The 89,400-nt window shown below is 66.2% G+C and carries 80 protein-coding genes and 2 pseudogenes; 48 read left to right on the top strand and 34 right to left on the bottom strand.

The features are described from left to right. Nucleotides 1-338 precede the first annotated feature (338 nt). Nucleotides 339-593: a WhiB family transcriptional regulator gene (locus tag ACLMAL_RS13190; protein WP_011211115.1), complete on the bottom strand. Its 255-nt coding sequence runs from the start codon at nt 591-593 to the stop codon at nt 339-341. A 249-nt stretch (nt 594-842) separates the two neighbouring features. Continuing rightward, complete coding sequence (locus ACLMAL_RS13185) at nt 843-1,787, bottom strand: diacylglycerol/lipid kinase family protein (protein ID WP_411999335.1); 945 nt, start codon at nt 1,785-1,787, stop codon at nt 843-845. A 91-nt stretch (nt 1,788-1,878) separates the two neighbouring features. On the opposite strand from ACLMAL_RS13185, the gene ACLMAL_RS13180 reads away from it, so the two are divergent. After that, a complete protein-coding gene (locus ACLMAL_RS13180; protein WP_411999334.1) occupies nt 1,879-2,316 on the top strand; it encodes a hypothetical protein in 438 nt (145 codons plus the stop codon). Between the two features lie 12 nt (nt 2,317-2,328). Here the strand turns inward: ACLMAL_RS13180 and ACLMAL_RS13175 are convergent, their stop codons facing one another. From ACLMAL_RS13175 to ACLMAL_RS13155, 5 genes are all read right to left on the bottom strand, one after another. Continuing rightward, the gene (locus ACLMAL_RS13175) at nt 2,329-3,009 is read right to left on the bottom strand and encodes an endonuclease V (RefSeq protein WP_411999333.1); all 681 of its coding nucleotides are present in this window, start codon (nt 3,007-3,009) and stop codon (nt 2,329-2,331) included. 30 nt (nt 3,010-3,039) lie between these two features. Then, nucleotides 3,040-3,516: an N-acetyltransferase family protein gene (locus ACLMAL_RS13170; protein WP_411999473.1), complete on the bottom strand. Its 477-nt coding sequence runs from the start codon at nt 3,514-3,516 to the stop codon at nt 3,040-3,042. Between the two features lie 17 nt (nt 3,517-3,533). Further along, complete coding sequence (locus ACLMAL_RS13165) at nt 3,534-4,145, bottom strand: acid phosphatase (protein WP_411999332.1); 612 nt, start codon at nt 4,143-4,145, stop codon at nt 3,534-3,536. A 178-nt stretch (nt 4,146-4,323) separates the two neighbouring features. Next, the gene (locus ACLMAL_RS13160; protein WP_411999331.1) at nt 4,324-4,758 is read right to left on the bottom strand and encodes a hypothetical protein; all 435 of its coding nucleotides are present in this window, start codon (nt 4,756-4,758) and stop codon (nt 4,324-4,326) included. 45 nt (nt 4,759-4,803) lie between these two features. Next, nucleotides 4,804-5,859 carry a GNAT family N-acetyltransferase gene (locus ACLMAL_RS13155; RefSeq protein ID WP_411999330.1) on the bottom strand — a complete coding sequence of 352 codons (1,056 nt, stop codon included), beginning with the start codon at nt 5,857-5,859 and terminating at the stop codon, nt 4,804-4,806. Between the two features lie 610 nt (nt 5,860-6,469). Between ACLMAL_RS13155 and ACLMAL_RS13150 the strand changes: the two genes are divergently transcribed. Together ACLMAL_RS13150 and ACLMAL_RS13145 are read left to right on the top strand one after the other, a co-directional pair. After that, nucleotides 6,470-6,829: a YrdB family protein gene (locus tag ACLMAL_RS13150; protein WP_411999329.1), complete on the top strand. Its 360-nt coding sequence runs from the start codon at nt 6,470-6,472 to the stop codon at nt 6,827-6,829. Between the two features lie 61 nt (nt 6,830-6,890). After that, nucleotides 6,891-7,562 carry an aspartate/glutamate racemase family protein gene (locus ACLMAL_RS13145; RefSeq protein ID WP_328408968.1) on the top strand — a complete coding sequence of 224 codons (672 nt, stop codon included), beginning with the start codon at nt 6,891-6,893 and terminating at the stop codon, nt 7,560-7,562. A 190-nt stretch (nt 7,563-7,752) separates the two neighbouring features. On the opposite strand, the gene ACLMAL_RS13140 is transcribed toward ACLMAL_RS13145, so the two are convergent. From ACLMAL_RS13140 to ACLMAL_RS13130, 3 genes are all read right to left on the bottom strand, one after another. Continuing rightward, on the bottom strand, nt 7,753-8,307 hold the full coding sequence (locus ACLMAL_RS13140; protein WP_411999328.1) for a TauD/TfdA family dioxygenase: 555 nt from the start codon (nt 8,305-8,307) through the stop codon (nt 7,753-7,755). Next, nucleotides 8,307-8,591: a hypothetical protein gene (locus ACLMAL_RS13135; RefSeq protein ID WP_411999327.1), complete on the bottom strand. Its 285-nt coding sequence runs from the start codon at nt 8,589-8,591 to the stop codon at nt 8,307-8,309. The genes ACLMAL_RS13140 and ACLMAL_RS13135 overlap by 1 nt, the downstream gene beginning before the upstream one ends. A gap of 609 nt (nt 8,592-9,200) precedes the next feature. Beyond that, complete coding sequence (locus ACLMAL_RS13130) at nt 9,201-9,563, bottom strand: MerR family transcriptional regulator (protein ID WP_328408975.1); 363 nt, start codon at nt 9,561-9,563, stop codon at nt 9,201-9,203. Between the two features lie 65 nt (nt 9,564-9,628). Between ACLMAL_RS13130 and ACLMAL_RS13125 the strand changes: the two genes are divergently transcribed. Next, complete coding sequence (locus ACLMAL_RS13125) at nt 9,629-10,450, top strand: LLM class F420-dependent oxidoreductase (RefSeq protein WP_411999326.1); 822 nt, start codon at nt 9,629-9,631, stop codon at nt 10,448-10,450. A 349-nt stretch (nt 10,451-10,799) separates the two neighbouring features. On the opposite strand, the gene ACLMAL_RS13120 is transcribed toward ACLMAL_RS13125, so the two are convergent. After that, nucleotides 10,800-12,500 carry a VWA domain-containing protein gene (locus ACLMAL_RS13120; protein WP_411999325.1) on the bottom strand — a complete coding sequence of 567 codons (1,701 nt, stop codon included), beginning with the start codon at nt 12,498-12,500 and terminating at the stop codon, nt 10,800-10,802. Between the two features lie 153 nt (nt 12,501-12,653). Here ACLMAL_RS13120 and ACLMAL_RS13115 point away from each other — a divergent pair, with 153 nt between their 5' ends. The 13 genes and pseudogenes from ACLMAL_RS13115 (at nt 12,654) to ACLMAL_RS13055 (ending at nt 22,037) form a co-directional block, all read left to right on the top strand. After that, on the top strand, nt 12,654-12,797 hold the full coding sequence (locus ACLMAL_RS13115) for a hypothetical protein (RefSeq protein ID WP_411999324.1): 144 nt from the start codon (nt 12,654-12,656) through the stop codon (nt 12,795-12,797). Nucleotides 12,798-12,974: 177 nt separating this feature from the next. Beyond that, complete coding sequence (locus tag ACLMAL_RS13110; protein WP_411999323.1) at nt 12,975-13,340, top strand: hypothetical protein; 366 nt, start codon at nt 12,975-12,977, stop codon at nt 13,338-13,340. Between the two features lie 42 nt (nt 13,341-13,382). Next, complete coding sequence (locus ACLMAL_RS13105) at nt 13,383-14,075, top strand: 6-phosphogluconolactonase (RefSeq protein ID WP_411999322.1); 693 nt, start codon at nt 13,383-13,385, stop codon at nt 14,073-14,075. Nucleotides 14,076-14,077: 2 nt separating this feature from the next. Continuing rightward, nucleotides 14,078-15,151: an ROK family protein gene (locus tag ACLMAL_RS13100; RefSeq protein ID WP_411999321.1), complete on the top strand. Its 1,074-nt coding sequence runs from the start codon at nt 14,078-14,080 to the stop codon at nt 15,149-15,151. Continuing rightward, nucleotides 15,063-15,776 (top strand): annotated as a pseudogene (locus tag ACLMAL_RS13095) (iron-containing alcohol dehydrogenase); the annotation flags it as partial. The gene ACLMAL_RS13100 and the pseudogene ACLMAL_RS13095, both read left to right, overlap by 89 nt. A 2-nt stretch (nt 15,777-15,778) precedes the next feature. Beyond that, complete coding sequence (locus tag ACLMAL_RS13090; RefSeq protein WP_411999320.1) at nt 15,779-16,279, top strand: hypothetical protein; 501 nt, start codon at nt 15,779-15,781, stop codon at nt 16,277-16,279. Beyond that, nucleotides 16,276-17,388 (top strand): hypothetical protein, encoded by a 1,113-nt coding sequence (locus tag ACLMAL_RS13085; protein ID WP_411999319.1) that lies wholly within the window; start codon nt 16,276-16,278, stop codon nt 17,386-17,388. Before ACLMAL_RS13090 ends, ACLMAL_RS13085 begins: the two co-directional genes overlap by 4 nt. Further along, nucleotides 17,385-18,461 carry a hypothetical protein gene (locus tag ACLMAL_RS13080; RefSeq protein ID WP_411999318.1) on the top strand — a complete coding sequence of 359 codons (1,077 nt, stop codon included), beginning with the start codon at nt 17,385-17,387 and terminating at the stop codon, nt 18,459-18,461. Before ACLMAL_RS13085 ends, ACLMAL_RS13080 begins: the two co-directional genes overlap by 4 nt. After that, nucleotides 18,461-19,579 carry a DegT/DnrJ/EryC1/StrS family aminotransferase gene (locus tag ACLMAL_RS13075; protein ID WP_411999317.1) on the top strand — a complete coding sequence of 373 codons (1,119 nt, stop codon included), beginning with the start codon at nt 18,461-18,463 and terminating at the stop codon, nt 19,577-19,579. The genes ACLMAL_RS13080 and ACLMAL_RS13075 overlap by 1 nt, the downstream gene beginning before the upstream one ends. Continuing rightward, a pseudogene (locus tag ACLMAL_RS13070) lies at nt 19,576-20,258 on the top strand (ribulose-phosphate 3-epimerase). The gene ACLMAL_RS13075 and the pseudogene ACLMAL_RS13070 overlap by 4 nt, the downstream one beginning before the upstream one ends. Nucleotides 20,259-20,465: 207 nt before the next feature. Further along, complete coding sequence (locus ACLMAL_RS13065) at nt 20,466-20,915, top strand: GNAT family N-acetyltransferase (protein ID WP_411999316.1); 450 nt, start codon at nt 20,466-20,468, stop codon at nt 20,913-20,915. Nucleotides 20,916-20,966: 51 nt separating this feature from the next. Further along, nucleotides 20,967-21,611, top strand: coding sequence for an NUDIX hydrolase N-terminal domain-containing protein (locus tag ACLMAL_RS13060; protein WP_411999315.1), 645 nt, complete (start codon nt 20,967-20,969; stop codon nt 21,609-21,611). Nucleotides 21,612-21,737: 126 nt separating this feature from the next. Beyond that, nucleotides 21,738-22,037, top strand: a complete 300-nt coding sequence (locus tag ACLMAL_RS13055) for a hypothetical protein (RefSeq protein WP_411999314.1) — start codon at nt 21,738-21,740, stop codon at nt 22,035-22,037. A gap of 326 nt (nt 22,038-22,363) precedes the next feature. Here ACLMAL_RS13055 and ACLMAL_RS13050 read toward each other — a convergent pair whose 3' ends face one another. Then, nucleotides 22,364-23,602 carry a hypothetical protein gene (locus ACLMAL_RS13050; protein ID WP_411999313.1) on the bottom strand — a complete coding sequence of 413 codons (1,239 nt, stop codon included), beginning with the start codon at nt 23,600-23,602 and terminating at the stop codon, nt 22,364-22,366. A gap of 27 nt (nt 23,603-23,629) precedes the next feature. Then, nucleotides 23,630-25,378: a DEAD/DEAH box helicase gene (locus ACLMAL_RS13045; RefSeq protein WP_411999312.1), complete on the bottom strand. Its 1,749-nt coding sequence runs from the start codon at nt 25,376-25,378 to the stop codon at nt 23,630-23,632. 413 nt (nt 25,379-25,791) lie between these two features. On the opposite strand from ACLMAL_RS13045, the gene ACLMAL_RS13040 reads away from it, so the two are divergent. Genes ACLMAL_RS13040 through ACLMAL_RS13030 form a run of 3 tightly spaced genes read left to right on the top strand, consistent with a single transcriptional unit; the run spans nt 25,792 to nt 28,464 of the window. Then, nucleotides 25,792-26,649: an SCO6745 family protein gene (locus ACLMAL_RS13040; RefSeq protein WP_411999311.1), complete on the top strand. Its 858-nt coding sequence runs from the start codon at nt 25,792-25,794 to the stop codon at nt 26,647-26,649. A 56-nt stretch (nt 26,650-26,705) separates the two neighbouring features. Continuing rightward, the gene (locus ACLMAL_RS13035) at nt 26,706-27,761 is read left to right on the top strand and encodes an alpha/beta fold hydrolase (RefSeq protein WP_411999310.1); all 1,056 of its coding nucleotides are present in this window, start codon (nt 26,706-26,708) and stop codon (nt 27,759-27,761) included. A gap of 22 nt (nt 27,762-27,783) precedes the next feature. Continuing rightward, nucleotides 27,784-28,464, top strand: coding sequence for a ferritin-like fold-containing protein (locus ACLMAL_RS13030; RefSeq protein ID WP_328405294.1), 681 nt, complete (start codon nt 27,784-27,786; stop codon nt 28,462-28,464). 5 nt (nt 28,465-28,469) lie between these two features. On the opposite strand, the gene ACLMAL_RS13025 is transcribed toward ACLMAL_RS13030, so the two are convergent. Next, entirely contained in the window at nt 28,470-29,306 is an 837-nt protein-coding gene (locus ACLMAL_RS13025; protein WP_411999309.1) for a helix-turn-helix transcriptional regulator, read from the bottom strand. Between the two features lie 100 nt (nt 29,307-29,406). Here ACLMAL_RS13025 and ACLMAL_RS13020 point away from each other — a divergent pair, with 100 nt between their 5' ends. After that, the gene (locus ACLMAL_RS13020; RefSeq protein WP_411999308.1) at nt 29,407-29,958 is read left to right on the top strand and encodes a YceI family protein; all 552 of its coding nucleotides are present in this window, start codon (nt 29,407-29,409) and stop codon (nt 29,956-29,958) included. Between the two features lie 144 nt (nt 29,959-30,102). Further along, the gene (locus tag ACLMAL_RS13015; RefSeq protein WP_328405288.1) at nt 30,103-30,330 is read left to right on the top strand and encodes a DUF3107 domain-containing protein; all 228 of its coding nucleotides are present in this window, start codon (nt 30,103-30,105) and stop codon (nt 30,328-30,330) included. A gap of 165 nt (nt 30,331-30,495) precedes the next feature. On the opposite strand, the gene ACLMAL_RS13010 is transcribed toward ACLMAL_RS13015, so the two are convergent. After that, entirely contained in the window at nt 30,496-31,161 is a 666-nt protein-coding gene (locus ACLMAL_RS13010; RefSeq protein WP_328405286.1) for a TetR/AcrR family transcriptional regulator, read from the bottom strand. A 190-nt stretch (nt 31,162-31,351) separates the two neighbouring features. Here ACLMAL_RS13010 and ACLMAL_RS13005 point away from each other — a divergent pair, with 190 nt between their 5' ends. From ACLMAL_RS13005 to ACLMAL_RS12975, 7 genes are all read left to right on the top strand, one after another. Beyond that, nucleotides 31,352-32,473 (top strand): DUF3152 domain-containing protein, encoded by a 1,122-nt coding sequence (locus tag ACLMAL_RS13005; protein ID WP_411999307.1) that lies wholly within the window; start codon nt 31,352-31,354, stop codon nt 32,471-32,473. A gap of 130 nt (nt 32,474-32,603) precedes the next feature. After that, complete coding sequence (moeZ, locus tag ACLMAL_RS13000) at nt 32,604-33,788, top strand: adenylyltransferase/sulfurtransferase MoeZ (RefSeq protein WP_411999306.1); 1,185 nt, start codon at nt 32,604-32,606, stop codon at nt 33,786-33,788. Between the two features lie 121 nt (nt 33,789-33,909). Then, the gene (locus ACLMAL_RS12995) at nt 33,910-34,761 is read left to right on the top strand and encodes a TIGR02569 family protein (RefSeq protein ID WP_328405282.1); all 852 of its coding nucleotides are present in this window, start codon (nt 33,910-33,912) and stop codon (nt 34,759-34,761) included. Between the two features lie 310 nt (nt 34,762-35,071). Next, nucleotides 35,072-36,928 carry an SCO2524 family protein gene (locus ACLMAL_RS12990; protein WP_411999305.1) on the top strand — a complete coding sequence of 619 codons (1,857 nt, stop codon included), beginning with the start codon at nt 35,072-35,074 and terminating at the stop codon, nt 36,926-36,928. Nucleotides 36,929-36,932: 4 nt separating this feature from the next. Continuing rightward, complete coding sequence (locus tag ACLMAL_RS12985) at nt 36,933-37,850, top strand: SCO2523 family variant P-loop protein (RefSeq protein ID WP_328405278.1); 918 nt, start codon at nt 36,933-36,935, stop codon at nt 37,848-37,850. 33 nt (nt 37,851-37,883) lie between these two features. Continuing rightward, nucleotides 37,884-38,939, top strand: a complete 1,056-nt coding sequence (locus ACLMAL_RS12980) for an SCO2522 family protein (protein WP_411999304.1) — start codon at nt 37,884-37,886, stop codon at nt 38,937-38,939. Nucleotides 38,940-38,952: 13 nt separating this feature from the next. Next, complete coding sequence (locus tag ACLMAL_RS12975) at nt 38,953-39,927, top strand: SCO2521 family protein (protein WP_411999303.1); 975 nt, start codon at nt 38,953-38,955, stop codon at nt 39,925-39,927. Between the two features lie 5 nt (nt 39,928-39,932). On the opposite strand, the gene ACLMAL_RS12970 is transcribed toward ACLMAL_RS12975, so the two are convergent. The 4 genes from ACLMAL_RS12970 to ACLMAL_RS12955 all read right to left on the bottom strand — a co-directional run bounded on the left by ACLMAL_RS12970 (nt 39,933) and on the right by ACLMAL_RS12955 (nt 43,878). After that, nucleotides 39,933-40,793, bottom strand: coding sequence for a hypothetical protein (locus ACLMAL_RS12970; RefSeq protein ID WP_411999302.1), 861 nt, complete (start codon nt 40,791-40,793; stop codon nt 39,933-39,935). A 36-nt stretch (nt 40,794-40,829) separates the two neighbouring features. Continuing rightward, nucleotides 40,830-41,399, bottom strand: coding sequence for a GNAT family N-acetyltransferase (locus ACLMAL_RS12965; RefSeq protein WP_328405270.1), 570 nt, complete (start codon nt 41,397-41,399; stop codon nt 40,830-40,832). Nucleotides 41,400-41,558: 159 nt separating this feature from the next. Next, nucleotides 41,559-43,043, bottom strand: a complete 1,485-nt coding sequence (locus ACLMAL_RS12960; RefSeq protein ID WP_411999301.1) for an MFS transporter — start codon at nt 43,041-43,043, stop codon at nt 41,559-41,561. Between the two features lie 148 nt (nt 43,044-43,191). Continuing rightward, nucleotides 43,192-43,878 (bottom strand): FadR/GntR family transcriptional regulator, encoded by a 687-nt coding sequence (locus tag ACLMAL_RS12955; RefSeq protein ID WP_411999300.1) that lies wholly within the window; start codon nt 43,876-43,878, stop codon nt 43,192-43,194. 65 nt (nt 43,879-43,943) lie between these two features. On the opposite strand from ACLMAL_RS12955, the gene ACLMAL_RS12950 reads away from it, so the two are divergent. The 6 genes from ACLMAL_RS12950 (at nt 43,944) to ACLMAL_RS12925 (ending at nt 52,010) form a co-directional block, all read left to right on the top strand. Then, a complete protein-coding gene (locus ACLMAL_RS12950; protein ID WP_411999299.1) occupies nt 43,944-45,203 on the top strand; it encodes an MFS transporter in 1,260 nt (419 codons plus the stop codon). Nucleotides 45,204-45,472: 269 nt separating this feature from the next. Then, entirely contained in the window at nt 45,473-46,969 is a 1,497-nt protein-coding gene (locus ACLMAL_RS12945) for a nitrate/nitrite transporter (protein ID WP_411999298.1), read from the top strand. A 26-nt stretch (nt 46,970-46,995) separates the two neighbouring features. Next, on the top strand, nt 46,996-49,545 hold the full coding sequence (nirB, locus tag ACLMAL_RS12940) for a nitrite reductase large subunit NirB (RefSeq protein ID WP_411999297.1): 2,550 nt from the start codon (nt 46,996-46,998) through the stop codon (nt 49,543-49,545). A 64-nt stretch (nt 49,546-49,609) separates the two neighbouring features. After that, nucleotides 49,610-50,023 (top strand): nitrite reductase small subunit NirD, encoded by a 414-nt coding sequence (gene nirD, locus ACLMAL_RS12935; RefSeq protein WP_411999296.1) that lies wholly within the window; start codon nt 49,610-49,612, stop codon nt 50,021-50,023. After that, complete coding sequence (locus tag ACLMAL_RS12930) at nt 50,020-51,243, top strand: uroporphyrinogen-III synthase (protein ID WP_411999295.1); 1,224 nt, start codon at nt 50,020-50,022, stop codon at nt 51,241-51,243. Before nirD ends, ACLMAL_RS12930 begins: the two co-directional genes overlap by 4 nt. After that, on the top strand, nt 51,240-52,010 hold the full coding sequence (locus ACLMAL_RS12925) for a sirohydrochlorin chelatase (protein ID WP_411999294.1): 771 nt from the start codon (nt 51,240-51,242) through the stop codon (nt 52,008-52,010). Before ACLMAL_RS12930 ends, ACLMAL_RS12925 begins: the two co-directional genes overlap by 4 nt. A 229-nt stretch (nt 52,011-52,239) precedes the next feature. Here the strand turns inward: ACLMAL_RS12925 and ACLMAL_RS12920 are convergent, their stop codons facing one another. Then, nucleotides 52,240-53,199, bottom strand: a complete 960-nt coding sequence (locus tag ACLMAL_RS12920; protein ID WP_411999293.1) for a GlxA family transcriptional regulator — start codon at nt 53,197-53,199, stop codon at nt 52,240-52,242. A 141-nt stretch (nt 53,200-53,340) separates the two neighbouring features. Here ACLMAL_RS12920 and ACLMAL_RS12915 point away from each other — a divergent pair, with 141 nt between their 5' ends. The 4 genes from ACLMAL_RS12915 (at nt 53,341) to ACLMAL_RS12900 (ending at nt 57,017) form a co-directional block, all read left to right on the top strand. Next, nucleotides 53,341-54,246 (top strand): saccharopine dehydrogenase NADP-binding domain-containing protein, encoded by a 906-nt coding sequence (locus ACLMAL_RS12915; protein WP_411999292.1) that lies wholly within the window; start codon nt 53,341-53,343, stop codon nt 54,244-54,246. A 150-nt stretch (nt 54,247-54,396) separates the two neighbouring features. Continuing rightward, nucleotides 54,397-55,224: an AMP-binding protein gene (locus ACLMAL_RS12910; protein WP_411999291.1), complete on the top strand. Its 828-nt coding sequence runs from the start codon at nt 54,397-54,399 to the stop codon at nt 55,222-55,224. A gap of 405 nt (nt 55,225-55,629) precedes the next feature. After that, nucleotides 55,630-56,607 carry an alpha/beta hydrolase gene (locus ACLMAL_RS12905; RefSeq protein WP_411999290.1) on the top strand — a complete coding sequence of 326 codons (978 nt, stop codon included), beginning with the start codon at nt 55,630-55,632 and terminating at the stop codon, nt 56,605-56,607. Nucleotides 56,608-56,681: 74 nt separating this feature from the next. Beyond that, complete coding sequence (locus ACLMAL_RS12900) at nt 56,682-57,017, top strand: TfoX/Sxy family protein (protein ID WP_411999289.1); 336 nt, start codon at nt 56,682-56,684, stop codon at nt 57,015-57,017. 9 nt (nt 57,018-57,026) lie between these two features. Here ACLMAL_RS12900 and ACLMAL_RS12895 read toward each other — a convergent pair whose 3' ends face one another. Then, nucleotides 57,027-58,730: a metallophosphoesterase family protein gene (locus ACLMAL_RS12895; RefSeq protein ID WP_411999288.1), complete on the bottom strand. Its 1,704-nt coding sequence runs from the start codon at nt 58,728-58,730 to the stop codon at nt 57,027-57,029. A 206-nt stretch (nt 58,731-58,936) separates the two neighbouring features. Between ACLMAL_RS12895 and ACLMAL_RS12890 the strand changes: the two genes are divergently transcribed. Both ACLMAL_RS12890 and ACLMAL_RS12885 read left to right on the top strand, forming a co-directional pair. Continuing rightward, nucleotides 58,937-59,383 carry a cupin domain-containing protein gene (locus ACLMAL_RS12890; protein WP_411999287.1) on the top strand — a complete coding sequence of 149 codons (447 nt, stop codon included), beginning with the start codon at nt 58,937-58,939 and terminating at the stop codon, nt 59,381-59,383. Nucleotides 59,384-59,501: 118 nt separating this feature from the next. Beyond that, nucleotides 59,502-59,951, top strand: a complete 450-nt coding sequence (locus tag ACLMAL_RS12885; protein ID WP_411999286.1) for a VOC family protein — start codon at nt 59,502-59,504, stop codon at nt 59,949-59,951. A 97-nt stretch (nt 59,952-60,048) separates the two neighbouring features. Here ACLMAL_RS12885 and narI read toward each other — a convergent pair whose 3' ends face one another. Genes narI through ACLMAL_RS12865 form a run of 4 tightly spaced genes read right to left on the bottom strand, consistent with a single transcriptional unit; the run spans nt 60,049 to nt 66,920 of the window. Next, entirely contained in the window at nt 60,049-60,789 is a 741-nt protein-coding gene (narI, locus tag ACLMAL_RS12880; protein WP_411999285.1) for a respiratory nitrate reductase subunit gamma, read from the bottom strand. After that, a complete protein-coding gene (gene narJ, locus ACLMAL_RS12875) occupies nt 60,786-61,466 on the bottom strand; it encodes a nitrate reductase molybdenum cofactor assembly chaperone (RefSeq protein ID WP_411999284.1) in 681 nt (226 codons plus the stop codon). The genes narI and narJ overlap by 4 nt, the downstream gene beginning before the upstream one ends. Further along, the gene (narH, locus tag ACLMAL_RS12870; RefSeq protein WP_411999283.1) at nt 61,463-63,163 is read right to left on the bottom strand and encodes a nitrate reductase subunit beta; all 1,701 of its coding nucleotides are present in this window, start codon (nt 63,161-63,163) and stop codon (nt 61,463-61,465) included. The genes narJ and narH overlap by 4 nt, the downstream gene beginning before the upstream one ends. A gap of 1 nt (nt 63,164) precedes the next feature. Then, nucleotides 63,165-66,920 carry a nitrate reductase subunit alpha gene (locus ACLMAL_RS12865; protein WP_411999282.1) on the bottom strand — a complete coding sequence of 1,252 codons (3,756 nt, stop codon included), beginning with the start codon at nt 66,918-66,920 and terminating at the stop codon, nt 63,165-63,167. A gap of 1,025 nt (nt 66,921-67,945) precedes the next feature. On the opposite strand from ACLMAL_RS12865, the gene ACLMAL_RS12860 reads away from it, so the two are divergent. After that, nucleotides 67,946-68,767, top strand: a complete 822-nt coding sequence (locus ACLMAL_RS12860; protein ID WP_411999281.1) for a helix-turn-helix transcriptional regulator — start codon at nt 67,946-67,948, stop codon at nt 68,765-68,767. Between the two features lie 819 nt (nt 68,768-69,586). Continuing rightward, on the top strand, nt 69,587-70,534 hold the full coding sequence (locus ACLMAL_RS12855) for a hypothetical protein (protein ID WP_411999280.1): 948 nt from the start codon (nt 69,587-69,589) through the stop codon (nt 70,532-70,534). 72 nt (nt 70,535-70,606) lie between these two features. Here ACLMAL_RS12855 and mtnC read toward each other — a convergent pair whose 3' ends face one another. From mtnC to ACLMAL_RS12835, 4 genes are all read right to left on the bottom strand, one after another. Continuing rightward, entirely contained in the window at nt 70,607-71,290 is a 684-nt protein-coding gene (gene mtnC, locus ACLMAL_RS12850; protein ID WP_411999279.1) for an acireductone synthase, read from the bottom strand. Then, on the bottom strand, nt 71,287-71,862 hold the full coding sequence (locus tag ACLMAL_RS12845) for a 1,2-dihydroxy-3-keto-5-methylthiopentene dioxygenase (RefSeq protein ID WP_411999278.1): 576 nt from the start codon (nt 71,860-71,862) through the stop codon (nt 71,287-71,289). Before ACLMAL_RS12845 ends, mtnC begins: the two co-directional genes overlap by 4 nt. Then, nucleotides 71,859-73,517 carry an S-methyl-5-thioribose-1-phosphate isomerase gene (gene mtnA / locus ACLMAL_RS12840; RefSeq protein WP_411999277.1) on the bottom strand — a complete coding sequence of 553 codons (1,659 nt, stop codon included), beginning with the start codon at nt 73,515-73,517 and terminating at the stop codon, nt 71,859-71,861. Before mtnA ends, ACLMAL_RS12845 begins: the two co-directional genes overlap by 4 nt. 117 nt (nt 73,518-73,634) lie before the next feature. Continuing rightward, on the bottom strand, nt 73,635-75,947 hold the full coding sequence (locus ACLMAL_RS12835) for an arylsulfatase (RefSeq protein WP_411999276.1): 2,313 nt from the start codon (nt 75,945-75,947) through the stop codon (nt 73,635-73,637). 297 nt (nt 75,948-76,244) lie between these two features. Here ACLMAL_RS12835 and ACLMAL_RS12830 point away from each other — a divergent pair, with 297 nt between their 5' ends. The 4 genes from ACLMAL_RS12830 to ACLMAL_RS12815 are packed head-to-tail and all read left to right on the top strand — an operon-like array spanning nt 76,245 to nt 81,341. Then, nucleotides 76,245-77,834, top strand: coding sequence for an ABC transporter substrate-binding protein (locus ACLMAL_RS12830; protein ID WP_411999275.1), 1,590 nt, complete (start codon nt 76,245-76,247; stop codon nt 77,832-77,834). Continuing rightward, a complete protein-coding gene (locus tag ACLMAL_RS12825; protein ID WP_411999274.1) occupies nt 77,831-78,790 on the top strand; it encodes an ABC transporter permease in 960 nt (319 codons plus the stop codon). The genes ACLMAL_RS12830 and ACLMAL_RS12825 overlap by 4 nt, the downstream gene beginning before the upstream one ends. Before the next feature lie 5 nt (nt 78,791-78,795). Beyond that, complete coding sequence (locus ACLMAL_RS12820) at nt 78,796-79,662, top strand: ABC transporter permease (RefSeq protein WP_411999472.1); 867 nt, start codon at nt 78,796-78,798, stop codon at nt 79,660-79,662. After that, on the top strand, nt 79,659-81,341 hold the full coding sequence (locus ACLMAL_RS12815; protein ID WP_411999273.1) for a dipeptide ABC transporter ATP-binding protein: 1,683 nt from the start codon (nt 79,659-79,661) through the stop codon (nt 81,339-81,341). The genes ACLMAL_RS12820 and ACLMAL_RS12815 overlap by 4 nt, the downstream gene beginning before the upstream one ends. A gap of 88 nt (nt 81,342-81,429) precedes the next feature. On the opposite strand, the gene ACLMAL_RS12810 is transcribed toward ACLMAL_RS12815, so the two are convergent. From ACLMAL_RS12810 to ACLMAL_RS12790, 5 genes are all read right to left on the bottom strand, one after another. After that, nucleotides 81,430-81,624: a hypothetical protein gene (locus tag ACLMAL_RS12810; RefSeq protein ID WP_379060961.1), complete on the bottom strand. Its 195-nt coding sequence runs from the start codon at nt 81,622-81,624 to the stop codon at nt 81,430-81,432. 144 nt (nt 81,625-81,768) lie between these two features. Beyond that, nucleotides 81,769-83,625 (bottom strand): NTP transferase domain-containing protein, encoded by a 1,857-nt coding sequence (locus ACLMAL_RS12805; RefSeq protein ID WP_411999272.1) that lies wholly within the window; start codon nt 83,623-83,625, stop codon nt 81,769-81,771. 83 nt (nt 83,626-83,708) lie between these two features. Then, on the bottom strand, nt 83,709-84,458 hold the full coding sequence (locus ACLMAL_RS12800; RefSeq protein ID WP_411999271.1) for a VOC family protein: 750 nt from the start codon (nt 84,456-84,458) through the stop codon (nt 83,709-83,711). Between the two features lie 51 nt (nt 84,459-84,509). Then, complete coding sequence (locus tag ACLMAL_RS12795) at nt 84,510-84,821, bottom strand: MGMT family protein (RefSeq protein WP_411999270.1); 312 nt, start codon at nt 84,819-84,821, stop codon at nt 84,510-84,512. A 5-nt stretch (nt 84,822-84,826) separates the two neighbouring features. Then, a complete protein-coding gene (locus ACLMAL_RS12790) occupies nt 84,827-85,612 on the bottom strand; it encodes an alpha/beta fold hydrolase (RefSeq protein WP_411999269.1) in 786 nt (261 codons plus the stop codon). A 106-nt stretch (nt 85,613-85,718) separates the two neighbouring features. On the opposite strand from ACLMAL_RS12790, the gene ACLMAL_RS12785 reads away from it, so the two are divergent. Further along, nucleotides 85,719-89,400 (top strand): ATP-dependent helicase (locus tag ACLMAL_RS12785; protein ID WP_411999268.1); only part of this gene is annotated, 3,682 nt, incomplete at its 3' end.

The raw sequence follows: 89,400 nt of genomic DNA, 5'->3' as shown, positions 1-89,400 counted from the left end.
AGCACCAGGGTTTGCGGCGCATCCCACCGCTACCGCCGCCGAAGCGCCCGAACTGAAGTCGCAAGCTCAACTACCTCCGCCCCCGCTCGGCACGATGATGTCTTCCGAGCGAAGCGAGACCGAGCACTAGAGTTCGCGGCCCGTCTCGCTTCCGAGCGGCCGAAGCGCATGCGCCGAAGGCGCGAGTCTCGGCCGCTCGGAAGCGAGACCAAGGGGGCCGCGAACACGCAGCGCCGAAGGCGCTGCAAAACAATACAGCCCGGCACCTCGGGAGGTGCCGGGCTCAATGCGCTACCGGTCCGGGCTGAGTGGTCCGGTAGCGCCGGTCGTCTCGAGAATCAGACGACAGTGCGGGTGCGGGTGCGCGCGTTGCGACGCTTGAGCGCGCGGCGCTCGTCCTCGCTCATTCCACCCCACACGCCGGCATCCTGCCCGGACTTCAGGGCCCAGGACAGGCAGTCGGCGGTAACGGGGCAGCGAGCGCAGACCAGCTTGGCATCGGCAATCTGCGCGAGCGCAGGACCACTGTTACCCACCGGGAAGAACAGCTCGGGGTCCTCATCGCGACAGATGGCCTTGTGGCGCCAGTCCATTCCTCTGCTCCTTTGCTGGGCGCCGCAAAAAGGCGCCTACGGTTTGTGGATCGTTCACTTGTGCGACTCGAATGTTTCCGCACGGTTGCTTGTGAATGCTTTCACGAACACCGTAGATGTCAATAGGTATCCGGTGCACCGTGGGGAAGCTCACGCTCTCAAGGTTCCCCTAGGGGAACCGCCGGGTCCTTTGTACTCGCTCTACCCAGTTTTCGCAGCGCAAACGCGATGTTTTCGCGCGTTTCGTGCTCAGGAAGGCTGGGGAGCGACGACGGCGAGCACGTCGGGCACAGCTGTGAAATCCACCATGTTGCGTTTTCCGATAAAGTCGCCATCGATTTGCAGGCCGATGGGCTCCGCGGCGACGATCCGCACCGACGGAACATCGTCCTCGCGAAACAGGTTGCGGGACTTGGGGTGTCCATTGGTTGCCAGCAACTGGCGTGCGAGCATGAGGGTCGGGACCACCGCCATCGACCGCACGGCGAACACGCCGAGGCCCGTCTCGAAGGTGGTGCCGGGGTTGGTGTGCACCGGCGTGGAGTTCAGGTAGGTCCATGGGCTGGCGTTCGTTACGAATGCGTAATGGACACCGTCCACCGGTGCGTGTCCCGGGATCTCGATCCGGACGCTCGGCTCCTTGCCTTTTGCGCGGAAGAATTGGCGCACGGTGGTTCGGACGTAGTGGCCGGGCGTCGCCGCTCGGCCGTTGGCACGGCTGGCGTCGATCGCCTCACACACATCGGCGTCGAGTCCGACTCCGGCGCTGAAGGTGAACCAGCGGTCGTCGGCGATGCCGAGACCGATCTTGCGGTCACTGTCGAGCGTGAGCAGATCGATCAATTGGTTGGTCGCGGTCACCGGATCCGGCGAAATGCCGAGCGCCCGCGCGAAGACATTCGCCGAGCCTCCGGGGATCACGCCGAGTCGAGGCAGCCAGGCCTGACCATCGTTGAGCTGGGGCAATGGCAGGAAACCGTTGATGGTTTCGTTGACCGTCCCATCGCCGCCGTGCACCACGATCAGATCCATCTCATTGGTCGATGCCCACTGCGCCAATTCCGCCGCGTGCCCGCGATGCTGGGTGTGTGCAACGGTCAGCTGGGTCCGGCTCTCCAGGGCGTGTGCCAGCAGATCCCGTGTCGCCGGTGTAGTCGAGGTGGCATTGGGATTCACGATCAGCAACGTCCGCACGCTTCGAAGCCTAATCGGGCTCTGACGGAGGCGGTCCGGCGACAGCCTTGCGCTCGGGCGCGCGCGGGTGGCGGCCGTTTAGGCTTGGCGCGTGGCTGAGACCGACAAGGGCGAGTTTTCCGGTGTGCCGACCACGGTGCGCGGTGCGGGTGGACTGGTGACACTGGAGGGCGGCGTCGCAGTGATCGCGGCGATCGTGCTGGTGGTGCGCGGTCTGCTCGGGCATGACCAGAGCACGACGAGCGGGTACGGCACCGCGGCGTGGTTCGGCATCCTCGGCGGCGCCGTGCTCGCCGCGGGCATCGGGTTACTGCTCGGCCACCGCTGGGGCCGAGCGATCGCAGTGATCGCTCAGCTGTTGTTGCTGCCGGTCACCTGGTCGTTGCTCACCGACTCGCACCAGCCGGTCTTCGGAGTCCTGCTCGGCGTCGTGGTGATCGCCGCGCTGGTGCTGCTGTTCGCGCCGCCCTCGTCGCGGTGGATGGCCCAGGAGTACGGCATCGATACCGACGGGCCGCGGACCGGATAGCAGTGGTGTTGCTCAGGCTCCGGTGGCGGCGCGCAACGCCTGCCGACAGAGCTGATCGGCCTGCCGAGTCGTCTCGGGTTGCCGGTAGCGCGGGGTGAGCGCCAGCACCTGGGCGCAGGCTGTGTCGAGGTCGATGAGATGGCCGACCGATACGAAGACGGGCTTGACCCCCCTCCTGGTGCGCAGCACGCGGCCGACGATCTGCCCGTCGATGGTGACGTCGGAGGTCGCGCCGCGTTCGGGCCCTGGCGCGGTGTAGTCGCCCCATGCCGACTTGGCCACTCCGATGCTCGGCAGTCCGGTGAGCACACCGACGTGACAGGCCAATCCGAACTGTCGTGGATGGGCCAGTCCCTGGCCGTCGCAGACCAGCAGATCCGGTGTGGTGCCGAGCTTTTCGAGTGCTGCGATAGTGGTCGGCAACTCGCGGAACGCGAGCAGGCCCGGCACATACGGAAAGGTGACGGTGCCGTGTGCCACCGCGGTGTCGACGGGTTCCAGTGTGGCGCTGTCCAATACGACGACAGCGGCGGCGAAGGTTCCGTTGTCGTGATAAGCCGAGTCCAGTCCGGCGGCAGTCCGGAACTTTGCTGTACCAAGGTTTTTCGTGACAACCGACGGGCGAAGCTCGTCCTGCATCGCCACTGCCTCGTCTGCCGTGGTCGGCCACTCGGCCGGGGCGCTCACCCGCATGTCGGTCCTTGCTCTCGCCCCGCCGCGCGACTACTTGCCGCCGCGCCCGAGTGCGTCCAAGGCCTCGCCCTCGAGCCGGTAGCCGACCCACTCGTCCTGCCCGACGGCGCCGAGTGACTTATAGAAATCGATGGACGGTGTGTTCCAGGTCAGTACCGCCCAATCGACCCTGCCGTAGCCGTTGGCGACGGCTTCCTCGGCGAGCGTGGTCAGCAGCGCCTTGCCGTACCCCTTGCCGCGGGTCTCCGGTTTGACGTACAGGTCCTCCAGGTAGATGCCGTGTGCACCCTTCCAGGTGGAGAAGTTCAGGAACCAGATGGCGCAGCCGACCAGTCCGGTGTCCTCCTCGACCACGTGCGCGAACAGTGCCGGCGCCGGGCCGAAGAGCGCGCTGTGCAGCTGCTCGGCGGTCAATGTGCACTCATCCCTTGCCTTTTCGTACTCGGCTAGGTCGTAGACCAGTTCGACGAGACCGGGCACGTCGGCGGGCGTCGCGCGGCGGATCACGCCGTCGCCGGATCGAGTCACAGGATTGCTCCGTTCGGTGCGGGAACGAGGTTGTGCGCCAGGATGGTTCGCACGTCGTGTTCGTAACCGAGGACGGTGATCGCCCCGGTCGACATGGTGAAGCGGCGGCCCTCCCTGAGGTCCAGCTCGGTCCAGCGGGCGATCAGTGCTCGGGAGAAGTGTCCGTGCCCCACCAGCACGATATCGCGGTCGGCCAGCGTGGGTTCGACGGAGGTCAGCACCCGGTCGGCCCTGGCATGCACCTGGTCGGCGGTCTCGCCGCCAGGCACCGGACCGGTCCAGATGGTCCAGCCCGGGACGGTTTCGCGGATTTCCGCAGTGGTGCGGCCCTCGTAGTCGCCGTAATCCCATTCCGCCAGGTCGTCGTCGACAGCGGTGTCGGTGAGCCCCGCCAGTGCGGCCGTGTGCACGGCGCGTTGTCGTGGGCTGGTGAGCACCAGCGGATCGCGCAGCTTCAGCTCGGTCAGCAGCTGACCGGCTCGGCCGGCCTGCTCTTCGCCGCGCTCGGTGAGCGGCAGATCGGTTCGCCCGGTATGGCGGCGCTGGGTCGACCAGGTGGTTTCGCCGTGCCGGAGCAGCACGATCCGGGCATCATCGAGTGCAGACATGGTTGCTTTCCCGCCTCTCCGCGTCTTCAAGCCAGACTAGCTACTGCGACGGTGGCGTCGGCGGCCGGCGGTGAGGTGACAGGTACCCGGTGAGTTACCAGTGTGCTCTCTAAAGGCATCGCCGCTGGTCATGGTGCCGACAGTACCGTGTGATCTGCGGTCATTTGCCATCCACTTGTCAAGAATTCGGCCGACGTGTGTGTGGGGCGGTGTTGAATGACGCGGTGTGCTGGTCTGGCCCTGTCAACTGGCCCACCAGCTCAAGTAATCCGTTGGCCCGCAACGGATCCGCGCCTGTGAAACTGTCGCGTACCGCGACGACGAGGGCGGTCTCGAAGAACGCTCCGGCTACCCCTGCAACGCACGCGAGCACGACGATCACCCCGACCGAACAGGGACGGAATACAAGCGAGCCGAACAATACGAGAAATACCAGCAGTCGGACGACATCGCTCGCGATGAGGATCCGCCACGGGCCGACCCGATCCACCAGAGGGCCGGAGGCAGACCTGCGATCAAATATCCGATCACGCGGGGTGCCGAGGGCCAATGCCGCAACCGCGGGATCATCGGTCAGCCGCAGTACGAGCAGCGGAACCGCCAATACCGTCAACCGTCACCCAGCAGCGATACGGCCTGACCGCACAGGAACAGTCGGCTACTCCGCATTGGGTGCGATGGTCAACAGATGGCCGGTCAGCTGCTCCAGACGGCAGCCGAAGGACATCTTCAGATCCCATTTCATGATGCCGTAGTCGATGCGGGTGACGCCACGGGCCAGGGCGGCACGCACCGACTCGTAGAAGCATGTGACGAAATATGCTCCATACGCGTCCGGGCGCTGACCACACCACAACAGCCGCAACGTATCTTCGTGCCGAAGACCTAGGGAGAAACCGGCGAGCCCGTCTTTGCGACGGGCGACCGCCACAACCACATCTTGGGGCTCGTACAGTGCGAGCATCCGATCGATCACCGACGACTGCACAGCGGCATCAGCCTCGGAGCCGTACTTGCGCAGCAGTCCCAACCGCAAATCGAGCACCTCGTCGCGGACTTGCGCCAACTCGGCCTCGCCCACGGCGATATCGCTCTCGGTCAGCCGGCGGCGCAGACGCGCGATATCTCGTCGGCGGGCCTTCGGCAGCTGGTGGTGAAACTCCTCGACGCTGTCGAAGGTCAACGGCAGTACACAGGTCGGGTACAGCGGTACAGCCTGCGCGCCGTATTCGATCAAGGCGCGTCGAAGCGGTTCCTGCCGCTGCGGCACGTACAAGAAGGACACCGACCGGGCACCGCGTGCAGCCGCCCAAACCTCGACAGCGCTCAGCGTTCCCTGCAGAACTGGCTGATCCGCCGCGCCCGAACCCGCTGCCGCACAGACATATCCGGGTAGCACAACAAGCAGAGATGGGTACAGCGCATCGATCGGGATCGGCTCGGAACATCTGTGCAGTTCCGGTGACGGGATATCACCGCGCAATACGGCGGCGATGTCGTAGCGAGGCTCCCCGGGCGGCGAGCGAAGCCAGCGGGTGTGCAACCCGATCTGTGCGCGCCCGTCGACCGTCGCGATCAGCCAGCGAGGCTCTCCCGGAAGCAACGGCGCCATAGTCTCGAGCCAACGCACCGACACCACATAATCCGGCGTCGCGGCCGCCAACATCGCCCATTCCGGCGGCCGTTCGACCGTGGATCTCAAATCGATCTGCATCGTCAACCTGCACATCATCAGGAGGATGTGGATGCTCCGATGGGACCAACCCGCATCCATCTACCGGTAAATAACGGCACGTTGTTCAACGTGTCGTAGAAAGCATAGAGCCGTGAAACGGTGATGTATCCGGAATCGAGTCGAAAGTCGAACTGCTAGAGTGCGACCCGCTCAACTGGCGCTTCGGTGCCGAATCCGGAATCGGCACGTCGGTGGCTGCGTGGATCGCTACACCGCTGCTGGACAGGTCGCCACGGTCGGCTCTCCGCGGTCAACGCCGGCGGCGGACAGCTTCGATCCTGAGGGCGTGCACCATGCCCGCAATGTCGGCGTACAGGCCCGCTGCCGGTGACTTCCCCGAGTTCACCGACCGTGACGATCGCGGGCATCCGTCCCGGCCGAGCTCGATGGTCGAGACTGCCGTCGACTACGACGTGGTTGGCGGCGCGCGAGACCGCGTCCTCGAGCAGTCCGGAGATGGCTCGATGGCGACTGTCGCCAGGCGTATTCGTGTTGGCACCGTTCGGTTTCCACCAGTCATGGAGTGGCGCAATGGTTCTGGTTGTTCTCAGCCCTGGGCCGCCGGACATGTCTGGGTTAGGCTCGCCGCATGTGGTTGAAGCCGATCATGCTGGGCGTGCGGTTTCTGCTTGAGCCTGCCGCGATGGCCTCGTTCGGCCTGCCCGGGTGGCGAGAGTTCTATGCGCCGTGGCGGTTTGTGCTGGTGCTGGTTTTGCCGGTTGCCGTCGTGGCGGTGTGGAGTGGGTTCGCGGTGCCGGGGGATCCGAGCCGCGATGGGGCGGCCACTGTGGCGGTGCCCGGAGTAGTGCGCCTCGTGATCGAGGTCGTGATATCAGGTGGCGGGGTGGCTGCGCTCTGGATCGCCGGCTCTCGATGGCAGCGGTTCTGTCCGCGATCGTCCTGGGGACCTATCCCGCGCTCGAGTACGACACGGTGGGATGGCTGCTGAACCATTGATGGCCCGTCCTGCTCATGTGTACCTCTGGCCGGTGACCGATCGGAAAGGTTGAATGACCACTCGAATAGGGATACTCGGAGGGGTTGGCCCTTTGGCTGCTGCGCATTTCCACCAGAGGTTGCTGCGCCTCAGTGGAGCCAGTGTGGACCACGAGTATCCGGCATCGATTCTGGTCGGTGAGCAGATACCGAGCCGAATCGCGCATCTCCTGGGCCGTGGGCCCGATCCGTTGCCCGCGCTGCTGAACGCGGTCGCCATGTTGGAGCGTGCAGGTGCCGATTTCATTGTCGTCCCGTCGGCGACGACACACGCCTACTACACGGCTCTCGTTTCTGCAGCGCGTGTTCCGGTCTGCAATCTTCTCGCCGAGACGTCTGCGGAGTGTGAGCGGCGCGCCTATCGTCGAGTGCTCTTGCTGGCAACGGAGGCCACAAGACAGCTGAGGCTGTTCGAACCGTATCTCTCGGGCCGTGTGCGATATCCAGAATTTCAACGGGCAATCGGATGCCTGATAGAGCAGGTCAAATCGGGCGGACCGGTCGAAGAGTTGCGTCGTGAACTCGGCCACTGGATCGACTCCTACGATCGCGACGATGTCGACGGTGTTGTCCTCGGATGCACGGAGCTATCGGTTGTCGCACCGGAGAACACTCGACTACCGACTGTGGATATCACCGAGGTGCTTGCGCATGCCGCGCTGGGACGGGCCGGAACAATACCGTAGTTGGACTCGGCCCTTCCACGCTCCGGTCCTGCCACGGGCGTGACTCCTGCCTGGGGCACCCAGAACGGTTCGTTGATCCAGTACCCGTCGAGGCATTCCACGAAGACCTCACCGAGATAGCAGCCGAACCGCGTGAGGAGGTTATCGATGCCGCTGCGACGGCGTTCGAGAAGTGTTGCCGCTGAATTCATTACGACAGCTCCGTGGTGTACAGACCGCGGATCAGTATCCGTTCGCCCGGTCCGGCTACAAACGCGGTGCGTCCGTGCGCCACCCTGCCGTTGCACAGCACCACCCCGGTACGCGAAGGAATCGCTATATCGAGCCGGTACGGGCTACCCGGCTGCGACCTCTGGCGCATCTGTTCGACCATGGCCGCACGCTGCGCACCGAGATCACCAGCCAGCTGCCAGATTTCGTTGCCGTCGTCGGCCCACCGAGCGCGCAGGCCGTTGCCGAGGTCGGCGAACGCCGGCCCGGTCACCCTCTGCGGAGGGTGGAACGAGGTCGCCACCCGCGTCAATGTGTCCTCGCACATCAGTGTCGCTGCCCCGCCTGGGTTGCTGCGGCGCAGATGCTCGAACGCCTCGACCGCCTGGAAGATCGTGGTGTGCCCGCCCTCCGGTGCCGCGCGCTCGAACCACAACAACGATGTAGCCACCAAACCGATCGGGTCAAGCGTGCCGTCGGTGTGGAAGCCTTGCGTGGCACCGGTGCCGAAGTACCGATGTTCGGCGGTGGTCACTACCGCGAGATTGTGTTGAATCCGTCGCTGTCGTAGCCGTAGCGGCCCGCGTCGGCGGTATAGACCGGTGGAATGTAGGCGTCGCCGAGACCGAGCGATCGCGCGGTCTCGGCGAGGATCGTGCGGCCCGGCGCATTAGGGTCGGCGATGGTGAATAGCGCAAACCCGTTGTCGCGGCAGGCTCGCCGCATCTGGGCGACCGCCGCGGCCGGGTCCGTGTCGAGCGCGGGGATAGCGGCGGTGACCGCTGGGTCGGCGATGCCGGTGTCGTTACGGACGATCATGGTGTCCCTCCAGGAGTGTCCTCCTTGGCCCAGCGGCGAATAGCGTCGGAAGCCGCGAAGTCCGTGCCCGATCGTGAAAACAAATTCCGGTCCCGAATTCCTCTCGTCCATTCACGGAATGCAAACAGCACGAGCGGAATTCGGCTCGCGGGCAATTGTTGCGGCGAGGCCAGGCGACTCACGCCGGGCGGACTCGCCGCGGGACACGACAGGCGAGGCCGCCGAGGCCGCCACACGCCCCTCGCCGTCGGTGGTGGCCGTGCCGCTACGAGTTGGCCTCGGCGGTATCAGCATCGGTGGGCTGTGTGTCGAGGGTCTGGAGTCCTGTCGTTGTTGCCCGCGCGGTGCGGGGGTTGGTGTTCTGGCGAACAGCGACACCCGGGGTGGTTAGTCTAGGGCTAGGCCCCGTCCCTGTGGCGCCGACGGCGGTCCGGCCGAAAACACCGGGAGCAGCCAGGCGCACGACGCAACAGTAGTGATTCGAGGTCACTGCTTCCTCACTGCACACCAGAAGGCCGTGCTCCTGGCACGGCCTTCTGTCAGCGACGAATGCGTTTGTGAGCGGTCGCAATTCGGTCGTTGAGTCCGGCGGCAGAGGTCGGCATATCGTTATGCGTGGGCGCGTACAGCGTCGAGGTATTCGGCAATGGCCTCCCGGTTGCGAGTGAGGCAATCGATGCGCCGGGACATACGGGTGAGTTCGTCTTCCAGCAGGTCGAGCATTTCCGGTGTGGCCTCGTCGAACACGATGGAGCTAGCCTTCTCGAGACAGGGCAGGATCTGCTTAATGATGCGGGTCGGCAGGCCGGCATCGAGCAGTCCTCGGATCTGGAGAACGCGCTCTACGAGGTGCTCGTCGTAGCTGCGGTAGCCATTGCGGCAGCGTTGCGAGAAGATCAGGCCCTGTTCCTCGTAGTAGCGCAGCAGCCGACGGGAGGTTCCGGTTCGCTCGGACAACTCTCCGATACGCATGTGTTCCACCTCACAGAAGTATTCATTGACCTTCACACACATGTGAAGGTTTCAGTATACTACTCATGAAGATAGGCATCACCACCTTCGTTACTGACGAGGGGATCAGCGGTCCGAAGCTTGGCCTAGCGCTGGAGGAGCGGGGGTTCGAATCCCTATTCTTGCCTGAGCATTCGCATATTCCCGCGAGTCGGAAGTCCTCCGCCCCAGGCGGAGGTGAGCTGCCGCGGGTGTACTACCGCGCGTTGGACCCCTTCGTCACCCTCGGCGCCATCGCGGCGGTCACCGAGCGGTTGATCCTCGGAACCTCGGTCACCCTGCTGGTTCAGCGAGACGTCATCCACACCGCCAAGGAGGTCGCCTCGCTCGACCTGATCTCGAACGGGCGCTTCGTATTCGGTGTCGGAGCGGGCTGGAATCGCGAGGAGATGGCCGATCACGGCACCGATCCGCGCACCCGCGGCGCGCTACTCGACGAGCAACTCGAAGCCATCCGGAAGATCTGGACCGAGGACCTCGCCGAGTACCACGGCCGCTTTGTCGATTTCGACCCGATGTACGCCTGGCCGAAGCCCGTACAGCAACCGCATCCGCCGATCTTCATCGGTGGCGGAGAGTCGGCGGCCCAACGCGCGATCCGCCACGGTGTCGGCTGGATCCCCGCCGCGGTGAACGATCCCGCGGCGATCCCGGCTCAGGTGGCCCAACTCGACGGCAATGACCTGCCTGTCACAGTCGCATTCGTCCCGCTCGATCCGGCTCTGGTCGACGGCTATGCCGAGGCCGGGGTACAGCGATTGGTCTTCAGCCTGCCGACCCTGCCGGAATCGGAAACGCTACGCACCCTCGACGAAATCACGAAGATAGCCGAGCGCCGGCTGGCCTGAAATCTGCGCGACTGCGGCGCGGGATCGCCCGTGCGGCAGCGGGCAGGATGACCGGACCGCACCAATCGTTGCGTTCACGGTGTCAGCATCGTGTAAACGGCGAGTTCGGACGGCAGTCACGGTTGTGACCGTCGCCGCTTATCGTCGGCACGGAGTGACTGTCTTGCAGGAATTGCCGCGACGGGTTGCGATCGCTAGCTAAAACACGGGTTAGTTCAGTGTTGGAAGTTCCCCGCGACCGTCCGCTCTCGCACTACACGACGACTTTCGCGTCCGCAGCGAGTAGCACTCGACGTCATAGCAGAGGAGCACGTGGCGACGTCGGCCGCGGCGGATGGACGAATTCCGCCTAGGCGGCGCGTACGGCGGCGGTGGCGGCGCGGGCGATGTCGACGACAGTGGCGGCCGGATCGGTGAGTATGTGCACGGTCACCCCGGACAGCGGGCGCTCTTTGCCGTTTGCCGGTGCCAGCCACAACACCGCGCACCCGGCCGCGCGCAGCGCGTCGAGCCGTTTCTGGGCGCGGTTGCGGTTGCCGCCGCTGAAACGGCCGTCGGAGATGATCACCAGCAATCGGGTCGCGCCGGGGCGGGCGAGACCGAGGGCACCGTCGAGGGCCTCGATGGCGGTGTCGATCTCGTGATCACCATCCGGGCAGTTGAAGTCGGTCACCCGCGCCGGGGCGGTGCCCGGGTAGGTGATGGGTGCGACCGAGTTCCCCCACGTGACAGTCGCGGTGGCGGCGGGCATGGTGGCCAGCTCGGCGGCGCGGGCGATGATCCACGCGGCCGAGGCCACCGGGGCGGCGAACTCTCTCATGGACCCGGACACGTCACACGCGATACCGACCCGCAACGGCGGTAGAGGGGTGGTTTTGCGGGTGCGGGTGAACGGTTCGGCGGTCGGGATGGCACCGGCGGCCAGCTGTGCCTGCCGGGCCAGCACACCGCGCATCCGCACCCGGCCCGGCGGCAGCGCCGAAGTGGTTCGCACGGCGGCCCGTTCGCGCGCGGCGGCGGTGTCGAGTGCCCGTGCCAGCACCCGCGCGGCGGACTGTTCGTTCTGGCGCGGCGCGCGGGGTGTGCGGGTGCTTCGCGTGGTGCCCGGCCCCGACCCGTAGCTGGTGCCGTCGCCGAACACCTTGCGCGCCTGATCGGCGGCCCGCTTGTCGGAACGTTGCGCGGCGATGCGCGCGGCGGAAGCGGCCTCGGCCGGGTCCGGGTCGACCGGCGCGGCCAGGACCGACCGGGTGATGTTGGCGACCGTGTCCGCGATCGCGCCCGACAGAGACGAGTTCGGCACGGGCTCGTCGTGAGGGTCGGTGCCCACGATGTCGAGCCAGCGCTGCCCGAGCTCGAGCATGGCAGCGGCGTTGTCATCGGCGACGGTGTGCGCCTCCTGCCAGATCGCGCGCAACTTCGCGAGGGTGTCGGTGCCGAGGATGGACTCGATTTCCTTGGCGGCGGGCGCGCATTCGGCCGCCTCGAGGACACCGCCGTCGACCCGCCCCAGGATGAGTGCGGCATTGTGGGCGGCGGCGTAGGGGGTCGGCGGGATCTGCCCGGCGGCACTCGCGCCGCCGTTGTCGCCGATCACGATCTCGGTGGCGCTGGCACGCAACCAATGCCGGTCGTCGGGGCGGCGGCGGACCTGGGCGGCCTCGATCCGGGACTCCTCGAGCAGCATGGCGGCCTCGACAACAGCGGGGTTGGCCACCGGCGGCGGGTCCCACGCCGAGTGCTTGGCGTGGGCGCACTCGTGCACGAACGCGCCCCACACTGCCGCGTAGCGGGCGCGGTCTCGGTTGCGGTCCGGCCGCGCGGCGGCCGGGGAGATCGGCAGGCGACTGCCGTCGATTTCGATGGCGGCACGGTGCGGCATGAATACGGCCGGGTGCCCGTGGGCAGCGCCGGGGGCGATCGTGACGACCAGGTCCTCACGGTCAGCGATCGGCGGGGCCTCGGCGGTCAGCGCGGCGGACAGGGCATCCCATCCATCGGCGGCGGGTGCGGGGGTGGTGGTCGGGTCGGCGATCAGGTGTCCGGGCATGGCGGTAGCTCCTAGTAGGCGGTGCGGCGGGGTGGGGTGGGTGTCGAGACGACGACGATCAACAATTGGCGCTCGCGCTTGAACAACGGCGGCCGGTCACCGTGCCCAGATGAGCCAGATATCCGTCTCACGGTCCAATTTTCCAGTGTGCGAATGGATTTCGCTGCTTGCCTGACCGCCGCGCTGGTGTTCGTCTGTGATGTGGCCGCCCGCCGCCCCGGCACCGTCGCCGTCTACCCCGGTCGCTGCGCCGGATTGCCCCGCCTCCCCAACGAGCGACTGTTCCTACTGCCCTGACCCGCGCACAGCGCGCCTTTCGACCGCCCGAATGGCCTTGGCACGACGGCCCGGTGAGACCACACGACATCTCACCGGTCCTTGCCCCGCGCCAAGGCGGCCCCGGAGTCGCTTCCCGGCGACTACCGGGGCCACCCCGAACCTCCGAGATCCCACACCATAGGACCCGAGAACACCATGTACGCAAAGTTCGACACCACCACCGCCGCCTCCACCCCACGCTCACACCGCCACCGATGGATAGCGGCGGCAGTGCTGGGCGCGCTCGCCGCACTGGCAGTGGTCGCGGTGGTGACGGCCCCGGACGGGAGCGCGCAGCCGACCGGATTCGCGTGCGAGGAAATCACTTCCATGGACCGGGTCACCGGGTCCGGTCCTGGTGACACCACCAGCGGCCCGGTCGCGATCCTGTGGTTCCACCACACCTACTACGTGGATCGTTCCGCCAACCAGGCACTCCAATTCCTGACTGGAGGGACAACTACCGCACGAGAGAGAACCGGATGCACCGGAATGAGGTGCGTCAGGTTCACATCTCGCTGACCCAGATCTTCGTCCCGCTATGTCTCGACCCAGGAGGTACCAATGTCGCTGAGTTGTATGTTCCGCGAAACACCAGCCGGTCTGGCCTCGATAGCAGCCGATCTGATTGCCACACATATTCATTCAGCGATCAACGCGACGGGTGAATGTCTCATCGCAGTTGCCGGTGGAACGACGCCGGTCTCGACCTATCGCGAGCTGAGCAGACTCGATATCGATTGGGCCAAGGTGATTTTCGTTCAGACCGACGAGCGGGTGACACCGCAGCCAACCGACCGATCCGCTGGGTTGATCGAGACGGCCCTGGGCCTGACCGACCCGGGCCATCGCGCTACCTGGTCCCCGATTCGGGTGAGCGGCGACGGTCAGGAAACCGCTGCGGCATACGACAATCAACTTTCGCGACTGCGCGCCGAGGGTGTTCCCGACATCGCGGTGCTCGGCTTGGGAACCGACGGCCACACCGCCTCGATCTTCGACCACACACTCGGCGAAGCTCCCTACCAGCGGGTGGTAGCCACGACCTACCACGGCGAGCAGCGAGTCAGCCTCGGCCTGAACTATCTACGGGCCGTGCCTACTCGAATCCTGCTGGCCACCGGCACCGGCAAGAGGGCAGCACTGGCCGAAATCCTCAACCCCGCAACAGGCACTGCCCCAGCGTCGGCCGCTGTCGTACTCGGCCAGGACGGGTATGTCCTGGCCGACGCCGCAGCCCACCCAGGCCAGGCGTGAAAATGGGGAACGTAGCAGGCGACAACCGCCCAGTGATCGTGTTCGATCTCGGCGGGACGTGGTGGCGTCTGGCGATCTTGACCCCATCCGGTGTACTCGCCGATCACGACCGGCACCCGGCAGTGACGAAGGCCGGTACCGGGAGCAATACCGCCACACTGCGCGAGCTGATGGTGCAATTTCTTCTCGCCCAGACCCGTCGACTGCTCGAAATCCATCCCGGTGTCGTGGATGTGGGGATCTCGATCGGTGCCACCACCAACGGTCACACCGGACAGATCCTTGCCAGCGCACCGCTGTGGGGCGACAGCGCCGATCCCTTCGATCTGCGAGCCACGCTGCGCGAGAACGAACCACGAACCCGGTGGTGGGTGGTCAACGACGTGACCAGTCTCGCGCTGGCCATCACCAGCAGGCCCGAAGTCCGAGCGATGGGCGTGAAAATTGTTGCGGCGGTGACGGTCAGCAGCGGGATCGCCGCGCGCACCATCGACGTGGAGTCCGGTGAGGTGGTCCTGGACCGTGTGCACGGGATTCAGGGCGAAATCGGGCATCTGCCCGCTGTTGTCTCCGCGCCGCTGTCGGCCGATCTCCCGGTCTGCGATTGCGGAGCTGTCGGACACGTCTCCGCCATTGCGGCGGGAAAGGCGATCGAACGGCAGCTGGCACAGCTGGCAAGCATCCTGGGCGCGGACGCGACCACCGAACCAGCACCGCTGGCTCGACTGTGCGCCGCATTAGAGCACAACAATCCGCACGCCACAGCGTTTCTCGACTCGGTCACCGCGCCGCTGGCTCGGGCCCTGCTGTACCTACTGACCTTCGATCCCCGCATCGATCACGTGTTCCTCTCCGGCGGGGTGGTCGACACGCTCGCCGATCACTACATGAACAGCTTGTACCGCTGTCTGGAAGCGGACGGTCTCTACCTCGTCTCCACTCACCAGCCCACCGTCTTTCGCGACCGGATCTCGCGCCTGGAATCCGATGGGCTCGACCCACTGCGGGGTGCCGGGCTTTTCGCTCGCAGGCAATCGCTTCCGGCAACTGCCCGGCCCGGAGGAAGGAATCACTGACATGGACCGCATCTGGGGTGTCGCTGCGACACAAACGATGTGCTATCGAATTCGACGGACACGAGACTGCCTGGACCCCGACAACAGCGACCTGGCCGACGCCGTGGGTGTCGGCAATCGCCGCACCCTGGTCTTCGTCGATTCGACGGTCATGAGCTTGTTCGGCGACCAGATCCTCACCTACTTCGACACCTACACCTCACTGTGCACCGTCGTACCGATCGAAACCACCGAGCGCACCAAGAACTCCGAGACAGTGAGCCGGATCATCCGCGAGTACGACAAGTTCGGACTCAGCCGGCGCCGGGATGCCGTCGTCGCCGTCGGCGGTGGAGTCCTGACCGATGTCGTCGGCTTCGCCGCGAGCATCTACCGCCGCGGCGTGCCCTATGTCCGAGTGCCGACCACTCTGTTGGGAATGGTCGACGCCGCCGTGGGAGTCAAGACCGGGATCAATTTCAACGGCCGCAAGAACCGGCTCGGCACCTACTACGCCTCGAGCGAGACCATCGTCGACCCGAGCTTCCTTGCGCCGTTGCCCGCGCGACAGATCTCCAACGGGATGGCCGAGATCCTCAAGATCGCACTGGTCAAAGACAGCGGACTGTTCGACCGTATCGAGCGGGAATGGACCACCGCTCCGGTTTCGGAGCACATACCACTGTCAGCGGTCCCATCATCGACGCCGCGATCACCGCGATCGTCGAGGAACTGGAACCGAATCTGTGGGAGGACAACCTCGCCCGACTGCCCGACTTCGGCCACACCTTCAGCCCCTCGTTCGAACTGGCAGCGAAACCGAAGCTGTACCACGGCGAAGCAGTCGCTATCGACATCGCGCTGTCCTGCGTGCTCGCCCAACAGCGTCAACTGATCGACGACGAATGCCTGGGCCGAATCCTGACACTGATGGCCCGCGTCGGGCTGCCACTGAGCCACACCTGCATCACCGACGACATGCTGCGAGCGGGCTTGTCGGACTCGATCCGCCACCGCGACGGCAACCAGAACATCCCGCTGCTCACCAAAATCGGCACCGCGATCTTCGCCCAGGACATCACCCCGACCGAGCTGGCCACCGCAGCCGATGCGGTGCGCCCGTTCCACAACGAACTGTGCACCGCATGACCGCCACCGGAACCACCGCCGTCAACCGCGCCCTCGTCCGCAGCGGCGATGAACTGTGCCTGCAGCGCAAGCCTGCGCCCATCACCTTCGAACCACCCACGCTCCGCCGTGTCCTGCGAGCAGGCATCTGTGGCACCGACCTACAGATGCAACGCGGCGCACGGTCCGACCGAGCCACAATCCTGGGCCACGAAGGTCCCGCAATCACCCCGGACAAACGAGGCTGCGAGATCTTCAATCCCGTTGACCCGAATGACCAAGACGTGATCCTGGGCCACAGCTACGACGGAATCCTGCGAGACTACGTTCCCACCGGACTCCCATGCGGAGTTGTCGCCGCACACAAGGACCTCTCGCTCGACCTCGGCGCGCTGGTCGAACCCACCGCCACCGCTCTCTATGTGTGGGAGCTGATGCGCGTGCATCTGCGCCCCAGTGCAACGGTCGCGGTCTTCGGCAGTGGTTCAGCAGCCCTGCTGGTGGCGATGCTGGGCGAAGACCTCGGATACCGGATGCAACTGGTCCACCCACGCCGAGAGCGATTGCGCTACATCGGACGGCTCGGTGTGCTGCCCGCGAGCACCCTCACCGATCGGATACAACCGGCCAGCGTCGACGGCGCAGTCGTGTGCTTGCCGCGCGAGGCGACCGTCACGGCCATCTGCGCGGCTACGGCCAGCCTCTGCGACAAGGGCGTGCTCGACCTGTTCGGTGGTATCCCTGCCGGGCTGCGGCACCAGGCGCTGCCCGGCATCGACTTGTCGGCCGTACGACGTGCCAACGTGTGCGGGCGCTCGTCCGGCCCCGACGCCGTCCAAGTATTCCCCGCCGCTGGCAAGCGGGTGTGGGTGACCGGGCATCGCGGAACATCACCAGCCCATCTCGACCAAGCCCAGCAGCATCTCCTCGCGGCTCCCAGCCGATTCGGCAGGGTCATCAGCCACGTGATCTCTCTCGAAGAAGCTGCCCTGCGCATCCCGGCTATGGCCCGAGGCGAACGACCTTTCGGTGAGCACGTCAAGGTCATCGTCGACCTGACCATGTCCGGGCCCGCGCGCGACGCTGACATGTCGACCACTGTGGCCGATCACCTCGAGGCGATCCAATGACCGCTCACCTCGCAACGACCTATCGGCGTATCGATCACCGCGACCACACCGCCTTCCTCACCACCGCCACCGTGGCCGGTGTGTCGTCCGTGCTCGCCACCGGCAATGTTGTTCTGGCACCACGAGCGGTCGGTGTTTGCCGCTCGGATCTACGCGAGATCAGCGGTATCCGGTTCGGCCGCCGTGACTTCGGCCACGAGATCATCGGCAGCATCCTCGACTGCACCCCGGCCTTGGCAAACCTGCGGGGTCGCACGGTTGTGTTCGATCCGCACCCAAAGCTGGCTCACCGGACATCTGGATTCGCTGAACTGGTCGAACTCACCGGTGACTCCAACCAGCTGCGTGCCGCGCTAGTACCGGTCCCCGCCGGGCTGCCCGATCGGGTGGCCGTGTTCGCCGAACCGCTGGCATGCGCGGTCCACTGCGCCACTCGGCTGCACACCGCCACCGCGGACCTCGCACTGTCACCAGAGACCACGATCGCGGTCTTCGGTGCGGGGATGGCCGGGACCCTGATCAGTACGGTCCTCACCGCCACCGGCCACCGGTCTGTCCTGCTCAACCCCAGCAGCCCGCGTATCGAGTTCCTGCGCAGCCGCCGCGCAATGCCCTCCGGGGTCCTTGACTCCCACCAGCACTGTCCACCGTTTCAGCGCATCGTTGTGGCCACTGCCGCTGCCACGCCGCAGGTTCTGGCGACCTGCTTGGACATGCTCGCCGACGACGGACTGCTGCTGATCTTTGCAGGCACACGGCCGGGTGACCGGCTCGACACCATCGACATCGACCGACTGCGCCGCACCGAAGACCTTCACGAACTCTCCAGGTCGAGCGGGCGGTACCACCTCGCGGGCAGCCACGGGGCCACCCGAGCGGACTTCCACACCGCCCTGAAGCTGTTGCAGCAGGCCCCCGATGCCGGGTGGTCACCGTCGCTCTGCGTCGAGCGACTGACCACCCAGGTCCTCGGACTCGACGCAGCTGCCGACTATCTCACCGCCAACGCAGCCCGCGGCGGCCTCGGAAAAACGATCGTGCAGATCCGTCCACCCATTCCCCCGGAGTCGTGATGAAGATTCCCCGCTACAACCACCTCGCCCAGTTCGCCGACCTGCCCGCCACCACCGACCAGATCAGGCACGCGCTGGCCACCGGCGACTACATCCTCGGCGAAACGGTCGCCCGCTTCGAGCACCGATTCGCCGACTACCTCGGCGCTGCCCACGCGATCGGTGTCAACACCGGCACAGACGCACTGACCCTCACCTTGACCGCGCTCGGTATCGGGCCGGGCGAAGAAGTAGTCACCGTCGCGAATACCTTCCACGCCACAGCCCTGGCGATCACGACGGTCGGGGCGACGGCTGTGCTTGTCGACTGCGAACCCGATAGCTATCTCATGGATCTCGATGCTCTCGACGCAGCGTGCGGGCCGCGCACCAAAGCTATCCTCGCGGTCCACCTGTTCGGCCGCAGCCTGGACATGGACCGGGTCACCGCAATCGCCTCCCGACACGAAATTCCCCTTGTCGAGGACTGTGCCCAAGCCGTCGGAGCCTTCTGGGGCGGCAGGCGGGTCGGCACTTTCGGCGCTGCTGCCGCCTTCAGCTTTCATCCGAGTAAGAACCTCGCCGCGGCTGGCGACGCCGGAGCTGTCGTCACCAACAACCCCGACATCGATCACAAGATCAGGATCCTGCGCGGCCTCGGACAGGACGGACAGGGCAACCACGTCGCCCTGGGGGTGAACTCCAAACTCGACGCGATCCAAGCCATCGTCCTCGACGCCAAACTCGACCTTCTCGACGGCTGGAACGCCCAACGCCGCACCATTGCGGCCCGATACGCCCGCGCCCTGATTCACCCGGCCATCACGGTTCCACCGCCGTTGCAAGACCCCGGCGACCACGTCTATCACCTCTATCAGGTCACCGTGCCTCATCGCGATGCTGTGCTCGCACAGCTGCGATCGGACGGCATCGATGCCGTCGTCCGCTACCCCGTTCCCGTTCACCGCCAGCCTGCGTTCGCGCGCTACCGGTTCGACGGTGCGTACCCACATGCCGAATATCAGGCAGCGAACACCCTGTGCCTGCCGATCCGCCCGGACTTGTCGCCAGCAGATGTCGACTTCATCTGTGACCGCCTGACCACCGCAATCACCTCCTCCCAGGAGGGCCTCGCATGAACGTGTCCATCGCACCGGCGCTGATCGGCGCTGATCCCTTGTCGTTGCGCGACGCCATCGACGGTGTCGCAGCCAGCACCGCCAAGTACCTGCACCTCGACATCATGGACGGCCACTACACGCCCGCGATCAGCTTCGGCCTGCGCACCGTCACCGCCATCCGCCAGCACACGACCCTGCCACTCGATATCCATCTGCAGACCCTCAAACCCGAGCGCTACATCGACGACCTCATCGACATTGGAGCCGACCGGATCAGCTTCCACGTCGATGCCGCTACCGATATCGGCACAGCCCTCGACACCCTCCAGACAGCCGGCATCCGCAAAGGGCTCGTGCTCAACCCCGACCTCGGCCTCGAACTCCTCGACCCCTACCTCGGGCGCTTGGATTCGTCGTACTCATGACCAGCCGACCCGGCACCAGCACCTTCGATCCCACCGTCCCGGACAAGATCCGCACCCTGCGCACCACCCTGTACAACCTGCACCTCGACACCGTCGAACTCGTCGCCGACGGCGGCATCACCACCACCACCGCACCACAGACAATCGACGCCGGAGCCGACACCCTCGTCGCGGGCAGCGCGATCTTCAATTCCACCGACACCGACCTGTCCAAAGCAGTCCACCGCCTCGCCCAACCCGTCCAGACCGCCGCCACCGTGCAGGAACACTGACCGAACCAGCAGGCAGTCGTGCGAAACAGCGAGACGCACCAGCGCGTGGCCGCCGCAGGTCCACCCGGCACCACACGGGATACGCTGGTGCCAACGCTGCCGCTGCCATCTGGCCAGTTCTGGTGGACTTGTCGAAAATCGTTCCAACCCAGCACTTTTCGACCCATGTCGAGGCGTCGAATCCGTAACGCAACGCAGGAGGAGCCCATGGTTTCGCAGACACCCGAGGCAGTTGTGATCGACATCGTGACCCAGGTAGACGACGAGACGCTGGCCGCGCTGACCGCCCTCCTACCCCAACTGTCCACCACCGCAGCACCTCTGACCCGTGATCTCCTGGAGGCGGTCATCGATTCCTCCTCGACGCGGCTGCTCACGGCACGTGTCGATGGAGCGATCGTCGGCGCGCTGACACTGGTCATGTACACGATCCCCACCGGGCTGCGAGCACGCATCGAAGATGTCGTGGTCGACCAAGCCGCACGCGGGCTCGGCGCCGGACGAGCCCTGACCACCGCTGCGCTGTCCATCGCGAGGGACCACGGAGCGCGCACAGTCAACCTCACGTCGACCCCGACGAAATCCGCAGCCAACCAGCTCTACCAGCGGCTCGGATTCACCCCACGCCAGTCCACGACATACCGCATGATCCCCTGATTTGCGTCGAACAGCCACTGCGACAACGCCGATCCGACCGAAGGACCCTGGATGGACAACGCTCAACCAACAGCCGAGGCCCAGATCCGCCAACACGCCCTTGCCCTGGCCGCCCTTGCGCACAACGGCCTCGTCTTTGCCACGGACGTCTTCGACCGGCAGCGCTACGAACAGGCCAAAGAGATAGCCGTCGACCTGCTGGCCCTCATCAGCAGCGGCACCGTCGAGGACCTGCACCAGAACGTGTTTCTCGAACAGGGATACATGACACCCAAAGTCGACGTCCGTGGCGGCGTCTTCGATGACGAGGGCCGCATCCTGCTGATCCGCGACCGCAGCGATGAGAAATGGACCCTGCCCGGAGGCTGGTGCGATGTCCTGGAACCCCCCTCACTCGCAGTCGAACGCGAAGTCCACGAGGAATCCGGAATCACCGTCCGCGCCCGCAAACTCGTGGCCTTGCACGACCGTGACGTGCAAGGCCACAAGCCCGCCTTTCCTTACCACGTGTACAAGCTGTTCTTCCTGTGCGAGACCATCTCCCACGGCCAACCCAGCCCCGTCGAGACCATGGAAGTCGCCTGGTTCCCCGTCGACGACCTGCCCGAACTGTCGACCACTCGTGTACTCGACACCCAAATCCGGCTTCTCCACGACCACTGGAATAAGCCAGACCTACCAACCATGTTCGACTGACCATCCGTCATCACCCAACTACGCATAGGCATAGTCGGCCCTGGTTTCGAGCCGTATCTGGCCGATTCAAAGACGGACGGGCTGCCACCCCGAACTTTCAACACCACATACGGAGACAGTTGCGCAGTGACGATCCATGCCCGGACACCGTGGACTCCCAACAAGCGAGCGATCCTCGAGGCGATGAGCGACGGTGAACCGCAGTGGGCCGAACGCCTCTACAAACAGCTCGCCATGCCACGTCGCAACAGCGTGTCGCACGCGTTCACCTGGTTCCACCGACACGGCTACCTCAACCACGTTCACGGCGACGACGGATACGTCGTCATCGGCACCGATAGAACTGACCAGAAGTACGTGATCACCGACAAGGGTCGCGAAGCCGCCAACAATCTCGATGCCGGTTTCGACCTCCTCAATCCTTGACCCCGCCGCGTAATCACCGAAGCTGCTGCGGCGGACGATGGCAAACGGCACGCCACCCGATCGCTCGTGTCCGGCATGGCTGGCCAACCGTCGCGGTTTGTCATCAAACCCGCTATTTAATGGCTGACGTCAACCAACGCCACCCGCGCACCCCAACGTCAGTAACCGATATCACAGCCACAAATGGCCCGATTCTCGATGTATCCGCTGTTCAGGGGCTTGCTGAATCAACGACACCCAACACTGCCAACCTTGACAATGACACCCATCGCACGCTAGCCCTTTGCGAGTACATGGAGTTACCCATGTGCTTGCGAAATCGGTCGTCACTGGCCGAGGGCGTACAGCTGCGTGCCGCGCTTTTCCAGCACCGTGGTGCCGAGTACGGCGAGTGAGATGGGGGAGTTTTCGGAGCCCTGGCGATGCACCGGGATGCGGGCTGTCTCGGCGCCGGATGTCGGGTCGAGAGCGGCGAGCGCTCCGGTCACCGGAACGAGCAGCTTGCCTGCCATGAATGCGGGTCCGCCGAGGGCGTTCGGGGTGGTCCACAGTGGGTCGAAAGTGCTGGCACTCAACGCGATCACGCTGTTGCCGGTGAAAACGAAGAAGGCGGAGCTGATGCGAGTTGTCGTCGCCTTGTCGGTCAGCGGCGCGGAAAGTTGGTGCACCATAAGCAGATTCCCGGTGCCGTCGTAGACGGCGAGCCGTGGTGTCGCGGCTTCCACGCCCGGGGCTGCGGGCCCGCCGGGTAGGTACAGCACAATTCGGTTGTCCGACACCGCGATCACCCGGGCGTCGGCAGAATCGGTCCCCGGCCCCATCAGCACGTGCGAGCCGTGTTCCTCGGGGACGGTGTTGTCTTTCGGTGCCGGGTTGAGCACGGTCAGCCGGTCGGCAGGGTCTTCCGGGCAGCGCTCCAGTACTGCGACCCGAGAGGCGCTCGACCCGGCCGACAGTAGGGAGCAGCCCTTGCGTGGTTGAGTTTTCACATTCACCGGCGCGTCGACATAGCCGTATTCGAGGGTGCGCACCAGATCCGAGCGCCACATCTCCAGCCGCTGCGGTCCCTTGGCGAGCACGTAGGTGCCGTCGACGGACAACTGCAGCGTCTCGTCCATGTAGCTGCTGCGAGCGGTGCGCCGCGAACCGTCCTCGCCCGCGAGCAGGGTGGCTTGGCTGCAGCCCCGCTGATCCCGGTACACCGCGACCACCGTGCCGAATTGCGACTCCACCCCGCACAACGGCATGTCGCGGCGATACAGCCACAATTGCGCACCGGACTGCGGATCGCGGCCGACGACGGTGCCGTCATCGCCGGTGATCACCGCGCCACCGGCGACGAGGGCGCGTGCGGTTGCCGCGTCGGGCGCGTGCCACAGTTCGTGCAGGGCAGTCGGCAACTGTTCCGCGGCGGGCGGCGTCGACACGGGATGTTCCGCGGTCAGCGACTCGGTGCCGTTGGCGTCGCCGCGCGCCCACACCAACGCCGCCGCGATCGCCACGAGCACGGCGATCGCGACTGCGGAGATGATGTCGGCGCGCGTCCGCCGCTCAGGTTCGAGCACGATTGCGAGAGTAGCGGATCCGCCGGACTAGACGGATGCCGTGGCTGTGGCGCCTACTTCTGCGGTGATCTCGTTGCCGTTCTCGCCCACGGGCTTGCGCCGACGACGTCGACGTCGCGCGGGCTGGTCGGCCGCCGCGGCGTCGTCACCGCCGTTGTCCGCGCTCGCGCGCACCTCGGCGGTACCGTTGTCGGAGCTGTCGGCCACGGCGGTGCCGTTGTCGGCACTACCGATGTCTGCACCGTCGGTGTCCGTGGTCGCGTCGGCATCCCCTGCGGGTTTGCGCCTACGGCGACGTCGACGGGCAGGCTTCTCGGCGTTCTCGTCCTCGGCCTCGCCGTTGTCGACGGGTGCCACGGTCTCGGAGGACGTTGCGACCGCGCCGTCCTCGGTGCCGGTGACATCAGCCGGGTCGATCGGCTCCCCGGCCCTTGTCCGCCTGCGGTTGCGCTTGCGTGGGGCACGCGCGGGCCGCTCGACTACAACGGCGTCCTCGTCGCGCTCCACCTTCGGCTTGCGGACGGTGCCCGTCACGCCCTCCGGGATGCCGAGCTCCGAGTAGAGGTGCGGTGAGCGCGAGTACGTTTCCACCGGCTCCGGGATACCGAGACCGAGCGCCTTATCGATGCCCGCCCAGCGATTGAGTTCGTCCCAGTCGATCAGGGTGATCGCGACGCCGGTGCGCCCGGCACGGCCGGTGCGGCCGATCCGGTGCACGTAGGTCTTCTCGTCCTCCGGGCACTGGTAGTTGATGACGTGCGTGACGTCGTCGATGTCGATGCCGCGCGCCGCGACATCGGTCGCGACCAGCACATCGATGGCGCCCTTGCGGAACTTGGTGAGCGCCTTCTCCCTGGCGATCTGTCCGAGGTCACCGTGCACCGCGCCGACGGAGAACCCGCGCTCGGCCAGGTCGTCGGCCACCTTCTGCGCGGTGCGCTTGGTGCGCGTGAAGATCATCGTCGCGCCGCGGGTCTCGGCCTGCAGAATGCGGGCGATCAACTCGCTCTTGTCGAGCGCGTGCGCGCGGTAGACGAACTGCGCGGTGCGGTCGTGCACGGCGGAATCGTGCGGCTCCTCGGCCCGGATGTGCGTCGGCCTGCTCAGGAAGGTGCGGGCCAGGGTGATGATCGGGCCCGGCATGGTCGCCGAGAACAGCATCGTCTGACGCTGCGTGGGCACCATGCCGAGAATGCGCTCGATATCCGGCAGGAAGCCGAGGTCGAGCATTTCGTCGGCCTCGTCGAGGACCAGCACGCCGACCTTGCCGAGGATCAGGTGGCCCTGATCGGCCAGGTCCATCAGGCGGCCCGGGGTGCCGACCACGACGTCGACACCGGAGCGCAGCGCGGCGATCTGGGACTCGTAGGGACGGCCGCCGTAGATCGACAGCACGCGTAGCGGGCCCTGATGGTTCTTCAGGTACTTGCTCGCGTTCTCGAGATCCTGGGTGACCTGGATGCACAGCTCGCGGGTCGGCACGATGATCAGTGCCCGTGGGGTGCCGTCCAGCGGTGTGGTTCCGGTGTCGGCGGTGGCAATGCGGTGCAGCAGCGGCACACCGAATCCGAACGTCTTACCCATGCCGGTGCGCGCCTGACCGATGAGATCTTCACCGGCGAGCGCCAAAGGAAGGGTGAGTTCCTGGATCGCGAAAGTGCGTTCGATTCCGATCTCGCCGAGTGCGCGCACGATTTCCTCGCGCACGCCCAATTCGGCAAAAGTCGGTGCAGTGTGGGTTTCGTCCAGTTCGGCGGTCAGCAGCGTGTCTGCCAAGCCCGGTTCCTGTTCGACAGTGATCTTGCTCAGGTTCGTGCCTTTCCTCGTTAGCGCGTCACGCGCGCACGAGGCGTGGGGCGGACCGGTCGGCCCGCGACAACCACGTATCCGCCTGTGATGCTCACTCCGGCTACAGCCTGATGTCAGCGGGTGCCGTACGGCAGCTACCTGGAGACATCGGCGCGGCGCTGTGGTGATGCGGATCTGGTGCGCGCACATTTTCCTGGACATCGAAAACCTCGCACCCGGTGCCCGTGTGACCATGCGATCCGGCGACTCGGTCGGGCGAAACTTTTCGTTGTCCGCAGTGATTGTAGCGTGATATTGTGCACGGCTCGAATTGCCGCCGCGATAAATTCGACACAAAAGTCCGGTTTCCTCGTGCGGCTCGCCGACGTACGCTGCGCCACATGGCAATTCATCTTGCGCGGCGAATCTGGACCAGCCTCGAACCACTGCACGACGTGGTGTATTTCGGAGCGCCGATCAAGGACGCCGGAGTCGCGATCGGCCTGCGCGGATATTGGCAGACATACTTCGCATTTCGGGCTGCCCCGCTCGGCGCTGTGACGGCGGGCACCGTGGTCGCGACCTTTGCCGGGTTCCACCCCGACATGGTCGGTAAAGCGCTGCCGGATGCCTGGACCAGGTCCACCCCGCAGCAAAGCCTCGAGGCCAGGCTCGCCGTGTCGACCGGGCTGTTGCGTGGCGCGGGTGCGGGGAATGCCGAATGCGCGCGCGGCGTCGAGTTGCTGACACCGGTGCTGCGTGCGGCGGATCCGACCGGGCGGGCGCTGTTCGCGGCGAATGCCGAATTGCCGTTGTCGGAGGATCCGGTCGCCGCGCTGTGGCAGCTCACCACGTCGTTGCGCGAGCACCGTGGTGACGGGCATGTGGCCGCGCTGGTCGCGCACGGACTGACCGGTGCGCAGGCGTTGGTGATTCAGGTGGCCGCAGGCAAGGTGCCGGCGTCGGTCATGCGGTCCGCGCGCGGATGGTCGGAGCAGGAGTGGTCCGACAATGCCGACGAATTGCGCGCACGCGGCCTGATCGAGGGCGAGCCGACGAGTCCGTCACTGACGGTCGGCGGTGCGGAGTTGTCGCAGCGGGTCGAAGCGAGCACCGACGATGCCGCATGGAACGGCGCGCTCTCGACCTTGTCGCAGGATGCGAGTGCTGAGCTGATGTTTGTCCTCGCACCACTGGTGAAGCAGGTACAGGCATCCTTGGTGCCGCCGATCAACCCCATCGGAATGGGGCACGCGTAGCCGCAAACCCGACTTGCCTGTTACCGCCGGTATCACAGTGTGAGAGATTCTTGTCTGTGAGCCTCGCAGACACCGTCTCCATTGCCGCCCGCAATGCCTGGGCGCTGACCTTCGGCCCCGGCATCGAGGCGCCGGACCCCACCCCGTCGACGGTGCTTTCCGATGAACCGCACCGACAGCTGCGCCGCTTCGAAGGCCCCGAACTCGCCGGCGCCGCACCAGAGTCGGCGGTCCTGCTCGTGCCGCCGCTCGCCGCGCCCGCCAGCTGCTTCGACCTGCGGCCCGATCAGAGCCTGGCCCGGTTCCTGCTCGACACCGGCCGCACGCCGTATGTCGTCGACTACGGCGAGATCACCTTTGCTGATCGGCGGATGGGCTTCGAGGACTGGATCGACGACATCCTGCCGGAGGCGATCCGGCGCACCTCCGCCGATCAGGACGGTCGGCCGGTCGATCTCGTCGGCTGGTCCATCGGCGGGACGTTGGCGCTGCTCGCCGCCGCCGCACACCAGCAGCTGCCGATCCGGTCCATCACGGCGGTCGGCTCGCCGCTGGACTACGACAAGATGACCGGCATTCCGCAACTGCGTGCAGTCGCCAAGCTCACCGGCGGAATCGCGACCTCGACGGCCGTGCGCGCGGCGGGCGGCATCCCGGCCGCGCTGACGCGGTTCGCCTACAAGGTCACCGCATGGGACAGGGAACTGACCCGCCCGTGGTTCGTGGCGAGCAATATCGCGCGCACCGAAACGTTGGCGAGGATGGAGACGATCGACCGCTTCATGGCCGAGATGCCGGGGTATCCCGGCCGCTTCTACGGCCAGCTCTGGGGCAGGCTGATCCTCAACAACGACATCGGCCGCGGTGTGGTGCACCTGGGCCGGCGACGGATCGAACTGGCACAGGTGACTGCGCCGGTGCTGCTTGTCGGCGGGCCGACCGATGTCATCACCCCGGCCGGCGCGGTCGAGGCGGGCACTCGGACCCTCGCCGGCGCCCAGTCCGTGCGCTACGAAACGGCCCCGGGCAGCCACCTCGGCATCCTCGCAGGCCTGACCGCTCGCGACACCACCTGGACCTATCTCGACAAGTTCCTGCGGGAAGCTGCGTGAGTCGGGTACTAGGCTGTGTGGCATGGGAGCCCAGTCATCTGCCGCGCTAGATGTTTCGTCCATCGCCGCTGGCCACTCGGGGGTCACCGAGCTGTTCGCGGTGCTCGCCTACGGTGAGATTTCCGCCTTCTATCGATTGGCCGAAGAGGCCAAGCTGTCCCCGACACTGCGCGGCAAGGTCGCGGTCGCGAAGATGGCGGCCGCGGAGATGCGGCACTTCGAGACCCTGGAGTCGGCACTGGCCGAGCGCGGCCTCGACATCTTCGACGCGATGGCGCCTTATGTGCGCGCACTGGATGCCTACCACGACTCCACCGACCCCTCGACCTGGCTCGAGTCGATGGTGAAGTTCTATGTCGGCGATGGCATCGCCGCCGACTTCTACACCGAGATTGCCGGCGCTCTTACTCCCGAGGTCGCCGCCGTGGTCCGGGACGTGCTCGCCGAGACGAGCCACTCCGAATTCGTGGTGGAGGAGGTGCGGCGCGCGGTCGCGACCAGCCGCTCCGAACGCGACCGGCTCACCCTCTGGGGCAGGCGGCTGCTCGGCGAGGCCATCACCCAGGCGCAATACGTGATGGCCCAGCGCGACGAACTCACCGAGCTGGTGCTGACCGCGACCGGCGATCTCAACGGCATCGCGGCGCTGTTCGAGCGCATGCAGGCCAGCCACGCCGAACGCATGGCCGTGCTGGGTATCTGACCCGGTTACTCGTTGACGGCGCGCTTGGACACCAGGCGCAATTCCGGGACGCGGACCTGGGCGTGTGCACTGAGCCAGACCATGATGCTCTGGTCGTTGCCCGCGTCCAGCGTTTCGAAGGCGACCTTCATGGCGCCGTGCTCGGGATGGTCGAGATCCAACTCGGCGACGAGGCGCTCCTGCAGGCGATGCGGCTGCCAGCGCCCCGCGAAATCGGGATGGTGATGCAATGCCTCGATCAGCTCGAGCAGCTGTTCGTCGCCGGGCCAGCGCAGTTTGGCCCGGCACAGCTCGGCCGAGAAAACATCCGCCGCCTCCGACCAGTTCCGCACGACCTTTCGTGCCAGCGGGTGCATGAAGGTGTACCAGGCCAGATTCACCTGCGCCGGATCGTCGAGCAGGCCGAGCGGGGTCGCGAGGTCCTCCCATGCCGGATTCCAGCCGAGCACGTTCAGCCGTCGGCCGACGACGAAGGCCGGCGTGGGATGCAGCGCCCGCAGGATCGTCTGGATACCGGGGCTGAGGGTTTCCTCCGCGGACGGGGTCTTGGGGCACCGTTCCTCGTTGCTGGAGGTCAGGGCGAGCCAGCCGAAGTGATTACGGTCCTTGCCTTCCAGCAGCAGCGCCTTGGCCAGCGCATCGATCACCGCCACCGAGGGATTGGTGTCTCTGCCCTGTTCCAGCCGGGCCAGGTAGTCGGCGCTGACCCCGGCACGGACCGCGACTTCCTCGCGGCGTAGCCCGGGGGTGCGGCGGCGCCCACCCTCGGGCATCCCGACATCCGACGGCCGCAATTCGCCGCGGCGCGCGATCAGGAATTCCGCGAATCCGTTTCGTGCCATGTTTCCATCGTGCCTCGTCCTGGGATGGTTATCCGCGCCCTGTCAGGTCCAGGATAACGGCGGTCTGGCTACCCGATGGCGGCGCGACAATCGTCGAAGCATGACAATTTCTGAATCCAATACCGCAGCCGCCACTTCGCTCAGCACGGGTTCTTGGGCGCTCGATCCGCTGCATTCCTCGGTCGAGTTCAGCATCAGGCATCTGGGCATCGCCAAGGTCCGTGGTCGGTTCTCGCGTTTCGAGACCGAGTTCGTCGTCGACGAATCCGGCGCGGCCACCATCGGCGCGGTCATCGATCTGGACTCCTTCGACACCGGTAACGCCGATCGGGACGCCCACGTCCGCAACGCGGATTTCCTGGATGTGGCCAACCGGCCGACGCTGTCCTTCCGTGCCACCGAACCGGTCTTGATCACGGAGTCGTTCGTGGTGGAGGGTGTGGCGACGCTCGGCGCCGTCACCAAGCCGATCACGCTCGAGGTCGAGTGGGGCGGGGTGCAGGAGTTCGGGGCCACCGGCGATCGGCACGCCGGATTCTCGGCGACCGGCACGATCAAGCGCACCGATTTCGGCGTCGGCGGACCGCTGCCCGGCATGCTCAGCGACACCGTGAAGATCGAACTGGAAATCCAGCTCATCGAGCCCAAGTAACCGGCGCGGCCCTGTTCGCTGAGAGCGCAGGTGGTCGTGTGCCTGCGCGAGGTGGCCCTGCACTAGCCTTGATCGGACAGCGAAGAGCGCTCGGGCGGACCACGGTCCGCACGCCGCACAGGACTCTAGGTTCGGAGGTTGGCCGTGGAGGTCAAGATCGGTATTTCGGATAGCCCGCGGGAGATCGTGATCGTCAGCTCGCAGACTCCCGACGAGGTCGAGGCGCTGGTAACCGGTGCGTTGAGCGGCGAAAGCGGCGTTGTGGCGCTGACCGACGAAAAGGGGCGCAAGTTCCTGATCCAGGCCGCCAAGGTCGCCTATGTCGAGATCGGCACGCCCACCGGCGGCCGGGTCGGTTTCGCCGCCGTCTGAGCTCGTCCGCCGCGTATTCGGGCCGAACCACCGGGTGTCGCAACTGTCGTTTCGAAGGACGACGGTTGCGACACCCGCTGCGTTTCATCGGACCTGCCGTACGAGCAGACGAAATCGGTCGTCCCGGAAGAGTCTCCGGAACGACCGATGAATGCGGGGAAACGCTCAGCCGATGGGGTGCAGCGGCACGTGTGACAGGCCACCCCAGGCCAGCTGGACGGTGGTGTCGACCGCCTCTTCCTTCGGGATCGGACGGTCTGCCTCGAGCCAGTAACGGGCGGTGAACTGGCTGGTGCCGACCAGGCCGACCGCGAGGATCCTGGCGCGATACGGGTCCAACCCGGAATCGTGCGCCACCAGATCGAACACCGCGTCGACACAGGCCTCGGTGGCCTGCTCGACCCGGCGCTGCACCTGCGGCTCGCTGGTCAGATCCGACTCGAAGACCAGCCGGAAGCCCTGCATCTCATTGTCGACGAAGTCGAAATACGCCTGCACCGCGGCGCGCACTCGCTGCCGGTTGTCGGTGGTGGAGCGCAGCGCCTGCCGGACACTCGACACCAGCATGTCGACGTAGTTCTGCAGCACCGCCAGATAAAGTTCCAGCTTGCTCGCGAAGTGCTGATAAAGCACCGGCTTGCTGACGCCTGCACATTGGGAAATCTCGTCCATACCCGCGGCGTGGTAGCCGCGCTGGACGAAAACTTCGCTTGCCGCCGCGAGCAGCTGTAGCCGTCGCTCGTCGCGTGGAAGCCGGGTACCGCGTTTGGTCGGTGCCACGGCGGCGGACGACGATCTGCGGGACGTCATCCGGTCCACGAGGTCAGTCATTTTCGGCTCTCCCAGTCGATGCCCCGGCAAGAGGGGATGTACACCGGGTATCCCAAGAACGATACCCGTTCATCGACCATATGCGGACCCGGGTTCCCACTCCTGCCCGCTGGTGAGAAATGTCGCAGCAAACCGCGTCTGGAGGTGTGCCCGGCTTTCGGGTCTTGTGTGTTGTGAGAGTCTGGTGTGTGTGACCGACCGACCGGAAAGACCCGGCGGCGGGCGAAATGCGCACCGCCCCGCCGGCTCCGACGCGTCCGGTTCTGCAGGGGCAGGCCCCCCGGCGCGGTCCCGAACCACCCGTGATCCAGGCAGGGTCGAGGTCTATGACCCGCTGAGTCTGTACCAACCCGCGAACCGATCCCACCAGCCGTTGCGGGCCCGCTGGGATCCCACCGCACCCGACGAGGGCCGTCAGCGGCCTCGGCCGGAACGCGATACCAAAAAGCAAAGTGCACTGGGCAGATTCGTATCCACTTATGGTTGGCGCGCCTATGCGCTTCCGGTGCTGTTCGTGGTCACCGTGCTGGTGATCGTGGACGCGGTGCGCAGCGGACCGGACGCGGCGGGCACTGCGAGCGGCGCGCCGGGATTCGGGCGGCTGAGCCCACACGCCGCATCCGCCGGCATCATCGGCGCACCGCCCGGCGACGGCCACTTCCCGACCGATCTGCCGTCCGGGGCACTGCCCGACGGTGGCGCGTTCACCGAAATCGGTACCGGCGCTTGGCATGTGGTGCCGGGAACCACCGGGCAAGTCGGTACCGGCACCGAGTTCAAGTTCAGCTACACCGTCGAGATCGAGGACGGAGTCGACACGTCCGGATTCGGCGGCGACCAGTCCGTCGCCAAGATGGTCGACTCCACCCTGGCCAACCCGAAGAGCTGGGCGCACGACAGCAAGTTCGCTTTCCAGCGCATCGATCAGGGCCGACCGGACTTCCGCATCTCGCTCGCCTCGCGCGAATCCTCGCGCAAGGCATGCGGTTTCGACATCCCGATCGATTCCTCATGCTTCAACGCCGACCAGCACCGGGTGGTGCTCTCCGAGGTGCGTTGGGTGCGCGGCGCGATCGCCTACGAGGGCGACATCGGCTCCTACCGGCAGTACCAGATCAACCATGAGGTCGGTCACGCCATTGGTTACCACCAGCATCAGCCCTGCGAGACCGACGGTGGACTTGCGCCGGTGATGATGCAGCAGACCTTCGGCATCAAGAACAATGACATCGCCGCGCTCGATCCCGACGGCGTGGTCCCGATGGATGGCAAGCGTTGTCGCTTCAACCCCTGGCCTTACCCCCGCGGTTAGAGCGGCCCGCGAATGCGGGACGATGGGGCGGGAAGAACGGTCCGGTCGTCGGTGTTGGATAAAGAGGAGCTGCGCCAGGAGCGCAACTACCGCACTGCGATCGGCCAATTCGATTCGAGGAGTCCTGGACGTGTCATCACCTAAGTCCCTCCCGCCGCTTGTCGAGCCGGCCGCGGAGCTGACCAGGGACGAGGTCGCCCGCTACAGCCGTCACCTGATTATCCCGGATCTGGGGGTGGACGGGCAGAAACGGCTGAAGAACGCCAAGGTGCTGGTGATCGGCGCAGGCGGACTCGGCTCGCCCGCGCTGCTGTATCTGGCGGCTGCCGGTGTCGGCACCCTCGGCATCGTCGAGTTCGACGAGGTCGACGCCTCGAACCTGCAGCGGCAGATCATCCACGGCGAGTCCGATATCGGCCGCCCGAAGGCCGACAGCGCGCGCGACTCGATCCTGGAGATCAATTCCGGCATAGACGTCCGGCTACACAAGATCCGGCTGGAGCCGGAGAACGCGGTCGAGTTGTTCGCCGATTACGACCTGATCGTCGACGGCACCGACAACTTCGCCACCCGCTACCTGGTCAACGACGCGGCGGTGCTGGCGGGCAAGCCCTATGTCTGGGGCTCGATCTATCGTTTCGAGGGTCAGGTCTCGGTGTTCTGGGAGGACGCACCGGACGGCCGCGGCATCAACTACCGCGATCTGTACCCGGAGGCGCCACCGCCCGGGATGGTGCCTTCCTGCGCCGAAGGCGGCGTGCTCGGCGTGCTGTGCGCCTCGATCGGTTCGGTCATGGTCACCGAGGCGATCAAGCTGATCACCGGTATCGGCGAGCCGCTGCTCGGGCGGCTGATGGTGTACGACGCACTGGACATGAACTACCGGACCATCAAGCTGCGCCGCGATCCGGAGCGCCGGCCGATCACCGAGCTGATCGACTACGAGGCGTTCTGCGGTGTGGTGTCCGAAGAGGGCATGGCCGCCGCGGCCGGTTCCACCATTACCGCGCGTGAGCTGAAGGAGCTCATCGATGCGGGCAAGGAGATCGAGCTCATCGACGTCCGTGAGCCGGTCGAGTGGGACATCGTGCATATCGATGGCGCCACGCTGATTCCGAAGGACCGCATCCTCTCCGGTGATGCGCTCTCGGAACTGCCACAGAACCGGCCGATCGTGTTGCACTGCAAGACCGGTGTCCGGTCTGCGGAGGCTCTCGCCGCACTCAAGCGCGCCGGTTTCGCCGACGCCACCCATCTGCAGGGTGGTGTCATCGCCTGGGCCAACCAGGTCGATCCTTCACTGCCGGTGTACTGACGCGTTCCTGCTCCGGCGCCGCTCGGGTCCCGTCATGGGTCCCGGCGGCGTCGTCGACGGGCCGTCGGATCCTACGGCGCGGCGTCCTTTATGGGGCAGATGCTGGGAGTACGGTACGGCCGTGACTTCTGTGGAACCTCCCGAGCACGTGCGTGCCACGTTCGGTCTGCGCGAAGTGACCCCGGTTTCGCTGGGAGATTGGGACGGCGGCTGGCGTCTCGGTGATGTGGTGCTCAGTCCCGTTGCCGATCATGCCAGAGCGGCGTGGTCGGCAAAGGTGCGCGAGACATTGAAGGTCGACGGGTTGCGACTGGCCCGCCCGGTCCGTGCGACCGACGGCCGGTATGTCGTATCCGGTTGGCGCGCAGACACTTTCCTGGAGGGGATTCCCGAGCCGCGCCACGACGAGGTGATCTCGGTATCGCTGCGACTGCATCAGGCCACGGCGAAACTGGAGCGGCCCCGTTTTCTGGTGCAGCCGCCGGTGGCACCGTGGGTGGACGTGGATGTGTTCGTCGCGGCCGACCGTGCCGCCTGGGAGGCGGTGCCGCTGCGCAGCCTGCGGTCCGGGGGCACGCCGCCGGCCACCTCGCAGGACGGCGTGCGCAGCATGGAGCTCATCGGCCAGTTGGCCACCTTGCGCAAGCCGGTGCAGTCGCCTGCCCAGTTGGTGCACGGTGACTTGTTCGGCACCGTTCTTTTCGCAGGCGCGCTCACCCCTGGCCTCACCGACATCACCCCCTATTGGCGCCCGGCGCCATGGGCGGCGGGGGTCATCGTGGTGGATGCGCTGGCGTGGGGCGGTGCCGACGACGGCCTGCTCGAGCGCTGGTCCGATCTTCCGGAATGGCCCCAGATGTTGTTGCGCGCGGTCATGTTTCGGCTCGCCGTGCATGCACTGCACCCGCGGTCGACCCCGGAGGCCTTCCCCGGTCTCGCTCGCACCGCGGACATGGTCCGACTCATGCTCTGAGGAGTTGTTGATCTTCTGCTGCGGCCCACCGGGAGGGGGGACTGTGGCCTGCGTCACGATTGCTCTATGCTCTGACAACCGCTGCGGTCCGGCGGCTGTGTTCTGCTTCGACGACTGCCCCGATTGTTCGGCAGTCGCCCATGCTCTGACGGTTGCAAACCTGGCTCGGCAGGTGTCGGTGTCAGGTTGGATCTACCCTTGCGGAGGCCGCGCGAAAAGTGTGGCGCCCGTGCTAATTTGGACGAAGTCGCCGGTGCGGTAATCCGTTGGGTTGCTTGATGTCTGCGACATGGGGTGAGGACGGCGGCAGGTGAGAATTCAGCCTCGGGCACAGATTTTGAATGTTTGGAAGACCTTGATCGCCACCTGCTATAAGGACGGCGAGTGGCAGTGGGGCGGTCGGGACGGCACCAACTCGATCAGTGATGCCGAGCAGTTGCTGTGCCTGCTGTATCCCGCCACCGAAATCAATGTGCTGGCGCTCGACCGGCCGGACGATATGGCCGAGGACGTCAAGGACACCCTCGAGGCGATGGGCGGCGCGACGCGGATCGGTGAGGTCATCGTCCGCGTGCTCGAGGAGTACATCGAGAAGCACACCGACCCCGAAGGTGAGCCCGAATTCGCTGCAGGAAGCTATCTTCGGGCCAACGGGGGGCTCGAGCCGACCTCCGCGCAACGCGAGATCGAGGTCGTCGACTCGTACTCCATGTCGTTGACCCTCAGCATCGCGGCGCTGGGTTTCCTTCGTGTCTTCAGAGGGTTTGTGCAGGGACAGACCTACGATGAAGCCAAGGAGCTCGGCGAACGCATCCACGTGCTCAGCGCGAAGATCAGTATCCGGCTGACGTCGGCGATGGTCGGTCTGCTGCGAAGTTTCGTGGTCAACACGGTGTCGACGAAGTCGGAACCGGGCGAGACGATCGTCAGAATGTTGAACCAGACCGGTCAGCCTCCGAAGGTGATGGCGGAGAACATTATTCGCGGTCTGGAACCGGTGCGTACCCAGCTGCGCGGCATCAAGCTCGCCACTGTTCCCGGTGCCGAACTCGGTGCCGAAGACATGCTCTTCGAGTGTGGTTGGACCTGGGGCATCGCCAAGAAGGCCGACAGTATCGATTTCGTGCAGGCCAAGATCGCCGATCAGCCCGGCACCGCGGATCCACGCCCATATCTGTATTTCAGCGTCGTCGCGCTCGACGGCATCAACGACCTCACCTCGCAGCGGACCCGGCAGTTGGACCTGCTCGACGAGACCCAGCGCAGGTTGGCCGAGGCGTTGCAGACGCGCTGGCATCTCACGCAGCTCTACTGGTCGACCGTTGCCCGGTTCGGCGCCGGTCGCTGGCCGCTGGAAGACATCCCGTGGCGAACCTCCGACGGTCAGGAATCCGACTACTACAGCCTCGTCGTTTCCGCGGTGCTGATCCAGGATCTGGTCAACCGCACCGCCAATGACGAGGATCTGACACGAGCGGTGGAGATCTTCGACGAATTGGCCCGGCGTGGCCGGATTACCCGACGCGTCACCAAGGACGACCCCTCGGTGGCTGTGCATGTGCCCGGGGTGCGGATGTCACTGGTCGGCACCGAGGACATCGGCGAGGGCCCCAGGCTGTCCTGGATCGTCTCCGACTTCGCGCCGGTGCTGCTCAAGCGAATTCTGCAGGCGGCAAGATTGTCCGGCAATGTGACCGCCCGCGACCGTTTGATGGAACTCGCGAAATCGGTGATGGAGCACCTGGATTCGCGGATCATCCAGGAGGGGCCGGCCGCCGGCCTGTGGGACGATTCCGCACGCGCCTTCGGTCTGACGGACACCTCGCCGTCGCAGCCGTCGTGGTATCTGACGGAGCGGGTGATCGAGGGTCTCGTCACCGCCGACCGCACCTATCGCTCGCTGCCCTTGCGTCCGGTGACACTGGTCGATGACGCGGTGGCGCTGCTCAACGAGGCCGAACATTTGCTCAATCGTGAATTGCTCGAGGTCAATGCCGCCGACTTCACGGCCAACCGAAGGGCTCTCGCGCGGATCGAGCGCCATCTCGACCGAGCACGACGGTTGATCGACGAAAGGCCGGGAACCGCAGTCGTTCTCACGATGCGAGCGCTGGACCAACTCGACGAGTTGGCTTACGCCGACCAGGACGCGATGAGGAGCAACTGACGCCATGCTCGTGTTCTCGACCTCCGACAAAGGTGGTACCGGCCGTTCGGTGACCAGCTGCAACATCGCTTTTCGGCTGTGTATGAGCGGCAAGAACGTCGCGTATCTGGATTTCGATTTCGGCTCGCCGACCGCGGGAGCGCTGTTCGAGATCGGAGCCGTGGAACGTGGCATTTCCGACGGCACCGGGCTGCACTCCTATCTGCTGAACGAGAAAGAGACGACGACCAGAATCGATGTGCGCGCCAAATCCGATCGTGTCGAACTGTGTCGCATGCCGATGCGGTCCGGAAAGCTCGTATTATTCCCAGGCGATGAGGGCGGTGCGGAATTCCCGACCACCGGAACCGCCATGGTCGAGCAATGCGTGAAGTTGCTTTCGAAGGTGATGGGTGAATTCCATGTCGTCATCGTGGATCTCAGCGCGGGGCGTTCGGCGGCGGCACAGCTCGTGCTCGAGGCGACAGCACATCCGCAGCTCGCCGAAGAGACCATCCGCTGGTTGATTTTCCACCGCTGGACGCGACAGCACATTATGGCGGCCAGCGCGCTGGTGCACGGTCCGAGTGGCCTGCTGGAGTCCGGCGTCGGGTACGGGCACGACGAGAAGAAGCTGCGCGAGTCGATTCGGTTCATTCGAACGGCGGTCCCCAACCCGTTCACGCAACCGGGCAACGACGAATCCGCGCAGGCCCGATGGCTGCTGAAACAGAATGCGGCGCTCAAAAAGCTGGCGTCCACCAAGAAACTGGGCCAGAGCACGCTGCTCGGGGAAACACCGATGGAGCCGATGCTGCAGTGGCGCGAACAAGTGATCCTCGACGCCGATGTCGACGCGAAGATCGCCAATGTCGAGACCACCACTGCTTTCGGTGAACTTGCCCGTCAGCTCACCGATGACGCTGTGTGGGAAACGTTCTGACCCACCCCCTTCCAGGAAGGATTTCGATCGCCAGTGGAGACCGCTGCGGGCTACAGCGAGGCGACGGCAAGCGCGACGATCACGTCGGCGCCGCTTTCGCATCTGTCTATCGAGGTCGGGCATTTCTATATGAACGACCTCACCAATGGCGAGGATCGGATCAGGGCGCAGTTCAAAGAGGTCAAAAGACGCCTCGACTCGAATATCGGTTATGCGAAGGACGAATTCGGTCCGAAGGCCAAGGTGAGTACGTGCTTTCTGATCGATGACTACTTCGGCCCGGACACCGACCCGGGACAGATCATCGGAAAGCTGCTCAAAGCCGCCGATGAATGCGGTATGACGATCGACTATCTGGCCCGTGAGGAAGGTTGCTTCGAGTCCCCGGTGTACGTGGACGGCGTCGCGACCGGTGCGCGCATTCCACTTGCCGAGATGGTCGCCTCCTGGATCGTGCCGGAGCCGATTCTGCGGACGACAGGGCGCAGGCCGCCTACCGACGTGTCGGGCTGGCTGTGCAACGGTCGCCGATCCTCCGACTACGACACGGTGCAGGCGATGCGCAGCGGTGAATACCGGCCCGCCGAGGAGTACGGCCGCCGTGAGCATTCGATCTTTCTCGACACCCAGCTGTGGGCGGTGCCGACCAAGAAGTCGCGGGTTCGCGCGGACGCGGACCGGGTGTGGGCCTGCCCCTTCCTGGCGTCGGTGTGGCAGTTGATGCGCTTGGATCTCCTGCGATACCACGGCGCCCCGGTGGCGCAACCACAACTGTGGCCCGTTTCCGACGACTCCGGCGAATTCACCTGGCCGAAGGCCTGGCGTGATATGCCCGCCGTCGTGCAATTGAATCCCGATGCGCACCCGTTCGCCGCCTATCGGGCGGTGTCGATTCTGCCGCGCACCTACGTCAGCATCGAGCACGCGGTCGAGGTCATCCTCGGCCACCTCGAGATCGACGACGAGGTGATCGACCTCGCTGTGCGCAGCGGTGTCAAAGACGGTGTCACGGTGCCGCGCCCGGTCAGCCATCGACTCGAGCACCTGTTCGTCCCAGAAACCTGGGCCGGCCGGGCGACGACCGCCTGATATGGCCGATGCGATGGTCCTTCCGGAGCGCACGCTCATCGTCCTCGGAGAAGTCCGCACCTGCTTGGTGCCGGCCTCGGGGGCATTGAGCCGTGTCGAGGTTCGTAATCTGCTGGCGTTGAAGCCAGGTCGTCCGGTGCGGTCGTGGGAGCGGCCCATTCCGATGGCGATCTCGCCCACCATGCTGGTCGGCGTGGATTGTCTGCTGGCGACAGGCACCGGCGCCAAGGCGGAGGCCAGGGGTACGGTGGCCACCGATGCCGTGGTGGTCGGCGGTCGGGTGCTGCAGAGTTCGGTGCGCACGGCAGTCGTGCGTGCCGCCAGGCCGCAGCGCGAGAAGTGGGAGCACTATCTGCGCAGGGGCGGGGTGACCGAGGTGATCAACAAGATCAGAAGCGACATCGGGATAGACCTCGTGCACGGTTTCCTGCACCGGCCGATGGGGCCGGACACCCTGGACCTCGGTTCGATCAGCGAGCGGTTGCTGGCCAGGGTGCGGCTGGATCGCGGACTGGATCAGCGGTCGCCGCTGCTGACCGGTTCGACTCGGTTGCAGTGGACTGCCCGGCTCGGTGCCGTGGAGGTTCCGCACGTCGAGTTCAGGCTCGAGGACGACGAGGTCCGCACCGTGCAGATCACCGTGCGGGATATCGAGGATCTGGCTGTGGCCCAACAGTTCTGCGCCGACCTCGCGATGCACGACTGGCTGCTGACCGCGGTCGTCAACGCGGTCGAGGAGGCGGATCGGTACGACACGGCGAGCCCGGATTCCGCGCGTGTCCTCGCCGCGGTTCTCGAACACCTCGCGCATCTGTGGATGCCGGGTGCGCACACACCGCCGCCGTTCCTCGGACTGTGGCAGCAGCTGGAGCTCAGGCCGGGGTTCACTCGTGATTGGGACAGTCGGGTAGGTCAGTTGCGTAACCGTCTTTCGGTGGCGACGCTGGCCGCACTGCGCGAAGCCAAGGTGTCCACGACGAATTGGTAGCGGTTTTACAATCGGAACCACCTGCGGACGAGCAGCGCGAAGAACACCGAGGTCGAGACCGTGCCGACGTACGCTTCGATCACCAACAGGGTCTGGCCGACACCGCCGATGTCTGTGGTGTCGCCGACGCCGACCGGATTGAGGAAATTCATCAGGCACAGATAGAACGTCGCAGGAACCTCCACGCCGGTGATGAAGCTGATCATGAGTGTGAACCCGACCAGCAGCAGCGCCATCCAGGCCAGCAGCCGGAATGGCTGATATCCATAGCCGCACAACAGGTCCGAGATATGGCCGCCGGTCCGGCGCCAGCTGGGTGGGAGGGCCTCGAATCGTGCGCGAGCCTGGGCGAGGCCACAGCGGTCGGCATCGTCGTCGTCCTCGTTCTGGCGATGCAGACTGCCTGCGCGCCGGAACGCGAGTGCCGCGTGGCCGGGTAATCCGGCCGAGCGCAGGCAGTCGCCGAGGCGTTCGTATACCTCGGCGAGCATGGTGTTCTGGGTCCCGCTGAGCCGCAGCGGGCCGCGGAACTCGACTTCGGCGGCCAGCAGGGCGGCCAGGAATTCGAGCGGAACGGTGCTGTGTTCGTCGTCGTCGGTATGTGGTTCGCGGGTGGCAGCATAGAGATCCGCGAATACCAGGCTGTCGCCGCGCCGCCGAATACCAGGTGGTTCGTAACGGGCGACGACGGTTTCGACATGCGTGTTGAAGGAGTCCAGCAGCCGCTCCTCACGCGGCTGCCGGTGTCGGCCGTCGAGACCGGCGAGGTGGTCGATGATCTCTTCTGCGTACACAGCGGCGTGCCGATGGATCCGGGTTGTCATCGACACGACGAAAGTGGATGACAGATCCGGTTGATCGGTCATGTAAATCTCCCCCGGGAGTGACACGTCGGCAAGACGTTATTTCCACCATAGCAATGGAATTCGGCTATTGGTTGGCTCCGGCGACGGCTTGAGCCATCGCTTGTCGTTCGGCCCGGCGATCGGTGGGCCGAGGGGACTGCGTTGGATCAGGTGCATCAGCACGTCGCGCGGCTCGTCGTCGCCGAAATACCGCCGATCGTGTCCGACCCACTGGAATCCCGCGTTCTTGTACAACGAGGCGGCGCCCTGATTGGTCGGTCGCACGGTGATGAAGATCCGCTCGACCCGGGCGGCGCGGCAACCCGAGACGGCCCGCTCGAGCAGCGCGGTGCCGAGTCCACGACGCTGGTGGGCCTCGGCGACGGCCAGCCCGAGCACCCACGCCAGCTGCGCCGCGTTGATGCCGACGATCGCGTATCCGCAGACGTGCCCACCGATTTCGGCCACCACCCAGTGCGATCCGTGCAGATCGAACAATTGACGCAGGATCACATAGGAGCAGGCCAGGTCCCCGAGCTGTTCCTTCTCCAACGCGGCGATGTCGGCAAGGTCCTCCCGCGTCGCAGTCCGATACAACGGTGTCTGCGACTTCTTGCTGATATCCAAATGCTCACCTCTGTCACCCCGATGTGAGTCCGCTTTCCAGCGTAAAGCGTTGGCGCCGTGCGGGGGTCGAGACGGGTGAAAGCCGAACGCCACACCTCGGGTCCCGACCTGAGTCGGAACGAGCGGTGTGGCGTTCGGCTTGTACTGCGGCGCTGGTGGTTACACGTTGGCGTAGGCCAGCGAGGAGATCCGCTGGACGCCGAGCGAGGAGCGCAGGTAGAAGAACCAGGTGACGGTTGCCATCACGAGGAACGCGGCCGCGTAGGTCCAGAACGCGGGGGTCATGCTGTGGAAGTTGATGTTGGACAAGCGAAGTGCCTGCTGCAGCAGGTATCCGCCCGCCGCGCCGACCGCGCCGATGACACCGATGGCGGCGCCTGCCTGCCGCCGTGCCGATGCGACGGCGTCGGCGGCATCCAGGCCGTGTTCCGAGGCGTACTTCTTGGCCTCGGCGCTGAAGATGGACGGGATCATCCGGTAGGTCGAGCCGTTGCCGATGCCGGTGAGGACGAACAGCAGCAGGAACGAAATCAAGTACAGCGGGAAGCTTTTCAGCTCCAGCGCGGCAAGGATGAGCGCGCACGCCACCGACATGCCACCGAAGACATACACGGTGATCTTGGCGCCGCCGACTTTGTCGGACACCCAGCCGCCGAACGGGCGGCTGAAGGAGCCGACCAGTGCGCCGAGGAACGCGAGGTTGCCGAGCGTGGTGATCCAGCCGATCTTGGCGAGGTCGGGGAAGTTGGCCTTGATCAGGGTCGGGAAGGCGAAGGAGAACCCGATGAACGAGCCGAATGTACCGATGTAGAGAAACGACATCACCCAGGTGTGCCGGTTGGTCAGCGCCAGCTTGTAGGACTTGCCATCGGATTTGGCGGTGCTGATGCTGTCCATGTACCGGAGCGCACCGAAGGCCGCGATCAGGATGAACGGCACCCACACCAGGACCGAGAGGGTAATGCCGAACCGGTAGCCCGCTGCGTCCTTGGCCATGATGTGCGTGCCGAGCGTGATCAGCAGTGGCAGCACCAACTGGGTTTGGGCGACGCCGAGGTTGCCGCCCGCAGCATTGATGCCGAGGGCTGCACCCTTCTTGCCTTCGGGGAAGAAGAAGTTGATGTTGGCCATCGAGGACGAGAAGTTGCCGCCGCCGACACCGGCGAGCGCGGCCAGGATCATGAACACCCACATCGGTGTGCCGGGGTGATTGATGAAATAGGCCAGGCCCAAGGTCGGGATCAACAGCATCGCCGCACTGAAGGCGGTGAAGGCACGCCCGCCGAACTTGGGGATGGCGAAGGTGTAGGGAATGCGCAGCGCCGCGCCGACCAGGGTCGGGGTGGAGGTCAGCAGCAGGGCATTGCTGACCGCGGTCGGGTTGCCCTTGCCGAGACCGGCCAGGAAGTCGAAGCCCGCCAGGCCCATGCTGGTCACCACGGTGCCCCAGATGACCCAGACGCTGAAGCCGAGATTCTCGGCGAACACGGAGAAGATCAGGTTCTTACGAGCGGTGAGTTTGCCGCCCGATTCCCAGAATTTTGCGTTGTCCGGCTCCCAGGTATCCAGCCAGCGACCACGCTTCTGGTGCTCGAAAGTTGTTGTGTCCGACTGCTGGCCGGTGGCAGCTACTGTGGCGGTCATCGGCTTCCTCTCGATTGGGCTCGGCTTGTTGCCCAGCTACGGTCGAGACAAAGGTAGAAGCCGGTTGTTGCGCGCGAGTGGCCGTCGGTGACGTTCCCGGCAATTCCGACTCACATGGTGGGAAGTCGCCCGGTGACCACTCGGTTACCTACCGCACAGGTTCGTCACGTGCGGGGTACTCGGCGATGAGTGTGGCGAGGAAACAGGTCGCCGCCTGAGCGGCCCGATCGGGGTCGCCATCGATCACGGCCTGTACCAACTCGTTGTGCTCCGCGTCGAACGCGTCGTCGGATTTCTTGGTCCGCGCGCGGATCACCTGTTCGATGGTCGGCAACAGCGAGTCGTAGAACTCGAGGTATACCGCATTGTGGCTGGCGACCACGATCGCGCGATGCAGTTCGACGTCGGCTTCGATGGCCGCCACGTTCTCCGCGTTCCAACGCTCCTGGTTGCGTTCCTCCAGCAGGCGTCGCAAATTCGCGATGTCGGAGTCGTCGCGGCGGCGCGCGGCGAGCGCGGCGGCGGTGGAGTCGAGGGCCTGGCGTAGTTCCAGGACGTCGCGCTCCTCCGCGTCGGCGAAGTACTTCGCGAGCGTGCCGCCGACCTCCGAGGCGGCGATCACATAGGTGCCGGAGCCTTGTCGGCGCTCCAGCACGCCTGCGTGGACGAGCGCCTGCACCGCCTCGCGCACGGTGTTTCTACCGGTGCCCGTTAGCTCGGTGAGCTCCGGTTCGGTAGGGATGCGAGAGCCGATAGGCCAACGGCCGGAACGGATTTCGGCACGCAGCTGTTCGGTGACCTGGGCTATGAGGCTGGTGCGCCGGACTGGTTGCACCGGAACAGAGTACCGCCCATCACAAATGGTTGCCTCCTATCATCGGGTCATCCTATGATTTCGCGGTGACCGCAACCCTCGAGCAGACGACAACTCGCCTGGTAGCCGACCAGGTCGAGCACCGCCGACGTGCACTGACCGAGGGCCGCCTACTGGTCCTCGCCGCCATTGTCGTGTCCGCGCTCACCCTCCGCGTTGCCGTCACCGCATTCAGTCCGCTGGCCGAGCGAATCGGCGCCGACATCGGCTATTCGACCGCCGTGATCGGTGTCTTCGGCATGATCCCGACCGCGATGTTCGCGGTGTCCGGTCTGCTGACGCCGATCTTCGTGCGCGGGCTCGGGCTGGAACGCACCGCCATGGTCGCCATGCTGATGGCCGGGCTCGGCATGCTGATCAGGGCTACCATCGGCAGCACCGCGGCCATGTTCGTCTTCTCCGCCCTCGCCCTCGGTGGCATGGGTATCGGCAATGTGGTGATCCCGCCGTTGGTGAAGCGGTACTTCCCGGACCGGCTCGCGATGGTGAGCTCGCTCTACATCACCATGGTGCAGCTCGGCACCGTCGTGCCCGCACTCATTGCCGTCCCCGTCGCCGAGGCGCACGGCTGGCGGATCTCGCTCGGCCTGTGGGCAGTGCTCGGATTCGCCGCGGCGCTGCCGTGGATCGGCGTATTGCGCGATCGCCGCGGCCGTGACGTCCGCGACTCGACCGGCTTGCCCGCCAGGCAGGAGCCCAAGGGCAAGACGTGGCGTTCGTCGGTGGCCTGGGGCATGGCGGGCATGTTCGGCATGACCTCGCTGACCACGTACTCGATATTCACCTGGTTGCCCAAGATCCTCGGCGAGGCGGGCGCGAGCGCCGCGTTCGGCGGCACAATGGTCGGGCTCTTCGCGCTGGTCGGGCTGGTTTCCGCGTTCACCGCACCGACTATCGTTGCGCGCTTCAGCAATCCCTTTCCCTTTGTGGTCGGCTGCGCGCTGTTCTTCTTCATCGCCTTCGCCGGACTGCTGATCGCACCGATGGGCGCACCGGTGCTGTGGGTGGTGCTGCTCGGCCTCGGCCCGAGCACCTTCCCGATGGCGCTCACGCTGATCAACCTGCGCACCAGAACCCCGCAAGGCTCGGCCTCGCTGTCGGGCTTCACCCAGGGTGTCGGCTACGCCGTGGCCTGCGTCGGGCCGCTGCTGTTCGGCATGCTGCACACCGCAACCGGCGATTGGCTCGCGCCGTTCGCAATGCTCAGCGTCGCGGTGCTGGTGCTGCTCACCGGCGCGTGGCAGGCCTGCAAGCCGCGGATGCTCGAAGACACCTGGAATCAATAGCGTTCGTCGCGACTACCGAAATCTCACGTCGAGTTGCGAGGTCGTGACAGGGCGAGGATGCTGTGCGTCACACCCCGCACTGGCCGCCGATATCGAGGTCGGCTGTTTGTGACGCGTGGAAACCGTTGCGTCACATGCCCGAAACATTCGGTGTGTTCTCACCTGTGTGGCCGGGTAATCGTGAGCAACCGTTGATTTGACGGTCATTTCGCGCAGCATTTCGGCAATACCCGTTTCCTACGGTTGGGCTAACCGATTTTGGGAGGCCCTTGTTGAGCACGCTGACGCGTAACCACAACATCGAGCGCTGGGATGCCGAAGATGTTGCGGCCTGGGAGGCAGGCGGCAAAGACGTTGCCAAAAGAAACCTGATCTGGTCGGTCTTCGCCGAGCACGTCGGTTTCTCGGTCTGGTCGATCTGGTCGGTCATGGTGCTGTTCATGCCCACCGACAAATTCGGCATTGATCCGGCGGGCAAATTCTTTCTCGTCGCGGTGCCGACCCTCGTCGGCGCGATCCTGCGGATTCCCTACACCGTTGCGACGGCACGGTTCGGCGGTCGCAACTGGACGATCTTCAGCGCTGTGTTGCTGCTCATTCCGACGCTGCTCACGCTGTATTTCATCAACCAGCCCGGCACCTCGTACACGACCTTCCTCGTCGTCGCGAGCTTTGCCGGTTTCGGTGGCGGCAATTTCGCCTCCTCGATGACCAATATCAATGCCTTTTATCCGCAGCGGCTCAAGGGCTGGGCGCTCGGCCTGAACGCGGGCGGCGGAAATATCGGTGTTCCGGTCATCCAGCTGCTCGGCCTACTGGTCATTGCCACCCTCGGCAACAGCTACGCCTCGCTGATCTGCGCTGCCTACCTGGTGCTGGTCGCGCTGGCCGGTGTCGGCGCCGCGCTGTACATGGACAATCTGAAGAACCAGAAGGCCGACCTGTCGTACATGATCACGGCGCTGCGGGTGCCGCAGTCGTGGGCGATCGCGTTCCTCTACATCGGTACCTTCGGTTCCTTCATCGGCTACGGCTTCGCCTTCGGTCAGGTGCTGCAGATCAGCTTCAAGGCCGGTGGCGATACCGCGGCGCAGGCGGCGCTGCATGCCGCGCAGATCGCGTTCATCGGACCGTTGCTCGGGTCGCTGGCGCGTCCCTACGGCGGCAAATGGGCGGACAGGATCGGCGGCAGCAAGGTCACCATGTACGTCTTCGGGGCGATGATGGTCGCGGCCGTCATCGTCGCGGCGGCCAGCACCGTCGGTGATCGCAACGGCGGTGTGCCGAGCGGTGCGGTGATGGTCACGCTGATCGGCGGGTTCATCGCGCTGTTCGTGCTCTCCGGCATCGGCAACGGATCGGTCACCAAGATCATCCCGTCGGTTTTCGACGCCAAGTCCAAGAGCCTGGACGTGAGCCAGGCCTCCCAGGCCGCGTGGTCGCAGAACACCTCCGGCGCCCTCATCGGTTTCGTCGGCGCCATCGGCGCGCTCGGCGGGGTCGCCATCAACCTGGTGCTGCGGTCTTCCTACGCCTCGACCGCGTCGGCTACCACCGCGTTCTGGGTCTTCATGGCCTTCTATGTGGCGTGCGCCGCGCTGACCTGGGTGGTCTTCCTGCGTCGCCCGAGCATGCGGTCGACGTCTGCCGCCGCGAGCCTCGATTCCGACGTCGTCGTCGAGGCGGAGGCACTCGTCCTCGAGGCCGAGGCCGTCGACTCGGCCGGCACCAACTCCACGTCCGCCAGCTCGTCGGCCCGAGCCTGACGCCGAAATACCAACGGAGGACAGTCATGAACTCGACAGTCGAACCCGCTCAGCGCAAGATCGCCGTGGTCGTCGGCCACGGCATGGTCGGGCACCGCTTCGTGGAGGCACTGCGGTCCAGGGACGAAGCAGGCCAATGGCAGGTCGTCATCCTCAGCGAGGAGCGGCTGCCCGCCTACGACCGCGTCGGTCTGTCCTCCTACGTCGGCGTGTGGGACGCGACCGCGCTCGCATTGCCCGGTAACGAGTACGCGGGCGACGACCTGGTCGAGCTGCGACTCGGTCAGCGTGCCGACGCCATCGACCGGGCGGCCCGCAAGGTCACCACCTCCGCGGGCGACACCATCGCTTACGACGCGCTGGTGCTCGCCACCGGGTCGTATCCGTTCGTGCCGCCGGTGCCGGGCCACGACCTGCCGGAGTGTTTCGTCTACCGCACCCTCGACGACCTGGACGGCATCCGCGCGACCGCGACCGAGGCCGGCCCCGGCGCGGTCGGTGTGGTCGTCGGCGGCGGTCTGCTCGGCCTCGAGGCGGCCAACGCGCTGCGGTTGCTCGGGATGACTCCACACGTGGTGGAGTACAACGCCAGGCTGATGCCCGCCCAGATCGACGAGGGCGGTGGCGCCATCCTGGAGCGCCTGGTATCCGACCTCGGCCTGGAAGTGCACACCGGCGTCGGCACCTCGTCGATCGAGGCCGATGCCGACAGCACGCCGGCCGGCCGATTGAAGGTCACCCTCTCCGACGAGACGGTGATCGACGCCGCGCTGGTGGTGTTCTCCGCCGGTGTCCGCCCGCGCGATCAGATCGCCCGTGACGCCGGTCTGGAGGTCGGCCCGCGCGGCGGCATCATCACCGACCTCGCCCTGCAGACCTCGGACCCGAACGTTTACGCGATCGGCGAATGCGCTGCCGTCGAGGGCACCTGCTACGGGTTGGTCGCCCCCGGCTACACCACCGCGGAGATCGTCGCGGACCGATTGCTCGGTGGCGCAGGCGAATTCCCCGGCGCGGATATGTCGACCAAGCTCAAGCTGCTCGGTGTCGATGTGGCCAGCTTCGGTGATGCGCACGGCACCACCGAGGGCGCGCTGTCGGTGGTTCTGCACGACGCCGCCAAGGGCACCTACGCGAAACTCGTTGTCTCCGATGATGCCAAGATCCTGCTCGGCGGCATCCTGGTCGGTGATGCCACCGCCTACGCGGCACTGCGCCCGCTGGTCGGTCGCCCGCTGCCTGCCGAGCCCGCCGCGCTGATTTCCCCGGCCGGTGCCGAACTCGGCGCGGACGCATTGCCCGATGACGCCCAGATCTGCTCCTGCAACAACGTTTCCAAGGGCGCGATCTGCGGTGCAATCGCCGACGGCGCCTGCGAAGTGCCCGCGATCAAGAGCTGCACCTCCGCTGGAACTTCCTGCGGCGGTTGCGTTCCCATGCTCAAGAAGCTGCTGGAGCAGTCCGGCGTCGAGATGTCCAAGGCGCTGTGCGAGCACTTCGACCAGTCTCGTGCCGAGCTGTTCCAGATCGTCCAGGTCACCGGCATCCGCACCTTCTCCGCCCTGATCGCCAAGCACGGCAAGGGCACCGGCTGCGATATCTGCAAGCCGACGGTCGCCTCCATCCTGGCCTCCACCTCGAGCGAGCACATCCTCGACGGCGAGCAAGCGGCATTGCAGGACACCAACGACCACTTCCTCGCCAATCTGCAGAAGAACGGTACCTACTCGGTGGTGCCGCGGATGCCCGGTGGCGAGGTCACCGCCGACCAGTTGATCACCATCGGCGAGGTGGCCAAGGAGTTCGGTCTCTATGTCAAGGTCACCGGCGGTCAGCGCATCGACCTGTTCGGCGCGCGGGTCGAACAGCTGCCGCTGATCTGGAAGCGTCTGGTGGATGTCGGCATGGAGTCCGGCCACGCCTACGGCAAGTCGCTGCGCACCGTGAAGAGCTGTGTCGGCTCCACCTGGTGCCGCTACGGTCAGCAGGACTCGGTCGGCATGGCCGTGCTGCTGGAGAAGCGGTACCGCGGCCTGCGTTCGCCGCACAAGCTGAAGCTGGCGGTGTCCGGTTGCGCTCGTGAATGCGCGGAGGCTCGTGGCAAGGACGTCGGTGTCATCGCCACCGAAAAGGGCTGGAACCTCTACGTCGGCGGCAACGGTGGTCTCACGCCCAAGCACGCGGTGCTGCTCGCCGGTGAGCTCGACGACGAGACGCTGATCAAGTACATCGACCGGTACCTGATGTTCTACATTCGCACCGCCGACCGCCTGCAGCGCACCGCGCCGTGGCAAGAGGCCCTCGAGGGCGGTATGGACTACCTCGTGCAGGTCGTCTGCGAGGACAGCCTGGGCATCGCCGACGATCTCGAGGCCGCGATGGCTCAGCATGTCGCCGGCTACCGCGACGAATGGGCCGCGGTGCTCGACGACGAAGAGAAGCTGTCGCGCTTCGTCTCCTTCGTCAACGCCCCCGAAGAGTCGGATCCGACCATTTCGTTCGACGACAGCGGGGAACGCAAGGTGCCGGTATTGCTCGGGATGCCGGAAATCCCGGTTGCCTCGAGCGGGCAATAACCGCGTAACCCCCTAGAAACAGGACGCCGGTACCAATGGGTAAGGCGTTTGGAGGATGACACCGATGACCGTGATCGATACCCCCGGCATTGCCTCAGCAGCCATCACCGGCTGGACGCAGGCCTGCCGGCTCGACTACCTGATTCCCGGCCGCGGCGTTGCGGTGTTGCTGAAAGGTGGCCGGCAGGCTGCCCTGTTCCTGCTGTCGGATGGCACGCTCTGTGCCGTCGGCAATATCGATCCGATCGGTCGAGCGGCTGTGATGTCGCGCGGGATCGTCGGTGATCGCGGCGGTATCCCCGTTGTGGCCTCACCGCTGCTCAAGCAGGCGTTCTCGTTGCTCGACGGGCATTGCCTCGACGACGATTCGGCAGCGCTGCCGGTGTACGCGGTGCGGGTCTACGACGGCATCGTTTCGATTTCCAACGAGCCGGTTGCCACCGAGCTCGACTCCTCCGCGGACGGTGGATCGGCATGACAACAATCGATGCGGGCGCCTGCCTGGCCGGATTCACGGTCGGCATCACGGCGGCCAGGCGAGCAGACGAGTTCGCCACGCTGCTGGTTCGACGAGGCGCCGGTGTCGTCTCTGCCCCGGCCATTCGGATCATTCCACTCGCCGACGACACCGAATTGGAGCGGGTGACCCGCTTGCTCGTCGAGGATCCGCCACAGATCGCGGTGGCCACCACCGGAATCGGCTTCCGCGGCTGGATGGAGGCGGCCGAGGGCTGGGGGATCGCCGAAGATCTGCGCACCACATTGGCTTCGGTCCGGATGCTCGCGCGCGGACCGAAGGCCAAGGGGGCCATCCGTGCCGCGGAACTGCGCGAGGAATGGTCGCCTGCCTCGGAGTCCTCCGCCGAGGTGCTCGACCATCTGCTCGCCGAGGGCGTCGAAGGCGTGCGGATCGCGGTCCAATTGCACGGCGCCACTACCGAATGGGAGCCGGTTCCCGACTTCTGTGAGGTATTGCGATGTGCGGGAGCGGATGTCGTTTCGGTCCCGGTGTATCGCTGGATCCCGCCGGAGGATCAGGGTCCGATGGACAACCTGATCGAGGCCATCGTTACCGGAAGCCTGGATTGCGTGACCTTCACCAGTGCGCCGGCCGTGGCGTCGCTATTGATGCGCGCCAAGGAAACCGGGCTGATCGAGGGGGTGCTGCACGCGTTTCGCGGTCGGGTGCTGCCTGCCTGCGTCGGGCCGATCACGGCGGCGCCGCTCGAGGAACTCGGCGTGCTGACCACGATGCCGGGCCGGGCCCGGCTGGGTGCGCTGGCCAGGCATGTCGCCGAGGAGCTGCCGCGGCGCGCGAATCGAATCTATGCGGCGGGGCACATGATCAGTGTGCGCGGCGCCTGTGTCGTTGTCGACGGATCGGTACGGCAGCTGGCGCCCGCGCCGATGGCGTTGATGCGGTCGCTTGCTCGGCAGCCCGGTCGGGTCGTGTCCCGCGAGGACCTGCTCGCGGCGCTGCCCGGCGGCGGTGACGACACGCATGCCGTGGAAACCGCGATCGCCAGGCTGCGTGCCGGGCTCGGCACGCCGAAAGCGATCCAGACCGTGGTCAAACGGGGCTATCGGCTGGCGCTGGACGCCGTTGACTGCACCGACAACTATCCGCGCCCGGAGCCGTCCGGTATCGCAACACCGGCGCGGGCGCCGCGATACGCACAGATCGCGGGGAGCTGGTGACGGCTCCGGCCCTGGTTCTGGTGGCGCACGGCACCAGGAGCACCAAGGGCGTGCAGATGATCGCCGCGCTGGCAGAGGCGGTGACGCGGGAACTCGGCGCCGCGGTTTCGGGGCGCGACGCCGGTTCTCCCGCTTCGGATTCCGAGCGGCCCCGGGTGCGTACCGCATTCGTCGACGTGCTCGGTCCTTCGCCGTCGGAGGTCCTGCGTGACCTGACCGATGCCGCAGGCGAAGCCGTTGCGGCCGTGGTGGTTCCGGCCTTCCTGGCCTCCGGGTACCACGTGTATCAAGATGTGCCGCGGGAAGTATCGGAGAGCGGCCACCCCGCCGTCGCAGTCACTCCGGCCATGGGCCCGGACCCGGCGCTGGCCCGGATCATGGCCATGCGCCTGCGCGCAGCAGGTTGGCGTCCCGGTGATGCGGTGGCCTTCGCCGCCGCGGGTTCCTCCGATGCCAGGGCCCGCCAGGATGTCCGGCGTGCCGCGGCGATGCTCGCCGAGCACCTCGGCGCACCGGTCCGTATCGGCTACGTCGCGACCGGAGCGCCGCGCGTTCCGGAAGTGGTTGCTGCACTGCGTGACTCGAGTGCTCAACGAGTCTTCATTGCCTCCTACCTGCTGGCACACGGTCTGTTCCAGCAGCGGCTGCACGAGGCGGGAGCCGACGGCGTCGCCGAGCCGATCGGCGTCCATCCGGCTGTCGTCCGCCTCATCGCCAACCGCTATCGCACTGCCGCACACGAATTGGTCCGCGTCCGCGCGCGTTGAACGCGCGGTTCGGTCGCTGTCGTCACCTCGGTGCGATTGCCTACCGACGGCGGTATCAGCGCGCCCCGACTCCCGTTCCACCAGTAAGGCCGGACTGACCGGAATCTGCCTATCGGAACTCTGCGAGTCAGCGCGGGCACGACCTCGGGAATGGATGACAACGTCCTGCCCTGGGGTCTTCTGTGCGGTCGTCGGTCCTCGGAATTCGCCGGACGAGGGCCGGCCGTCTTCATGCGGACCGGCGCGGGGTCCTGGTGAACGAGGCCCGGTAGGCGGTCGGCGGGACACCGACGTGGCGGATCATGTGCTGACGCAGCGATTCTGCGGAGCCGATGCCGCTGTGCCGCGCCACCTGATCCATCGACAGTGTGGTGGATTCGAGCAGTTCCCGGGCCCGCTGGATGCGTTGGTGCAGCAGCCATTTCTGTGGGCTGAGTCCGGTCTCCTCGTGGAAGCGGCGGGTGAGGGTGCGCACGCTGGTGCGGGCGTGGCCGGCCAGTTCGTCGAGGGACAGGGGAGTGTCGAGGCGTTCCATGGCCCAGTTGCGGGTGGCGGCCAGGGAAAGGCCGTTCTCGGGCGGCAGTGGGGCGTCGACGAATTGGGCCTGGCCACCGGGGCGAACCGGTGTCACGACGGCGGCGCGGGCGGCCGCGTTGGCGATGGTCGCGCCGTAGTCGCAGCGAATCAGGTGTAGGCACAGGTCGATTCCGGCGGCAGCGCCCGCTGCGGTGGTGAGCGGTCCATCCTCGATGAACAGGGCGTCGCTGCGGACGGTCACGTCGGGGAACATCGTGGCCAGCTCGTCGGCGAGTCCCCAATGGGTGGTTGCGGTGCGGCCCGCGAGCAGGCCCGCTTGGGCGAGCACGAAGGCGCCGCTGCAGATGGAAGTGACGCGTTTACCCTGTTCCGCAGCGCGCCGCAACGCCGCCACAGTAGCTTCGTCGGCCGTGCCGCGACTACCTGTGCTCGGCACGATGACCGTGTCCGCCTCGTCGATGGCATCCAAGCCGCGCGTCACCACGACATCGAAACCACCGAGGGTGGCCCGCACCACGCCGGGCTCGGCGGTGCACACCACTATCCGGTACCCGAGTTCGCCGTCCACGGTCACCGCACCGAGCAGTGTTTCGGGCATAGCGAGGTCGAAGGCTTTCACCGGCGCTACGGCGACAACTGCCACAGTCTTCATGGCCTGATCCTTGGGATAGCTGGCTATTGGGCCACTAGCCTACCTCCCGCGCTGCGGGCACAGTTGATCCCACGCGTTCGGCAACCGGCGTCCGCACCTCCGGCGATCGCGTGAATCAACTTGTCCAAGAAGGGAACTCGCATGTCAACTCATGTCATTGTCGGCCGTGGCGGCACCGCATCGGGAACCGCGGTGCGGCTGGCCGAGTCCGGCGACCGGGTACGGGTAGTCAGCCGCAGCGGGACGGGCCCGGAGCATCCGAATATCGAACGGATCGCGCTCGACGCCGGTGACACAGCCGCCCTCGCTGCACTGGCGAAGGGCGCCGACACCGTGTTCAACCTGGCCATGCCCGCGTATCACACGTGGCCGCAGGCGGTGCCGCCCTTGTTCGGGTCCATCCAGTCGGCCGCGGAGCAGTCCGGAGCGAACTATGTGATGCTCGGCAACATGTACGGCTACGGCCCGTCGGACAGCGTCGTCACCGACGACGCACCGCTCGCGGCGACCGGGCCCAAGGGTCGGGTGCGCGCGCAGATGTGGCGGGAAGCGAAGGCCGCACACGATGCGGGCAGGCTGCGCGCGACCGAGGTGCGGGCCGGGCAGTTCCTCGGCGCGGGCGCGGTGTCGCTGTTCTCGATCGTGGTGCAGCCGAAAGTCCTTGCCGGACAGCTTGCACTGGTGCCTCAGGAACTCGACCTACCACATGCCTACACCGCGATCGGCGACGCCGCGGCCGCGCTGGTCGCGGTGGCCCGTGACGATCGGTCGTGGGGCAGGGCCTGGCTGGCGCCGACCATCACATCCACTGTGCGTCAGGTCGCCGAGCGGTTCGCCGCTGCGGCAGGCGCGCCTGCGCCGCACCTGTCGGTGATGACGGATCGGGAGTTGACGCTGCTCGGCAATACCGACCCGTTCTGGAGCGAGTTGTTCGAGACCTACCACATGTCGCACCGAAAGTTCACCGTCGACGATTCGGCGATCCGGAACACCTTCGGCGTCACCGCCAGCGATCTCGATGACGTACTCGCGGAGGTGGTTCCATAACCCGCATCCGGCCCCGTCCGACGGTTCCGGCGTAGCCCCATCCAGCGCGACATCCGGACGGCGTGGAATGCCAGCGCCTCCCTGGCGGATGCCGTAGGTTTGCCCGGACATTCTTCAGCAGCATACTTTCCGAAATAGCGGGGAGGCGTTGTGACGGGAGTCGGCGATGACACCGTGCCGGAGGCTCGGCCAAGCGGCGTGCGCGCCGACCTCGCGCAGACCGGGTTGGTATCGGAGCTGCTGCGGGCGGGGACCGTTTCCGACGCGGTCGCCCGACGTGCCGGCGAGCGCAGCATGACCTACCGGGAGTTGGACGAGGCATCCTCGCGCTGGGCGCGGGAACTGATGGCAGAGGGTGCGGGGCCCGGGGAGTTCGTCGTGGTCGCGGTGCCGCGCTCCCCGGAATCCGTGCTGGCACTGTGGGCCGTGGTCAAGACAGGTGCCTGCTTCGTGCCGGTCGACCCGAGCGAGCCTGCCTGCCGCATCGCCGCGGTGGTCGCGGATTCCGGGGCACGCCAAGGACTCACGATCGACGCGGTAAGGCCGAGCCTGCCCTGTTCCGGTGAGTTCACGCATCGCGAGGGCGTCGACTTCGCTGCCGGTGATGCGGCCCGATATGGCTCGGGCGATGCACCACGGCGCAGTGCTGATGATGCGGCACAGTGCGATGCCGCCGTGGCGCGTTATGACGGAGCAGACCACAGTGGTCGGCACCGTATCGATTGGCTGTCGCTCGACGATCCCCGCGCGGTCGGGCGGGCCGCAAGGCGGGCGGACTCCCCGGTGGGCAATGCCGATCGGGCGCGTGCGCTCCGGCCGTGTCATCCCGCCTGTCTGATCTACACCTCTGGTACCACTGGAACGCCGAAAGGTGTTGTCGTCACACATCGCGACCTCGGAACGCTGACCGACTACATCATCGATCACTATGGCGTGCACCAGGAGTCCGCTGTCTTCCCGATATCGGGGTTCACCTGATGGTGTGTGGCGGTTTCGGACCCCGTCCATGGTCCACCCAGAGTGGCGGCCGGGAGTGGAGCGGGAGGGCAAGCACCATGATCTGTCCGATCCTGCGCCCAGCACCTCGAGCGTGTCGCCGAACCTGCCGGCGCCATCAGCAGCGGACCGTGACAGCACCCGATTCTGCTTCGACGAGATGATGAACACCGACTTCCCGTTCCTCGTCGCCTGGAGTGGCTGCATACCTACCTGTCGCACATCGCCCCGGATCTGCCGCGCAAGCCGCGCTGGCTGATTGCTGAATGGATGCTGCACACGGAACTAGTCTCCGCCTGCAGCACCGACATGAGGCTGCATTCGACAGGAGAACACGCACGCCGAATGTCCGAGCCTCCAGTGTTCCGATGCGCAAGAATCCAAGACATGTACCGGCTGCTGCGATGCCTGGTTTCCCTCCTTGCTCTTTCGGCTGCAATAGCCCCAGCTACGGTGGCTGCGGCCGACCCGGCCGACTCCAGCATCCTCGATGTGCGCCCGCTCGGTGGACGGCAACTCGAGGTGGTAGTCCACTCGGCGGCGATGGATCGTCCGATCACGCTGTGGATGTCGCATCCGGGTCCTGGCGCGCCTGCTCTGTATTTGCTCAACGCCGTGGACGGTGGCGAAGAGGGCGGCCCGTGGACGCGCCGCACCGATGTCGCGGACTTCTTCGCGGACAAGAACGTCAACGTGATCCTCCCGATGAGCGGGCGGGCCAGCTACTACACCGACTGGCTGCGCGACGATCCCGCGCTCGGCCGCAATCAGTGGACCACCTTCCTGACCAGGGAGCTGCCCCCGCTGCTCGAGTCGCGCTTCGGGATGACCGGGCGCAATGCCGTTGCGGGACTGTCGATGTCTGCGACGTCCGCACTGAACCTCGCGATCGGCGCACCCGGCTTCTATCAGGCCGTCGGCGCTTACAGCGGCTGCCCGCGCACCAGTGACCCGGCGGCGAATGCCTATGTCCACGCCTCGCTTGCGCCGTTCGGCGCGAATGCCGACAACATGTGGGGCGCACCCGACAACCCGGCGTGGGCCGAGCACGACCCGATGGTGCAGACCGAGCGCCTGCGCGGCGTCGCCCTCTACGTTTCGTCCGGCGACGGCGCACCCGGCGCGCACGAGAACCTCGGTGACTCCGGCATCGACGGCAATCCGGCGCGGCTGCTGGACCGCACGCTCGTCGGTGGGGTCATGGAAACCATCATCGGCGGCTGCACCCGCCCCTTCGTCGACCGCCTCGCCGCACTCGGCATCCCCGCTATCGTGAATTTGCGCCGCGGCACGCACGCCTGGGCCTACTGGCAGGACGACCTGCACGAGTCCTGGCCGATGTTCGCCGCAGCTATCGGCGCATAACCGCAGGCGAGCGGGGTCGCCGCGCCGGAAGCGATGCCGCGAACATGTCGGTGCCCGGGGCGACAATGTGGCCCATGGCATACGACGTGGAACTGGCCGATCGGATCCGGGAGCTCATCGAACCCGGACCCGATCTGACCGAAAAGAAGATGTTCGGCGGTCTGGCATTCCTGATCGGCGGCAATATGGCGGTGGCGGCGAGCAGGCAGGGCGGCCTGCTGGCCAGGGTTGATCCCGAGCAATCCGACGAACTGCTCGCCAACGACTTCGTCGAGACGATGGTGATGGGTGGCCGGTCGATGCGCGGCTGGCTGCGGGTCGCCGACGAAGCGCTGGCGAGCGACGAGGCGCTGCACGAGTGGGTGGAACGCAGTGTCGACTATGCACGCTCGTTGCCCGCGAAGAAGTGATGCGTCGAGCTACGGCCTGGCCAGCCGCCGGAAGGTGACCCGGTCGAACTCGCGACCGTATTCGTCCACGGCAACCACCTCCATTTCGCTGGCGAAGACGCCGGGCCGGACGTCGACGCGCAGGAACGAGTAGTTGCGGAAGCGGACCCGCGACCACGGAGCCGATTCGTCCTGCTTGTCGCCGCCGGGCGTCCATGCATAGCTGTTGGGCACGGTGGTATCCGGCAATTCGTTGCCGCGGAACGATTCTCGGGAGCCGGGCTGGAAATCGTAGCGGGGCCGTCCACCACCGCCGACGGTGTAGTAGACGGTGCCGTCGGTCTCTGGATAGACAAGGGAGTTGTCGCCTGCGACCTTTGTCGCCGCGCCTGCGCGAATCGGGTCGGTCCGTTCGTAGACATGGTTGTGGCCCTGCAGCACCAGATCCACCTGATACCGGTCGAACAGCCCGGTCCAGGCGTCACGGACGCCGCCGTCGCTGGCGTGCGCTTCGGTGGTCGAGTAGGCACAGTGGTGGAAGAAGCAGACGATGAAGTCGATGTCCGGGTTCGCGCGGTAGCCCGCGAGGGTGCGTTCGACCCAGCTCGTCTGCGCCCCACCGGAATACCCGGTGTTCGCTCGAATCTCATAGGAAACGTCGTTGGCGTCGAGTGAGAGCACGGCGACATTGCCGTAGGTGAACGAGTACGCCGACGGGCACCCGGCCGGTCCGTTGCCGGGGAAATCCAGGCGCGCCAGATGTCCGGCGTAGCCGTGGCTTCCGTAGGTCGCTTCCATGTCGTGATTGCCGGTGGCGAACAGCCACGGCGTCCGAGCGGCGCTGAGCTCGATGGCGCCGAAGTAGACATCCCACACATATGGATTGAACTTGTCGAACCCGCTCGGTAGTTGTGCGCCGTGGGCTACGAACTGATTCTGTTTGCCGGCGCCCGAGGGATCCGCGTAGGCGATGTCTCCGGCGAGGATATGGAAATCGGGTGCAGCGGCGGCGATTTGGCGCAGCACATTGGACGCGTGCGGCGCTGTCGGGTCGTTGTCCGGCTTGTAGTACTTGTCGTCGTAATCGCCCGCAGTAACACCGAGCGGCTGTCCCGGAGTCTCGTCGGTGCCCTGGTCGCCCATCATGGTGAAGCGGAACGGCACGATCGCGGCGCGCGCGGTGGGCATCGCAGGGGCCGCGGCCCGGATGTCGCCGAGGAACCCGTCCGAGGTCCGCCACCGGTAGAAGTGCGGCAGTCGCCCCGGCAGCCCGTCCACCGGCGCGTGCACATAGAACTGTTCCGCAGCGAGCACCCCGCCGTCGCTCCAGGGCACCTGGGTGAGCAGATTGCGGACCTCCGCCTCGACAGTCCCGCCGAGCGCAGGCGTCGGCCCGTGGTCCAGAAAGACCTTCGCGCCCGCGGGCGAACGGGACAGTTGGCCGGAGAACCGGAGTTGACTCGCCGCATCTGCCCCGTATCCGATGTGCCGCCCGCCGACCGCGAGCTGTGCCCCTTCGGCATAGGCCCGCTTACCGAACGGGGAGGGGCCGACCGCCGCGACCGCTGCGGCGGCGGCCGCACCGCGCAGGACATTGCGCCGGGAAACCGCGTGGCGGCGTAGGAACGCCCGATGCCACTCGTGCTGCTCGGCCATCGTCATATGGGCGGCCGAGCCGGCTGGTATTCCGGTGTCCGGAACATCGCCCGCGGGGTTCAAGGAATTCGACGGCATGGCATCCGATGTTGTACGTCTGTGGCGCGTCCAGCAACTCGACACCAGTAAGCCGTACACGAATAGTGGGTGAACTCGCACACCGTGAGCTAGCCGGTTACGACATATCGGACAATCGGTGCAAATTGGCCGAATGTTTCAGTGGCCGAGGAACTCTCGGCGGTCGGCTCTTCCCCATGGTGGGTGCGGATGATTAGGCTGCCTCGATGACGCCATTCATACGTGCGGGCATTGCGGTGCTGATGCTGGGCGGTTCATCCTTGGGCGCGGCCACCGCGCACGCCACTCCGGGGTCGGACATCACGGCGGTCACCTTGGCTCAAACCCAGATACCGGCCGGGCTGCTGCCTTTCGTCGCCGGAACAGACCTAGTCGTCCGCGAAATCACCATCGGCCCAGGCGGTTCCACCGGGTGGCATTACCATGACGGCCCGGTCTTCGCCTTCGTTCGCTCCGGCACCTTGACCCACCCCGGCCCGGATTGTGTCGCGCCCATGTACCGCATGGGCGAGTTCATCTACGAACCTGCCGGCTCATGGAATGTCCATATCGGGCGGAACCTGGGCACCGAACCGCTTGTCCTCGATGTGGTCTATGCCCCACCCACCGGCAAACCTCTCTTCCAGGACGCGGACGCCCCGCCCTGCGCCTGACTCGCACCGAGTGCCCGCGGAAAGAATCTCGAGAAATCTCCCCGACATACGTCGAAGCGCGGCAGGCGGCTCCGACCGAAGGGTGACAGCAAGTCAGCCATCGAGTAAGGAGCTCACCATGACCGTCACCACCTTCTTCTGGTTCGACAGCCAGGCCGAGGAAGCCGCCACCCGTTACACCGAGATCGTGCCGAACTCCCGCGTCGTCGAGGTGACCCGCCACCCGGACGGTTCGGCTTTCATCGTCGCCATCGAACTCGACGGCCAGTCCTACACCCTGATGAACGGCGGTTCGGGGCACCCGCTCACCGACGCCGCGTCGGTACAGCTCATCGTCGACACCCAGGCCGAGGTCGATCGTCTGTGGGACGCGTTGGTCGAGGGCGGCGAGCCGGGGCCGTGCGGTTGGCTCACCGATCGCTACGGCCTGTCCTGGCAGGTGGCCCCCGCCGCGCTCGCCAAGATGATGGGCGCCGACCCTGCCAAGACCACAGCCGTCGCCACCGCACTGCGCAGCATGTCCAAGATCGACCTGCAGACACTTCAGGACGCCTACGACCAGGCCTGAGCCCGGATAGGGCCGTCCAGGACAGGGACAGCCCCGCCCCTCCGAGGTGGAAGGACGGGGCTATCGGGCATCGGGTGAGAGGACCCGAACTCGGGGGTCAGCGCCAGTGTTCCGGCGTGACGGGGGCATCCCAGGCGCGGGCATAGCGGCGCTTGTCGGGGGCATTGGATTCTTTACTGCGGTAGACGATGTAGGGACGGGTGAGGTAGCCGACGGGGGCGCTGAACATGTGGACCAGGCGGGTGTAGGGCCAGATCCCGATGAGTGTCAGCACGACCAGGCCATGGACTTGGAAGGTCCACGGGGTGTCGACCATCAGCTCGGGCCGAGGGTGGAGCGTGAAAAGGCTACGGAACCAGGGGGAGACGGTTTCGCGGTAGTTGTAGGTGCCCCACAGCAGGTTGCTGCCCCAGGTGTTGAGCAGGCCGGTGACGAGAGCTGCGGCCAGCAGCACGTACATGAGCTGGTCGTTGCGGGTGGTTGCCTTGCGGACGGCGGGCACGGTGACGCGGCGGTAGAGAAGGATACCGACGCCGAGTAGCACCGCGAGTCCGGCGACAGATCCCGCCGATACCGCGACCACGTGGTAGGTGTGCTCGGAGATTCCGACGGCCGCAGTCCAGGACTCCGGTATCAGCACACCGAGCACATGCCCGCCGATCACGCCGAGCATGCCGAAGTGGAACAGCGGGCTGCCGAGGCGCAGCAGGCGACTCTCATAGATCTGCGATGACCTTGTGGTCCAGCCGAATTGGTCGTTGCGATAGCGCCACAGATGCCCGAGCAGGAACGAGGTGAACGCCACATAGGGCAGCGTCATCCAGAAGGTGGTCGTCATCGGCGGCCTCCTGATCCGTCGAACAGCGCGGGGTCCATGGCGAAGGTGTCGAGCCCGACTTCTTCCTCCGGTGGGCCCTGCGCGGCCAGTTCGGCAATGCGCCGCCGGTCCGCGGTGGTCAGCGGCGGCAGGGTGGCCACCACGGCGGCCAGCACCCCGGCATACGGAGACCCGTTATCGGCCAGCGACAGTCGTAGCAGCTCGATGACCGGCACGTGCTCGCCGAGCAGGCGTTCGCCGCCGATCGGGTCGACGGTCGCCGCGAACTCCAGCAGCACCGCCAGATGGTCGGGCAATTCCTCGTCGCCGAGCTCCACGCCCGCATGCCGGTAGGCGTGCTTGAACCGCAGCAGCGCCATCCCGCGCTTGCGGGTGTCGCCATAGGCGTAGAACGTCAGGTGCATGCTTGACCTGCGGCGCATATCGAAGGTCTCAACGTACTTCTTCGCCAGCTCGAGCTGCGCAACGCTGCGCAGATGGGCGAGGAAGTCCAGCAGGTGCGGGCGCACCTCGACGGGCAATTGTGCTGCGGCGTCGGATATCTGGTCGATCTCGGCCAGCAACTGCTCGCCGGGGTAGTCGAGCAGCAGTGCGGCGATCCGCCACACCAGGCGGCGATCCCGCTCGGGCATCGGGACGACCGGTTCGGGTCGCCGGCGTACCTTCAGCAGACTCATCGCTGTGCTCCGGTCGGCGTGGTGGCCGAAGCATCACGTGCCGCGCCGTTCGTGCCATGGCCGTTGGTGCTATGGGTGCGGTTGCCGTTGCCATTGGCGGCGTTCGCGGTGGGAAGCAATCCCTCGGTGTTGCGCCCGTCCCAGTTCAGGAGGTTGATGCGATTCGACTTCTCCTCCGGCGCTGCGCCATTGGTGTCGGTGAGATGGAACTTCTCGACCATCGTGTCGAATGCCGTCATACCGGGCCCGCCGTCGGTGTCCAGGCTGCAGCCGGTGGCGAGCGAGTCCAACTCGTGCGCCTGGGTCCCCGCACCGGTCGGAATCACATAGCGGTGTTCGTATTTCGCGATGGCGAGCAGCCGGTACATCGCCTCGATCTCCTCCGGCTCCAGTCGCACCGACGGTGCGATCGAAGGATCCGGTTCCACCCCGAGATTCACCGAGCGCATGAAAGACCGCATCGCCGCGAGCCGCTGGAGCGCGGCGCGCACCGGCCCGACCTCACCGGCGGTGAAAAGCTCGGCGAGGTATTCGATCGGGATGCGCAGTGCGTCGATGGCGCCGAACAGGTTCGAGGCATTCTCGCCGTCGTGCCCGGTCTCCGACAGCACATCTACCACCGGCGACAGTGGTGGCACGTACCAAACCATCGGCATGGTCCGGTATTCCGGGTGCAGCGGAAGCGCGATCTGGTAGTCGACGATCAGCTTGTACACCGGCGAGTTCTGTGCTGCATCGATCCATTCCGGTGAGATCCCGGCGCGTTCGGCCTCGGCGACCACTCGGGGATCGTGCGGATTGAGGAAAACACCCAGCTGCGAAGGATAGAGATCCTTGGTGTCGGTGACGGACGCGGCCGCGAGCACGGCGTCGGCGTCGTACAACATCACGCCGATGTAGCGCAGCCGCCCGACGCAGGTTTCCGAACACACCGTCGGCATGCCGACTTCCACGCGCGGGTAGCAGAAGGTGCACTTCTCGGCTTTGCCGGTCTTGTGGTTGAAGTAGATCTTCTTGTACGGGCAGCCGGTGACGCACTGCCGCCACCCTCGACACTTGTCCTGATCGACCAGCACGATGCCGTCTTCGGAGCGCTTGTAGATCGCGCCCGAGGGACACGAGGCGACGCACGACGGGTTGAGGCAGTGCTCGCAGATCCGCGGCAGATAGAACATGAAGGTCTGCTCGAACTCCAGCTTCACCTGATCCGACAGCCGCGCGAGCAGTGGATCCTTGCCGACCTGCTCCGGGCCGCCGCCGAGGTCGTCATCCCAGTTCGCGCCCCAGGTGATGTCGGTGTTCTTCCCGGTGATCAGTGATTTCGGCTGGGCAACCGGCGTGGTGTCCATGGCCGGAGCCGACAGCAGGTTGTCGTAGTCGTAGCTCCACGGCTCGTAGTAATCGGTCACCGTCGGCAAGTCCGGATTGGCGAAGATGTTCAGCAGCCGCTTCATCCGGGAGCCGGATTTCAGGGTCAGCTTGCCGCGCCTGCTGAGTTCCCAGCCGCCCTTCCACTTCTCCTGGTCCTGGTACTGCCGTGGATAGCCCTGTCCTGGTCGGGTTTCCACATTGTTGAACCACATGTATTCGGTGCCACCGCGATTGGTCCATGCCTGCTTACAGGTGACGCTGCAGGTGTGGCAGCCGATGCACTTGTCGAGGTTCATCACCATGGCCATCTGTGCCATCACGCGCATATCAGTACTCCACTTCCTGTGAGCGACGACGGATCGTCGTCACTTCGTCGCGCTGATTTCCGGTGGGGCCGTGGTAGTTCAGCGCGAAGGATTGCTGCGCGTAGCCGCCGATGAGGTGTGAGGGCTTGATCATGATGCGGGTGAGCGCATTGTGGATGCCGCCGCGCTTGCCGCGCGCATCGTTGACCTCGGAGCTCGTTTCGATGCGTGGCACACCCACCGCCCGGTCCTGGGCGTGATACATGAACACGGTGCCTTCCGGCATCCGATGGCTGACGATCGCGCGGGCGACGACGATACCGTTGCGATTGACCGCTTCGATCCAATCGTTGTCGGCCACACCGATTTTCGCGGCGTCCTTCTCCGACATCCAGATCGATTGGCCGCCACGGGATAGCGTCAGCATGTGCAGGTTGTCCTGGTATGCCGAGTGGATCGACCACTTCGAGTGCGGCGTGAGGTACCGGACCGTCACACCGCCCGCGCCGACCTCGCCCACATCCGGCTCGCTGAACAAGGCCGTCATGTCCAAGGGCGGTCGGAAGATCGGGAGTTGCTCACCGAGTTCGACCATCCAGTCGTGGTCGAGATAGAAGTGTTGGCGCCCGGTGAGGGTGTGCCATGGCTTGAGCCGCTCAGTGTTGATGGTGAACGGCGAGTACCGCCGCCCGCCGGTTTCGCTGCCCGACCACTCCGGCGAGGTGATGACCGGAACCGGCCGGGCCTGGGTGTCGGCGAAGGTGATTCGCTTGCCCTCGTGCTCGGCGGCCAGATCGGCCAGCTCGGTTCCGGTGCGCCGCTCCAGCGCCTGGAACCCTTCGACCGCGAGCCTGCCGTTGGTGGTGCCGGACAACGCGAGGATCGTCTCCGCGGCGTGCGTGTCCTTCGCCAGCGACGGGCGACCCTGCGCCACACCGGAAACCACGGTGCCGTTCACACCGGCGAGGTAGGCGACCTCTTCGTCAGGGTGGGTGGTGACGCCCTTGGTCGTGAGACCGAGTGTTTCGACGAGCGGTCCGAGCGCGGCCATTTTCTCCGCGATCTTCGAGTAGTCCCGCTCCACCACCACGATCTTCGGCATGGTCTTGCCCGGAATCGGCTCACACTCACCGGCTTTCCAGTCCAGCACCCGGCCGCCGACCTGCGCAAGCGCATCGGGTGAATCGTGCTGCAGCGGCACCGCGACGATGTCCTTGCGCGTGCCGAGATGCTTTTCGGCCATCCAGGAGAAGCCGCGTGCGATCCGGTGGAAGGCATCGAAATCGGTCTTGGCCTCCCACGGCGGGGAGATAGCGGGGGAGAACGCGTGCACGAAGGGGTGCATGTCGGTCGAGGACAGATCGTGCTTCTCGTACCAGGTCGCGGCGGGCAACACGATATCGGAGAACAGGGTGGTGCTTGTCATCCGGAAGTCGAGGGAGAGTAGGAGATCGAGCTTTCCGGTCGGTGCGTTCTCCCGCCAGACCAGCTCTTGCGGCCGCACGCCGGTGTCGTCGGTGGTTTGCAGGTTGGAGTCCGCGCCGAGCAGATGCCGGTGGAAGTATTCGTTGCCCTTACCCGAGGATCCGAGCAGGTTGGCGCGCCATACGGTCAGACAGCGCGGGAAGTTCTCCGGCGCATCGGGATCTTCGCAGGCGAAACGCAGCGCGCCCGATTTGAGGCTGTCCACCACGTGGTCGGGGGCGCTCTTGCCCGCCGCGTCGGCCTCGTCGGCAAGGTCGAGCGGATTACGGTCGAAGGTCGGGTAGCTCGGCATCCAACCGAGTCGGCTTGCCAGCGCGATATTGTCGGCGGCGGTCCGTCCCGCGAAGGCGCCGCTGCCCAACGGGGAGGCGAAGGCCTGTGCGGTGAACGGGTCGTAGCGCCACTGGTCGTTGCTCAGGTACCAGAACACCGTGCCCTGCATCTGCCGTGGCGGGCGCTGCCAGTCCAGGCCGAAAGCCAAAGTCGCCCACCCGGTTACCGGGCGGCACTTCTCCTGACCCACATAATGCGCCCAGCCGCCGCCGTTGACGCCCTGACATCCGGTGAGCAGGGTCAGCGTGAAGAAGGCACGGTAGATCTGATCGGAGTGGAACCAGTGGTTGGTGCCGGCCCCCATCAGGATCATTGAGCGGCCGCCGGATTTGTCGGCGTTGTCGGCGAATTCGCGGGCGATCCGCTCGGCCTGTGCGGCGGGAACGCCGGTAATCGTCTCCTGCCAGGCCGGGGTATACGGCTGGGAGGCGTCGTCGTAGCCGGTCGGCCACTCACCGGGCAGTCCGTCCCGGCCGACGCCGTACTGCGCCAACAGCAGATCGAAGACCGTGGTGACGCGCCTGCCACCGATCATCGTGGTCGGCACGCCACGCACCAGCACGCCCGGGGTGTCGGAATCGAAGCGCGGCAGCCGCACCGTGACCGACTTCTGGTCCGGTCTGCCGTGCAGCGTCAACAGCGGATCGACACCTTCGAGGTCGAGGTTCCACTTGCCCGCATCGCTCGCGCTGAAGCGGTGGCCCAGAGAACCATTGGGCACCACGGGTTTTCCCGCCTCATCCAGCAGCACCGGCTTGTGCTCCACACCCTCGCCGGTCCGGCCGAGGTCGGCGGCGGTGAGGAACTTGCCGGGTACCGCGCCGTCGTGGTGATAGACGCCGTCGGCGTCCCAGCCCTCCGGGTCCTCCACGCACACCAAGAACGGCAAGTCGGTGTAGCGCTTGATGTAGTCCAGGAACCGCGGCGTGCCGCGATCGACAAAGAACTCCTTCAGGATGACGTGCCCCATCGACATGGCGAGGGCCGCGTCGGTCCCCGGCCGCGCGGGCACCCATTCGTCGGCGAACTTGGTGTTGTCGGCATAGTCGGGGGACACCACAACGACCTTCTGCCCGCGATAGCGGGCTTCGGTCATGTAATGCGCGTCCGGCGTTCGGGTGACCGGCACATTCGAGCCCCACATGATCAGGTAGCCCGCATCGAACCAGTCGGCTGATTCCGGAACATCGGTCTGGTCGCCGAACACCTGCGGCGAGGCCACCGGAAGGTCGGCGTACCAATCGTAGAACGACAGCATCGAGCCGCCGAGTAGGGAGATGAACCGGGCGCCGACAGCATGGCTGACCATGGACATGGCGGGGATGGGTGAGAAGCCCGCCACGCGGTCCGGACCGTAGCGTTTGATGGTGTGTACGTGCGCGGCAGCGGCGATCTCCGCGGCCTCCCACCACTCGGCCCGCACGAAACCGCCCTTGCCGCGAGCGGACTTGTAGCGCTCGGCCTTGACCGGGTCCTCGACGATATCGGCCCAGGCCAGCACCGGATCTTTACAGCGTTCCTTGGCTTCCCGGTACATCTCCAACAGCACGCCGCGCACATACGGGTAGCGCACTCGCGCCGGGGAGTAGGTGTACCAGGAGAACGAGGCGCCGCGCGGACAGCCGCGTGGCTCGTACTCGGGCTTGTCCGAACCGACCGAGGGATAGTCGGTCTGCTGGGACTCCCAGGTGATTACGCCGTCCTTGACGTAGATCTTCCATGAGCACGACCCGGTGCAGTTGACTCCGTGCGTGGAGCGCACGACCTTGTCGTGTGACCACCGATCTCGGTAGAACTCGTCGGCAGTGCGCCCGCCGACCTGATGCAGGCTGCGTTGATCGGCGGAGGCCTCACCGCGCCGAAAGTATTTGCCCAATCGAAGGAGCGCATCGCCGGCATCGGGCGATGGCCGATCGGCCGAATCGGAGGGCGCGGAGCCCCGAGTGCGTGAATTAACCACGACGCCCCCTTCGAGCTGTGAAATCGGGCTGATGCTCCGACTCTAAGGAGGTCGGGTGGCGCGTCAAAATGATTCTCTCACAACGCGCGCGTGTGCTCGGTGAGCTGTGAGGTCGCGGCAATATGACGGTCACCGTGCGGTAGCGGCGAATCGCTGCTGACCTGCGTGCGACCAGCGTCGATGCGGTCTGACCGGCTGAAATGCCGCTACCGGCAAGTGTTTCGGGGGCTTGCCGGTGAAGCTTTGGAAACCGCTGGTTATTGTTTGCTTTACATTTGTTAACACGTTCTCGCCGGGTGCTGTGGGTGATTTGTCGTGCCCTGCGGTCCTGCGGATATGACGTGCCGGGCGATTATTGCAAGCGCCGCGCGGTGTCGCTGTGTATTTGCCGATAATTTCGGCGGCCGACATGCCGGCGGATTATCCTTCGTACGTATAGGGGTTCGAGGCTGCGATCGAATCGGCTGCGGGTGGCGGTGCCTGCGGGGCGGTGCGTGCTGTCACCGATCGGCACCGTCGAGATGTCGGAGGATCCGGCCACCGCGCCGGCGGCGGCCGAGTGTGGCCCGGCTTCGATGGGCTGTCCTTCTCGAAGCGCGTCGGGATTCGGTCGCCGCGATCACGACAGTCGAACGTCCGGAACATCGCGGCGGCCGGATCGGCACGGCCGTCGCGTGGCGCGGATTTCGTGGCCTGCAACCATTCGGCGATTCCGGCCTGCCGGGTGATCGTAGGTGTCTTGGCTCCGCTGGGCTGCCGATGCGGGCCTCGATCTCGAATATTGGTGGCCGCGAGCCGGATTCGACCCCGAATAGATTTCTGCAACGTTGCTATTCGGCGGCGTGTGCTTCGAATATAAAGAACGAATGTCGTTTAATATCGACTCCCATGGGCGCGGGCTCACATCGTCGACGATGGGGTCATGACCAGCCCATCGTGTGCGCGCCGCGAACTGTTCAGCTTGCCTCTCGTGTAGATGTACCCAACTCGTTGATACGACTACAGCTTCGTAGGAGTGGATTGCTGTGCTAAGCAAGTCGACCGATGCCGGCGAAGGGAATCAAGTGCGGCCCCCAACCTTTGGGGGGCTGCTGCGCCGACTGCGTGACGATCGGCGCATATCCCGGGAAAAGCTGGCATTCGCCGCGGGGGTCAGCTCCAGCTATGTCACCCATCTCGAAGGCGGCGATCGCGATCACCCGACCAAGGCGGTAGTGACCTCACTGATCGCCTATCTGGATCGGATAAGCCCGTTGGCAGATGCCGAGCGTAGACATCTTTTCGACCTGGCGGGGCTGGCCGAAGAAACGTTTCCCGGCGTACCACAGTTGCGCGCCGAGATCAGTGACGACATGCGCAACGGACTGCGACTGCATGAGCCGAATGTCGCCGGCTACCTGGATACCCGGTGGAACATTCTGTCCTGTAATGAGGCCTACGACGCCACTTTTCCCGGGTTGGTCGAGGACGCCAATATCTTGCGCTGGTTTTTCGGCAACGCGTTGTCCAAGCGGGTCATGGTCGATTGGCGGCGCGAGGCCGCGCTCACGGTGGACTGGCTGCGCGGCCTCATCGGGCAATCGGGCGACACCGCATGGTCTGCCGAACTGCTCGACGAACTCGGCGAGTATCCGGAATTTCGAACCATGTGGGCCGCGGGCCGCACCATCTATGGCAGAGACCAGCCGATGCATATTCGTGACCTTGACACCGACGAGTGCTACAGCCTCGATGTCCAGATGTTCCGGGTGGACTCCGGTAATTATCCGGGCAGGGTCCAATTCTTTCTCGGCATCCGCACATCGTGCCCCGCGACCGTGCCCACCACCGAATCGTTCGGTTCGTAGCAAGCACGGCGCATGAGCAAGGCGATCACCCGCTCGCCGGCGGGTGATCCACCGCGTCCACTCGGCCGGGTCCGGATCGCCGATCAGCTGCGGCGCCAGGGTCTCGGTGATCGGCGCAAGGGGGGCCTGACCGCACCAGGCGTCGAAGAAAGCGCGGCAACGCGTCCATTCGGGCAGGCTGCACGCGCCTGCCTTGGTGTCGAGCAGAGCGAGTCCGAGTACGCGATCCGGGTGCGAGCAGGGCGGTGCGCAGCGCCGCGTAACCCCCTGACTCATCCCGCCGATAACGGCCTTTTCGACACCGAGCGCATTCAATACCGAAAGTGCGTCGGCTGCTGGATCCCAATAAGTGAACGGCTCGTCGCACGGTGCTCTTGTTCCGCCGTGGCCGCACGCATCCACGTCACCACATTGATTCCCGCGGTGGTCAAGTTTTTCAGTAAGGATCGAACATGGATTCGTCTATGGGAAATCCGTGGGCGAGCAGCAGGACAGGTCCGTGGGGCCGGTTCGAATGGAAATGAACTGTCACCGAGCCAGATTGAACGTAGGGCATGGCGGCGGCGTTACCGCCCACAGGCCGCCGACCACGGTAATGCCCACCGGATGCGCTACACAGTGGTGTGTTGCGTCCGGTCGGAGTTTCACTGGCCGGTGTAAGTACATCACAGGGTTTGCTCGATGTTATCGATTTTCAGGACAAGCCGTGTCGGAGCGTATTTGATCCGCTTATCGGGAAATTCGCGAAGTTGGTGACGACCTCGCGAGTATCCGGCCGATGAGGACAGGTTGCGCGCACATTGCGGGAGTGAGTGTTTCATGGTGAATGACATCCAACTGGTGCCCCACATCACGCTGGCCGCGGCCGCGGACTGCTCGAACGGTACCTTCGCGGTATGCGGTGACGAGGGCCGAGCGCTCTGGTACGGCCCCTTTCTCGATACCGATCTCGATCATCCGCACGGTGACCGCCGTGCCGGCGCAATGGCCGCCGCCGCCCGCGCGGTCTGGTTGGCGGGCCGGGCCCGCGCCGACGCGGGCCACGACGAAGCGACCCTGCATCTGACCATCACCGAACCCGACGTGGATGCCATCACCCTGGCGTGCACCGCGTCGATGTCGGGACTGGCGCTGGATGTGGTGGTAGCCGAGGACAATCCGGCGCTGGACTGGTGCCTGGCCTTCGGCAGGCTGGACTGGAACCCGGGTGCGCTGGTCAGCCTGGTCGAGGCCGCCCGCCCGGGTGTGCTCGAGCTGTGCGCTCTGCGTTCGGTCATCGCGAACCCACCACTCGATACCGACTCGAAGGAGACAGTTCCTATGATTCGCAGTTCGCGCGCTACCACCTCGATGGCCGACAACTCGGCGATCGACCCCGGTGTAGAGCTGCGCTCCGCGCTGGAAGCGCTGCTACTGCACGACGCCGTCGGATTGGATGCCAGGATGCGGCACGCGATTGCCGCGGTCGTCCATCTCGCCGTCGATACCCCGCACGGTCCACCGGAGGATGCCGAGGAATTCCTCGGCAGGCTCGACACGGCCTGGCTGCTCGCCGCATGGGCGGGCCACGACACCGAGATGTCGCTCATCGCGACGCTGGCCGCGGGCGATGTACCCGCCATGTCCTGGTGCGAACTCATGTTCACCACCGCACTGGCGCCCTGGTCGACCAGTCCCGTCGCGGTGCATGCACGCCGTATCTTTGCTTCCGTCCAGCACAGCCACCTGGGCGCGATGCGCAACCAGATCGGTATCTCCGGAGCTTGAGCACGCGGACCGGCCACAGCTGAGAACAACTCTGGCGCAGGGGTGGGGTGACTCGGCGCAGCTGGAGCTGACTCAGCGCAGCTGGACTTCGGCGAACGAGTCGATCCAGCGGTGCGGTGGTCGCGGCGGATTCGGTTCGCCGGGGCGGTGGACGCCGATCGCCGACCAACCCGCGGCGACGGCGGCATCGAGTTCATCCGGGTGGTCGGACAGGAACAGGACCCGCTCGGCGGGCGTGCCGATGGCGCCCGCGATCTTCTCGTAGGACGAGGATGCCCGCTTCGGCCCCGCGGTGGACAGATCGAAATAGCCGCCGATCAGCGAGGCGAGTTCGCCACCGCGGGCGAAGGCGAACCAATCCTGCTGGTTGCGTACCGATCCCGACGAATACACATAGAGGTCGAGCCCGGCGGCTCGCCATGCGGCGAGCGCTGGCGCAACGTCGGGAAAGAACTCGCCGTGCAGGGCGCCGGAGCGGAAGCCTTCGTGACAGATCAGCCCCTGGGCAACCTTGAGCGGGTCGGCCTTGACATCCGAGCCGAGCCAGTCGCGCAGGATCGCGGCCACCTCGGCCTCGTCGGCGTCGGGGCGTTCGGCAAGTGCCCTGGTCGCCGCGACGATGGGGACGGCAGCATCCATCCGGTTTTCGGCAAGCCACTCGGGGAGCCTGGCCCTGGTGTAGCCGTACAGATCCTCGCGCACCGAGCTGGTCGGGCTGGTGGTGCCTTCGATATCGACGACGACCGCGGCGATCACGGCGCGGCGAGCAGCTGGTCGAGGGTCGGGAAACCTTCGCTGATGCGGTCACCGGTGAAATCGCCGACCCAGCCGTCTTCTTCCTCGAAGAAACGGATAGCGATGAAATCGGGGCGGGTGCCCATATCGAACCAGTGCAGGGTTGCGGCCGGGACCGAGAGCAGGTCGCCGCCCTCGCAAACGACGGCCAGCACCGCATCATCGAGGTGCAGGTAGAAGCACCCGCGGCCGCCTGCGAAGAAACGCACCTCGTCCTCGGCGTGCCGGTGTTCGTTGAGGAACTTCTCGCGGGCGCCCTTCGCGATCTGCGGCCATTCGGGGTTCGCGTCGTCGGGGTGGATGCGGGCGATGTCGATGTGGCGGTAGCGGCCGACGGCATTGAGCTCGGCGACCCGGTCGGCGTACTCGGCCAGCAACGCGTCCGAGGTGATGTCGGCGGCATTGTCCACCACCGGCCAGCGGTCGAAAGTGATTCCGCGGTCGGCCAATTGCGCGGCGATCACCGCGTCGTCGGTGGTCCGCAGCAGCACCTTGTCGGCATCGTCGGCGGCCATCACCTGCAAAAGCGTCATCTCAGTCCTATCTCGAGGATCTCGTCATGTAAGCCGACCTGCCGCCGCCCGGTCCGCAGCACCAGTTCGCACAGCGCCTCGAGGCATTCGGCGCGATCGCGTGCCTGGGACAGATTGTCCCCCCAGGTGGTGATGCCGTGGCCGGCGATGCCCAATACCGGTGGTGCGGTCGGGTTCTCGGACAGGTACCGCTCGATGTCGGCGCCGATGCGCGCGACATCGGGCCAGTTGGGGAACACCGGGATGTCGATGGCCCCCAGGTCGGCGCTGCCGAGTCCCTTGATGAGTTCGAAGTCGGTGATGCGCAGGATAGTCGGGTCATCGGGAGAACCGGCCTGCGTCGAGAGCGTCGTCGCGTACGGCGGATGGATGTGCACGACCGCGGCCGCGTCGGTCGTCCGATACACCGCGGTGTGAATGGTGGTCTCCGCCGACGGTTTTCGCTGCTGCGGAGCTACCGGAGTCGAATCCAGCACGCGGACGGTCACCATGTCGCGCTCGGACAGTTCACCTTTGGCGAGGCCGCTGCCGGTGATCACCGCGGTCTCCGCGGTGCGTACCGAGATATTGCCCGCCGTGCCCGGCATCCAGCCGCGGTGGTAGAGCTCGCGCGCGATGTCGGCGATCTCGCGGCCCGGATGGTGTTCGGGGACAGCAGATCCCGCACGATGGACGACGCCCAGTTCGGTGACCACGGCGGTTACGAGGTCGGCCGGCGTGACATCGAAGGCCGGGTTGAAGACCTCGGTGCCCGCGGGAGCTGTTGAGACACCAGCGAATCCGGTGACCTCGGCAGGGGCGCGCTGTTCCACGACGATGTCGCGCCCGGTCGCCATATTCGGGTCACGGGTGGACTCGGGGGCGACGACGATGAACGGGATACCGTGATGGCGGGCCGCCAGCGCCAGGGCATAGGTCCCGATCTTGTTCGCGACGTCCCCGTTGAGGGTGACGCGGTCGGCGCCGACCAGCACACAGTCGACTTGACCGGTGGCCATCGCCCAGGCCGCCGCGGAGTCGATGGTGAGTCGGTGCGGGATGCCCGCCGCGGCGAGCTCCCAGGTCGTCAGCCGTGCACCCTGCAGCAGCGGGCGGGTCTCGTCGACCAGGACGTTCTCGATCGCACCGCGCTCCGACAGCACCCGAACCGCGCCGATTGCAGTGCCGAAGGCGCTCGTCGCGAGCCTGCCGGTGTTGCAGTGGGTCAGCACGCGCAGCGGGCGACCAGGGCAGAGCTCCTGCACGAGGTCGGCGGCATTCGTCGCGGCGGCGCGGTTGACGCGCCCGTCCTCGGCCAGGATCGCCAGCGTCTCCGCGAGCACCGCGTCCACACCGAGCGGCACCTGAGCCGTGACTCGCCGCACCGCCCATGCCAGGTTCACCGCGGTGGGCCTGGTGGCCACGATGCGCTCGGCCTCCGCTTCGACCCGCGCCACATCGACGACACCGTCCGCGGTGTTCGCCGCGGTGGCGATGACCACCCCGAACGCCCCCGCGATGCCGATGGCCGGTGCGCCGCGGATGGCGAGCCCCCGGATGGCGTCGACGATGTCCTCGACCGTCGTGAGCCGCAACTCCCGCACCTCGTGCGGCAGCCCGCGCTGGTCGATGGTGACCAGCGCACCGTCGTCCCAGATGAGGGAACTGTCGTCCATCAGGTGCGTCCTTCTCGTCGTGAAGAGGGCCGTTGTGCCTGGTAAACGGTATCCGACCGGGACCGATGTCCGAAATTCGGCTCGGCTGTGCGCGGGCGGCCGTCGCGCACGCTGCGCCTATTCCGCAACGAACTCCGCCTCGCGTTCCACCGCATCGATAGTGGGGTCGGGGACACGGATCGGGCCCGGCATATAGGTCACCGAACGCAGGTTGCCGGTGTAGCGGAACGGGCCGCGGCGTTCGCGCAGGTCCCACGAGACCGGGCCGCGGGCATCGACCCCGACGGAGATGCCGGTCCACGGGGCCATGCCGACCAGCTGCACCTGATCGCGTAGTTCGCCGACGCGTTCGTCGTCGACGCCGATGCTGAAGTCCCAGCGCAGGTGTGGGCGCACCACCGCGGCGACGGTGATCCGGCGGGTGTCCGTGCCGAGCGGGCCCGCCGAGACCGTGGCGTAGTTGCCGTAGCTGTTCACCCCGAGGGTCACCCACCCGTCCTCGATGTAGAGCAGGTAGCCGCCGAGCGGATCGCCGTGTGCGACCAGAACACCCTCGTCACCGGGGCGGTATCCGCCGAGGTCCACGGTGATGGCGAAGTCGCGGTAGGCGATCAGGCGCTGCGATCGATAGCGCTCCAGGGTCGGCGTGCCGGGCAGCAGCCGCAGCGGCTCGGCGAAGCGGGACTCCTCGGGCCGCCTGCGCGCCAGATCCTGACGGGTCAGCAGCGGGAAAACGGTATTGGCCCAGGCGGATTCGTCCCAGGCTGTGGCCAATTCGGCGGCCTTGTCCGGATACTGCTCCGAAAGGTCGTGCAGCTCGGTCGGATCGGTGCGCACATCGAACAGCTGCCAGTGCGGGGCATCGACATCGGTGCCGGGCTCGTGCAGCGACAGCAGCTTCCAGCCGTCGCGGTAGAAGCCGCGGTGTCCCGTCATCTCGGAGTATTGCTCGGTATGTGTGCTGAGTGCCTGCGGGTCGCGCAGCAGTTCAGCGGCGGAGATGCCGTCGAACTCCTTGGCGGGCAGTCCATTACGCACACTCGGACGTTGCAGGCCGGCCAGATCGAGCAGGGTCGGCGCCAGATCGGTGACGTAGGCGTACTCCTGCCGGATACCGCTGTCGGTTTCGGTGCGCGGCAGACCTTTCGGCCAGGAGACGATGAGCGGCACGCGCACGCCACCCGCGAAGGTCTGGCCCTTGTAGAACCGGAACGGGGTGTTGGAGGCCTGGCCCCAGCCGCGCGGGTAATGCACGCCGAGCCGGGCGGTGCCGATCAGTTCCTCGTCGTGCGGCACATCGCCGACCCAGTCCGGATCGTCGATGTGCGCGAACTCCGCGAAATAGCTGCGGGTGCCCTCCGGGCCGCCCTCGGCGGTGCCGCCGTTGTCCGAGGTGAACACGACAATGGTGTCGTCGAGCTCGCCGAGCTGCTCGACCGTATCGAGGATGCGGCCGAGGCTCTGGTCGATGCTGTCGACCATCCCCGCGTAGACCTCCATGTACCTGGCGAAGCGCCGCTGCTCATCGGCACTGAGCGAATCCCACTCCGCTGCCTCGTATCCCGGCTCGGTGTTGCGGGCCTTTTGTTGCGTGCTCTCCGGGAAAAGGCCCTGCGCAAGCTGAGCCGCAAACCGGTTCTGGCGCAATCGATCCCAGCCCTCGGCGTAGCGGCCACGGTATTTGGCCTGGTCTTCGGGCTTGGCCTGCAGCGGGCCGTGCATGGCGACATGCGCGAAGTAGAGGAAGAAGGGTTTGGCCGAATCGTGGGCGCGCAGGTCCTTGAGGTAGCCGATGGCCTTGTCGGTCAGGTCGTCGGTCAGGTAGTAGCCCTCCGGGTACTGCTCGACGTCGACGACGGAGGAGTCCGACACCAACTGGTTGGGGTAGTAGAAGGAGTTGAGTCCCTCCAGCGAGCCGTAGTAGCGGTCGAAGCCGCGCTGGGTCGGCCACGAATCCCGGTGCGCGGCCGGGTTCATCGTGGCGTCGCGCACCAGATGCCATTTGCCGACCGCATAGGTTGCGTAACCGTTGCCGCGCAGTATCTCCGGCAGCGTGAGCACGTCGTCGGCTAGCTCCAATCGCAGGCCCGGGTACCCGGGATCGGCATTCGCGACGAAGCCGAATCCAGCACGGTGAGAGTTGATTCCGGTCAGCAGCGCCGCGCGCGACGGTGAGCACAGTGGGGTGGTGTGGTAATTGGTGAACCGAACTCCGGTGGCGGCCAGCCGGTCCAGCGTCGGCGTCTCGATCTCGGAGCCGAACGGGCCGATATCGCTGTATCCCATGTCGTCGACCAGCACCACGATGATGTTGGGAGCGCCTGTGGGTGCTGTCGGTGGGTAGGTCCATTCCGGTGTCGAATCGGCGGTGGTTCGGCCGATCGAACCGGAGCTGGATTCATAGCCGCGGGCGTGGGATGGAACAGGCATCATTCCAGTCAAAGTCGGGAAGGCCCAGGTCGCCAGTATTTCGCGCACGGTGCGCCGAACCGATGCTTGCTGGATCGTTGCCTGTTAGCTTGACCGGTATGCCCACGACTCAGCCCTGCGCACCCCGAGCGGAGTGCGCGCAGGAACCCTGCTGTTCGTGTTGTGCTTCGCGGTGCTGCCGCGCCTGAGCGCGTATATGCCCCACCGTCGATTCGTTTCCCTTCCTGCCCGGTGCCGATGCCGCACCGAAATCGCTCCCTGTTCTTCGGCAGCGATCTGTCTTCGAGGATTTGTCAGATGAGTTCTTCCCCCGGCCCACTGGGTCGCCGTAATTTCCTGCGCACCACGGGTATTGCCGCGTTCGCGATCCTCGGCACCGGTGCACTCGCTGCGTGCACCTCGGCGGTGAACGAGCAGAAGTCCGCCGGTGGCGACAATGCGACGCCGGTGCGCGGCGGCACGCTGAAGGTCGGCGTCCCGACCGATCTGGTCCCGGCGAACATCCTGACCAACACCGGAACCGTCCCCGTCGTGGTCGGCCTGGTGTACGAGACGCTGGTCCGCTACCCGAACGACAAGCTGGAACCCGGTCCGTCGCTGGCGAAGTCGTGGACCCTCGCGCCGGACGGTTTGTCGCTGGCGCTGGAACTGCGCGATGATGTGAAATTCCACAGCGGCAGGCCCTTCACCGCCAAGGACGTCGAATTCTCCCTGCGCACCTACGCGGACCCGAAGTGGTCGGCTCAGCTGAAGAGCACGGCCGCGGCGATCACCGAATACGACATCACCGCGCCCCACCGGATCGTGCTGAAGTTCGCGCACCCGGTGGGCAATATCTTCGACCTGCTCGACACCGCGCCGATCCTGGACAGCGAGACCATCGATCAGCTGGCCACCGGCGACAAATTCATCGGCACCGGCCCGTTCGAGCTGGTCAAGCGCACCCCGAACACTCAGCTGGTCTTCGAGAAGAACACCCGGTACTGGGTACCCGAACGGCCGTACCTGGATCGTGTCGAGGTCTCCATCATTCCGGACAGCCAGGCCCTGGTGAATTCGCTCAAGTCCGGTCAGATCGCCTTCGCGAGCGGCCTGAACTACCGCGACAACGAAAACTTCGCCAAGAGTGACGGATTCACCACGGTCAGCTACGACGGCGCCGAACTACAGATCTATGTCGGTGTCAATGTCGCCGAGCCTGCCCTCGCCGATGTCAAGGTGCGCCAGGCCATCGCCTACGCGATCGACCGGGAGCGCATCATCGCCGAGGTGTTCCGCAACGCCGGATACCCGGTGAATCTGCCGTGGCCCAAGAGTTCTCCCGCCTTCGACGCGACCCGCAACACATCCCTGTCGCGTGACATCGCCAAGGCCGAGCAGGTGCTGTCGCAGACGACGAAGCCGCCGAAGCTGACGCTGTCCTACGAAACCAGCCTTCCGTACTACGAGGCAACCGCGCAGATCGTGCAGGCGAATCTGGCGGAGATCGGCATCGAGGTGACGCTCGATCCGATCGAACCGGCTACCTTCGTGAAAAGGCTTATCGGCGGCGACTTCCCGGGTCTGTGGGTCACCACCCACTCATGGGCGCAGTTCACGCCGTCGACGCTCACGGTGAGCGCTTACCCCTTCAACGCGCGAAAGAACGCCTCCCACTACGAATCCCCTGCCTATCTCGCCGCGGCCGACGCCGCGTGGAAGGTGATCCAGGGGACCGGCCCCGAGGCGATCAAGGCATACCAGAATGTCAGCGATCGGCTGCTGGAGGGACTGTTCCTCATCGAAATCGGCGTGCACCACAACCAGGTCGCCACCTCACGCAAGGTGCACGGAGTGTCCTGGACCAAGCGTCGCGAGACCGTGCTCACGGACGCATTCCTGGCATGACCAGGTATGTGGTGCGCCGCCTGCCCTCCGCGGTGCTCGTCCTGTTCGGCGCGTCGGTGCTGATCTTCCTGTTGCTGCGGCTGGTGCCTGGCGATCCGGCCACGTCGCTGGCCGGCCCCGACGCGACGCCGGACACTATCGCGGCCGTCCGGCACCAGCTCGGGCTCGATCGGTCGATCCCGGCGCAATACCTCACGTGGCTAGGCGATCTGGTGACCTTCGACCTCGGCCGGTCCTACATCATCGGCGGCCAGATCGCTGATCTGGTCGGCAACGGGCTTGTCAATACGGTGGTGCTCGCCGCAGCGGCGCTCCTGCTCGCGGTCGTGACGAGTGTGGTGATCAGCGTGGCATCGGTGGCCAGGCCGAGTCGCTTGCTGAGCGCGGTGGTCGCCGCGGCCAACACGGTGGCCATCGCGCTGCCGGTCTTCGTGACCGGTGTGCTGTTGGTGCTGGTGTTCGCGGTCGTGATTCCGGTGCTGCCCGCGGGCGGCGTACCGCCGGACGGATTCATCGCAAGGCCTGATATCGCGGTGCAGTATCTGCTGTTGCCGTCGATCTGCCTGGCACTGCCGGTGGCGGCCGCGCTCACCCGATTCCTCACCGAATCGCTGCGCACCGAACTGGGCAAGCCCTACGCGCTGACCGCGCGGGCGCTGGGCATTGCGCACTGGCAGATCGTGACCCGCGGTGCGCTGCGCAACGCGCTGCCGACCATGCTGACCGCACTTGGCATCCAGACCGGCCAGCTGCTGGGCGGCGCGGTCCTGGTGGAGTCGGCTTTCGCGTGGCCGGGCATCGGGCAGCTCATCGAGCAGGGCATCAGTCGGCGCGACTATCCGGTCGTGCAGGTGCTGTTGCTGTTGTCGGTGGCGGTGTTCGTGATCATCCAGCTCGGCACCGACCTCGTGCACGCCTACCTCGATCCACGCATCCGCATCGGGGGCAAATCGTGACCGATATCGCTGTCCCTGTCGAAGCCGCCGCTGTAGCCCCGGTACCCGCCGACACCACAGGCTCCCTGCTGCGTGCCTTCCGGTGTGGACAAGGTCTGGCCGGCCTGATCCTCGTCGGCGCGATCGCCGCGACCGGAATCTGCGCGGGGCTGCTCACCTCCTATGATCCGATCCAGCAGATACCCGGTGCGAACCTCCTCGGTCCGAGTGGGGAGCACTGGCTCGGCACCGATCACTTGAATCGGGACGTCTTTTCGCGGGTGCTGCACGGCATCCGCATCGACCTGCTGATGGTGTTCATCGCCGTCCCGCTGGGTGCGCTGATCGGCGCGCTGACTGGGCTTGTTTCGAGTGTGAACGCGGTCGCGGATGTGGTGGCGCAGCGCGCCTTCGACCTGATCCTCGCCTTCCCCGCGCTAATCTTCGCCATCGCACTCGCCGCGATCACCGGACCCGGCGCGCACGCGGTGATCGTGGTCATCGTCGCGGCGGAGATCCCGATCTTCGGCAGACAGATCCGCACCTCGATCCTGCAGGTGCGCGAACAGCCGTTTGTCGAGGCCGCCGAGGTCATCGGGACGGGTCCCTGGTGGATTCTGCGAAAGCACGTGCTGCCCAACGCCGCCGAACCACTGGCGGTGCAGCTTGCGCTGTCGATGTCGGTCGCGGTGTTCATCGAGGGTGCAATGAGCTTCATCGGCATCGGGGTGCGCCCGCCGGACCCCTCGCTCGGCTCGCTGATTGCCGAGTCGATCGGAAACCTGGACGCCAATGTGGCGTTCGCGATCGGCCCACTGGCCGTGGTGGCCGGGTTGACGCTCGGCTTTCTGTTGATCGCCCAGGCGTTGGGCCGGGCCAGGAGGATCCGATGACCGACACCGACACGATGGACACACTCGTGGAAGTCCGGGATCTGGTGGTGCGCTTCGGATCACGCACCGTGGTGGACGGTGTCGGGTTCTCGGTGCGGCACGGCGAGGTGGTCGCGCTGGTCGGTGAGTCCGGCTCGGGCAAGTCGATCACCGCACGCACGGTGCTCGGGCTGCTGCCGCAGACCGCGACCGCATCCGGATCCATCCGGCTCGGCGACACCGAAATCATCGGTGCGCCGGAGTCGCAACTGCGCGGCATACGCGGCACCCGCGTGGGCATGGTGTTTCAGGAACCGCAGACCGCGCTGAACCCGGTGCAGAAGATCGGGACCCAGATCACGCAGGCCTTGCGTGCGCATGCGAAAGTCACCAAGGCCGAGGCGCGCAAGCGGGCCGTCGAATTGCTTCGGATGGTGGACATTCCGGAGCCGGAACAGCGCGTCGACTGGTATCCGCACCAGCTCTCCGGCGGGCAGAAACAGCGCGTGGTTATCGCACTCGCCCTATCCGGCGAACCCGACCTGCTGATCGCGGACGAGCCGACCACCGCGCTCGATGTCACTGTGCAGGCCGAAATCCTCGACCTGCTGCGGGGTCTGCAGCGCAGCAACGGCACCGCGATCCTGTTCATCACGCACAATCTCGGCGTGGTCGCCGAGATCGCCGACCGGGTCGTGGTGCTGCGTGCGGGCCGGGTCGTCGAAGAGCAGTCCGTCCACGGACTGTTTGCCGAGCCCCGGGAGTCGTATACGCGCACTCTGTTGGCCGCCGTGCCGCGGTTGCCGGCGGGCGACGGGAAGGTCGTGTCGGTCGCGGCCGCCGCCGAATCCGATCAGGAGTCGGAAGCTGCGTCGGTGCTGCAGGTGGACGAGCTGACCGTGGTATATCGAGGTCATGGTGGAGCGTCGGATTTTCGTGCACTGCACGATGTTTCGCTGACTCTCGGGCCACGTGAAGTGGTCGGGCTCGTCGGAGAGTCGGGCTCGGGCAAGAGCACGCTCGGCCGCACTGCACTCGGTCTGGTACCGGTACACTCGGGAAGAGTTGAACTGCAAGGGGTTTCGCTGGCGGGGCTGCCGGCCAAGGAGCTTCGCGCGCTGCGAAAGCAGGTCGCACTCGTCCACCAGGATGTGGCCGCTTCACTCGATCCGCGCCGCAACGTCGAGGACGCGATCGGCGAACCTCTCCAGGTGCATCGCGTCGCCTCCGGCGCACTGCTGCGTGCGAAGGTCGGCGATCTGTTGGAATCCGTTCGTCTGCCGCGGGACTACGCCACCCGCCGGCCGGGTGAGCTCTCCGGCGGTCAGCGGCAACGGGTCGCCCTCGCGCGTGCTCTCGCCCTCGCGCCACGGCTGCTGGTGGCCGACGAGCCGACCAGCGCGCTCGACGTCTCGGTCCAGGCTCAGGTCCTCGACCTGTTCGCGGACCTGCGTGCCGAGTACGGCTTCGCCTGCCTGTTCATCAGTCACGATCTCGCCGTCGTGCATCAGGTGGCCGACCGGGTCGTGGTGCTGCGTGCGGGATCCGTTGTCGAAACCGGACCGGTGACAGATGTTTTCGCTCGCCCGCACGAGGATTACACGCGGCGGCTGCTCGATGCGGTGCCGACTCCTGATCCGACGGTCGCCAGAAGGTCGGTGGATGTCGATTCCGAATCGCTGTTGCGTATCGGTGCGTGAGGCGAAAGTTCGAATTTATCCACACAATTGAAACGGGCCGCTGGATCCTGCAATGCAGGAACCAGCGGCCCGTTCTACAGGACTTGGATCAGTGCTGCCCCGGTCGCCGATCGATGCGGTTGGGGTCGTTCTCGCCCTGGCGTCGCTGCTGGTCCGGCATCATCTTCTGGCCTTCAGCGCTCCCGCCTGCTCGCGGCATGCCCTGCTCCTGGCGCTGCTGTTGCTGCTGCCGAGGCATCTGCTTGGGCATTTTCTTAGGCGTCTTCTTGGACTTTTCAGCCATCTCCACTCGGTCCTTTCCGGGGGATTAATGTTCGCCTAACAACCACACAATAGCGAGCGGGCATCAATCGCGGAAGGAAAATGTCGATGTGTCGGACGATTCGTGGCAATTTCGGTGGAAATGGGCGGAAATGGGCGGCTGAAATCAGCTGAGCAGGGGCAAGAATTCGACCTGAACGCCGTCGGTTGCTTCGGTGGGGACGATGACCAAACCGTCGCGGTCGATGAGGCCGCCGAGATGGGTGGTTCGGATGTGGGCGTCGCCGCGCCAGCCGCCGTCCTGGTCGAGCCGGGCCGGGACGATGCGGGGGACCGGGCCCGCGATCTCGGAGGCGTTGTGCAGGGGGCCGGTCAGTGCGCGCCGCGGGGGGCTGCCGATGCGGCCGTCGACGAGGGCGGGGGCCAGCGCCATCAAGATGGCGACGGCGGCGAAGGGATTGCCGGGCAGACCGAGGACGGCGGTGCCCGAGGGAAGTTCCGCGACGACGGTGGACCCGCCGGGGCGTAGGCGCAGGCGGTGCACGAGGATCCTGGCGCCCGCACGGGGCAGGGCGCCGCGCAGCTGGTCGGCGGCGCCGCCTCCGGTCGCGCCGACGATCACCAGGACATCGCAATCGGTTGCGGCGGTGAGGACTTCGTCGAATCCATTGGGCGTGTCGCGCAGATGGACGCGGGCGATGGTGTGAATGCCGTACCAGGACAACATGTCCGGCAGCACCGGACCGATGGAGTCGCGGGTCTGGCCGACGCGCAGCGGGCCCCGGCTGCGGATTTCGTCACCCGTCATGACGATGCGGGCCCGGACCGGGCCGCGGACCAGTGCTTCGGTCGCCTCCACGCTGGCGGCTGCCGAGATCAGAGTCGCGCTGACCGGGGTGCCTTCGGGGGCGATCAGATCGCCGCGGCTGCGGTCCTCGCCACTGCGGCGGATGTCCTCGCGCAAGGGAGTGTCGGGGAGCCGGTGCAGGGTGTTGTTCGCGTCGACCGTCGCGAACTCGTCCCGCACGACGTGGGTGGTGCCGTCGGGCACGTGCGCGCCGGTGGCGATGCGGACCGCCTCTCCGGTCAGCAATCCGACAGGGCGTTGACCACCCGCGAAACCGATATCGCGGCGCAGGCGCCAGGGGCCGTCACCTGCGACCGCGTATCCGTCCATCGCCGACACATCGAAGCGTGGCAGCGCGCCGACGGCTGACAACGGCGCGGCCAGTGCCGCGCCGCGGACCGAACGCAGGTCGGCCCGATACGCGGTCAGTCGAGAGATATCGGTGCGCAACGTGTTTCGCGCCTCGTCGAGAGTCAGTGCGGGGCGCTCCCGCCGTGACGCCGCGACGCTCGAGGTTGGCCCCACCGGTCCGGCCCCTGCCGACCGGGCGGGAGCGGGCGGGTTCGCCTGCGGCGCAGCGCTCGTATCGGCCGCGTCGTCCACCGTCCGTGCCGCCGCTCGCGCGCGCCGCACCTGCTCGTCGGTGTCGCAATCGGCGATCCCCGGCATCGCCACAGTCACTGTATCTGTCGGAACCAGCGCCTTCATCGGCTGATTGACCAGCGAATCCAGCTTCGCGAGGGCTGCGGCGAGCGCCGAGCGCCGCCACACTCCGGTGAGGTACTGCGGCCGCCCGGACTCGTCGGCGGCGAACACCGCGTCGGCGCCGGATTCGGTGGCGTGCCTGATCAATTCGACGACTACCGCCCCGGTCAGGAACGGCATGTCCGCGGCGAGCACCACCACCAGCGGCGACGCGGCGGCGCCGAGCGCCCGCAAGCCCGCGTCGACCGCGGCCACCGGTCCCGACCCCGGCGGGACTTCCCGAACTTGCCGGATCGCTGAAGCCAACTCTGGCCGTTGCGGCCCGACGACGACGGTGCGCACACAGCCTGCGACGGCGGCAAGGGCCGCATCGAGCATCGATCGTCCGCCGATAATGATGGCGGGTTTGTCCACGCCGCCCATGCGGCTGGCACGTCCGCCCGCGAGGATGATCGCGTCGACGGCCGTCACAAGCCGAAACCTTGGGCGAGGAACAACATGGCCGACATGCTAATTCGTCGGCGCTGCACAACCGCCCAAGCGGGCGCGGTGGATCAGACCGTTGTGTAGCTCGAGGCCGGTCGGAGCAGGCAGAACTCATTTGTCTCCGGATCGGCGAGCACCTGCCCCGGCGCGCCACCGATATCTCCGGTCGAGATCTGGGTCGCGCCCGCCGCGCGGAGCCTGGCCACCTCCCCGGCCTGGTCGTCGGTGGGGAAGGAGGACAGATCCAGGTGTAGTCGATTGCGTCCGCACTTCACGTCGGGCGTCCACACGAACTCCAGCCAGGAACCGAGCCCCGTCGCCGAGCGCAGGCCGGCTACCTGCGCGCCGGCATGTTCCATCGGCCAGCCGGACGCGGCGGACCAGAACTCGGCAAGCCGGACCGGTTCGTGCGTGTCGATGACGATCGCCGCGACCGCACCGGTGTCCACGTACTCCTCCCTCGGCTCCAACACGCAGAATTCATTGCCCTCCGGATCGGCGAGCACCACCCACGGTGTCGCCCCCTGGCCGATGTCGATGCGGCGCGCACCGAGCGAAAGCGCCCGATCGACCTGCACGCGCTGGTGGTCGATAGAGCGACTGGCGAGGTCGAGGTGGATGCGGTTCTTCCCGCGCTTCGCACCCGCCGCTGGGAGGAAGGTCAGGGCCAGCTCGAGGCCGTCGGGGTCGGGCGCGGCGACATCGACTTCGTCGACGCGGTCCACGGTCACCCCCCAGCCGAGCAATTCGGCCCAGAAGTTCGCGACGAACCGCGGCCGGTCTGCGTCGAACACGACCGACGCCAGGCGGGTGGACATGACTTCCACGGTAACCGTCGAACGTGGGCGGCGTGACGGGATTGCGCGGCACTACCCGTTCGGTGCGCCGGGGAAGGAGAAACGCGCTGCGCGCAGGTCGACTCGCCCGTCACGGATCGCGACACCTTCCTCGGCGAGCAGCCGTAGTTGCCGCTCGGCCAGATGCGCGGCCGGCTTGCCGCCCGCCCCGATGACTCGATGCCATGGCAGATCCGCGGCATCGGTGCGCATGATCCAGCCGACCGTGCGCGGCGTGGAAAGCCCCGCCGCCGCGGCGATGTCACCGTAGGTGGCCACCCGGCCGAGCGGGATGGTCGCGACGAGCGCGCGGACCAGCTCGACCTGGGCATCCGAGGTGGCCATCGCGATCAGAGCGCCGATCGGATCAGCGCCGCCGTCTCGGCGGGACGGATCTGGGCCACCATGTGATCGCAGTCCCATTCGAGCAGCGTCAGATTGTCGCCGAGCCGCTCGATCAGGGCGGCACGGAACTCCGGTGTCACGAACGGCGGCACCACCTTCATGGCCTGCACGAGCACCGTCGGCAGATCGTGCGGCGGCAGGACGTAGTGGCGGGCGAGCTGACCCCAGTAGGAGTTGACGGCGGGCAGGCTGATCCGCCAGCCGACGCGGCCGTCGGCGGTCGGCATCAGATGCTCGGCCAGTTCCGCATCCAGCAGGCGCGGGTCGACCTCGCTCCAGCCGGTCGCCATCTTGTCTCGCCGCGCATGCTCGACGTCGACGTAGTCCGGCGAGGCCAGACTCGACAGCGCGACGTCCATGAGCAGTTCCGGTTCCAAGGCGATAGCCGAGTCGAGCAACACCAACTTGCGCACCAATTCCGGATGGCTATCAGCGAGGTGCAGCGCACATGCGCCGCCGAACGAGTGCGCGACCACCACAACGGGTTCGTCGGTTTCCGCGGCGAGGACCCCGGCGAGATCGGCGACGATGGTCTCGAAATTCCATGGCGGCAGCCCGGTTGAGCGGCCGTGTCCACGCAGGTCAGGAGCGATTATTCGGACATCGGGCAGGTGCTCGGTTGCGATGGCTTCCCAGCGTTTGCCGTGGCCGACAACGCCGTGCAGGGCCAGGACGACCGGCCCGTCGGCGGGCCCGAATCGGTGGACATGAAGAGCAGACACGGCATCCATTTTGACGTGTATCGAAACCCGTCGCAGCCCGAGCCGACCCGGAGCGCCTCGTGGTGTGTCGGTCGCGTCTGTTGCAATAGCCCGCGTGGTGCGATCGGATAGCGCGGTGCGACTTGTTCGCCGAAACGTGGCGGCACCCCGGCCTCGGGTCTGGGGTGCCGATGTTCGCGCGCTGTTCGACGCCCAGGCCGCACTCGGCCCGATCCGCCCGGGATGGCGGCCGTGGCAGGTGCTCGGCGGGCCGGGCACCGGCAAGACCACCCTGCTGATCGATCTGGCCGCCGACCGGATCGCCGCGGGAGCCGATCCGGAATCGGTGCTGGTGCTGACCCATTCGAAGCAAGCGGCGAGCGCACTGCGCGATGCCATCACGACCCGGCTGACCGGTCCGGAGCCCGACGTCGAACCGGGCGTGCCCGGCGCGACGCGCGAGCCGCTGGTGCGCACACTGCACTCCTACGCTTTCTCGGTGCTACGCAGACACGCCACCGCGCACGGCAACCCGCCGCCGCGTTTGCTGACCGGTGCCGAGCAGGATGCCGTGCTGCGCGAGATGCTGCGCGGTGACCTCATCGATATCGCGGCGGGGGCGACCGGATTGTGGCCCGAACGGTTGCAGCCCGCATTGAGTCTCGGTGGGTTCGCCGAACAGTTGCGCGACCTGATGCTGCGGGCCACCGAGCGCGGGCTCGGGCCGGAGGACCTGGTCCGCCTAGGCCGTGAGCATGGTCGGCCGGAATGGGTGGCGGCGGGCAAGTTCGCGGTGCGGTACGAGCAGACGATGCTGCTGCGCTGGTCGGTAGGGGTGGAGGCGCCCGAGGCGACCGCGCCCGCGCTGGATGCCGCCGAACTCGTCGGCGCCGCCCTCGACGCCTTGGCCGGCGACGCGAATCTGCTTGCCACGGAACGCTCTCGGATCCGATACCTCCTTGTCGACGACGCCCAACATCTGGATCCGCAGGCCGCGCTGCTGATTCGGGTGATCGGCAACGCCGCGCAGACCGCGGTGGTCGCGGGCGACCCGGATCAGGGCATCTTCACCTTCCGCGGCGCGGACACCCGGTTCGTCGCTGACCTCGCCGCACCGGAGGGGCAGCGAATCATCCTGCGGGACAACCACCGCTCGGGCGGTCAGGTGGAGTTGGCGGTGGCCAGGATCGCGGCCAGGTTGCCAGGCAGTGCGCCACAACGGTTTTCGCTACCGAGGCGCGAGACCGAACCGGAAGACGACCCTACCGCGGTGCGGGTCCGGGTGCTGGCCACTCCGGCGAAGGAAGCCGGGCTGATCGCCGACTATTTGCGGCGCGCCCATCTCACCGCGGGCGTGCCGTGGTCGCGCATGGCGGTGATCGTGCGATCGGTGCCGCTGTCGCTGGCACCGCTGCGGCGCGCGCTGCTGGCGGCCGGGGTGCCGGTGCAGCAGCCCGCGCTCGATGCGCCGCTGGCTCGACGGCGCGGCGCGGCCTGGATGCTGCTGGCATTGCGAGCGGTACTCGCGAGCGAGCCGGCCAAGCGTAGTGCGCCGCCGACAACCGAGCCGATGTTTTCCGACGAGGATGCGCTCGACCTGGTCGGCGGGCCACTCGGTGGCGCCGATCAGATCAGTCTGCGCAGGCTGCGGCGTGGAATTCGACGCAGCGTGCTGGAGTCGCAGAACGGATCGAAGTCCGGCGCCGGATTCACGGGGGATGACGACGGCGGCGGCCTGCTGGATCGGTCATCGGCGGAGGTGCTGCGGGATCTGCTCGTCGGTATTGCCGACCGCGAGCTCATCGAGCGGCTGACCGATGTGGAGGCCGCACCGCTGCGCCGGGTGCTCGACGCGGTGGATCGGGCTCGGACGGCCCGGCGAAAAGGCGCCGGACTCGAAGACGTGATGTGGGCGCTGTGGACCGGGTCGCGACTGGAGCGGCGCTGGGTCGCGCAGTCCGAACGCGGTGGCGCGATCGGGATGCAGGCCGATCGGGATCTCGATGCCGTGGTCGGTCTCTTCGACGCTGCCGCAGCCTATGTCGACCGGCTGCCGCGTGCCAGCGTCGAGGGATTCGTCGAATACCTACTGCAACAGGAGATCCCGCACGACACGACCTCGCTGACCGCGCCGGGGGAAGCGGTCGCGCTGCTCAGCGCGCACGCGTCCGCGGGGCGGGAGTGGGATGTGGTCGCCGTTGCCGCGGTGCAGGAAGGCATCTGGCCGAATCCGCGTCCGCGCGGCACGCTGCTCGGCAACGAGGATCTGGTCGATGTGACAGCGGGGATCGCCGATGCCGGGGAGCGCGTGAGCCGCGCTGCGCCGATCCTGGCCGAGGAACGCCGGCTCCTGCTGGTGGCGTGCAGCAGGGCTCGGCAGTCGCTGCTGGTCACCGCGGTGGAATCAGTATCGGGCGACCGCGATCTCGTGCCGTCCCGTTTCCTGGCCGAGCTGCTCGGACACGACGACGACGGTGAACCCGGTGCGCTTCCGGTCGCCGATCCCGGCCGGGCCCTGGTGATGCATTCCCTGGTCGCCGAAATGCGCGGCGTGGTCTGCGATTTCGAGGCAGATCCGGAACGTAGGCGCCGCGCGGCCCACCAACTGGCCCGGCTCGCGAGTGCGGGCATTCGCGGCACCCACCCCGAAGACTGGTACGGCACAGCCGATCTCAGCTCGTCGCGGTCCCTGTGGGACGAGGACGACACCGCCGTTGCGCTGTCGCCGTCCACGGTGGAGCTCCTGCGTACCTGCCCGCTGCGCTGGGCATTGGAACGCCACGGCGGCACCGATGGTGACAACCCGCACGCGGTCAAAGGCAACCTGGTGCACACGCTGGTCCAAGCGCTGGCCGGAAAGGTGCCGGAGGCACAGGTCAGGGCTGCCCTCGACAAGGCATGGCAGGCCATCGATCCCGGCACCGGCTGGCACTCCCGCCAGGAGTTGCGCCGCACCGAGGCCATGCTGGAGACATTTATGGCCTGGGTTCGCAACACCCGAGGCGAACTCACCCAGGCCGGCGTCGAGGTCCCGGTCGACTGCGTGCTACCCGCACGCGCGGAAGACGAACGCCCCGTCCGCATCCGTGGTCGAGTCGACCGATTGGAACGCGACGCCCTCGGCCGCTTTGTGATCGTCGACGTAAAGACCGGCAAGTCCCCGGTCACCAAACAAGCCGCCGCCGACCATGCCCAACTCGCGACCTACCAGGTAGCTGCGGCGATGGGTGCGCTCGACCCGACTATGGGCAAGTCGGATGACAACCCACGCGAATCGGGTGGCTTCGACACCGAAACCCGAGGTGTCACCCGCGAATCCCGTTCTCCCGCACTCGAATCGAGACGCGTCACCGCTGAGTCCTGGAGCTTGCCGGAGGCCGCCGAACTCGGAGCGAGCGAACCAGGAGGACCAGTCGGTATGGTCGGCGTCTTAGCTGAAGTTCCGATGTCACCTGCTGATTCGGGTGGCCCCGGTGTGCGTGGTGGCGTGCGGGGAGAGTCCGGTGCGATTGCGGGCACAGCCGATGGACCTCGGATCGAGGCCGCTGGGGCATCGGGAACACCCGAAGTCGCGACCACTGGAACGTCGGGCACAACAGCTGAACCAGGCAGCGCCGCAGGTTCGCATGGTGAGTTTGTGAGCGAATCCGGTGGTGCTGTGAGCGAATCCGGTGGTGCTGTGGGTGTGTCCGGTGGTGCTGTGGGTGTGTCCGGTGGTGCTGTGGGTGTGTCCGGTGGTGCTGTGGGTGTGTCCGGTGGTGCTGTGGGTGTGTCCGGTGGTGCTGTGGGTGTGTCCGGTGGTGCTGTGGGTGTGTCCG

The sequence above is a fragment of the Nocardia sp. CWNU-33 genome (assembly GCF_046764895.1).
Classification (GTDB): Bacteria; Actinomycetota; Actinomycetes; order Mycobacteriales; family Mycobacteriaceae; genus Nocardia.
The sequence above is the reverse complement of the archived record's forward strand: the minus strand, read 5'-3'. Positions and strand labels throughout refer to the sequence as shown.

Excerpts from the sequence above, each read along its gene's own strand:
- ACLMAL_RS13190 (WP_011211115.1), bottom strand. The coding sequence starts at position 593 with ATGGACTGGCGCCACAAGGCCATCTGTCGCGATGAGGACCCCGAGCTG.
- ACLMAL_RS13175 (WP_411999333.1), bottom strand. The coding sequence starts at position 3,009 with ATGCGGGTGAGCGCCCCGGCCGAGTGGCCGACCACGGCAGACGAGGCA.
- ACLMAL_RS13165 (WP_411999332.1), bottom strand. The coding sequence starts at position 4,145 with ATGTCTGCACTCGATGATGCCCGGATCGTGCTGCTCCGGCACGGCGAA.
- ACLMAL_RS13155 (WP_411999330.1), bottom strand. The coding sequence starts at position 5,859 with ATGCAGATCGATTTGAGATCCACGGTCGAACGGCCGCCGGAATGGGCG.
- ACLMAL_RS13150 (WP_411999329.1), top strand. The coding sequence starts at position 6,470 with ATGTGGTTGAAGCCGATCATGCTGGGCGTGCGGTTTCTGCTTGAGCCT.
- ACLMAL_RS13145 (WP_328408968.1), top strand. The coding sequence starts at position 6,891 with ATGACCACTCGAATAGGGATACTCGGAGGGGTTGGCCCTTTGGCTGCT.
- ACLMAL_RS13135 (WP_411999327.1), bottom strand. The coding sequence starts at position 8,591 with ATGATCGTCCGTAACGACACCGGCATCGCCGACCCAGCGGTCACCGCC.
- ACLMAL_RS13130 (WP_328408975.1), bottom strand. The coding sequence starts at position 9,563 with ATGCGTATCGGAGAGTTGTCCGAGCGAACCGGAACCTCCCGTCGGCTG.
- ACLMAL_RS13125 (WP_411999326.1), top strand. The coding sequence starts at position 9,629 with ATGAAGATAGGCATCACCACCTTCGTTACTGACGAGGGGATCAGCGGT.
- ACLMAL_RS13120 (WP_411999325.1), bottom strand. The coding sequence starts at position 12,500 with ATGCCCGGACACCTGATCGCCGACCCGACCACCACCCCCGCACCCGCC.
- ACLMAL_RS13115 (WP_411999324.1), top strand. The coding sequence starts at position 12,654 with ATGGATTTCGCTGCTTGCCTGACCGCCGCGCTGGTGTTCGTCTGTGAT.
- ACLMAL_RS13110 (WP_411999323.1), top strand. The coding sequence starts at position 12,975 with ATGTACGCAAAGTTCGACACCACCACCGCCGCCTCCACCCCACGCTCA.
- ACLMAL_RS13105 (WP_411999322.1), top strand. The coding sequence starts at position 13,383 with ATGTCGCTGAGTTGTATGTTCCGCGAAACACCAGCCGGTCTGGCCTCG.
- ACLMAL_RS13100 (WP_411999321.1), top strand. The coding sequence starts at position 14,078 with ATGGGGAACGTAGCAGGCGACAACCGCCCAGTGATCGTGTTCGATCTC.
- ACLMAL_RS13090 (WP_411999320.1), top strand. The coding sequence starts at position 15,779 with ATGGACCACCGCTCCGGTTTCGGAGCACATACCACTGTCAGCGGTCCC.
- ACLMAL_RS13085 (WP_411999319.1), top strand. The coding sequence starts at position 16,276 with ATGACCGCCACCGGAACCACCGCCGTCAACCGCGCCCTCGTCCGCAGC.
- ACLMAL_RS13080 (WP_411999318.1), top strand. The coding sequence starts at position 17,385 with ATGACCGCTCACCTCGCAACGACCTATCGGCGTATCGATCACCGCGAC.
- ACLMAL_RS13075 (WP_411999317.1), top strand. The coding sequence starts at position 18,461 with ATGAAGATTCCCCGCTACAACCACCTCGCCCAGTTCGCCGACCTGCCC.
- ACLMAL_RS13065 (WP_411999316.1), top strand. The coding sequence starts at position 20,466 with ATGGTTTCGCAGACACCCGAGGCAGTTGTGATCGACATCGTGACCCAG.
- ACLMAL_RS13060 (WP_411999315.1), top strand. The coding sequence starts at position 20,967 with ATGGACAACGCTCAACCAACAGCCGAGGCCCAGATCCGCCAACACGCC.
- ACLMAL_RS13040 (WP_411999311.1), top strand. The coding sequence starts at position 25,792 with ATGGCAATTCATCTTGCGCGGCGAATCTGGACCAGCCTCGAACCACTG.
- ACLMAL_RS13030 (WP_328405294.1), top strand. The coding sequence starts at position 27,784 with ATGGGAGCCCAGTCATCTGCCGCGCTAGATGTTTCGTCCATCGCCGCT.
- ACLMAL_RS13025 (WP_411999309.1), bottom strand. The coding sequence starts at position 29,306 with ATGGCACGAAACGGATTCGCGGAATTCCTGATCGCGCGCCGCGGCGAA.
- ACLMAL_RS13020 (WP_411999308.1), top strand. The coding sequence starts at position 29,407 with ATGACAATTTCTGAATCCAATACCGCAGCCGCCACTTCGCTCAGCACG.
- ACLMAL_RS13010 (WP_328405286.1), bottom strand. The coding sequence starts at position 31,161 with ATGACTGACCTCGTGGACCGGATGACGTCCCGCAGATCGTCGTCCGCC.
- ACLMAL_RS12985 (WP_328405278.1), top strand. The coding sequence starts at position 36,933 with ATGCTCGTGTTCTCGACCTCCGACAAAGGTGGTACCGGCCGTTCGGTG.
- ACLMAL_RS12975 (WP_411999303.1), top strand. The coding sequence starts at position 38,953 with ATGGTCCTTCCGGAGCGCACGCTCATCGTCCTCGGAGAAGTCCGCACC.
- ACLMAL_RS12970 (WP_411999302.1), bottom strand. The coding sequence starts at position 40,793 with ATGACCGATCAACCGGATCTGTCATCCACTTTCGTCGTGTCGATGACA.
- ACLMAL_RS12960 (WP_411999301.1), bottom strand. The coding sequence starts at position 43,043 with ATGACCGCCACAGTAGCTGCCACCGGCCAGCAGTCGGACACAACAACT.
- nirB (WP_411999297.1), top strand. The coding sequence starts at position 46,996 with ATGAACTCGACAGTCGAACCCGCTCAGCGCAAGATCGCCGTGGTCGTC.
- nirD (WP_411999296.1), top strand. The coding sequence starts at position 49,610 with ATGACCGTGATCGATACCCCCGGCATTGCCTCAGCAGCCATCACCGGC.
- ACLMAL_RS12930 (WP_411999295.1), top strand. The coding sequence starts at position 50,020 with ATGACAACAATCGATGCGGGCGCCTGCCTGGCCGGATTCACGGTCGGC.
- ACLMAL_RS12920 (WP_411999293.1), bottom strand. The coding sequence starts at position 53,199 with ATGAAGACTGTGGCAGTTGTCGCCGTAGCGCCGGTGAAAGCCTTCGAC.
- ACLMAL_RS12915 (WP_411999292.1), top strand. The coding sequence starts at position 53,341 with ATGTCAACTCATGTCATTGTCGGCCGTGGCGGCACCGCATCGGGAACC.
- ACLMAL_RS12905 (WP_411999290.1), top strand. The coding sequence starts at position 55,630 with ATGTACCGGCTGCTGCGATGCCTGGTTTCCCTCCTTGCTCTTTCGGCT.
- ACLMAL_RS12900 (WP_411999289.1), top strand. The coding sequence starts at position 56,682 with ATGGCATACGACGTGGAACTGGCCGATCGGATCCGGGAGCTCATCGAA.
- ACLMAL_RS12895 (WP_411999288.1), bottom strand. The coding sequence starts at position 58,730 with ATGCCGTCGAATTCCTTGAACCCCGCGGGCGATGTTCCGGACACCGGA.
- ACLMAL_RS12890 (WP_411999287.1), top strand. The coding sequence starts at position 58,937 with ATGACGCCATTCATACGTGCGGGCATTGCGGTGCTGATGCTGGGCGGT.
- ACLMAL_RS12885 (WP_411999286.1), top strand. The coding sequence starts at position 59,502 with ATGACCGTCACCACCTTCTTCTGGTTCGACAGCCAGGCCGAGGAAGCC.
- narI (WP_411999285.1), bottom strand. The coding sequence starts at position 60,789 with ATGACGACCACCTTCTGGATGACGCTGCCCTATGTGGCGTTCACCTCG.
- narJ (WP_411999284.1), bottom strand. The coding sequence starts at position 61,466 with ATGAGTCTGCTGAAGGTACGCCGGCGACCCGAACCGGTCGTCCCGATG.
- narH (WP_411999283.1), bottom strand. The coding sequence starts at position 63,163 with ATGCGCGTGATGGCACAGATGGCCATGGTGATGAACCTCGACAAGTGC.
- ACLMAL_RS12855 (WP_411999280.1), top strand. The coding sequence starts at position 69,587 with ATGGTGAATGACATCCAACTGGTGCCCCACATCACGCTGGCCGCGGCC.
- ACLMAL_RS12845 (WP_411999278.1), bottom strand. The coding sequence starts at position 71,862 with ATGACGCTTTTGCAGGTGATGGCCGCCGACGATGCCGACAAGGTGCTG.
- mtnA (WP_411999277.1), bottom strand. The coding sequence starts at position 73,517 with ATGGACGACAGTTCCCTCATCTGGGACGACGGTGCGCTGGTCACCATC.
- ACLMAL_RS12835 (WP_411999276.1), bottom strand. The coding sequence starts at position 75,947 with ATGCCTGTTCCATCCCACGCCCGCGGCTATGAATCCAGCTCCGGTTCG.
- ACLMAL_RS12830 (WP_411999275.1), top strand. The coding sequence starts at position 76,245 with ATGAGTTCTTCCCCCGGCCCACTGGGTCGCCGTAATTTCCTGCGCACC.
- ACLMAL_RS12825 (WP_411999274.1), top strand. The coding sequence starts at position 77,831 with ATGACCAGGTATGTGGTGCGCCGCCTGCCCTCCGCGGTGCTCGTCCTG.
- ACLMAL_RS12815 (WP_411999273.1), top strand. The coding sequence starts at position 79,659 with ATGACCGACACCGACACGATGGACACACTCGTGGAAGTCCGGGATCTG.
- ACLMAL_RS12810 (WP_379060961.1), bottom strand. The coding sequence starts at position 81,624 with ATGGCTGAAAAGTCCAAGAAGACGCCTAAGAAAATGCCCAAGCAGATG.
- ACLMAL_RS12800 (WP_411999271.1), bottom strand. The coding sequence starts at position 84,458 with ATGTCCACCCGCCTGGCGTCGGTCGTGTTCGACGCAGACCGGCCGCGG.
- ACLMAL_RS12795 (WP_411999270.1), bottom strand. The coding sequence starts at position 84,821 with ATGGCCACCTCGGATGCCCAGGTCGAGCTGGTCCGCGCGCTCGTCGCG.
- ACLMAL_RS12790 (WP_411999269.1), bottom strand. The coding sequence starts at position 85,612 with ATGGATGCCGTGTCTGCTCTTCATGTCCACCGATTCGGGCCCGCCGAC.